Below are 86,145 nucleotides of genomic sequence, written 5' to 3' on the forward strand. Positions count from 1 at the left end.
GGCGCGGTACACATTACCTTTCGCTAGTTCCTTTTACTGCTTTCCTCCTGCACTATGTCCAAAAAGAAACCTAAAACCCTAGGCACAGCACTACCCAGCATCATCAAAATCCTGCGGCATTTTTGGCCTCATCTGCGGCAGCAGCAGCGGCTGATCTGGACAGCGTTCTTCGCCTTGTTTGCAGAGACCGCCATGCGACTGCTGGAACCCTGGCCCCTGAAGTTAATGTTTGACCGTGTTATCCTGCCGGGATTCCAGGTCGAGACCATAGGTATTCGCGGCTTAGAGGGACTGTCACCCGTCCTTGTCTTGACCCTCCTTGCGATCGCCTTAATTCTCATTGCTGCACTCCGAGGCATGTTTGCCTACCTCAGCGCAGTCAACATGGCAGTCGCCGCCACCCATGTCATGACGGACATCCGCAGCACCCTCTACAGCCATATTCAGCGGCTTTCCCTCTCCTTTCACAATCAGGCCAAAAGCGGTGATCTGATCACCCGTGTCACCTATGACATTGAACGCCTGCGAGAGGTCACCGTCGTGGCAGCCCTGCCCCTGATCGCGAACACTGTGACGCTGTTGGGCATGGTTGGCGTCATGATCTTTCTGAATTGGGAATTAGCAATAATCGCGATCGCCATCCTGCCCCTCTTCCTGATCACCACGCGCCACATGGGCAACAAAATTCAAGTCGTGGCGCGACGACAGCGTAAACGAGAAGGAGCCATGGCGGCCTCTGCCGCTGAAGCGATCGGAGCCATGCAGGTCGTGCAGGCTCTTTCCCTCGAATCCATGCTGGAACAAACCTTCAGCAAGCAGAACCAGAAGAGTCTTAAGGAAAGTGCCGAAGCCCAACGGTTGCGAGCAGGGCAAGAGCGTTTAGTCGAAATCCTGGTCGCGATCGCCACTTCTCTGGTGCTTTGGCGGGGTGTCCAACTGACTCTCCAAGGCGCAGTCACCCCCGGCGATTTGCTAGTCTTCATCACTTACCTCAAAGTTGCCTTTAAACCGATGCGCCAGCTGGCCAAATATACCGGACAAATCGCCAAAGCGACCGCTTCCGGTGAACGCATCATCAGCCTGATGGAGATTCAGCCCGACGTGCGAGATCTGCGGGGTGCCCTTCCTGCGCCCGCTTTTAAGGGGGCCGTGCGCTGTGAAAATGTGACCTTCGCCTATCGATCCAATCAGGGCATCCTACGAAACCTTAGCTTTGAGGTGCAGCCAGGACAGCGAGTGGCGATTGTCGGTCCCTCTGGCAGCGGCAAATCCACCCTCGTCAGCTTACTACTGCGGCTCTATGATCCCATTGAAGGCAGCGTCTGCATTGATGATCATGACCTGCGAGAATACACCCTCGCTAGCCTGCGACCTCAAATCAGCATCGTCCTGCAAGACAGCATTCTCTTTGCGGCCACCGTGCAAGACAATATCGCCTACGGCAACCCCAGCGCCACCGATGAGGATATTATCGCCGCCGCTAAACTGGCCAACGCCCATGATTTCATTACTCAACTACCGGATGGCTACGACACAATGCTGGGCGAGCGAGGAGCAACCCTCTCCGGTGGTCAGCGCCAGCGAATTGCGATCGCCCGTGCCGCTGTCCGCAAAGCCGCCATTGTCATCCTCGACGAACCCACCACCGGTCTCGACAATGCCAGCGAATGGGAAGTAACTGAAGCCCTGCATCGGCTGACCCAAAACTGCACCACGTTCTGGATTTCCCACAATCTTCATACAGTTCAAGATGCTGACCAAATCTTCTATCTAGAGCAAGGCCAGCTATGGGAGCAAGGAACTCATAGTGACCTCATGGAACTTAATGGTCGCTATGCACGACTGTATCGTATGCAGGAAAATCAACGTCCCCTTGCTTTGGTTTCGTAGCTTCTCAGCACGAGATCTAACGGCAAGTTACAGCAGGTCTTACAGGATGTCGTCCAGTTATTGCACAATTTCCCCCCAACATCATCTACCCACAAATCATCTCAGAGTTAGATGAAACCTTAGGGGAGCTACATCACCCTATAACGAACGTCATCGCTTAGAGTAATCCGACAATTTGTCCCCGCATATACGGGGATATTCGATTATACGTCTAATTTTAAAAGCCTCCATCTCGTTAAACCACGATCGCAAGTAGCGTCTCATCTTTAAAAACTGGAATAGCGCATCAAAAGAGGACACTTCCTGCCAAGTCCTTGCATCGGTATTGGTTCATCCGATTTACCGTCTATCCCTTAGTTCTTCTAAATCTATGATTGCTCAACTCAAACAGCTACAAACCCAAACCTCCCTTCCTGGCTATGTTTTACCACCTGTCCCTCAGACAGGAACCCGTGTCATCCTTCTCCGCCACGGTCGCAGCACCCTCAACGACCAAGGACGCTACCAAGGCAGTTCTGACACCGGAGAACTCACCCCAGAGGGTATGGCGGCCTCTCACGCAATTGGTCGCTATCTCAAGCAGTGCCCCGTTGATGCCATCTACGTCAGTCCCCTCAAACGCGCTCAGGATACAGCTGCTGCCCTCCTACCTCACCTCACAACCCCTCCCCTCAAAAATCTCAGCACCTCAGACCTGCTGAAAGAAATTCACCTTCCAAGTTGGGAAGGACAGCGTTACGAAGACGTGCGATCGCATCAGCCAGACCTCTATCGCTGTTGGCAAGAAACGCCTGATCAGTTTCAGCTCTCCTCAGGAGCCTCCACCGTCTATCCCGTTCAAGACCTCTACCAGCAGGCACAGCGGTTTTGGCAAACCATTCTGCCTCGCCACTCCGGCCAAACTCTATTAGTTGTGAGTCACGGCGGCACCAATCAAGCCCTGATTAATACCGCCCTGAAATCATCCGCTAGCCAACACCATCTCCTACAGCAAACCCATAGTGGTCTCACCGTGCTCGATTTTCAGACACCGACTGACGAGTTCGCCCAGCTTCATCTCTTGAATCTCACCCTCAACAGCGACGCTGCGGCTCCTCGTCTGCCCAAACTCAAAGCAGGCAAACAAGGACTGCGCTTGCTGCTGCTGCCTTGTCAGCCTGGCATTGCTCCTGATCCATCCTTAGCCACCCTACTCAGCTCAGAACCCATCCAAGCTGCAGTAGTTCAAGATTGGCAAGACCCAACCCCCCGGCCCCATCAGCATGTTTGTCGCCAAGTCGCGAAAACCGTGCTGTGCCAAAACCCTGAAACCGTGGTCCTATCCGTGAAGCGATCGCACTTCTGGCCGCAATGGCAAGCCGCCATTGAAAATTCCCTCCATGCCCAACAGCCCGGTACGCTGACAACCCTGTTAGCGATCGCGCAACCTGCCTCAGTTCAACGGTTCCTCAACACCCTGCTCGCTCTCCCCGAGGACGCCAGCAGCCTCACCCTCCAGCCCAACACCCTGAGCGTCGTCCACTATCCCAACGCTCAAACCCGGCCCATCCTTCAAGGCATGAACCTCATTGCCCTGTAGATTCTATTGCAGTAAGAGCGGACTTAAGGACCTGTAGCTTTAGCCATCTAGGCTTGTGTTCTGATTGGACGAACAAAGCCCGCTCTTACCGCAGTGCCAACACCAATCGCCAGCCCAACAATCGCCCCGTATGCCCCGCCGCGCGATCGCTCACCCTTAGTCGCCAACGTCCTCTCGCAGCTGCATCAATCACCCTCATCAAGACAGGCGTGTTGCTCAAGTCATACCGCTGATCGAGCGTTTGCTGCTGGCCCAACGAGCGTCCCTGCAACAGCACTTCTCGTCCTCCAGGCGGCTGTAAAAGCACCATCACGTCCCCTAAAAACGTGTGCTCCAGCTTCACCTCAACAGAGATATCCTGCACCACGCCCTGCTCGTTACAGAGTAGCGATCGCACCGCCCCCTCAACCTGATTATCTGGAATCAGCACCGCAGCCGTATCCTTCAAATCCACCGTATTGCGGTAGCTACGGCCCTGCCAGAGTCTTCGCTTAGCCTCTTGCACTGCCTTGAACGCATTCACCCGACCATAGCCGAACCATTGGGAATGCCCATTGTTGTCATAGGTGCCATGTCGCAAACCGAGCTGTGGATCTGGATCCGAGTCCACCACTTTGTCAGCCGTCTGCTGCAGAATTTGTTTGACGTCCCGAGCGGTCAGATTGGGATTCGCCGACAGAACCAATCCCGCCACTCCGGCCACCACCGGACATGAGCTTGACGTACCGCCAAACGTGTTGGTGTAGGCGTCTCGGTTATAGCCCGCAGCGCCCGTGCGATCGCTCGTCACCATACCTCGTCCCACAATTCTGGAGGCAATAATCGGTCCCGTTTTCACCGAACCCAACTCTGGCAGGGCCGCTGCTGGATGCGCATTATTGCTAGGAGCCGCCACCGAAATGTGTTTTCCCCAACTGCTATAAGCCGACTTGGTATTCAAGCTGGTACAGGCCGAAACGGCGATCACATCTGGATGGATGGCAAAACCGCTCAGCCATTCCGTTGGCCCTCTTAATGCATTACTCGGCCATCCTCGCTCATTGACTGTGCCACTAACCGGTCGATTGGCATTGCCTGCCGAAAAGACAACCACACAGCCCTTGCCACCTCGTCCTGTCGTCGCCGCTTGCGTTAGCGCATTGCTCTGGCGGATTGACAGTGGAAAATTCACCGATGCTGGAGACCAGCTACAGGAAATGACCGCAGCCCCCTTTTGAACCGCCCATTGAAAAATGCGTTCAACCGATTCATCGTCTAGAAATCCCGTGGTTCGAATGGGCATGAACCCGCAACCCGGCGCTACCCCAACAACTCCCGTTTGGTTTTCCTCCGCGATCGCTAAACCGGCACAAGAGGTTCCGTGATTTTCATCCGCCGCTGTAGGCAGTGGCACTGCATCCCGCGCCTTCAAATCCATCGGCGCAACGATTTTGCCCGTCCCTTGCAAATCAGGATGGTCTAAATCAAATCCATCATCGCTGACGGCAATCACGATAGATCGGCTCCCCCGAGTCAAATCCCAGGCCTGCTCAACCGAAATATGAGCGTCTGGCCTGATATTCGATCCCATCGTCGATGTTAGATGCCACTGCTGACCAAACAGCTCATCTTGAGGACGATACAACTGCTCCGCTTCCACTACCACATTGGGTTCTGCTGCCAGCACCTCCGGTAGCCCAATCAACCGATTCGCAATTTTGATAGGATTCTCTGTCGCCTGTCGAGTTACCAAATAAACAAACGCATTGGGAATGCCGGTCAGGGCGTGTGATTCTGATAGCCCATACTGCTGTGTCAGCGATCTCCCAGTTGCCACAGTCACCGTCGGGGCAAACTGCACCGTCATTTGGTCTGTCAGATACAGCCACGTTTTTGGACTTGAGACGGGCTGATAGACCCGGCTAGCAAACTGCACCCACTCATGCGATCGCGCCGCCGTCAAGCAGTCCTCCAACCGCGTAGTCGCAACCCGCCATTCCACCAGCTCTCCCCGGGCCACCGGACGCACCGACAGAGGCTCAATCACAGGCCGCAGTAGCTCCACTGCATCAGGCATTGTCAACCGGGTCGTAAAGCGATCGCGCACCCGCATCAACAGCATCTCCGCCCCGCCCCGCTGCAGCGTCAGGTAGTTCTCCGAATTATTCTGATCCGAATTATCTTGGTCGGTCATCAACGCCACCTGTCCTCAAATCCAATAGCTTTTTCCGGATGTCAGAGTCCTGCTGCCCGGTGGAACATCCTCCACAACTCCACCGTCTAACAGGTCACAAATCCCCTAAGAATCAACATTTCGCCGTGAAGTATCCTCCAACTTTAGCCAATGCAATCCACGACAGCTTCGTCCCATTCGCAATTAGTCACAAGCAAAGTGGTAAGATACCTCAGTATTTTTTGAATATCCAGTTTTTGAACTTAGGTTCCCTCATGGCTGTACGTTCCTTTCTCCGTCCTCACAAGACATTTCGCTGGTTGGGTAGTGGGTTCCTAGCCATGACCTTGGTGGGTGCTCTGGCATCGGCAACCCCTGCTCAAGAGCCTGCTGAGCCTGCCCCCGCTGACGAAACCGAAGAAGTCGAAACCCCTTCAGAAGTGCGTCGCCTGGATCAGATTTCTGATAGTGACTTCAGTATCGTCTATGCCGACCAGCTGACAACGGAAGCCACTGATGCGATCGCCGACCAGCAGTTCCTGACCGCGATCGACAAACTGACGGAAGCTCGCGAGCTGTACAATCAGCTCTCTCTCTATTACCAAGAGCTAGCTGAAATGTTCTTCGGCATCGACACCCGCCAAAACCGCAGCAACCGAGAAAAAGCGATCGAAACTGCGCAAAAGCGCGATCAGGCAACTTACCAACTGGCCCTAATCCACCGCACCCAAGACGATCCTGAAAAAGCAGTTCCCTTGCTGATGGAAGTTTTGAGAAGTCAGCAGCCTACCCGAGAATTAGGACAGCAGGCTTACCAACAGCTCTACGAACTCGGTTTTGTAGAAGCGCCCTACGAATTCCGATAAAAAGTCTTGTGCTAACAATGTGGCATTGAGGAAAGTCCTAGAGTACGAACGCATGGCTCAGACGTACGACGCACTTAAGATTCTCCATAAGCTGTTCCTACGTCTAGCCCTTGCTAAACTCGTCCTAACGGAGTGCAGATCTCAGCAATCCTGAATGAATTGATACAGTAGAACAAAACTGCCAGGGAAAAAGTATGGTCACTGCAGAGCAAGTTGTCTCTATGATTCAAGCAGGCATTCCCGATGCCGAGGTTAAGGTCAACGATTTGACAGGCGGCGGCGACCATTTTGAAGTCACAGTGGTTTCAAATGAGTTTGCGAATCGATCGCTGGTTCAGCAGCATCAGCTAGTCTATAAAGCTGTGCAATCCGCGATGTCAAGCGAGGCAATTCACGCCCTTGCCCTGAAAACCTACACGCCTGAAACGTGGGACAGCGTTAGCCAGCGTGCCTGATCATTGACTGTTAGCGATCGCTCAATATCAAACACTCAATTCCGCGAGGTACATTAGCATGACCCCCGAAGTTAAAGAACGCATAGAAACCCTGATCAACCAAAGCAAGATTATGGTTTTCATGAAGGGCAATAAACTGATGCCCCAATGTGGTTTCTCTAACAACGTCGTTCAGATTTTGAACGTGTTAGGCGTCCCCTTCGAAACCTTCGACGTTTTATCCGATCCTGAAATCCGTCAGGGCATCAAAGAATATTCCAACTGGCCCACCATCCCCCAGGTTTATCTCAATGGTGAGTTTCTGGGTGGCTCCGACATTTTGATCGAGCTATATCAAAACGGCCAGCTTCAGGAAACCGTCGAAGTCGCGCTTGCGTCATAGCTCAACCCAGCCTTAATCCAATACCTTACAAAAGCAGTGAGATGTTTTGATCCCGCTGCTTTTTGTTATGGCCGTCGCCAGTGACGTTAGGGCAAGACAGCGAGTTATACAGCAACGCGCTAGGCACCAAGATGCTCTGGGTGCACTAACCTAGACGACTCTGAGGTAGCAAACGTGCAATTTGAGTCAATTTAAGCCCTTGTTGATTGACGGAATAGTTGCCCAAGCCAGCAGCCACTCAACAAAAGAATGTGAATTCCAGCTGCAAAAGGGGCAGCGTAAGTGTAGCTACGAGCCACTGCTACAGCCTGAAAGACTTGCTATACAAGGATTTTGTGTCAGTTCTTTTGAACTACACTCTTAAGAGAAACTAAGATTTTCTCTAATCGCTGAACGAATGTACTTTGTTTCAGGCTTTGCCTCTAACCGTATGGCACTTCGTTGCAGTTACGCTGTCACTACTCCAGTTAGGGACAGTAAGGGTGCTGAAGTAAGGATGACTTTTCAGTAATTCTTTAACAGCCTCCCAGGCAATGATCGTGTCAATATTGTTAGTCCCGTGCATTTCAGTCAGGCGACTGGCATGCTCTAAAGCAGCTTTGAGTCGGGAGCCAAAGGCTGATCGAGAGGATGACTGCTTTTGTCGCTGTCGCGATGTAGAGAGTGCAGACGCTGTTGTGCAGATACGGGTTGTATAGGCCATGGTGAAAATCATCTTTGCCATAACTGTTAGCAGCCTATCAATAATTTCCGCAAATGAGAACACTGACAATATATAGAATTCGACTATGACTGATCAGCTTTCTTAACCTATTGGCGCTAAGTGGAATAGTTGCAACGCGAACAAACTTTCAGTAGATACTCAAAAACTAAACGACCCCAAATTGCAGCTTGCTGACCTTAAGGCTTAGATCGCTAAAGCTATCAAGATCAGCCGATTTTAGCCTTCGTTGTCCTTTTCCTCTGCCGCCATCGCTTGAGCGCCAGATATCTTTCTAATACCCACTGCTCCCAAAGGGGACGGTGTTTTTGATAGTAGTATCGTTGGCTGTGGCGGTATGTCTCAGCCATTTTTGTCGCCGCTTGGGCGACTGAATATCCCCCCAAATGGACCAGCGACACCTCCGGCGTGTAGAGCAGCTGATAGCCCAGTTCTCTGACTCGCTGACAGAGATCAGACTCCTCAAAATACATAAAAAAAGCTTCGTCAAATCCGCCCACTGTTTCAAACAGCGATCGCCGCATCAGCATCGCCGCCCCAACAATAATATCCACATAGCGATCGCTGCCATATTGCTGAGCCAGAGCCGGTCGATTGCGAGGATTTCGATATTGTCGAACCTGCTGCAACGTTTTGAATTCGCCCCAAAGACCAATTTCGTGAGCGATCGAGAGTTGAAAGCTACCATCCTGATTGATCAATCGCGGTCCCACCATGCCAATATCAGGAGCGCTCTCCAACTTCGCGATCAGCGCTGGCAAGATATTATCCGTGAGCACCGTATCCGAATTGAGCAAAAATAGAGAGTCGCCCGCAGCGTGACGAACCCCAATATTGTTAGCTGTGCCAAAGCCCCAATTCTGAGTTTGACGCAGCAGCTTCACCTGAGGAAATTTGTCAGCAATGAGTTCAGGACTGCCGTCCTGGGATGCATTGTCCACCACAATCACTTCAATATTAGGTGACTCAATGTAAGCAAAAATTGAGTGCAGACAATCCACAATGACGTGACAGCCGTTGTAGTTGACGATGATGATAGAGACTTCAGTTCGACTCATCCAATCCTTTTTCCAGTCAGCTTTTTAGTCAATAGAGTCTTGATTTTTATCACGTCAAAAATCACCTTATTAACCAGCAGGCGTAAAGTAATTCCCTGAGCACCATATCCCTTTAGAAAACTCTGAAGGCCCAGCTTGAGAATGGAAAATCCAAAGTCTATCCTATTAGCATGAAAAGGATTCGTTCGATCAGATTCCAAGCTTGAAGAAAAACGCTGATAAAACGCCTCACTTAACTGCCGATGAATCGGATAACTCTTCAACGTTAAGCGGCCTTTTTTCGCCAACCAAAGTTCTAACTCTTTGCGGATAGTTCCAGCTTGTTTTTCAGCACCCACCACATTGCTGGCGTGCTGCCGATACTGCACTAGCGGTTCTCGAATATGAACAATGCGTCCCTTTTGTGCGGCGACGAGAGCCAGCCAGTGGTCATGGTACCATCCTCCCATTGAAGGCAATTTTGGAAACGGTAACACATCTGGAACCAAGCTTTTCCGAATCATGACGGTGCAGCCCGTCACCGTATTTCTTAGCAGCAATAGCTGAGGACTGAGCCTTTCCGGCTGACGTTTCTCGTAATCCCAAACTGAACCATGAAGCAGCTGACCCGTGGCATCAATTAGTTCTAAATCAGAATGGGCTAGCAAAGCATCCTGCGCCTCAAGTTCTGCCAGGAGCCGACTCAGCTTTTGTGGATACCAAACATCATCCTGATCCGAAAAGGCAAGATGGGTGACGGTCGGATCTTGGCTGAAGTAAACTAGGCCAGATTCAAAGTTGTGGTAAGCGCCTAAATTTTTAGACTGAGCACGATAGATAAAGCGATCGTCATTGCCAATGATTTCAACAATGTGCCGTCGAATTGTTTCGCTAGAGCCGTCATCCAAAACGAGACAACTCCAATTGGCAAAGTCCTGATTTTGGATTGACACTATTTGCTGTTCAAAGTGAACGCGATCGCAATTGTAAGTAGCCAGGACAATGCCTACTCGAAACGGTTGAGTGTTCAGCAACTCGGACATAACCGACCAGAATAACCAGGCGAGGTAACCCTAACCCTATGCAAGAGATTGTACGAGGCTTTTCGAATAATGCGTCAGTAGTGTGTGCCCGTTTTCCGATGATGCACGGCTGTTTTAGCATTCGTTTCCAAAAGTTCTCCCGCATTCACCTTGGCATAGACCACCCAGTGATCCCCGCACTCCATGCGATTAGCGACTTCGCATTCCAAATAAGCGATCGCCTGCTTCAGGATGGGACAACCGTTTTGTCCCTCCATAGTCTCGACGCCCTCAAAGCGATCTTCGCCTGGCCCAAACGGTTTCAAGAAATGCTTCATCGGACCCAGGTGCTGCCCTTCCGCCAAGATATTGAGCGTGAAAGAGCTGCCCGTATGCAAAAGCGATTCGATTGCTCGATCCTTGGCAACCGCTACCGTAAAACCCGGCGGATTAAACGTTGCTTGCGAAACCCACGACGCCAGCATTGCACTAGTTGCATCACCCTTTCGAGTCGTTGCCACACAGAGAGAACCCACCAAGCGACCCACCGCTTGCTCTACCGAACTGGCCGGCGTGCGGGGTGCTTTAGCGCGTTTCACCTTCTTCAAAGCTTGGGCAAAATCAGTTCCGACCTCTTCACAATATTGCAGCGTCGATTCAGTCGGCTTGAACTTAACTCGAATGGGATCAAACGCCAGACTGTAGCCGCCATCCTTCAGCTTGTTTTCCAGCAGATCGATCGCTTCACCACTCCATCCAAAAGAGCCGAAGACTCCGGCCACCTGAGTCTTCGCAGCCGTTGAAAGAATAATCCCCAAAGCCGTTTGAATCTGAGTTGGGGCATGACCACCCAGCGTTGGTGACCCAATGAGAAATCCTGCTGATTTTTCCAGCGCCGCTTTAATGTCGTCAGGATCGGCCTGTTCTGCGTTAATAGATTCCACCGCAACGCCTGCCTTGGTGATTCCCCTAGCCAGCGTTTGAGCGATCGTGGCCGTATTGCCATAAGCCGAAGCGTAGATCAACGTCACCAAAAGATCTTTGCCCTTTTGCTGCTGGCTCCACTCCTGATAAGTGTGAAGCAATTCGTTCATGGTGTATCGCACAGCGGATCCATGAACGGGCGCAAACATGCGAACGCTAAGGGACTCCAATTTTTCCAGTGCGGTACTGACCTGACGAGCATTGGGAGCCATGAGGCAGTCGAAGTAATAACGACGATCCTCCAGCATTTCTTTCCAGTTCAAGTCATAGACCGAGTTGTCGCAGCGATGCATGCCAAAAAACTTGTTGCTGAACAGAATTTGGGTGTATTCGTCATAGGTCCACAGTCCTTCCGGCCAGCGTGGTGTTGGCACAGGGACGAAACGCAAGCAGTGCCCTTGCCCCAAATCAATCTCAGCTTCGCCCCCTTTGACCACTTGAATCTTCGGAGCCTGACCTTCCAGCAGGTCTTCCAGCGCTTTAGCGGCTGGATTAGAACAAACAACAGTCGCGTTCGGTGCCTTCTCCAACAGCACTTTGAGCGTTACCACCCGGTTAGGGTTGATATGACCCAACACGATGTAATTCAGTTTGCTGGGATTGATCTGCCGCGTCAATGTTGATATGAAACTTTCTGTAAAAGACTCCCCCGGAAAATCAATCAGCGCCTTGCGATCGCCCCGAATCAGGTAGCTATTTGACGTTGTTCCGCGTTCCAGAGCATATTCAATTTCAAATCGCAGTCGATTCCAGCTGCGAGACCTCAACACCTCGGTATCAGCGGCGATCGACAATACTTGTACATCACGCGGTGGAGTCGTCATGGCTTCATCCCCAGGGGCTGATCGATAACATACTCTTCCATCATAGAGTTTGCTGGGGATCAGTACGCTTGCTGGTTGGGATGAGATTGCCAAGCTTCAAACGCCGCGATCGCCGCCTCCCCCATCATGGGATACATGGGCATCTGCCGCTGGCCTCTAGGTTTCGCCAACTCATCGTAAAAAAAACTGGCTGTTGAAGCCAAACTGAGCAGCAACCTCCTTACTGTTGCCGTAGTAGACTCGCTCCAGCCGCGCCCAATAGATTGCCACACATAGGGCAGGGTTCGCAACTGGTGTAGAGTTCACAGCTAGCCAAACTCCATCGCCCAAGGTGACTACATGCCTAACGGATTGCCGTCATTTCAGCATGAGCGGTTGGGTCGTTTACAGACGTGACTTCATTCATGCCCCGACCAATAATCTCGCCAGCTTGCACCACCACAGCACCGTAAGGACCACCCCGGTTGGAGTCCATCGCTTCAAAAGAAAGCGCGATCGCGGCTTCCACAAACGTTCGCTTTTCCGCTTCCATAACGTGCTTTTTACTAGCGTGGAGAAAATCGTTTCAAAACAAACCTTGAAGCCCCATAGAAAAGCTTCGAGATTCACAATAGTAGGTCAATAACTTGGAACGGAGAGGGAGGGATTCGAACCCTCGTTAGAGTTACCCCTAAACAGCATTTCCAGTGCTGCGCCTTAAACCACTCGGCCACCTCTCCAAATTGTGTTGCGAATGTCCATACCGAACGAATCGCAGAGTCTAATCCTACCAAACAATGGACAACTTGGCAGAGGCATCAAATAAATGAATCGAGGCGAAATCTAGACGTCTTGAAGCTTAGGTTCTGCCGCTTTCGGCCCCTCTAGACCGAACACGATGGATATCACTTGGGTCTAAATTGCGATCGCCCAAAAATTTCAGAGTAGTCGCGGGTCCTGACTCTCTACCCAACCCAACTGTCCCGCTGCGAAAGCTACCCCTAGCGCTAGCCATATCTGCTAGAAAAGGAGGGTCGAAGGGAAGGGATTATGACAGACAGAACACTAGGATCCGTAACGCCGATATTGACGGCACTTCAGCGATTGATCAGCGTGGTGGCTCAACTCCGAGATCCTGAAACGGGCTGTCCTTGGGATTTGAAGCAGACGGCAAAGACACTGATTCCCTATGTGATTGAAGAAGCCTATGAAGTCGTTGATGCAATCCAAGTGGGGGACAAGGCAGCGATCGCAGAAGAACTTGGCGATCTGCTCCTACAAGTCGTTTTGCAGGCTCAAGTCGCCCAAGATGAAGGTGACTTTGACCTGAGCACGGTTGCCAATGGCATTGCTGACAAGCTGATTCGTCGCCATCCCCATGTGTTTAGCGATGTGCAGGCAGATACCCTCGAAGAAATTCATCAGAATTGGGAGCAGATCAAAGCTGCTGAGAAAGGCGAGATTCACGATCCGACTCGTCTTTCGCCCAAACTGCACAAATACAGCCGCACCCTGCCCCCTCTGATGGCCGCCAACAAGATTTCCCAGAAAGCCGCCAAAGCGGGATTTGAATGGGACTCAGTCGATGGGGTATGGGAGAAGTTTCATGAAGAGTTGGATGAGTTTCGGACGGCGATCGCCCAGGAACCCAAAGACAATCAGCTGGCGGAACTCGGCGATATTCTCTTCACGCTGGTCAACATCGCTCGGTGGCACGATCTCGACCCATCCGAAGCCCTCCAAAGCACCAACCGTCGCTTTATTCATCGGTTTGAACAGGTCGAAACTCTGGCCGGGCGCCCCCTCACGGACTACACGCTAGATGAGCTAGAGACGATGTGGCAACGAGCAAAAGCACAACTGGCCAAAGCACCTCTTTCGTCCAGTGAAGATAATTCTTGAAATGGGGGTAATTCCCAAGATGAGGTTCGGCTTAATGGCAGTGTTCAAGGTTGGCTATTTCTAACACAATGTCGTCAATGAGTGATCGAGCAGTGCTGCCCCGCTCGTTGATGTTATTGAGGAAAATGCTGAAGGCCAGCGGAGAATAATTCTCCGGGTCGAGATATCCAGCTAAGGCAAAGTTGCGGCTGATGGCCCCTGATTTGCCAACCAGTCGCCCCTCAACAGGCGTATCCCGAAAGCGATTGCGAAGGGTGCCGCTACGCCCCGCGATCGCCAGCGAGTTCCGATACGTTTCAGCCTGCGGCGATCGCGTCATGCCTTGAAGCACATCGACCATTGCCGCAGGTGTAATGAGATTTTTCCGCGCTAGTCCTGAGCCGTCAAACATGACAACCTCAGCTGGGTCGAGACCCAAATCCCGAAGAATCGCCAGGGTAGCGGCAATGCCTGCCTCAGTAGCGTCAGTAGCATTTACCTGCTGGCGTCCCAGCTGCTTGAGCAGGGCTTCGGCATACAGGTTATTGCTGTTCTGGTTAGTGGGAATCAGTAGCTCCGCCAACGTGGGTGAAGTAGCAGCAGCAAGCTCAGTCCAAACAATCCCCGTTGGTGGTGGTGCGAGTCGAGTCTGCCGTACAAGAATGTCGCGTTCGACCAAAGTCCTTCGAAAAGCATCGAGAAACACCTCTCCCGGATTGGGAATTGCGATCGCGACAGACTCGGGGTCAGTGCCTACGACAAGCTGTCCCCAAACCCTCAAGATCGGCAGCCCCAGTGACCGTCCAGCCCGGACGAACTCCGGTTCACCCGCAGCTACTGTTCTCGAATGGTTCTCCACAATCCAGCGGCCTTCCTGAGCCGGGTCATCCCAAACGACCTGTAGAGGTTCGTCCACGGCTTGGGGCAATAGACTAAGTCCCAACTCGTTTTCATTCAAAATAAGGGCATTGGCGGGAGCGCCATATCCGGCCTGGACGTCTTCCCATTCCCAGTTTGGGTTTGTGCTTGTGCCCACAAAAGCGCTGTCGTCGCCGTACAGCGCGTCAATTTCCTGCACATTGCGCTGCACGATCTGATCCGCCAAATCATCTAGAGTGGACTGATCGAAACTGGGATCACCCTGTCCGATGACCTGCAAAATAGCCGTGCCGTCTGCCCCAATTTGTCCATACACTGGAGTTCGGAGGGTGTAGTCAGGCCCCCATTCAGTCAGAACAGCAGCGGTCGTCAGCAGCTTGAGAGTAGACGCTGGAACAAAGAAAAGGTCGCTGTCTCGCTCGTAGACGCGCTCTCCGGCCACAGTCTCTACTTGAATCCCCACGCGGGCACGGCTCAATTCGGGGCGGGCCGTGATTGCCTCGATCGCCTCCGGCAAATCAGCAACACACATCGCCGTTGCAGGAGCTGGAGCGATCGCAGTCAATGTAAGTCCCCAGCCAAACAGCGCCCACTTTTGCCAACGGTTGCTCATCACTCGTTCTTCAGCTCACTCCATGACGGTCCGGGTCCATCACCGCCAGCACATATTCTCCTTCGCTGACAGCTTGGTTCCAGCCCACATCATAGACAAGCCCTGCCTGTTGAGCACAAATGGTTTCTTCAACGGGCATTGCTCCAGTTTTACGAAGCCGTAGCAAGCTGTATAGCCAATCTCCCGGTTGAATCCGAGTCCCTGGCTGAACCCGATTTTGAATAAAGCCGCCACGGGTTGCAAAATATTTAGTCAAACGGCTAGATCGCGACAGAGGGACCGGTTTGCAGAACTCCGGTACCCGATCAACCAGCACCTTGCGATATCGCAGATAGTTTAGAATGCCCCTCAATCCTCTTTCCACTGCGACCGAATTGATCGCCATGCTGCTGCCCAGTTCCAGAGTCCAAGCCTCAACGTCAAACTGGAGCGATCGCCCCATGTCGGCAAAGGCCGTTTCAAGCGCCAACCAAGGATTGATAAAGGTTTCGTCGAAAGCATTGCCGTCAAATTTATCGAGCTGGATAGCAAAGTCGAGATCGAAATAGGGAATCGAGGACTCGCGGTCTCGAAAATAGTAGGTATACACCATGCCCTGATTGGCCGAAGTGTGCAGGTCGATCACCATGTCAGCATCCAGCGCCTGTTGCTGCAATCGCGTCCGATATCGCTGATGTAGCGGCACCCCCACCGGAGATTGTAAAGCGTCTAGTTCTACCTGAAAACTTTGGAGAATCGCTTGGCGATAGGCCCGTTGAATGGTCTCGACAGAGCTGCCAAGGTGTCTCTCTGCCAGCGATCGCGCGCCTTTGTGCACCTGCTCATAGTCCCAAAAGATGCGGTTCCAGTCTTGTCCATCGTAGGGATTGAACCGTCCGCTGGCGAAATGATGAGCACGGGTATTGACTCCAATAGGATTACACACAGGGACCAGTCGAATTTCACCACGGAGGTGTGTTTGATCCAGCGCGGTCAAGTAGCTCAACAAACGATGAATAACGACATTGCCCGCTAGCTCCGCGCCATGCAGATTGGACTGAACATAAACAATCTTCCCCGGTTGTGACCCTACAAACCGATAGACCTGAAGCGATAGCGAATCTCCCGATGCAAGTTCTAGAAGAGGGACTACAGTGACGTCAGGGTTCATTCCAGTCAACTTAGCGGTAAGGTCAATCTATTGTGTCATTTTGATAGCGCCAGGGTTAGTTAACTTCAGTCCCAGTACCGCTGCGCGGAATTCAAGTTTAAAATTGAGAATACTCTGCGAGAAGAGCAAAGCTCTACAAAATTAAGGCAGATAAGCACAGACATCAGTCAATCCGCTCTTGAGCTGTCAGCAAACCGATCAATGGCCTCAAACATGCCATCAATATCTGCTGGAGTTGTGTAGGGATTGAGAAGCACAGCCTTCAAACAGCTTCGTCCTTGGTATGTCGGCAACGACAAAAAAGCGATCGCTTGCTTCCGCAAATAAGCTTGTAGATCGTGATTCCAGACAGTCCATTGGTTTTCAGACAGCCAATCAGGACAGCCGGAAAAGCAGATCAGATTCATCTCCGGCTGGCTAATGAGTCGCAAATAAGCGCGCGCGCCAACCGCTTTGACAAAATGGTCTGTTAAGGCATAGTTGGCCGCAATGAGCTCCTGATATCCCTGCTTACCCAAATGCTGTAGCGAAAGCCAAAGCTTCAGCACGTCGGCATGGCGAGTACCCTGGACTGAAATTTCCCCCAAATTAACCCAGTCCTGCTCGGTATTCATATAGGGAGCCACAACCTGAAAATGATGCCGCAGATGCGCCATGTTACGAAAGAGAACCGAAGCGCAGGTCTTAGTAACATACAGCCATTTTTGTGGATTGAAGGTAACGGAGTCCGCCTGCTGAATCCCCTGCAGGCGATCGCAATACTGATCTGAAAACATGAGTGCCCCCCCATAGGCCGCATCAACATGGAACCAAAGGTTATGAGCCTGGGCGATCGCACCCACTTCCCGCAGTGGATCAATGTTGCCAGTGACAGTCGTGCCCGCTGTAGCAACGACAGCGAACGGATTTTGTCCCGCTTGCTCAGCCTGGGCGATCGCAGCCTTCAAAGCTTGACTATCCATTTGAGAATGGTCATTTGTTGGAATGGGAATCGCCCCATCAATCCCCAGTCCCAGCAGCATTGCCGCCTTCTTGATGGAAGTATGAGCGACTTCAGACATAAAGAAAACAGGTGGCTTCTCTTGACGCGCAATGCCCGCTTTAAGGCAGTCCAGCTTGACATTGCGGGCTACTGCTAGTGCCTGGAGATTAGCCAAGCTGCCACCGCTCACCAGAACGCCACCAGCGCGATCGCCCAAGCCAAATAGCTGTGCAATCTCTCTCAACAGCAGAGGTTCCAACCGAGAAAAGAACGGCGACATTTCCACGCTCAGCATGTTGTTATTGAGCGCCGCCACGACCCAATCTCCCAGAATGGACATCGTTGTCGGCATCGGGTCCATATGCCCCACATAGCCCGGATGGGCTGGATTCATCGCCGTTTTAAGAACCTTAGCCAGATCCGTTAGCAGGTCATCCACTGCCACGGACGTCTCTGACAGCGTGACTTGGGGCAGCTCGTCAAAGTCTGGCAATGGCATGCCATCTGCCGCTTGAGTCAAATAGTCCAAAATCTGGGTCACGACCTGGGAGAACAGGGCTTCAACCGATCTGCGGTTCTCGCCTGCTGGATGAACAAAAGCGGTTTCAGGGAGTGTGAAGGAGGACAAGATAAAAGCTCAATACAGCGTTAGGACAGTCCCTATTGTGAATGATTCCAGAATTTTGGGTTCCAGAGTATTTCCAGTATCCCCCTTTAGAATAGTTAACTTTTATGGATTGACCCCCTAGAGCATCCCATCGAGTCCTGTAAAATCTCCCGTTAGTGGAGCTTAATTTCTCCACTTACTGGATATTTTAATTTCGTTGAAAGGTGAACTGAATGAAAAAGTTTTGGGTTGGAGTCTGTGCTGCCGTCCTATGTTGGGTAGCATTCACACTACCTGTTTTGGCCGCTGATAGTGCCCACGGAGGGCAGATCTTTGCCAGCAATTGTGCCGCCTGTCATATCGGTGGGGGCAACGTTGTCAATGGAGCTAAGACGCTGAAATTGGATGCTCTGGAGAAATATGAAATGAATTCTCTAGAAGCCATCAAAACCCAGGTGACTAACGGCAAAAACGCTATGCCTGCCTTCGCCGGACGGTTAACTCCCGAAGACATTGAGGATGTAGCAACCTATGTACTTGGACAAGCTGAAGCAGGTTGGTAGGACTACGGGTCGTTTGACTCAGTCGTTTCTCGCTATCCTCTTAATCATTTTTGGTGCAATAACCTGCCCTGGAGCGGCGATCGCCGCTCCAGATTTCTTACAAACTGGGATAAACGCCCTTCAACAACAGTCATACCCAACCGCCATTGAATATCTCACCAAAGCGACTCAGCAATCTGAGAACCTGGATAAGGTCTACGGTAGCCGCTGTCTGGCCTATTTACTGTTGAACACTCCGCAGCTAGCCGAGCAAGATTGTTCCACTGCCCTAAATCTCAATTCTGATTATCCCAAAGCTTACTTCTACCGTGGCTTAGCTAGATATTGGTTAGCTCAATACGAATCAGCAATATCGGACTTTGCTCAACATTTAGAAAAACATCCTCAAGACGCACGAGCCTATTACAACAGCGGACTGGCTCAATTTGCTCAGAGCAATATTGGTGAAGCTATCCACAACTACAACATTGCTCTATCCTATTCGGCTGATCTCAATAGAATCGAGCTATCTAACCTGTACAACGATTTAGGTGTGGCTTACCTCGCAACGGCTCAGACTGATGTTGCGCTCGTCATCTTAGACAAAGCGATCGCTTTGGATTCAGAAGACCCACGAGCTTACTTCAATCGAGGCTGTATTTGTCATCACCGAGGAGACTATGGGGCTGCGCTCGAAGATTTTGACCAGGCCCTGATGCTTGATCCTGCACAGGCAGAGACATATCTCAATCGAAGTCTGAGTAAGCAGCGGCTAGGGGATAGTGCAGGGGCGATCGCCGATCTCGAAGCCGCCATTGAAACATTTCAAGTCCAGGACGATTGGTCTAATTATTATCGGGCAAAGCAGCGCCTACAGTATTTGAAGCAGCCACAGAGCGCAATTGGCTAACGCCCGCCCCCTCACCCCTTCAGCAGAAACGTCATCCTAACAGCGCTGGTACTGTTGGGTTCCTGGTACGCTGCTAACGAGACCCATCAATTCAAGGTGCGTGAGGGCACTCAAAATATCCCCAGTAGACTGATCGCTGACCTGCTGGACGATCGCATCCAGCGATCGCGCCTCCATCCCCAGTGCCTGAAACACCTCCAGCAGATGAGGCTCCAGCTCTGGCAGCTCAGGAGTTGACGATACCTGGATCACCGGAATCTTACCTAACGCGGTAATTAGAGTATTCTCATCAAGGACAATCTGAGCGCCCTGACTGAGAAGCTCCAAACAGCCGTAGCAGCACTGATTATCAAGCGTTCCTGGTAAGGCAAACACATCGCGTCCATAGTCATTCGCAAGTCGAGCCGTGATGAGCGCCCCGGATTTTAGAGGGGCCTCCATCACCAAGGTTGCTCGGCTCAAGCCTGCAATGATGCGATTGCGGCGGGGAAAGTGAATACGCTCAGGCTGAGTACCCGGAGGATGTTCGCTGAGTAACAGGCCGGAACGCGCGATCGCTTGTTGCAGGTCGCGATTGCGGTAGGGATACGCAATGTTAACTCCGGTCCCCAGTACCGCGATTGTCTGCCCATTCTCCTCCAGACAGCTCCGGTGGGCTTCTCGGTCAATTCCCGCAGCCAACCCCGAAATAATTAAAAACCCAGCCCGACTGATTGTCCTCGTAATGCGTCGCGTCCAGCGTTTCCCATAGTCCGATGGAACCCGGGTCCCCACAACTCCCACCCCAGGCAAGTGCTGACAGGCGGAGAGCAAGCTGACATCGCCGTGATAGTACAACACGGGAGGCGGATCTGGAATGTCGTACAGCAGCTCCGGATAAGCATCATCCGCAGGTGTCAAAAAAGGACTCTCTTGCTCAAGTATTTCAGTGAGGTTGACTGTCCGGCGATGCTGGGCGATCGCCTGCGCTAATCTAACCCCAATGCCCTCCACTTGCTCCAGCTGCTCCGGTGCAGCTTCCCATGCAGCAGCTAAAGATCCGAAGTGAGTCGCTAGCCGCTTTTGCAAGATTGGCCCCAATCCGCGAACTTGGCTCCAGGCAAACCAAAAGACCCTTTCTTCCAATCGTGACACCCCCCAAAGGCCAACCCTGACGCTCTAGGATGCCCGACGGGACTTGAGCATGTATCAGAGGATCAGGACGCTGTGGAAGCCTGTTGGCGCTGCTGTTCTAAATAGTCAAATACACTCTTGTCACCAATATCAGGAGGAATCGGCTGGATCACTTTACGCAGGGCGAAAACAGCAAAGTTAATGGCCCAGACAGCCAGCAAGATGACTTTCCAAGGGTCTGGCAGAAAACCAAACAGATGTCCCAACAGTAGAAACGGCACGATGGGCGTCAGGACTTTCGTCTCTAAACGGTTGAAACAGAAAGCCTCCTTGAAATAGATGCCTGTCAAGGCAGCAAAGGTGAACCCAACGCCCCATAAAGACTGCGGCTGTTCATAGAGGGTGACCGCAAACGGCTGAGGTGAGAAATGAGCGATCGCCAGAGATGCCACTCCCCCAATGAGCCAGAGGACTTGGAGAAGTCGATGCAGAGGACGGAGGTAAATATGAATTTTGAGTAGACTCAATCCGAGTGCTAACCAAAACACAGTGTAGAGCACGCTGATACTCTGAACGACCCAAGGTAGGTCGCCTCGCCAGAGAATACCGACGGTGCCTAGCGTAAAGCTCAAGGCGGCGATCGCCAACCCAACTCGATAGACAACAACCTCTTGGCGATCGTGCGGTTCTATGGTGAACGGCCCGAACTGCCCTTGATAGACCATCGGATCTTGCTCAAAGTCAACGCTTGCAGTCATGGCTTGCAGTCAGATTAAACGCTTTTGCTTCTAGGCTACCGCACCCAGCTAGAGATGAATTGTGGTGGGGAGATGTTAACAATAGGATCGCATTTCAAGGACGAGAGACGAAAAGTATTGACTTGATAGGGCGTTCGATCTCGTTTCCCTCGGCGTCCAAACGACCCAGATAGGTCGTGCCGTCGAAATAAAGACCTGTGGAGCTGCCGCCATCTAGATTGAGGGCCTTCTCAACCCCCAAACTAGCGAGAAAGTCTGCCATGCCTTGAAGATTAAGGCCGCTGGGAGCGTCTGCGGTGGGGAATTGGGCGGCGATCGCTAGCACCACGCTACCGTCTGGCTTAATGCCAATAGCTGAGCGAGCGTTGGGAGTCCGACTCCCCAAAACATCTCTAACCACCTCACCGGAGTCATTCCTATCTAGAAACCCCTCCTCATATCCTGTCATTGAGGGAAGCAGTTGAGGACCTGCGCCAATCGCGTCTGCCAAAACGCAGTCACTGGGCACGGAAGCATCATGAAACGCGATGTCATAACGGGTAGCGTCTCCACAGGTGTAAATGCGGAACTCAGAGCGGTTCAAAATGCTGGACAGGTAAGGTTGCAAATCTGGGTTGTCGATGAGGCGACGATTGTCATGGGGGTCTGCCACGATAGTGCCGGCAAGGGTGATGTAGGAGGTTGTGAGGCCATTTTGAGGATCAAAGAATCCAGCGTTGATGGCTGCGATCGCACCGTCTCGCTCAGCCATATCCCGCAGCGTCATGAGCGCATCTGTCATCGCAACCCCCACTTGGAAACCTCCGTCAGGTGGCACGGTTACCACATGGACCAGGCTATGAGTAAGCGTATGGGTGCTATAGGTGAGTTCGGTAGCTTGAACCTCAGAAGTAGGCTGCACCAACGCTTCCGCAGACACATCAGACTCAGCTGTTCCTATTTGTGGCTCTACAGGTAACTCCAACGAGGTCTTCAGCGTGCAGCCACTCAATAGCCCTATTCCAACAGCAGCAGCCAGTCGAGTCCAATTCACGCTTTGGCAATCTCCTATTTAGGCAGTCCAGTTCCTTGCTACTCAGTTTAGAAGACCCAATTTTAATAAAGCTTACAGCGATTACACCCCCCACCCCACTTCCTACTCCCTCCCACTCCCCACTCCTTAGGAACGGGAACGTATTTAAGTATCAACTTTGAACTTTGGATTCGCCGATGACTCAATCATTCAAAACTCAAAACTGAGAACTTAAAATTCATTCCTTACTCTTCCCTCCCTTCAGACTGTACCTAAGCAACACGACTAACCTGTCTCCAGCAGTTCGGTCATTCCACTGCTTTGCTCAAAATGTGCTCGCGGCATATCCTTTAAGATCTGTGTAGACAAGACGGCCAGGTTTGGTCTATGTCTAGACTGCAAAACCGTGGAGGTCTTGAGTCTGTCTTGTCATTCAATAGCGACATTGAGAAGAGAACATGGAAACTGTTAATTGCGCTGAGGTCTGTAAGGAAGGCTGCGTTCTGGGTGATAAGTGCCCCAACTTGGAGTACAAGGAGCAGGCATCTAAGTTTATTGAGGAGACTTCTTTGGATCAGATGCTATCGATGGCTGACGAAGCTGTCCGCCGAAAGATTATGGAACGGGCGTCTCAACCGCCGAAGTGGGTGTTGCCGGAGGATTAAGGCAAAGGCTGAATGGTCTTCCTAAGTTCTGGACCTTGAGAGAGGTCGTCCTTTGGAGGTATGGGGTCGTAAGGCGAAGCGGTTGGAGATGGGATTTAAGGGTTGCTTGGGGGCATTTCGATTGCCCCCAAACCCCATCGACCAGGACAAATCCGCTGTCCTGGACCTCGCGGAAGAGGTTTCTTGTTGGGGAAATCAAGGGCGCACTTTTGCAAAGTTCCGTTCTTCTTTCAATAGTCTGAAAGAGCAATGCCTAAATCGCGATTTCTTCGATTTCGTCTAGGCTGGGAAGTTTAATGCTGTCGGACGATCGCGCTTCTCCTCGCTGACATCGGATAGCAAAGGGACAGGCATCACAGCGGGGGCTGTCCAAAGGGACTTGGGGAAAGGGTTTGTTGGATTCGAGTAGCTGCGTGAGCTGATGGGTCAGTCGTTCGATGTCCTGAGACGTCTGCTGATGGATAGCGTTTGAGTAGGGAATGTAGACTTTCTGTGGATCTTGGGTTTGTGCGTTGGGGGTCTCAGCTCGGACGAACCAGTAGGTCATGGAGACTTGGCTGGGGACGTAGTTTGTGGATTCAACTAAGACGTAAAGGTAGAGGCGAGTTTGCCAGTCTTGCTGTAAGAATGGCAGGCTGCGAGGTCGGAGATAGGTCTTCCAATCAATAATCTCGGCGTGGTCGTCCCACTGCCGCAGCAGGTCATAGACAACAGTGAACCAATAGTTATTGAATGTGAGCGATCGCTCGTGCTCGCTTTGGCGAAAGGTTTCTCCCCTGGTGTCAAAGAGTTCGGGAGCTTTGGCAATAAGTTTTTGCAGGCAGGTTTGCAGCTCCTCATCATGGGAAAGGACCGGATCAATCGGCAGCCCCATTTCCCGCTGCTGCATGAGCAGGTGGAAGCGATCGCCCCATTTTTGCCCTTCCATGAGAGCGGGAGAAGCTGGGACCGACAGCGACTCTAGAATGGTGTGCTGGAATCGGCGGGGACAATACTCCAGCAGCGTCAGCTGTCCCTGAGAGAGTCGCAGCAACGGCTTCTAAGCCTCCCCGCCTACAACGACGTTGCGAATACGAAGGCTGGGACCACCACAGCCCACAGGCAGACCACTTTGTCCACCCTTGCCACAGCCGCCCGATTCATCCCAATCAAAATCATCACCAATACCTTCAATGTCTGCCAGCGTGCGAAAAACATTGCCAGAAAGAGTAACGTCGCGCACGGGCTCAGCTAACTCTCCGTTGCGAATCATCCAGGCTTCCCCTGCCGTAAACGTGAACATTTCGCCATTGGTCATGCCGCCCAGCCAGTTCTTGGCATAGACCCCTTCTTTGATACCCGAAAATAAGTCAGCAGCAGGAGTATCGCCTCTACCAATCCAAGTATTGGTCATGCGAACTAAAGGGGGATAGTGGTAGCTGAGACAGCGAGCATTTCCAGTGGGCTTCTCGTCCAGCTTTCCTGCGGTTTCGCGAGAGTGGAGTCTGCCCACTAAAACTCCGTCTTGAATCAACTGCGTTGTGGTTGCGGGCACACCTTCGTCGTCATATTCATAGCTGCCACGATGCCCCGTTAGGGAGGCACCATCAAAAATCTGCAAGCTGCTGGGACCAAATCGCCTCCCTAGGGTCATCACCTCTAGCAGGTCGGGATTCTCATAGGCCATGTCTGCCTCAGATAGGTGACCAAAAGCTTCATGAACGAACAATCCCGTCAGGATGGGATCAATAACCACTTGATAGGTTTTGCCTTTCACTGGCGGCAGTGCTAACGCAGCAATGGCTCTCTGAGCCGCATTGCGAACCTGATCGTCGAGATTCTCCAGATCTTCAAAGGCGTTGCGTGAGCCGTTGGTTTCCCGCCCAGTTTGCACCGTTTCCCCGTTTCGAGCAGTTGCCGCTAGACGAATTTCCATGTCTGACCAGCTCTGCTCAATTTGAGTGCCCTCCGACGTGACAAGCAGAATGTGCTGAGTGACGTCGTTGTAGTGGACTGAGGTGGTAGCAATGCGATCGTCTACGCTTTGCAGAATGTCATCGTAGTGAGTACAGAGATCTTTTTTCTGGGTCAGAGAAATGTCCCGTGGGCTGCTACCGGTCATCGCGAAGTGGTAGCAGGTCTGAATTGGGTCGATCGCCGCTAGCAGCGTTTCGTCATCGCCCACCAACTGAGCCGCCAGGATAGCGCCTTCAATATGTTTTGCCAGTCCTTCTAGCTCATTGAAGCTGGCGAATCCCCAACCTCCCCGATGACAGACCCTCACTTGCCCCCCCAACGAAATGCCTTCGCTAAGCGTTTCGACTTTGCTGCCGCGTAGAAGAATGTCGGTGCCCTCAGATTCCTCAAGCCGAACCGCCAGAAAATCGACGCGATCGCGATATTGGTTGACCAAATCGAGAATTTGGTCGGTGTAACGGTCAAAAGGACGTGACATCTCGGTTTCTCCTTCACGCTAATTACCGCATCGGGCGGTGGCCTTTGCCATAACTCATCCCATCATTCAACCTTGTTGGCTTGTTTTACCGCAAGTGACCCAGCCCTATCACGAGCTTTTGAGTTAAAGATTGACCAAAACTATAACTATTGTGCCGCTTAGCAGCAAAACCGGAGGATAAGTAAGCGAGTAGTCTAGAATCACATCAGTCCTTTACCCTCATCCTTCTGCCTTTCACGAGTTGATACGCTATATCCCATGTCTGGAGAACTTCAGTACTCTTTACCGCCCGCTATTCGCCGCATTTCGGGGGCTTTTCGCCGATTTGGGTGGATTAGTTTTTGGACACAGCTGGTTTTGGGCGTGATTGCGAGTCTGGCCCTTATTTTTGCGATCGCCAGTCTCGCGGCTAGAGCGAATAGCACCCAAACCAATCCAGGGGCTGGAACAGGACTTTTCTTCACAGCGATCGGGCAAGTCGGCGTTTTTGTTAGCGCATTTTGGGCCTATCGCTACACTCGCATGGGACGACAGCTCCGCAGCAAAAATGAGGCCAATCGTCCCAAACCCAAAGCGGCGATTCGCATTTTGCGACTGGGTCTCTTCGTCAGCTTAGGGGGAATGTTTATCACCCTACTCGGTTCTGGGGCGATCGTCGGCGCACTGCTCGCCAAGGCACTTTCTCAACCGACAGGAGCGGTGCTTGGCGTTCCGGGCAGCGTGAGTCAGTTCGTGCAACCACTTGATATCTTCGTGATTCAGGCCAGTATCAATATTCTGCTAGCTCATTTCTTCGGCTTGGTGTTTACCCTATGGATTTTAAATACCTTAGATAATGTCTGAAGACAGAGTGTTGAAAAACCAAGAAAATTGCTGCGACTATCCAATTGACCACTCTAAAAGTGTAGCTTAGATTGTCAATCTAACGTTTCTCAAGGGGATTTGCTGAATTCAACCCTGACCGGATTGAGACGGAAAATTCCGGAAACTGATTGTTGAAATAGGTTGTGAATGAGGGGAATAGCTCAATTTTCCAGAAGAATTGCTGAACCTATCCCAGCGAAACTGACGCGAATGCTGTACGTGAGATGTCTTGTTCTCTATTGCTTTCAATTATGCAAACTCCTTGGCTAAAATCCTTCAATACTTCTGCAAAGGCAACGAGTCGTTTATTTTGCTTTCCTTACGCAGGAGGAAGTTCCCAGATTTTTCGCACTTGGCCTAAGTACCTGCCCGATGAGATTGAGGTTGTGGCTGTGGAATTGCCTGGGCGAGGCAGCCGTTTCAGAGAGGCTCCTTTCACAGACCTAGTTGCTTTGGTTCAAGCTCTATTGGATGTTTTGCCGCCATACCTCGACAAACCGTTCGCTTTTTTCGGCCATAGTATGGGCGGTCTGATTGCGTTTGAGTTAGCACAGCAGATGCAGCGATCGCCCAACCGCCCTTTCCACCTTATCGTGTCAGGTCACGCTGCCCCTCAGAATCCGCCTGTCAGACCGCCCATTCACGATTTACCTAAAGTCGAATTTATTGAACAGATTCGTCAGCTCAATGGGACCCCTAGCGAGCTACTCGACAGCCAAGAATTTCAGCAGCTTTTTCTCCCCGTTTTAAGAAGCGATTTCACGCTGTTAGAAACCTATCAATACCTCCCCAACCGTTCACCGCTAGAAATACCGCTGACTGTTTTAGGAGGATTACAGGATCCCGATGTCAGCTGCGACGATCTACAAGATTGGCAAACGCAAACCCAAAAAGAGTTTTCAGCAATCTTGTTCACCGGCGACCATTTCTTCATTAACGCCGTTCAGCAGGACGTTTTGGAGACACTTGCAGAAATTCTACGCCCTGCATTAGCCATGGGGCGATCGCAATAAGCCTGCACCTTATCCGTCATCCCATTACACAATGGGTGCGGATTCGCCACTAAACAACGTATCAAGTGCGGCTTCATTACCAATACCGCCAGCAGCGTTATATCGAAAGAATGCGACTTGACCACCTGGATTGCTGGCAGTGGTGTTGACGAGATAGGAACCTGAGAGACCTCCGAAGAAACCGTCTTGGAAATCGAACCTGTTCACAAAAGCGCTGGGGCCACTACCCGGCAGGCTGATAGTATCGCCTTCCAAGACATTGAAGTCAAAAATTAGGCTCAGACCTTGGTAGACGCTGCCGTTATTTTGGAGAACAAAGTTATCAGCGCCACCACCACCCAGCAGATAATCAACCTCGTTGGGATTGCTCAGGCCGCTGGCATCCAAGACATCATTGCCATCTCCCCCAATGAGGACGTCGTTGCCGCCACCCCCAATAAGGCGATCATTGCCACCCCCCGTGTGAATATAGTTACGGGTAGCGGTGCCGATAATATAGTCATCCCCAGCCCCCGTGTAAACATTCTCAAAATTCAGGGCAGTCTCACCGACAAAGTTAGTCACCCCCGTTCGCATATCAAGCTCATAAGAGTCATTCCAGAAGCGAGTATCTAAAGTATCAATACCCTCGCCACCATTCATGACGTCCAGACCGTAACCACCATCTATCCAATCATTACCGGCGCTACCGTAGAGATGATCATTACTTTCATAGCCATAAAGGCGATCATTCCCAGCGTTACCCCATAAAAAATTGCCCGCAGCGTTACCGTGCAGCTGGTCATCGCCAGTGCCGCCATAAGCATTTTCGATAAAAGATCGGGAATCACCCTTGTACTGCAAGGCATTGAATAGATGCCCCCGGGCATAGTTGCCGTCGCCAAGATGGGCTCGTTGAGCATTACCATCCACATTGAGGTCAGACCATTGACCCGGTGCCAGGTTGATATTGAGGTCAGTAGTGTAATTCAAAAAGTCATAGGTATCGATGCCACTGCCGTCCCAAACAGTGCGAAAGATCCGATTGTCTCCGGGAGTGCCCTGACCCACATCGTTGACAAACATTTCGCCCGTTGTTGGAGAAAAGCGATAGAACGTGTCCGTGGCGTTGTAGTCAAAATTTGCGCCATACATCGCTTGGATGGCCGCAATGTCATACATCATCAGGGACTGAGGATAACCCCACGTTTCGTTGTAGACAAAATCCGTTGGCGCACCTTCATAGGAGCGGTACGTCATGATGGAAAATTCCATAGAGTCGCGGTCGGCATCCATAGCGACACCGCGAATGCCGTTAGCTTCGTGCCCATGCTCCAGCCCTAGAGCATGACCAATTTCGTGACCGATGGTGTAGTAGGCAAAATTGCCAACCACTGGCTCGTTGTAATCGACACGGTTGAACCAGACATCACCCGCCTGAACGGAAGTGCCTGGACCATAAGCATAGGCAGTACGAGGACTATTCGATTCAGCAATGCGGATAACAGCATTGCGATCGCGGCCTCCGGTTAATTCAGTCAAAGTCAACCCAGAAACATTGGCATACATCGCCATCCAGTTACGGGCGATTGTTTGCTGAGCAGAGTTCAGCCGAGAGAAACTAATACTGTGAGTCTGGCTGTCAGCATAACCCGACTCATCTTCATAATCATTCCAAAAATTATTGGTAAAGCTGAAGGTGATATCAGTTGAGTGCCAGCGATTGTTCGCAATTAATGAGTCAATATTGTTGTCACCAGTGGCTATATTCGCAAGTGAGGCCGCTCCAGCTCCATACACCATGGCTTCGACTCCAATCGACAAACTAAATTAAGCAAAAACAGCAAACACTTCCTGGCTGCGTGAACAAGGAAGACGCTTGAATGGTCAGAGAAAGCATCTTGAAACGCTACTCACGAGAGGATGGGTAGCATCAGACAATTTCCTGAAGATCAAAGGCAAGATGAAAACGGTTCGCTCTTGCCGCGCAAGGGCCCAAACTATAGCCCCAACCCTTTAGGCTTGTGCACCCAAGAGCATTCGGGGACTTAGCCCATAGAAAAATGGCTCGCCGTCTTGTCCTCACAGAACTGACAACCGCTATAGCTGGATTGTTGGTAGTATGCACGTCTGAAACCAACACTTTCGAAAAGCTGGTTTGTTCCTGCCCACCCTGCGCTTTTAATCAACTTTCCTAGATATTACAAACCGTTTGGCTGCCGTATGAGAAAACTGACATATCTAAAGTATCAGTTACGTTCGCTACCGAACCAGTTCTAATAGCTACTCAGTAGAACAGCTTAATCTGTATGAATTTTGTGTGTGGATTTAGTCCAAAAGGTTGATGCGGACCCCAGCCACAAACAGCACCTTTCAAAAGGGATCAGTGAGTAGATACCGAATAGGTCTGCTACAGCTATGTCATTATTGCACGGGAAACTAATCGTAACTGCACTCAATCTGGCAGTTAATGATCGCTTTGCTTACAATGCCTCAAAAGTCCTATTGCGATCGCACCTGCCCCTCATAACACTGCTGCCATGGTTGACCAAAACGCCACTCCTACTCCCGCAGACCGCTATTCAGAGCTGATTGAGAGCATCATTGCCCTAACCCTAAAAGGAAAAATTCGTTCCAAAGAGCAGGTTTTCCAAATGTTGCAGTCAGATATTGAACCCCAGGAAGGAGGCGATTTTGCGGATTGTTTAGACAGACAAATCAGCGCCGTAGAAACGGTGCTGACTAATGAAACGGACGCACTGCAACAGGCCAAGGCAACCCGTCGCCAGCGGGCACTCAAAACCATTCACGGCGAGTTCGATCGTTGGCAAAAAGAAAACCAAAGTACAGCGGTGTTGTCAGGGGCGATCGCGAACCTCATTCGCACCCAGAGCCAAGACCGCTTATCGGCACTGCTTCAGGTTCTCGACCCCAACCAGCCTGACCATCTAAACCGCGATCAGATCAAGACTCTGGCACAGCAGTTACGCCAGCTAGAAACCGAGGCAACCGCTGCGCCGAGTTTACAGGAGTTGTCTGCCGGACTGACTCAAGGGTTGGCGACTTGGCAGCAACTAGAAGGACACGTGATTAGCTGGGTTTATGATCAGGCCCAGCGCTCTATTGGTTTTGGGAGTGCGGATTCTCAGGGACCTTGGCCCTATTGGGCAAAACAAGTCGGAACAACCAGTATTCAACGTATCTTCACAGATTTGGCAGAACATCAGAGCGTTACCGCTGCGGGTGTCCCGATTCCGTTAGAGGTGAGAACGTGGGTTGAAATGGCGATCGCCCTCCAACGATTACAGTTAGGCTTAGTCGCCTGGTTTGATAAGCAGCCCTACGACACAAAAGCAGGTAAGCGGCTGTCAATCTCAACCTTTTTAACCTTTGCAGTAGTGTGGAGTCAGCTTTCTGAGCGCTTCAACGAATTAAAACAACCGCTTCTAGTGGAAGGTTGTTTTCAAATGGTGCTACAGGGATTGCGGCAGTTTGCCCAACAGAGCTACTTTCCACTCTATGGCGGCCTATTTACAGCGCTATCCGGTGAACCTCTTCGTAGTTTGCTGGAATATCTTGATCGTCCTCTAAGGGAAGTGCCTAATACGGATACCAAAGCTCGCATCCTCACTTTGCTGGGATATTCTCAAAGGGCCTTAGGACAGTACGATTTAGCCCGTCAGTTCCACGAGCGAGCATTGGACAGCGCTCGCGAAGTCAATGATCAGCGCTGCGAGATTGCTAACCTCAACCATCTGAGTCGAACGGCTGTCATGGAAGCAGATTTTGAGGCTGCGATCGCCCACAGTCAGCGAGCACTGATTCTCTCTCGGCAGGCGGGCGATCGCATTGGGGAAGCGAATGCTTTAGCAAACTTTGGCTACAGCGAAATCTCCCGCGCCCAAGAGCAAGCCGTTGATCCCGATCAAATCGAATCTGTGCTGACCTACCTAGAGCAAGGACTAACGCTCACCGAACAGGTGCAGGACCGCCCCAGCGAAGCCCTCTGTGCCAACAGTCTTGGTGTGGCTCAAGTGATGTTGCGCCACTACGACCAGGCGATTCCAGCCTTAGAAAAAGGGTTACAGATTGCTCAGGCAATCGGCGATGTATTTTTGCAAGGGGTGAACTATGGGTATTTAGCGATCGCCTATCAACATCTGGAGAATACTGAAATGGCCGTCTTCTGCGGAGCGATGGGAATGTATCTGCTCTGGCAAATCAACTCCAGTCAATGGCATCAGCCTGCCGGGACCCTCAGCATCCTGCGGGGACAAATAGGACCCGACGCATTTGATGCAGCATTGGCGGCCTACCGGGCTGCCTTTCTCAAGCAAATCGGCGTTGACGGCTACGACTACCTGCCCCAACTCCTGGCTGAGTATCGTCATGCTTTGGATTGATATGGACTGATGTAGACGGTGAGGTGACCGGCTTGAAGCGAGGATTCCGTCTACTATTGCCTTAGTCCAGAAACGGTGGCTACACGGTCATGAGCATTCGAGTTGAAACAGACAGCATGGGGTCGATTGAAGTGCCCAGCGATCGCTATTGGGGCGCACAGACGCAGCGATCGCTACACTACTTTGATATCGGTCCTGATCGAATGCCGCGTGAAATCATTCGAGCTTTTGGCATCCTCAAGCGGGCTGCGGCTGTCACAAATCGCGATCTAGGCCAGCTGGATGTGAACAAAGCAGCGCTAATTCTGAAAGCTGCCGATGAGGTCATTTCAGGCCAACTCGACGATCACTTTCCGCTGCGAGTGTGGCAAACCGGGAGCGGCACCCAGACCAATATGAACGCCAACGAGGTCATCGCCAACCGAGCGATTGAGCTAGCTGGAGGAACCCTCGGCAGCAAAGCACCGATTCATCCCAACGACCATGTAAATCAGGGACAATCCTCCAACGATACCTTCCCAACTGCAATGCACATTGCAGCTGTCGAGCAAATCACCCATCATCTTCTGCCCGCTGTTCAGCAGTTACAGGCAGCCTTGTCTGAAAAATCTGACGCCTTCAGCACGATCATCAAAATGGGGCGCACCCATCTGATGGATGCCGTACCGCTGACCTTAGGGCAGGAGTTTTCCGGCTATGCAACTCAGCTTAAGCAAGGACTGCACCGCATGGATGCAAGTCTGCCTGAACTCTATGAGTTAGCGTTAGGCGGTACCGCTGTTGGAACGGGACTCAACACTCATCCTGACTTTGCCGAGAAAGTCGCTGCTGAGATTGCTCGTTACACCCAGCTGCCTTTCGTGACGGCTCCCAACAAGTTTGCCGCCCTTGCCGCCCACGATGCAATTGTCGCTGCCAGTGGTGCTCTGAAAACATTGGCGATCGCCCTCATGAAAATTGCCAACGACCTGCGCTGGCTCGGCTCAGGACCTCGCTGTGGGCTAGGCGAACTCCGCCTCCCCGCTAATGAACCCGGTTCCTCCATCATGCCAGGCAAAGTTAATCCGACTCAATGCGAGGCCCTGACAATGGTTTGTGTGCAAGTGGTCGGAAACGATGCCGCGATCGCCTTTGCTGGCAGCCAAGGCAATTTCGAACTCAACGTCTTTAAGCCCGTCATGATTCACAATCTGCTGCATTCCATCCGCCTACTATCAGACGCCAGCCGCAGCTTCACAGAGCACCTCGTTGTGGGACTGTCCCCCAATCGCGATCAGATTCAGCAGTTTCTGGACCAGTCCTTGATGCTAGTAACAGCCCTGAACCCAGCGATCGGCTATGACAAAGCGGCTCAAGTCGCCAAGAAAGCCTACGCTGAAAACACAACCCTGCGGGAAGCCTGTATCGCATTAGGGTTTCTATCTGGCAAAGCCTTTGACCAACACGTCAACCCAGAAACGATGGTTCACCCCACCGCGTAAAGAGTAAATTCAACTGGGCAAGCTCACCAGGGATTCCAACCACTGCTTTACCCTGTCATAGCGATGAATGAAGATAGTCCCAAGCGGTCCACCAGTCTAAGCCATCCAATGGATGGCAGTTCCTAAAGCCATTCACGGTTGAGATAGGACTGGAGGGCTTCAGGGACTTTCACTGAACCGTCTGACTGTTGGTAATTCTCCAGAATAGCGGCCATCGTGCGCCCGATCGCTAACCCAGAGCCGTTCAAGGTATGTACAAACCGTGTCCCCTTTTGCCCTGCCGTCTTAAAGCGAATGTTGGCGCGTCGAGCTTGAAAATCGCCGCAGTTGGAACAGCTCGAAATTTCTCGGTAGGTTCCCGAAGACGGCATCCACACTTCAAGATCGTAGGTTTTGTTGGCCGAGAATCCCAGATCGCCTGTGCAGAGTTCAATCACTCGGTACGGCAACTGTAATCCCTGTAGGATAGCCTCCGCGTCTTGGACAAGAGCCTGATGCTCGTCCTCTGACGTTTCAGGTCGAACGAACTTATACATTTCCACTTTATTGAACTGATGCAGACGAATCAGTCCGCGCGTGTCACGACCATAGCTGCCTGCCTCACGGCGAAAGCAAGGTGTGTAAGCGCAATAGTGAAATGGCAGGTCGTCAGCATTCAAAATTTCGTCACGATGGAGATTGGTCACCGGCACCTCCGCCGTAGGTGACAGCCAAAGGTCATCATTTTTACACTGAAAGCTTTCCTCAGCAAACTTCGGGAGCTGTCCTGATGCCGTCAAAGAAGCGGTATTCACCAGAAAAGGTGGCATCACCTCGGTATAGCCATGCCGGGTATGGCGATCAAGCATGTAAGTGATGAGTGCTCTTTCCAAAGCGGCCCCCAGTCCAATGAGGGAGACAAAACGGCTTTGTGCAATCTTCGCCGATCGCTCAAAGTTCAAGATACCTAGCGCCTCGCCAACTTCCCAATGGGGTTTAAGGGCGTCGCTATTTTCAGGTAGATACTCATCGCCCCAACGCCGGACCTCAACGTTCTCAGATTCATCCTTACCCACCGGAGTCGTTTCGCTAGGAAGATTTGGCGTCGCCAGCAAAATTGATTCAATTGCCGCCTTGAGTTCCCTCTCTCTAGGCTCTAGCTCACCTAATTGAGCCTTAACCTGGTTACCCTCTTCCCGCAAGGCGACAATCTCGTCATCCTTGGGAATCGCACCTTCACGGATTTTTTGCCCAACCGTCTTACCAATTTCATTACTGCGGGCCTGGAGCTGCGATCGCTGACCTTCAATCTCTCGCTGTTGATCGCTGAGATCAATGACCTGCTGCAAATCGTAGTCCCCACCCCGTCGATTGAGGATTGCAGCCACTTGGTCATAGTTTTGTCGAATGTTCTTAAGATCCAGCACGCGATCGCTTCCCCTTCCAGCACTCTCGCCATTCTTTTCGCTCTCTCTATAAGAATGTCAGGGTGTTCGCGCTTTGCCAACTGTTTCAATAGACTGTTTCATCGGCAGGACTGGCTATCGTGTTACGATTGATGGCAATTATGAGATCTGTGTTGAAGAGGTTATTGAAATCATGGAAGCTGCACTGCTCTTAGCCAAGCTGCCTGAAGCCTATTCCTTGTTTGATCCGCTGGTTGATGTATTGCCGGTTATCCCAGTCTTTTTCTTGCTGCTAGCATTTGTGTGGCAAGCAGCGGTGGGTTTCAGATAGACCTTTTAATCATCTCCGGCTTTACAAAAGCGGCACTGTTACTCAACAGTGCCGCTTTTACATGGGCATTAATAATATTTGAAACCATATTTATGATGACTTCGACTAAGTTGCAAAATCAATCAGCTGCGAGGAAACTAGTTGCAGACATCGCAGCCGCCCTATCGAGGACTTAAGCTTCTGACGATAAGCCAATTCAAAAAAAGCACCTAAAGCCCTAGTGAAATGGATTTCAGCAATTCAGGGCACCCTCCGTTCGCTTGTTTTTTCATCCCCGTCGCTGCATCTTGAATCTTATTTTATGAGTGAAGCGTGACATTGAAACAACACAGCTTTTGGTAAAAACGACTATAATCAATTTTCAGTCAACTGATTAAATCTACTAAAAGCGACTATCGTGTTCACCAGCGTTTTACCAAAACCGTCCTCCCCAAACACGCCCTTAGATCTGTTCGCAGCCATCAACGAGCTGAAACGAGAGCTAAATGCAGTCATCCTGGCCCACTATTATCAGGAACCTGACATTCAAGATGTAGCAGACTATATCGGAGACTCCCTGGGGCTTTCGCGACAGGCAGCTAGTACAAATGCTGAGGTGATTGTGTTTGCTGGAGTCCACTTTATGGCAGAAACTGCCAAGATTTTGAATCCAGACAAGCTAGTTCTGCTACCCGACTTGAACGCAGGCTGCTCTCTAGCCGATACCTGTCCGCCTGCTCAGTTTGCAGCATTCAAAGCCCAGCATCCCGATCACATTGTCGTGTCCTATATCAACTGCTCAGCTGAAATCAAAGCCATGAGCGACATCATCTGCACCAGTTCCAACGCAGTTAAGCTAATTGAGCAGATTCCTCAGGACCAACCTATTATCTTTGCGCCTGATAAGAATCTCGGACGCTACGTAATGCAGCAAACAGGACGCGACCTCGTGCTATGGCAGGGAAGCTGTATGGTACACGAAACCTTTTCCGAGAAAAAATTAGTCCAGCTTAAAATGGCGCATCCCGGCGCAGATATTATTGCTCATCCCGAGTGCGAAGAACCTGTGCTGCATCATGCTAACTTTATCGGCTCAACGACCGCGTTGTTGAGCTATGTAAAAGATAGCGATCTCACTCAATTCATCGTGGTTACAGAACCCGGTATTATTCACCAAATGGAAAAACAGGTACCCGGCAAGGCGTTTATCCCAGCTCCCTCAACTGGAAATTGTGCCTGCAACGAATGTCCTCACATGCGGTTGAATACGCTAGAGAAGCTATATTGGGCAATGCAGACTCGACAGCCTGAAATCACAATGCCAGAGGAAATCCGTGTAGCAGCACTGAAGCCCATTGAAGCGATGCTACTGATGAGTGCCTGAAGCAGAAAGGATTGCATACGACCATGACGGAGAAATTCGATACCTTTCTTTTAGATGCAGCACTGATGGAAAAGCGTCAGCAGCTTGAACAGGAGCGATTAAACACGCTGCAACAGGTGGTGTCATGGTTAGACCAATGGGGAGCAGACTACGGCATTTCTCGTGCTTACTTGTTTGGGTCGCTTGTCCGCAGCAACCGTTTTCATTCGAGATCCGATATCGATTTAGCCGTAGATACGTTGGAACCAGATCGTTTCTTTGGGGCGATCGCTGCCCTCTCAGAGTTCACTGGTCGTGATGTAGACTTGGTGGAACTGAGCAAATCTCCCTTTGCAGACAGGATTCGCCAAACTGGACAGCTATGGACGAGAAGAACATCGCCCTCCTAGCAGCGGATATCAATGCTCAGAGAATGACCATCGAGCGAGTTTTTGCCGCTTTAGACAATAGGGCTAACTCCCTCCATGCGAAAAGTCCTCCTGAGAAACTCGAAAGCTTTGCCTATCAGCTACACAATCTATACGGAGCCATTGAAGACTTATTCAAGGTCATTGCCGTTTACTTCGAGAACAATATTTCTGACTCCTCTCAATGGCACAGCCGCTTACTTCAGCGAATGACACAAACCATTGAAGGCACTCGGCCAGCCGTTATTTCTCAAGAGAATTATCTGAGACTCAACGGACTGAGGGCCTTCTGGCATTTCTTTCGTCACGCTTACGGCGTTCCCATCGACTTTGCTCAATTGATGAATAACCTGGAACGGGCCGAAGCACTACAGCCTCAGCTCGATCAAGATCTCGATGCCTTTTTGAAACAAGTGAAAGGAACATAAAAAACTTCAAACACTATTTCGATACCATAATCATAGAAAGCATCGAGTGAGTGCCATGTCACAGTCCTCTCAGGATCCGGTTGTCACTGATGAGCAGTTAGCCTATTGGCAGCGGGCGATCTCAACTCAGAAGCGTAATCAGCAAGCTGCCAAATCAACGGCCTGGGGTCAGGTTCAACAAATAGCTCAATGTTTACACCACGAATTCGGCGCAACGCGAGTCATTGTTTTTGGGTCACTAGCACGCGATCGCTTTACCGAAAATTCTGACATCGACTTAGCCGTAGAAGGCATTACCGCGAATCGCTATTTTGAAGCAGTTGCCAAGGCAAATGAGTATAGCGATCGCTGGGTTGACCTCAAACCCTTTGAAGCTTTGGACGATCACTTTCGACAACGAGTTCTAGAGACAGGCGTAGACGTTGATGTTACCGATTAGTCCCGCTGCTATGCGTGAGCTAGCCGCTGATATCGAGACAGAACTGTCTCGTTTAATTCAATTAGAGACAGCGATCGCTCAACTACAGGAAGAAATCATCGACGATCCCCGTCATGCTTCGTTGTTTTATGAAAATTTGGCGCTCAAGCTACACAATTTTTATACCGGCAGTGAAAAGATTTTGCGGCTAGTTGCTATCGAGCTAAACGGGGGATTGCCCTCCGGAGCAGACTGGCATAAGCGTCTGCTGAAGCGTATGAGTCAACAACGAGAAGGCCGTTCAGCCGTGTTATCTGACGCAACAGCACTTCGTCTGAGAGAGTTTTTGGGATTTCGCCATATTGTCAGAAACCTCTACGGTTTTGAGTTAGATCCGGAGCGAATCGCTAGTTTGGCCGCACGTTATCCCCAAATGTCAACAGATGTCAGACAAGATGTAGAAAGATTTGTAAGTTGGCTACGAGATTTGGCGGATCAGTTGGAGAGATGATGCGATCGCACCGCACAAACTGAGGGTATCTTGACATCATCAATACTTCCACGATGAAGATACTTGTCCATGCCCCGTTCTAGTCGTCTACCTATCGTTGTCTACACGCCCGAAAGCAAACTCAAACATCCAGGCCGACTCATAAGAGACATGTGGCGGGATCTGCTGGCATCGCGAGAATTGGCTTGGCGGTTGATGATAAGAGACATTAGTGCTCAATACCGTCAGTCTTTTTTGGGCATTTTTTGGGCATTCGTACCGCCACTGATTATGGCCGTGGGCTTCACCTACGCTAGCAACGCTCAGATTATTAATATCGGTCAAACTGACCTACCTTACCCCGCCTACGTCATGCTGAGCACAGTGCTATGGCAGACCTTTGTCGAAGCACTAAACGGGCCAATTCAGGCAGTGAATATGGCTAAGCCAATGCTAGCGAAAATCAATTTTCCCCGAGAAGCATTGATTTTGGGCAAAGTTGGTGAAGTCTTCTTTAACTTTGGCATCAAGTTGATACTGGTAGCCATTCTGTTCATTCTCTTTCGGATGCCAATGACAGCAGCAGTAATCCTAGCTCCGGTTGCCTTAATTCATCTAGTCCTTTTGGGGACTGCCATAGGGCTGTTTTTATCACCATTGGGTGTGCTGTATCAGGATGTGAGCCGAGGATTAGTCGTGGCAATGGGAGTCTGGTTTTTCCTAACACCAGTGGTATATCCGGTCCCGACAGAGGGTTCACTGTCTTGGCTGGTGCGGTTCAATCCAGTTACGCCACTGTTGGTAACTGCCCGTGAGTTAGCAACGACGGGCGTGGTGACAAACCCGATTGGATTCTGGCTGGCGAGTGGATTGGCGTTGATAGGATTGTGCGCGGCATGGATAGTCTACCGCCTGACAATGCCGATCATCATCGAGCGCATGAGTGCTTGACCGAGTAAAATCCATGAAAACGGACAAGCTTTACTATTATCTCTTTCTTTCACAACCCTCACTCCTAGCAGACCTACTGCCGGGTTTGCCTCAGAATTGTGAGTATGAATACTCCGCTCCAGTGATCAAAGAAGGGGAACTACGACTCGATGGGCTACTGACACCCATATCGGATGACATGAAGATTCCTATCATTTTCGTAGAAGCCCAGATGCAAACTGACTTCCGCTTCTACGGTCGCTATTTTGCTGAAATTCACCTGTACCTTCATCAGTATCAGGTAGAGCGGCCTTGGCAAGGGTTAATCATTCTACAGTCACGCCAACAGAAACTAGGCAGCGCAGTCCCTTACAAAAACCTCTTGGATAGGAGTGTTCAGAGAATCTATCTACAAGACTTGCTAGAGCAGACGCGGTTATCCCCTGCCTTGGCACTGCTTCAATTGATCGTTTTGCCGAATAACAAGGTACCTCAAGCAGCTCGGGCCTTGCTAGCAGATGCGAAAAAGCAAGGAGACGCGGAGTTTTGGCGATCGCTCAATTTGGTGGAAGCTATACTCATCAATAAGTTCCCGCAGCTTTCGACGGAGGAGGTTCTAGCGATGTTAGATATTAAAACGACTGATATTAAACGAACTCGCTTTTATCAAGAGGTATTCCGAGAAGGAGAGCAACAGGGAGAGCAGCGAGGAGAACAAAGAGGTCAACAAAGAGGAGAAGCAACTGCTTTGATCCGCTTCCTAGGTCAACTTCTAGGCACGCTGGAAGAAGCACAAAAGGAACAAATTCATCAGCTATCACTGTCGCAGTTAGAGGCTTTAGGGATAGCAATGCCAGAAATAAAGACACACTCAGATTTACAAGCATGGTTGGACGGCATGGAAAACATCAGCAGCGAGGAGAGTTAAAATAGCTGGTGTTTCTTCGGTTTGCTTACGTGGGTACTATTCTGCAAAGTTCATCGCAGGAGCATTGCCAAGAAGCAACTAAGTGGCTTTACTTTCAGTTCCAAAAATTGGGCACATTTGAGAAATGTTAGAAGCGACAAATCTGGAAATCATTTTTGGCATAACTGCTAACAGATTTAGAAGCTTTCTTTTGCAGCTGTTACATTCATGAAGTTAACTATCCTCTGAAACTAGTAGACGCTCGCAATCCAACGACCAAAATTTAGCCAGTTCGTGCTCTATGGGTGATGCATTCGAGAAAAGTGTTCTAAGCGAAAACGAACCTGATCGTGACAATGAGGTTCTGGTTCAAGTTGAGAATGTTTCAAAGAAGTTTTGCCGTAGCTTGAAGCGATCGCTCTGGTATGGCCTACAAGATGCTGCAACTGAACTGACCGGACGCGAATCCGATCATGCCCTGAGAAAAGATGAATTTTGGGCAGTCAAAGACGTCTCGTTTAAACTACGCCGTGGCGAATGTCTAGGATTAATTGGTCCTAACGGTGCAGGGAAGAGCACCCTCCTAAAGATGCTAAATGGTCTAATCAAACCTGATGAGGGACATATTAAAATATTTGGCCAGGTTGGTGCATTAATTGAGCTAGGAGCAGGTTTTAATCCTATTCTTACAGGGAGAGAAAATGTTTACATCAATGCTGCGATATTAGGAGTAAGTCAAAAATTAATAGATCAAAAGTTAGAGCAAATTATTGATTTTTCAGGCATAGAAAAATTTATCGATACTCCAGTTCAAAGTTACAGTTCTGGAATGCGAATACGGCTTGGTTTTGCAATCTCGATAGCTCTTAAGCCAGATATTTTGATTGTTGATGAGGTTTTGTCTGTAGGTGATATAAAGTTCAGGTCAAAATGTTACAGACACATAAAAGAATTAATGACTGATGGCACCTCAATAGTTCTTGTCACCCATAGCATGCATGATCTGTTTAGAGTTGCTAATAGAAGCATTGTGATGAGCTGTGAAGGCAAGATGTTTGATGGTGATGTAATCAATGGAGTTGTAGAGTATCAAAAATTATGTTTGGAAAACTTAAAGAAAGAAAAGTCAGCTTCATTTAGAGCAAGAATAAAATCAGCCTCAGCTAAGGAATTTACGGAAGCCAACCCGACTGTATGTCTTGACGCCTTCGAAAACAAAAGTCTTTCGATAACCATCGTTATTGAGGCTAGTCAGGATATCAGTAACCCTATTCTTGTGATATACTTTGAGCCATTCGGTTTGGAACCAATCGCATCTGTTACAAACCGGTTACACGATTCAAGAATCGATTTAATTGAAGGTTTAAACCATATATCAGTTAAGCTGCCTAATCATCCCTTCTTACCTAATCTATATAGCATTCATGCAGCTCTTTATAATGAAGACGGAAGTATTCTGTTTCACAGAAGTAGATACATCACATCATTTAAAGCCAGTGGCAAGGAAGTCTCTATTTTGAAAGAATACTTTTTTCTGCGTCTCCCACGTTGTTCGTGGAGCCGTGTCAGTTAGAATGCTCAAAGTTCTTCTGGTGAACGATACTAGCTCGGATGTAAATCCAGGCTGTAAAGCTACTGTCTCAAGCTTGAAAAGCTTGATTCATTCTGCAACTGAGTATGACACTCATATTCATAGCTGGCCTTGTGGTTTCGGATACGAACACTTTGAAAGCTTACACCAAGAAAGTCTTGAAAAAGAATTGAGTCTTTATCCTTATCTAAAGAAAAAGTTGAAAGGAAATCTTGAAAGAACAAATCAAAAGCTAGAAAAATTAATTCAAAAACTTTCGAAGAAAAAATCCTGGGATTACAGTGGAAGGAAAATTGATTTAGTAGCATGGTCCTCTTCTGTTCGCAAATTTGAGGAATATCTATTCAATGAGGTCTGCAGCGCGAACGAATTTGATATTGTCGTCATCAATGCCGAAGGTACAGTACATCATAATCAGATTGGTGCGATAACCATAGCCTCTATCATCAAAATATTCTCAGAAAATAAACCCGTTTGGTGTGTAAATGGTTCTTGGCAAGCAATCGACGAGCAAGTAGTTTGTAAAGCTATAAGCTCAGCAGATTACATAACAGCTAGAGAACCTATGTCTTTCAGATGGCTCTCGAATTACTGCGAAGGCATCATTCAGTCTGCTGACTGCGCCTTTCTTTCAAATATTTTTAATCCGTCTTCATTTTTGCTTCCATCAGAGATAGATTCAGAGAAGGCATGCTTGTATACTCCCGGAGTCTTAGCACAACCTTCTTCTTCCTCCGTTAACCCATTAAAAGTTCAGGAAATACTTGAGCATCTTCATATAATTCGTCGTCTTGGTTGGCAACCTGTCTGCTTACTAATTGATGAGCTACATCTAATTCCATTCTTGAAAGATGCAGAGGTTTCAATTGTTTTCGCTAAAGATATAGGATGGAAAACATTTGGCGAATTTATAAGGCGATTCAAGTTAGTCATTTCAGGAAGATATCATATTTTAATATTCTCTGCTTTAGCAAAAGTTCCCTTTGTCCCAATTGCCTCAAACACATGGAAGATTGAAGGACTTATGGAGCTTCTTGGGTTAGATAATAGCCAGATTGTTTACAATCCAAAAGACATAGTAGGTTGGTTATCAAAAGAGAAGCACAATACTTCCATTAGAATTGCAACTAAAGAACTTCAGAACTGTAAAAGACTGGCTTGCTTTAATATTCCTAAAATAGTAAAAAAGTGAAACATCCATCAAGCTAATTTATACCTTTGCTAGAGCTATATGAGTAATTGTTCTATTGTTGGAATCCTTGATAAGGACGGTTATTCTCAAACAAAGTTGTATCGGTCACTAGGCGATATTTCGAGTATCGAAGTTGTGCGTTTGAATTATTATGGTTCGGAGTATTCTTTACCTAAGAATGTAGATATTATTCTTACTGCTCAGCATTACGAAGAACCTGAAGTTGGCTTGATTATTAAAGCCGTTAGGCAAGATATTCCAGTCCTTATTCTTGCTGATGGAATTCTAGAATTTCGAAACACCTGGCACAATCCTCTTATGTCTGCTGGTCGACTTTTTCAGCCTGTTTTAGGACATAAAATTGCTACGATTGGCCGATCGCAAACTCGAATACTGGAGTCTTGGGGAAATCTAGGGAAATGTGAAACTGTTGGTTTGCCAAGGCTTGATTCTTATCTGAACAGGAGGCCAAGAATTCGTCGCCCCTCCGAGCCCTTTAAGGTTCTCGTAACAACTGCGAAAAAGCCTGGATTTACAAATGAGCAGGTAGATCAAGTTAAGCAGTCTCTGCTTGATCTTCAGAAATGGTTTAATCATAATCCTGTCGTTGAAGGAATGGAAGTAAACCCTGTTTGGCGTCTGACCGAAGGATTAGATATTGAATTGGGCGTTAGAAGTCAGATTGCTGATCTGTCTGGACAAGAATTATCAGCTGTCTTAGAAAAGGTTGATGCCCTAATCACAACTCCATCAACTTCTATGTTGGAAGGGATGCTTCAGGGTATTCCGGTTGCGTTACTCGACTATACTAATTCGCCTCATTTTGTCCCTGCAGCTTGGTCAATCACTTGCTCAAGTCATATTCCCAGTATTTTGAAAGAAATTGTCCAGCAGCCTGCTACTAGAATGTTGTATCAAGATACGATTCTTCATGATGCTCTGGAATGCCGCAGTCCTTCTATTGATAGATTGCAGACGCTCATTTCAAGGATGGTCGATATTAGTCGAAGGCAGAAGTTAGAGGGCAAAGAACTAGTATTCCCAGACAAGATCTTATGGAAAAGAGACAGTGAATTCCATTTTCCAGAAGAGCGCTTCAATATGAAAACCCTGTTCCCAGAGCATCCTACATTTAGCCAAATGGATACCTTAAAGCTTCAGGTTGAAATAGAGCATCTAAAAAGATGGCAGTTACAGTCTGAAGATAAGATGAAAGATTTGAAGATAGCTCTTGAAGGAATGCAAAGTTCTCGGTTCTGGCAGCTACGAGAGAAGTGGCTTGCTCTCAAACGTTTACTTAGATTTGTGAAATACCAATGATGCCTGCAAGCAATTCGATTTCTTTAAGTCCTTCCATCAGCAATCATTTCAAAGATTGTCTTCTGGCTGAATCGGAAGCAATTCGTTCGATCTCTACTCAAATAAGCTTTGAGCAAGTTGAAATGGCAACTCAACTCTTGATGAAGAGTCAAGGACGGGTCATAGTCAGTGGTGTGGGAAAATCTGGTCTTATTGCCCGTAAAATTGCAGCGACTTTAACCAGTACTGGGACAGCTAGTCTTTTTCTTCATCCTTCAGATGCTCTACACGGAGATATCGGTATTGTTAGTACAGATGACATTTCTATCCTGATTAGTCACAGTGGTGAAACAGAAGAATTGCTTGCCATGTTGCCCTATCTACGGCAGCGCCAAATTCCATTAATTGTTATTGTCGGTAACCCACATTCTAGTTTGGCAAAGCAGGCCTCTGTGACGCTTCATGCTGCTGTGAACAAGGAGGCTTGTCCCCTTAACTTGGCACCCACAGTCAGCACAACTGTGGCTTTAGCAATAGGAGATGCCCTTGCTGTTACGCTAATGCACCTAAAAGGGATTACTTCAGAATCTTTCGCTTACAATCATCCAGCCGGTAGGCTAGGGAAACGCCTAACCCTGCGAGTTGCTGATCTAATGCATGCGGATGCGGAAAACCCCATAGTTGGTTTACAAGATTCGTGGTTTCTAATCCTAGACACAATTACTCAAAAAGGTTTAGGAGCCGTCAATATCACTGATAGCTCCGGCAGGCTTTTTGGGCTTATTACTGATGGAGATGTGCGACGAGCTTTACAGAAATTCTCTCCTGATAATTGGAGTAATCTTACTAGCCAACAGATTATGACTTCGAATCCTGTAACGGCAAGTCCTGATCAACTTGCCTATGATGCTATGCAAACTATGGAGCAACGCCCCTCACAAATTTCAGTTATGCCAGTGATTGATGACAATCAAGTTTGTGTTGGGCTTCTACGGCTACACGATATTGTTCGGAGTGGCATAGCATGAAAATTATCGCTATTATTCCAGCCCGCTACGACTCTCAGCGTTTACCAGGTAAGCCATTAGCAAAACTAGGAGATCGTCCCCTAATTCAATGGGTTTACCAAGCTGCCTACCAGTGTGCCATCTTTGACAATGTCATCGTGGCGACTGATAGCAACCTTGTGGCTGACTGCGTGCGACAGTTTGGCGGGCACGTTGAACTCACTCACGCTGATCATTTATCAGGTACTGACCGGATTGCCGAAGTTGCAGCACGATATCCTGAGTATCAAGTTGTCGTTAACATTCAAGGGGACCAGCCTTTCATCACAGAAACAGTCTTAAACCAGCTTATTCATCCTTACTTAGAGGGTGAATCACCAGAAATGACAACGCTTGCTTGTCCTCTAGACAAGACTGTCGATTATACAAATCCCAACACGGTTAAGGTAATTTGCGATCTCACTCAGCACGCTCTCTATTTCTCCCGTGCGCCAATTCCCTATTTTCGGCATAACTTAGAGGCTCCGGTCTACCATCATCTTGGTCTGTATGCCTTTCGCTATGATTTTTTAGTGACTTATGCCCAGTTGCCTTCGACACCAATAGAACAGTGTGAGTCTTTAGAACAGTTGCGCGTGTTGGAACACGGCTATCGCATTCGTGTTTGTCAAACCACGAAGGCTATTTTAGAGATCAATACACCAGAAGATCTGATGGCTGCTAACGTTTCGCTTACTAATTGTGCTTCATCATGAACACAGTTTCTATTACAGACCAAATATCTGTCGGTTTAGGTCAGCCTCTGGCACTAATCGGTGGGCCTTGTGTGATCGAATCTGAAAACTTCACTTTGCATATGGCAGAGCAGATTCAGCAAATATGCGATCGCCTCAGAATTCCTTTCATTTTCAAATCGTCTTTTGACAAGGCCAATCGCACTTCTCTAGATTCCTTTCGGGGGCACGGATTAGATGTCGGCTTGAGAATATTAGACCGAGTACGTGCTGAGTTAGGCGTTCCCGTGTTGACGGATGTTCATGAGAGCCATCAAGTTCCCCAAGTCGCTGAATTTGTTGATGTGCTCCAGATTCCAGCGTTTCTATGTCGACAAACCGATTTACTCGTCGCTGCGGCTCAAACGGGACTTCCGGTCAACGTAAAAAAAGGCCAGTTTCTTGCCCCCTGGGATATGCAGGCTGTTGTAGAGAAGCTTGAGAAAGCGGGTACCTCCAAAATCCTGCTGACTGAGCGAGGAACAAGTTTCGGCTACAACACACTAATCGTAGACTTTCGCTCCTTACCACAGATAAGACAATTAGGCTATCCAGTCGTATTTGATGCAACTCACAGCGTTCAAATGCCAGGAGGGCAGGGAAGAACATCTGGTGGACAACGGGATTTCGTTCCTCATCTAGCAAGAGCAGCAGCAGCAATTGGTATTGATGCTTTGTTTATGGAAATTCATGAAGAGCCGGACAAAGCTCTAAGTGACGGACCCAATATGGTGTCTCTTGCAGACCTTGAACTTCTTTTGAAGTCAATTTTGCAAATTCGAAAGGTAGCAGGTGAAATACCACTCAATGATATCTAGAGAACTCCGAGAGAAGTTGTTCAACGTCAAGCTGTTAGTGTGCGACGTTGATGGCGTCCTGACAGATGGTGGTCTTTATTACACTGAAAATGGGCAAGAACTTAAGCGTTTTGATGTCAAGGATGGACAAGGAATTAAACTTACACTTACGGCAGGAATAGTCGTTGCGTTTGTATCTGCTAGCAACTCCAATGCTATTCGTATTCGTGCTAAAAATCTGGGTGTTGAACTTGTGTTCACAGGCGTGACTGACAAGTTTGCTTGTCTATCAGAAATAACGCAGCGCCTCAGAATCTCCTTAAATGAGACGGCTTATGTAGGAGATGATATTAACGATATTCTTGCACTTAGAAAGGTCGGTATTCCTTTATCAGTAGCCGATGCTGTAGAGTCTGTCAAGGAAATCAGTTGCTACACTACCGAAAGACGGGGCGGACGAGGAGCTATTCGTGAAATTTGTGATCTACTTGTAGATGCACATCAGAAGTCACTTTAGAGTTGAGAATAATCATGCAACTATGATTTTCAATACGCAGCCTTACATACTTCATTTCAATATAGATTCTTCGCACCTTCTCGACACATATTGGTTGTAGCAAGCCTCTCTAAAATCATACCTAAGATAAATTCATACAATATCAATTACGTAAATTCAATCTATTAATGCTGATTCTATGTAAACAACTACTAGAACTAAATTCAAAAATAGTCAGGAAAATGAATTTTTATATGAATAGGAGTGTAGAAACAGCAGTGGTTAGCATGTGTCCCATGACTGTTATTGGCGGTGGGGAGAACTACACTCAGAACTGTACTCTATCTGTCTCAAACACTGACGGCTGTTGTGATTTGTATTATCCTCTTCAGACTCTGCCCAGCAGAAGGGTTGGCAACACATTCTGTTGCTCAATGTTTAATCAGAAAAACTTAGAACATAGTTTTGAGCTTGCGTTTTCCGAAGTGCTTAAGAGTATTTCAAAGTATAAAAGAGTTTGGATTCATCAATATCTTGCTTTTCCTGAAGTCTACAACATCCTGGCATCTATAAGTTCAAATCAAAGTGTATTGTTCACGAATCATGGCCTAGAGCTAAATGAGAGTGATTTTTGGAACCGTTATGAACCTTCTCCTAATCATCTGTTCGTTGAGGTATCAAATTTCTCTTCACAAAGGACTAAGCGACACGTTAATAACGTAATGTTTGAATATGCAGGTATCTGGAGAAGTGATTTAGATACTCTTTGTAATCAAGCTTACTCAGATAAGTCTACATTTTTCGTTTCTGTAGGTAGAATTCTTACACACAAAGCATTCGATGTTACGATTCGTGCTTTGCGGACTGACCAAGTTCTGAAAATTATTGGATCCAAAAATCAGCATTCTCTGTATCAGATTTTTCTAATTTCTCTTAGCCTCTTTAAAGATGTAATCTTTCTAGGTGAGCTTCCTGAACAAGAAAAATTTCAAGTTCTTTCTCAAGCAATTGCATTAATTGCAAGTTCTTCATCCCAGTCGCTAAGTGGGAGACCACGTGAAAATAGTGAACTTTTAGGAATTGTGGTGCTGGAAGCGATAATGGCAGGAACTCTTCCTATTACCTCTAACCAGTCAGCCTTCAAGGAGTTGATGGAGTTTTTTGATCTCACGGATTTTATATACCGGGAAAGAGATGTCTCTGATTTGAGGAGGAAGATGGAGTTTACCTTAGGACTTGATGATGATTGTTACGGAGAGAAAATTCAAAGAGCACAGTATCTTCTCAGAGAGAGGTTTGCCTGGGATGATTACTGGTCGAGAATTCGAAAAAGACTTAACGACGTAAGAACTACAGATACCTTCAAAGAGGATTAAAGATATGAAAATTCTTTTTGTATCTAATGTGTTTCCACCTCATGTTCGAGGTGGATATGAGATTGGATGTCTTGAACTAGCCCGACAGTATCAGTTGAATGGCCATAGTGTTGTTGTTGCCTCTTCTGAGGTTCCTCCTAGTTTACGCACCTATCCTTCACCCACTGATATCGATGTTAGATATGTCTTTTTACCTGTTAAATACTACGATGCAGCATATAACAAACAGTTTGAACAGAATTCTGTATATATCTACGAAAGAACCATGGCTTTCGGAGGTTATTTGGAATCAAATTGTATTGCTCTACAGCGCCTACTTGAGCTTGAGGATCCGGATTTAATCTGGATTTTTAATCCTTTAGGTCTAGGACCAGTAGGAGTATTGGACACTTGTGTTTCCAGCGGCAAGAAAATTCTCATCCATCTTATGGATGATATTGATGGTGTGGTTTCAGATTACACAAAAGTTTTTAATTTTCAGAACAAATGGTCTCTCTTAAAGCAAGAAATAGTTGCAATTTCTTGTTCCAAAAAAATCTTCCTAGCAAACAATAAAATTGGTAAGTTTAATAGAAATGAAACTATCTACAATTGGGTTGATTTCACGAAGAGTCGTCACGAAAAAGATACGACTGATTTCAAAGTAGAGTCCAAAAAATCTATATTCAAAAGGTTTAGAGTTGTTTATTTTGGTCAGATCAACGCAAAGAAGGGCGTAATGTTTATATATGAGTTGTCAAAAAGAATTGCGGCATCTTCTTTGAAATCTCAAATACTTATTGAAATTTATGGATCAGGAGATTTAGCGGAGTGGCTTAGGAATGAACTAGATAAGGACAAGGAGGTAAATGAGGTATTAAAGTTCAAAGGTTTTCTAGAGAAGGCAAGACTATTCAAGAGATTGGAAGAGGCAGATTTGGCTTTATTTCCTCTGAGCAAAGATGAACCTTTTGGCTATGCTCCTGTGGAAGCGGTTATGAAAGGAATTCCTATAATGCTTACTAAGGAAGTTGGATGTTCCGAACTTTTTACAGACGAAGAAGTGATTTTCATTCAAGATAGATCGGATATTGACGAGCTTTATGAAAAACTTGTTTGGTGTCTTGAGAACCAGAAGAGATTAGCCTCAATGATATTTAATGCACAAGAAACAGTTCGAGAAAATTGTGATTTATCGACCGTCACTATACCTAAATTAAATGAAATCATATCTTCTCTTAAGCCAACAGATGGATATGGATTTGAACACATATTGTCTACTTGTGAATTATGTCGATATCCGCTACCAAATCTCGAAAAAAGATATCGTCTTTGGAATCCTCGGTATAGACTAGCCGATCTGATCTTCGATTCAATTTACAATATCCCCTTTTTTGGTTTTTTTCTTGAAAAACAAGAGGAAAAATTAGTCAGATACTATAAGGCAATGCATAGAAAAAGCTAGTTGACATCAATAGGCTCTGTTCTGAATGAATCTTCTCTACTGTCTTACCGCCTATCCCCCGTTCATTGGTGGGTCTCAGATACATCAGCATCAGTTGGCAAAGGTTTTGGCAGAAGAGCATTTAACACAAGTTATTTGTCACTGGAATCAGCATCGAACTGACTGGTTGTTAGGAACTACCCTCTTTCATCCCAAAGGAGGCAATTATAGTTACGAAGGTATTTCAGTACACCAGCTAGAACTTGGTTGGAAAGAGAAGCTTTGCGTAGTACCGGTTCTTCCCTTGTACTATCCCTTTATGGAGTACTCTGTGAAGTTGATCGCGAATATCCTTGCTCCAAAGCTGAAAAATTTTGCTCAAAGAGCTGACGTTATTCATGCCGTTCGTATCGGACGCGAGGGTCTCATCTATACGGCACGACAGTTGGCTGCTCAGCTCGATATCCCCTTCGTACTTACTCCCGTGCATCATCCTCGATGGCAAGGTTGGCGATACAGGGTTTACAACGAACTGTATCGTCGGGCAGACGCTCTAATTGCCTTAACCGATCACGAGCGCCAAATGTTGATCGAGACTGGAGTCAAGCCAGAGCGGATACACGTAACAGGGGTGGGGCCGATATTAGCGCATGAGGGAGATGGGGAACGCTTTTGCAAAACTTACAATATCAACTCGCCATTTGTTCTGTTTCTAGGCCAGCACTACCTCTACAAAGGATTCCGTCAACTACTGGAAGCCACTTCGCTAGTCTGGAAATCCTGCCCAGATATGGAATTTGTGTTTGCAGGACCGGCTGTGAAACAGTCTGAACAGTTCTTCAAGACCTATCGCGATCGCCGAATTCATCGCTTGGGTACCCTTGATTTACAGACAAAAACCGACGTATTGGCCGCTTGTAGCATTCTCTGCGTGCCATCTTCGCAAGAAAGCTTTGGAGGGGTTTTTACTGAGGCTTGGAGCTTCAAAAAGCCCGTTATCGGAGGTCGAATTCCGGCAGTTGCCGATGTCATCTCCCACGGAGAAGATGGCTTACTCGTCGAACAAAGACCTGAAGAGATTGCTGAAGCGATTTGTACTTTATGGCAACAGCCCGACTACGCTAGACGTATGGGAGAGGCAGGATATCACAAAGTCAAAGCTCAATTCACCTGGCCTCAACTAGCCAACAAAACACTCCAAATCTACCAACAACTCCTGTAATCGTCATGCCTGCATCCTACCTTCGGATAAAACGACTGAAGTACCTTTTGAGACACCATGATTTCGACAACCGCTATGGCACAGGTTCCTGGATTGCTGCCGAGGTTGTCCAATGACCTGTCCCCTATCGGTTATTACAGTTACCCACAATCACGCAGCTTACATCGGTCGCTGCTTAGCAACAGTAGTTCCAGAGGTCTTAGCCGTTGGTGGTGAAATGATTGTCATTGACAATTTGTCAACCGACCATAGCGCTGACATTGCTCGCCATTTCGAGAAAGTAAAGTTGGTCGTGAATTCAGAACGTCGTGGGTTCAGTGCCAACAACAATTACGGCATGGCGATCGCTCAAGGGCGTTACATTCTCCTGCTCAATCCTGATACTGAGATGCAGCCTGGGGCTTTGAAAGAGCTAATTAGGTTTATGGACACACATCCCGAAGTGGGGTTGTGTGGTGCTCAACTGCTGTTTCCAGACGGTACCGTTCAGCCTTCACCGAGACGTTTTCCGACAATTGGAGCCGCTATTGCTCGACGCACACCGCTACGGCACTTGCTAAAAAACTCTGCCAGCAATCGACACCATCTCATGCTTGATGTGAGCCATACTCAGCCTTTTGCTGTGGATTGGTTGTTAGGCGCCTGCATGTTTATTCGACGAGAAGTGCTAAACACCGTTGGCCCTTTAGACGAAGGCTTCTATCTGTATGTTGAAGACATTGACTGGGCTAAGCGTATTCACAACGCCGGATGGGAGGTGTTTTATGTTCCAGCCGCTAAGATCATCCATCACCACCTGGCCATCAGCGACAAAAAGTTGTTGAGCTACCACATGTGGCTCCATCTCAAAAGCATGTTTCGATATGCCAGGCGATATTGCTTGCCAACTGTTCCAGGTTTGTCAGCCCGCCGAATCCGCACAACCGTTTGGGATGCCACTCAACCGTTTCAGCCGACTCGGTTCTGGAATCGCCGAGTGGTGATTCAGAAGAACGTGAAACAGGAACAGTGATCTCCAATAAGGCTACTGTTTAGCCACATTAGGCCAAAAACGTTCATCGGCGATGATAAAGTTTTCAGAAATTTTGGCACACTAACCGTGACGCCCGAAAGATTAGGCAATTTTACCCTTTACCGCCTATGGACTGTCATCGGCCTCCTCGTGCAGCTACCCGATCGCGCCCTCACCTAGACATTCGTGCGCCCCGACGATTGCGGTTCAGGGATGTATTGACCTGGGAAGTTCAGCGATCGCTCATCCTCATGCTGGCCGATGTTACAGCGCTCGTCTGCGCGTGGCAGATTGCTCGATCCTTTAACCAGTTTTTCTCCCCCATTCCCCCTCAACTCGACTGGTGGACATGGTTATCGGTTCCTAGTCCGTTATGGATCTTGGGGGCCTGTACTTTGCTAATCTTCGCTTTGAGTGGCTTATATGGCGGCAGGCATCAGGTCAAAAACTACGTCAAAGCAGGTCAGCTGTTGAGCTTGATCTATTTAGGCTCACTCGTGCTGATGTATTTTTACGATCCCAAATTAGATTTGCCGCGATCGCTCTTCTTCTCTGCCTGGTTAAGCAGCGTTGTCCTCGTGGTGTTGGCCCGGCTCGTGACAGTGGTACTGCTTCGACCTTTAGAGCGTTCTCGCAATCAATCCGCCGTATTTCTAATTGCCCCTGCGGCACGACTGAAACGACTGTCGGAACTATTAGCTCAGCGTGCTCACATTTCTGTAATTGGGGCAGCTCTACCCATAACAGCCAACTCACAAGCAACCTTCCAAGCCATTCTCACCTCCAAAGCAACGTTAGTGTTGGCCGAAAATATTCCCTCCGCCGATCTAGCCTCAGAGCTGTATTGGAAACTTCGGCAAGCAGGCATCACGATGCAGCTGATTCCCACCAGTCGCGATATGCTGCATCGACGAGGCAACCCAGAAACCCTAGCAGGCATTCCCACATTACGGTTAGACGCGCCCCTGGTGGGCAATATTGACTATCACCTTAAGCGCAGCATGGACTATATCGGAGCCACCTTAGGCGCGATCGCCCTGGCCCCGTTTTTTCTAGGAATTGCTTTAGCAATCCGGCTTGATTCACCCGGTTCTCCCTTCTTTAGACAAGAGCGCGTTGGCCTACACGGAGAGCGGTTTTGGGTTTGGAAATTCCGCACCATGGGGATCGGTGCGGACCAACAGCAAGCTGCCCTTGAGCATCACAACGAATCAGCCGACGGCGTCCTTTTCAAAGTCAAACGAGATCCTCGTATCACCCGAATCGGAGCCTTTTTACGCCGCACTAGCCTCGACGAACTACCCCAGTTATTTAACGTACTGTCAGGCGAAATGAGTTTAGTCGGTCCTCGCCCGCTGCCGGTCCGAGATGTCGAGCGCTTCGACTCTTGGCATCACATTCGCCATCAGGTTCTACCAGGCATCACAGGGCTATGGCAGATTTCAGGGCGATCAGATATTGACAGCTTTGATGATGTTGCTCGCCTTGATCTGCATTACATCGATAACTGGTCCCTCAATCTCGACCTCGATATTTTGATGGAGACATTGAGAATTGTAGTGGTTGGGAAAGGAGCGTATTAGCAAGAATAGGTATCATTCCTACCTATCTCCCATCGACCCTAACCCATGTCTTCTCTCCTTATTCTTGCAGCCCTCCTCTATGCTCTCTTCACGCTGCTGCCAAATAGCACAACGCAGATGGTGACTTGGCCTTGGGTAGCACTATGGCAGGCGATGCTGCTATTGCCAATTGCGTGGCTACTCTGGCAGGCATGGCACAAACCTTTGCGAGAGTTCCGCTTAGGCAATGGGTTTGACGCGCTGGCAGGACTAGCCGTCTTGGGCATGGGGATATCAATGCTAGTAGCGGCCTTTTCACAACAGGCAATGTGGTACGGATGGGCGGCACTAGGCGGATTGGCAGCACTACATGGATTAATGGGATGGCTGACACCAGCGCGGAGTCGCAGCCTGCTGACATTTCAAGGGTATTTGGCGATCGCCTTCATCCTGGTCAGTCTGGGGATGTGGATGACGAACGCCTATCTACCCGAACTGGCTCGCTTGGACGCTTTGCGGGCGATCGGTGTCGAACAGTCCTTCAACTTTGCCATTGTCAGTCTGCGAAACGGGTTTCCCCTAGGCCATCAAAATTATGTTGCCGGATATCTGGTGCTCGTGCTGCCCTTGTTCGTAGGGTTGGGATTGACCGATAAGACGCTGCGGCGGTGGCTGTGGTGGTCAGGACTGGGATTGGGATTGCTGACGCTATACACCACGGGTTCACGAGCAGGCGTTTTAGCCCTCGTTGCCCTAGTGCTTCCCACCTTGTTGATACTGCTTCTGGGGCACTATGTTCCTCGACGGGTCGCTGTTCCGGCTGGCCTGCTGGGGTTAGCCTTATTAGGCACCCTCGCTATTCTGAACCCCCGCCTCCAGGCAACGCTAGCGGGGTTGCAAACCGGACAGATCACCAACAGTCAGGTCACATATCGCCTGATCACAACTGTCACAGGTTGGCGGATGGGCTGGCAGCGCCCTTGGGCTGGCCTCGGACCCGGTAGTGTCCCTCTGGTTTATCAACAGTATCGTCCCGCATGGGCAGGTCGCGAGGCCGAACTGCATCATCAACTTCACAGTACTCCCGTTCAGCTGTGGGCAGAGTTAGGGATTTGGGGCATCCTGTTGCCCCTACTAGCGGGTGTTTTGTTGATTTATGCCCTGTGGCGACACAGAACTCGACTATCAACTGGAATCCCCGCCAGCTTGATGTGGAGCTTGGTGGGTGGCTTGTGGGCTTATAGCGTGCTCAGCCTAGTGGATTATCAACTGGATGTCGTCGCGATCGCCGGTGTGCTCGTTCTCTATTTCGCCATCATTTTGGCCCAGTTGCGATCGCCAGTAGCCAGCAGCGCACCAGGACAAAACCCGCGTTACCGTCGCAGTCTAGTTGGGGCTGGAGTAGGCATTACGTTAGCCATGGGACTTTGGCTTCTCTCCATTCACCGAGCGTGGGCAGCCTCCTCTCAAGCCTTTCTGGAACTGGAGAGAGAGAACTTATCTGAATTTGTCACGCTTCTGGAGCAGTCGCAGAGATTAGCCCCATGGGAAAGTTACTATCCATTTCAATTAGGTTGGGCAGTCGGCGACTTGAGCAACAGCGTTGAAGATTCCGAAGTTGCAAACTCAATGCAGGAGGACGCGATCGCTTGGTTTCAGCAGGGTAATGCCGTTTCCCCCTTTCAAGAGTTTGGCTACTCTAATTTGGGCTGGCTACAGGCCCAAAGGCAACCTGAAGCCGCGATCGTCTCCTTCTCTCAAGCAGCCCAACTGCTGCCGGCCAAAATGGGCGTCTTTTTTGGCCTCGGCTACAGCCTGCTGTTGAACGATCAGCCCAACCTGGCAGCAGACGCTATGGCGCTGGAAATGATTCGACATCCCAGAATCATCACCAGTCCAGTCTGGACGACCGAGCCGTTCTCGACGTTATATCCCTCTGCCCTCACTCGCTTGGAGGAACTGTATGGGGAACTGCTTGCAAACGCTGATGATCCCCTGCTTATCCCGCATCTCCATCAAATACGAGGGGCAACTCGCTGGTGGTTAGGGGACTATAGCGGTGCAGCTGATGACTGGGATGAATATGGCACAGCCATTGGACAAGCGGTTCTATCAGCAACGAGAGGAAACGTACCTGATATCGAAACCCTGCCCAATCTACCGGGAAAGTATGTCCTACAAGCTTGGTATGACCCAGTAGTCCGAGCAGAATCGTTGGCGATCGCGTGGGTAGTACAACCAGAAGATTCTCCCGTTCCCAACCCGCCTCCTTCAGCCGACCAAATACAAGGCTTAGCAAACTCGATGGCGGCCTCAGAAACCTTGGAACAGTGGCTCAAGCAAAATGCGCCTGTCGTTGAGGCCAGAAGCGAGCGATTAGGCTTTGGCGTTTTCAAACGGCACGATGATGGCCCCAATCCATTTGATTACTATGTCCGGTTTGAGAATGTGGCGATCGCTAAATTCTTTGACGAACTATTCCTGTCTCCCCGTCTCATGCCTGCCCTTGATGAAGCGCTACAGCCTTACCGAATTGGACTCATAGAGGCCACTCAGCAATCGGCAGCAGATTGATCAGCCCTCACTCGCTTTACGAAACGCTGCTTTGCAGAGGTGAGGGGACAACTTCACCATTTTGCGCGATCGCTTTCTGACCAATTCTGTTGGCTCGCTCTAGCAAGAGATTGAGGATAGTGCGAATCAGAATCGTGGCGCCCAACTGAGCAATATCATTCCACTGGCTAGAAATCATCGTTTTAAGAATACTTGCACCCACCAAAAAGCTCAAACCCAATGAAAAGGCATAGCCCATCATCAGGCGACTATTCTGAAATGCGTCAAACGTTTGCCGCTTTAGTAAGGTCTCGCTCAAGAAAACAAACAGCGCTCGAAAGACCCCGATCGCAATCACCACCAGCGCTAGCAATTGGCAAACACTGATTAAAATGCCATTACAGATTTGAACAAAGAATTGGATATTCGCGTTGACAACGTCTAAGCTCATAGATTTTCAAAGCGTAGCAGCCGACCCGACAAAGTGCAGTTCCTTTAAGCATGAAATAGCTGGGGTAACAGCGCAACAACTCTTCAAATCCATTGGTCCTCTATGTCCCCTGCGTCTCACCCTGAGATTGCGGTTCAGGATATAAGCCTAGCTGAACCGACAGTTCACGGGCAATGAAGATCAAGAATTTAGCCGCGTCGGCATTGTCCTGGTGGGCAAAGTAGCTAGCAGCCTGCATAAGCGCTTGGACAAAGCCAGCGTCTAGGAGATCAGGCTCCGTATTCAACACTTGCGGTTCTTCACCATTGGGGCATGATAGAAGCTTGTCGATTAGAGCGAAGTAGCGTTCTTGACGAGGCGCAGGAGCACTCGGGGCAGAGTCAGAGTTCATAGATCAAAAGGATGAAGGGATCAGAGGATTAAGGGGAAGAAGCAAGGCAAAATCATCCGACAAATCGATCAAATCAATAGAATGATCAACTTGAAGGGCCAAGCTGGAAAACTGCCCTTCAAAAGTTTTCAGATTCACAATCAAAAATTGGGTATCACGGGCGGTGGCCCTGAGGGATAGTCGAGGACTTTGCCTCATTGAGACTCCCAGAGACTCCCACAATGCTTCATTGAACAGGATTGGACTGGTATTCAGCGGGTAAGCTATCGGGAACAAGCGGAGGATGGGCAGGTTCCAAATCCTTGAAGAGTACAGTACTCAGGTAGCGTTCGCCGAAACTGGGTTGAATCATGACGATGATCTTGTCTGCGTTTTCAGGTCGTTTTCCAACGGCGATCGCCGCCGCGAGAGCAGCCCCTGCAGAGATACCTGAGAGCAAGCCTTCTTCTCGGGCTAGGCGGCGACTGTAGGCGATCGCCTCATCATCAGATACCTGAACCACCTCATCGATCAGGTTAACTTGCAGAATAGCCGGGACGAATCCAGCACCGATGCCCTGGATTTTGTGAGGACCAGCATTTCCGCCAGAAAGAACCGGACTGCTAGTGGGTTCCACCGCGATCGCTTGAAAGCTATCTTTCCGAGATTTCAAAACCTCTGCAATGCCCGTAATCGTTCCTCCAGTACCCACACCGGCAACCACCATATCGACAGAGCCGTCAGTATCCGCCCAAATTTCTTCAGCAGTCGTTTCTTTATGGATCTGGGGATTAGCCGGATTCTCGAACTGCTGCGGCATAAAGGCGTTTGGCAACTGAGCCGCAATTTCTGTAGCTTTTGCGATCGCCCCATTCATGCCTTGATTGCCGGGCGTCAGCACCAGTTCTGCACCGTAGGCTTTCAACATGGCACGCCGCTCCAAACTCATGGTTTCAGGCATCGTGAGGATGAGGCGGTATCCCTTAGCTGCAGCAACCATCGCCAAGGCAATTCCTGTATTACCCGATGTTGGTTCTACCAGAATAGTGTCATCGGGAGAAATAGTGCCTGCCTCCTCGGCAGCGTGAACCATGTTGGCCCCTATCCGATCCTTCACAGACGCCGCTGGATTCATGCCCTCTAGCTTCACCAGAATTTGCGCTAGGCAGCCCTCAGACTGCGGAATACGGTTGAGCTGAACCAACGGGGTTCGTCCGATGAGCTGTGTGATGTCTTTAGCGACGTGCATGGATGTTCTCCTGAAAAGTAAAGGACTTTTGGGGTGCTGCTTTCATTCGTCAGCGTTTACAGGCCACCATATTAAAGAGGTGCCAATGCTTTTCTTCTCCTAAGGCTGTTTTGCCGGGGTGGTCTTCCTCATCTAAACGTTCAATATCAAAAGGATGGAACAACGCTTCCACCTGTGAACGAGTGTGACAAGTGATGTCGCTATAGGTCGCCCACGAGTCGTGATCGCCAAACAAATGCCCGCAAAACCGTCCCCCCGGTCGCAGTGCAACGACAATTTCCTCCCACAGTTCTGAAAAATAGCTGGGTGAACAGAACGGAAGACAGAAGCTGGCGTTTATGAGATCAACATCAGGAGGGAGGGCAATGTCTTCGAATTTTTGGACCCGCGTTTCTAAGTAGGTGCGGTTGATGTCGGGTCGTTTGCTGAGGCGAGCGATCGCCTCCGGTTCGCCATCAATGGCTAGAACGCGCCAGTTACGCCGCAGTAGTTCAACGGTGTCGCGCCCATCGCCACAACCCAAATCAACAGCGTTCCCAATGATCGCCCGCTTGTTACGGGGACGTTCGGCATCAAATAGCTTAAGAGCCGTAAGCAAGGTCTCACGGGGAGGACGTCCCTCCACAGCCTCATAGTAGTTGGACCACCTGTGTTGGAAGTGGGAGGTATCGTTGTCGGATAAAGAAGGCATAGGCCAGCGCTGTAGGAAATCAGACATTTTAGCGCAGACGAGTGACTCGTGGTGAGACGATGACGAGAGTCAGTCTGGGAAGGTGCTGGACTGCCTCATCTTAATTTGATTGGAATTCCAGTGGATTGCGCTAGGCAGCGTCAAGCTCAAAATTGTGAGTTAATCCAGATCTTGCAGTTGAGTTGATGCTGACTGCTGTGGCCCCCCGGCCCCCATCCTGGGGGAGCCAATCTCTGAAAGTTCCCCAGGATGGGAGATTTAAGGGGGCGAATGCACGCGATTTGCTGAACCGAGAGATCAGAGCAACGTATGGTCTGTCTCAACACTTGCAGGGATAACTCACTCACAATTTCAAAATTGATAGACCACTAGGCAGCGAGGGCTGGGAAATCTGGTTTGAGCAACGCTAGCCAATCAGCAATCCGCTGGTCTGTTTGTTCGCTTTCGTTAACTTCGTCAAGGGGAAGCCCCACAAAGCGCCCATCTCGAATTGCAGTGGATTTTTCGAAGGTATAACCATCTGCTGAAACAGCACCGACCACATTGGCCCCAAGCGCTTTGAATTGGTCATACAAAATACCCAGTGCACCAACGAAGTGTTTGCCGTGACCAGTACAATCGCCGGGACCGAAGAGGGCGATCGTTTTACCCGAGAAATCAGGTTTTTCAACCTCTAAATCGAACAGGGGTTCGCGCCAGTCATTTTGAACCTCGCCAGCCCCCCAAGTTGAGCATCCGAGCAGCAAATAATCGTACTCTAGAAGATCGTCATAGCTGTCGAAATCTTCCTCCATGCTGTATAAATCACAGTTCTCTTCACCAATTTCAGCCTGGATTTTTTCAGCAATTTCTTCTGTGACACCGGAGGTACTGCCATAGAAAATTCCAATTTTTGCCATTGTCCGACTCCAAATATTGCAAGAATGAACTCATTGAGGAGCAAGGAGTTTTGAGTTTGAATAAGGCCTAGACAGGGAGCTGCTTAATCTTCAGAGTTGTCTGACGAGCGTCCACTAGAGGGGTAGGGTGGACACTGCCCAACAAAAACAGCATGAGAAGCGTAATCAGAATGGTATTAAATCAACATCCTGGGTAGTGCCCACCCTACCTTTTTCAGATTGCGTCACCTATTCAAGTTCAAATTGTTTACTCTTCAACAAAGATTACGGCTAGACCAGATAGGCTTCCATGTGGGTTTTGATCGTGCAGTCTGAGCGAGGATAAGACGAGCACAATACAATGAAACCTTTTGCAATTTGATCATCCTCTAAGAAAGATTGATCCTCTTGATCAATCTCGCCTTCTACGAGCTTGCCGACGCAGCTAGAACAAGCTCCTGATCGACAGGAAAAGGGTAGCTCAATGTCATTTTCTTCCGCTGCATCAATGATGTACATGTCATCTTCAACGGGAATAGTGACGTCGATCTTACGCTTTTTGTTAATTAGGCGGACTTGATGTGTTGTCATGATTCTTTCCTCTTGCAACGAAGATCAATAAGGGTTGAGATTTGAATTTTGAATTTTGAGTTTGAACACCACAAGGTCAATGTTTAACTCGTTACTCACAATTCAAAAGGCTGACTACGAACAGGGCACGGCTGAAGGAGTACAGTCACCTGCCTGGAAGGACTTGCCGCAGCCGCAGGTGCCTGTGGCATTGGGATTGGTAAATTTGAAGCCGCTTTCTAATAGACCATCGATGTAGTCCACGACAACGCCGTCCAATAGAGGAGCACTGGTCGGATCGATGAAAACTTTGAGAGGTCCAGCCTCTACTATTTCGTCTTCCGGTGCGGGAGCGTCTGCCACCTTAATGTCGTATTCGTAGCCATTGCAGCCGCCGTCTTTAACCGCGAGGCGAATACCTCGCCCTGGAGTGTAGTTGGGTGTACCGCGAACGAAGGTGCGTAGGCGGAGTTCCGCGAGTTCAGTAAGGGTAACTGGCATAATAATCAGGGGATGAGAGAACAAGAGATCGACAGGAGCGAAGCAGTCAAAGGTGCAGAGTTAACTGGTTCTGGATTGTTGGAGAACACCGGGTTCCACTAAAAGCCACAGAAGCATCAGACTTTTTATCAAAACGGGGGCATCTGCCAGAATGAACGTGAGCAGCACAGCAGCGATCAGAATGCCGAGCAGTTGCCCTGAGTGGGAGGTGCAGGTCCGCATAAACCCGCGAGCGACGATCGCAATTCCGAAAGAGAGCAGAATAGTCCAGAGCATTGTTCGATCCTGAATTCGGCGGAGAGACAAGGACGAAGAGCTTTTGACAGGTCTAGAGGGGATTTAGGGGCAAAGGCAAGATCTTGGCCTAATACAAACTGTCAATAGATCGGCGGGGTGATTTGCATTGACTTTGCCACGGGCAAAAGCGAGGACAGGTCGGTTTGATGATGCGATCGCCAGGTGCACAGGTGGGGTAGGTGACTAATCCAGCCAGAAAAACAACCTTAAGCAGTCCGGGGGCCGCAACGATTCCTCCCATTAAGCAAACCAAGGCCAGCGAGAGGCTGAGAAATTGAACAACCTCGTCGGTCTGATGACTGCCATAGCGCCAAGCAGCGATCGCGAGACCCAAGAGCATCAAAGCCATCCAAAACATGTCACACTCACCAACTCATCAGAGGGAAACCGGAGCAGTATCCGGTAAACGAGCCGACACAGAGGACTGAGCAGATTGCCCGCAAACGGCACAATCCGGATCATGGTAGGTGCGGCGCTTGGCAAATTCGGCGCGGGCCAAATCCATCGTGAGTAGCTGCCCCAATAGGGGATCCCCCAAGCCTGTTATGAGTTTGATTGCTTCCAGTGCAGCCAAGCAGGCTAGCGTACCGGAGACAGCTCCAAGTACTCCAAATCCCCACCGATTCCACTCCGGCTTCTCAGGAAATAGGCAAGTAAGACAAGGGGTCTGCCCAGGTACGATGGTTGTCAGGTAGGCATCCATGCTATTCATGGCAGCTTCCACCATCGGCTTGCCCCAGCGCACGCAGGCCGCATTCAGCAAATCCCGCTCTTTGAAATCAAAGGCGCAGTCCAGCGCAATATCAGCTTGCTGTACGAGGTCATCAATGTTGTCAGCAGTGACGTATTCGCACACGGCTGCGATCGCGATATCTGGATTGAGCTGGGCTAAAGTTTCCCGAGCTTTGAATACGCGCGGTTTTCCGACCCAATCGTCCGTCATCAGCACCTGCCGATTCAAATCATCCCGCTGTAGGTCTCCCCCCCGCACGAGGATGAGTTTGCCAACCCCAGCTACCGCTAGATACAGAGCCGCAGTGCCCCCCAATCCGCCGACGCCTGTGACCAGGGCGGTTGTCCCTTTGAGCTGTCGCTGCCCCGTTTCACCTAAACCAGGCAGCATCATTTGACGGCGGTAGCGATCAATTTCGGTTGGGGTTAAAGTTGGCAGCATCGCTGAAAACAGAACTAGGTGAATGGGCTAAAGCTATACGAACAGGCTGTTGGTTGCTGTTAGGGTTGTGGCTATTCCACGCCGATATCAGACAGCATGACCACATTTTTAGGACGGTCTTGAAAAACCTTGAACAACTTCTGCTCGACGGAAGTGGAAGTGATAAACAGGGTGTAAGCCGTTTGCAGTGCTTGCCGATAAGCCTCCAGTAAGGTCACTTCGTCTTGAGCACTATCAACGGCTTGCACCAATTGGGAAAACTTCCGCAGGATATGCAAGCGGTTCACGTTCACCACCTGGGGGTCATAGGCTAAGCCAAAGAAATCAAAGTATTCCTCAGCATCTTTGAGCTGATTGAACTGAGATAGGGATAGGGTCGCAGTGGTCATTGGGCGGCCTCCAAAGTTTTGAGTTGTTGTTTCAGGTCGCGGAGCTGACAGTAGACGGCGTAAGTCCGTTCGGCGGCTTCGGGTAGCTGTTCTAGGTCATTGGGCAATCCCTCAGCAATGTCGTGGAGGTCCATCTTCATCTGTCCAGCCTTGCTGTTGAGTCTCTTGATCTGTTTTTTCAGAGCCTCGATGTTGGTGGTGGTTGCTGTAGTCATAGGCGGTAAGGGGTTTGGAGGGAAGATTTAGGGTTGGAGATTTCAGACTCAACCGGCTAACTAAAACTCAAAATGGGTCACTTAGACCTTTTAGATGTCGCAGACTTCGGGATATTTTTGAGCTAGCTCAACACCTCTTTGGACCAGTTTTTCACCTTCTGCGTTGAGTTTTTCTAGGGTGTCGAAGCCAAAGCGTTGGGCATCGCGGAGAGTTTTAGAAACCAGAATCAGGCGACCAGAGAAGATCAGTGCCCAGCCAAAACCTTCATGACTAAGGTCAACAACGACTTGGGACAGTTGACCGGTTTCCTCTTCAATACGGGCTGCGATCGCCCGATAAAAGCCTAGAATTCGTCCGATGGTGAGTGGATCTACCTCTCCTTCAACAGGAATTTCGCGGCGCTGCTTTTTAGGCATGACATAGGGCTTCAGCAAAAGCTCATCAGCCCAATTGCGATAGGTGCCGTAAGGATCGTTCGCGCGAATTTGTTGTACTAACGCTTTGAGAAAGGGAGAATTATCGACAACCAATGCTGCATCGAGAGCAGCAGCGACTTGAGCGGGACTCATACTAAAATTTCCTCCTCGGTAGTTTCAAAATCATCGTCAAAGTTACGAGGCTGACTTTTTTGCAGTGCCTTGCGTAACCAGGGTGGCGGGCTGCCGTTGAGGGTTTCCACCAGTCGGATCAGCACATCTTGAATATCGTCTGCCTCTGTCTGGGCCTTAACCGGGGTGATATTGTTGCGAATCAGTCTGGCTGCTGCACTGCCACCAATCGCTGAAACGTAGACGAGAGTGCAATCATGCAGCGCTTTAACTTTGGGTTCCAACTTGTCTTCATTGCCGTCTTCCTTTAGATCGCCAGTGAACTCCAGGGTTTCAACAAAGGTGTAGCCGTCGGTGTCAACGTCATAGACATCAATCCGACTAGCCCAGCCGAAATGAGCATTGATAGAGTCTGAATCTCGGGTTGTAAAGGCAACTTTCATCAAGATCTCCTTGTTGGCAGTAGGGAACAGAAGGCGGATGAGCAGGGGATGGGGGCAGATCAGAGGGGATTATCCATCACTCCAACCTGTCCTCCATCACCCCGTCATCCCCATCACCCCCATCCCGCCAACGATGAACTAACGCATGAGCGCTCTTTTCGTCGGCTTCCATAAACAGATTGCCGATGTCGAACAGGAGTTGAGTCGTGCCGCCGTAGCCGATGGTGCTGCGGCGACCATTGCCCAGGCGATCAAAGACAGGAAAGCCCAGGCGATAGAGGGGGATGTCGAGCGTTTGCGAAAGGGTTTTGGCGTTGGAGTTAGCAATCAGCAGGTCTGCACCTTGGGCCAGGTCCGCAAAGTCTTCCAGGTCGCCAATAGTCACGGTGTCGACAGGCAAATCCTTGAGCAGTTTGGATTTGGTAGTGGTGACAGCAGCGTGAACGTCTGCTCCCGTCGTTTTCAGCCATCCAGCGATCGCGTGCAGCAGGTCAGGTTCCAGCGCCAAAGCAACTCGCTTCCGTCCAAAGAAGAAATGGGTGTCAAGGATGGCGTCTTGAAGCTGTGCCCGCTGATGGGCATACCGAGCAGGAACAGGCCGATCGCTGAGTTGAGATAGCGTTGCCAAAAAGTGATCCACTTCGCCTAGTCCCGTAAGGCTGTTGAACACCGTGAACTGGGTGCCAAAGCGCTGCTGTAAAACTTCCGCTGCGGTGGTCATACTGTAGCCAAGGGCTAACGTGTAGGTGGAGCGGTGGAGCGATCGCAGCTCTTCCACGGTCGTGCCCCCGGTCGTCACCGCACTGAATTCATCCGACAGGTGACCGTCGATGGACGCGGATAAGTCAGGCAGCACCACCGGTCTGAGACCAAAGTCTGCCACCATATCCTTCACCACCTGAACATCACCTGGGGTAAAGGACGATCCCACTAGCACGGTGATCTGAGGGAGAGACGGCAAGTCACACACATAGTCAGACGTCGCTGCGGGCGCAGCTAAAGTCTCCGTATTCACTGGATCAATAGGGATGTCGCGCACCAACGCCTCGACCGCAGCAGCATAGCCGTCTTGTAGTGCGCCCTTGAAGTCGGGAGTCGACGCAAAGGCAACAGGAAGGTCAGTCAATTGGGGCGATCGCTTCCGGATGCTGCGCAAAATACCGTGCATATCATCGCCACGGGTCTCCGTCAAACCTGTCGTGCAGAGACCAATGATTTCCGGCTTGGACTTCTCTACCAAGGTCAACATCGCGGCTTCGATATTGTCCTCACCGCCCAGAATCGTCGTCACTTCCGTCATCGCCGTCGTAGACAGCGGAATCGCTTCTCGGAAATGACGCACCAGCATCACTTTGGCAAACGCCGTACAACCCTGAGAGCCGTGAAACAGCGGCATGATGCCCTTCACGCCTAGATACGCCAGGGCTGCGCCTAGAGGCTGACTCTGCTTCAGCGGATTCACCGCAACAGACTTGCGACGGGAAACAACCTTTGTTGAGGAGACCGGTGCTTGGGTGGGGACGGTAGGTGAAGCAGAATTTTGAATTTTGAATTTTGAATTTTGAATTTCTGTTACCTTTTCCCACGGCGCTTCTCGCCGGACCTGTTCCCAAATCGGGCTATGCAGCGCTTCATCCAGCTCTTTAGCCATCTCGATCATGCCGACGTACCCAGCATAGGGATGGTGACGTTCCTGGTTGATATCAAGGAATGGAATGCGAGCTTTGAGCGCGGTGTACTGGTTGCGACCGCCAGCGATCAGCATGTCAGCTTTGGTTTTGGCGATGACTTTCAGCAGTTCCTGAGCATTGCCCTTTTGCAGCATGATGCCGTCTTTGCCGAGCAAGTCTTTGATGCGAGCTTTGTCTTCTTCAGTACTCTTTTTAGTGCTGGTGGCCGCAACTTCGATGCCGAGATCGTTCGCCGCAGAAATGATGGACCAGCTCTTGACGCCACCCGTATAGAGCACAACCCGCTTGCCTTGCAGCCGCTGACGATAGGGCGCGAGAGCCTCAGTCAGCTGGGCCGTTTCAGCCTGAATCGTCGCCTCCACCCGCGCTTTGAGGTCATCGTCGTTGAAATGAGACGCGATCGCCCTCAGCAGGTTGTTCATGTCCTCCACACCGTAGATGGACGCTTCGATGTAGGGAATGTCGTAGCGTTCCTGCATCTTGTGGGCCATATTGATCAGCGCTTTAGAGCAGATCATCACGTTGAGTTTGGCCCGATGGGCATAGGTGACTTCATGGTAGCGAGCATCCCCAGTAATCTTGGCAAGAACCCGAATTCCCAACTTTTTCAACAGCGGCACCACGCCCCACATCTCGCCAGCAATGTTGTATTCGCCAATGAGGTTGATGTCGTAGGGCGTGGTGTACTCCGGCTCAGCGGTGCCAACAACGTACTCCAAAAGAGCTTCACCCCCAATCCGGTTCCCCAAGTTTTTGCTCCCCACAAAGCCGGGAGAGCTGACCGGCACGACAGGAATGTCAAATTTCTCGCTAGCAGCCTGACAGACGGCTTCAAGGTCATCCCCAATGAGCGCTGTCACGCAGGTGAGATAAACGAAAACAGCAGCAGGATTGTGTCGTTCCTTAACTTCGCGAATGGCTTTGTAAAGCTTCTTCTCGCCGCCAAAGATGATGTCGTTTTCACTCAGATCTGTCGTAAAGCCCATCTTGTAGGTCATGGGTCCAGACGAAAGACTGCCGCGACTGCCCCAAGAGTTGCCCGCACAGGCAATGGGACCGTGAACCAGATGCGCCACATCCGTAATTGGAACAAGGGCAATGCTAGCGCCATCAAAAGCACAACCGCCTTGAGCAGCCCCTGGCTGAGCTTGCTGCTGACAAGCTTTATTCTTGCCCTTGCCGTCTTTCTTGTGATTGTGTTCACAGCCCGGCTGGGTCAGCAATTCATTGATTTTTCCAGACGTCATTTTCATGGCGAGATGGGGAATGAAGGGGGCAGAGGCTAAGCGGGCAAATGGGATGAATTTGGCCTGGGGACTGGTTAAATGTAAAGAGCGATGTCTTCACCACAGATATCCGCTAGGTAAGAGAGTGCTCGAAACCGAAGACTCACGAGTTCGTTGTAGAGCGGGTTGAGCTTGCAGAGGGGCGGAATGTGAACGGTACGACCCAGAAAAGAGATATCTCGCTCAAAAGGACAAGTACTAGGGATGAGTCTGCAAATCAGGCGGGCCGTAGCGCGATCGCTCACCTCATAACCATCGATCCAGTGACGCAAGGGCTTCAGCAAATCGAGGCCAGGGTGATGGGACAGAGGGGATGGATGGGAGGAATCGACGAAAATAGCCATCAGAGTTCTCAGGAGGTTAAAACTAACAATTCGACATTCAAGCTGGATGAAAGGATACGGCTTTACTAGTTTTCTTGTTCGATTAGAGGTGGACGATCTTCAGCTAAATCAAGTTCACGGCTGAGGCAGCCCACCACAAAGTTGGTCTCTAGGAAGTGAACGGAGTAAATGTAGGCGCGCTGTAGGTAGGTCCCAATGCCAACGATGTAGCCTACATCCCCTTTCTTAGCCAAGTGGAAACCAATGTCTTTGCCCGGAAAGGTGCCGTCGTTGCGAATGACTTTTTTGACCCGAACACGGCTACCCATTTCAAAGATTGGAGGACCATCAAGTTCGATTTCGTCGCTAAGTTTCATGGCAGGTGATGGGTAGAGGAGCAAAGGAATCCAGGAGTAAGGGAGGGTGTCAAAGAGCACTCCCCCCCTTATTTCCTCCTTGTCTAGCGGATGAGATCGAAGGAGATATCTGTCTTTGCAGGGATGATGGTTTGACGATCTAGTTCATCTAGGACAGTGTTAATAATCCAGTTGAACTGATTGATCGCGCCTTGGTAGCCCAGCGTGGCATAGCGATGCATGTGATGGCGATCGAAGATCGGATAGCCGATACGCACTAGCGGAGTCTTGGTATCGCGCCAGAGATACTTGCCATAGGAGTTGCCGATCAGCAAATCAACGGGTTCAGTGAACATGAGCGATCGCAGATGCCATAGATCCTTTTTGCCCCAAACCGTGGCCTCTTGTCCGTAAGGACTGTTTGTCAGCACCTCACGCAGTTCCGCTTCAAAGTCAGGGTTGCTGTTGGTCACCACGATGTGAACTGGTTCAGCGCCCATCTCTAGCAAGAACTGAGTGATGCCAAAGACGTGATCGGGATCGCCGTACAGAGCAACGCGCTTACCGTGAATCCAGGCTTGAGAGTCCGTCAAGGCATCAACGGCACGCCCCCGCTCTTGCTGGAGTTCTTGAGGAATGGCCTTACCGGTAATGGCAGAGAGCGCCATGAGGAACTCGTCAGTGCCCTTGATCCCGAAGGGGCGGAAATTATAGGTCTTCTGTTCCCATTCCTTCGTAATGTAGTCTTGCGTCTTGGGTGTCGTGTACTTCTGGAAAAAGAACGTGCCTTCAGCATTAATGGAATCAGCCGCGTCTTCCAGCTTGGTCAACCCGTTGTACATCTTGAATTCGCCTGTGTTAGGAGAATCGAACGTATCCGAGTTGTCTGACAAAATGGTGTAGTCAATACCAAATAGACCCAAGATTCGCTTTAGTTCACGCAGGTTGCCAATATAGGGGTCGAAACCTAGATTGAAGTTGAACTTGCCGTTGGTTGTCTCTGCTTTTTTCCCAGCTGTCAGCGTCTTGAGAATACTCACTAGCATGTTGTCATAGCCCGTGATGTGGGAACCGACAAAGCTAGGCGTATGGGCTGCGGGTACTGGCAAGTCTTGGGGAATCAGCTCTTCGTTCTTAGCGGTCTGAATGAAGGAACCGATGTCATCCCCGATGACCTCAGCCATACAGGTGGTGCAAAGAGCAATCATCTTGGGGTTGTACAGGTCATAGGCGTTGTTCAAACCATTCTTGAGGTTGTTGAGACCGCCGAAGACTGCTGCATCTTCCGTCATGGAAGAGGAAACCGCTTGGAAAGGCTCTTTGTAGTTACGGGTTAGGTGGGTGCGGAAATAAGCAACACAGCCCTGAGAGCCGTGGCTATAGGGCAAGGTGCCTTCAAAACCAGACGCCACAAACAGAGAGCCCAGGGGCTGACAAGCTTTAGCCGGGTTGATGGTGAGGGCTTTACGCTCAAAGTTCTTTTCGCGATAGTCCCAGGTCTTGGTCCATTCAGCGGTTTCGGCAACTAAATCGCGATCGTGCGCTCCTTCAAATTGACGCTTGTACTCAAATAGCTCTTGATAAGTCTCCGTTTGGAAAAGGTCAAAGTGGTCCTGAATCTTACCGGATTCAGGGGCATTGTCCGGCACTTGGGGGTTGGTGTTCTCAGTCATGATGATCTCCGTGAGGGGATTAGCAAGTCGGAAGGGGTGGAGTTGGAGGAAGGAAAGATGGGGGTTCGTTCGTTATTGGGTATTAGTCACTGGTTGTTGGATTCTGAGAACAGGCAACGAACAACCAATAACGAACAACGATCTACACAGGGTTCGATGTCCCCATTCGGTTCTACGCGGTCTCCCAAGGTGGGTTAACTAAGCCCCAAGTGGGATTGTTGATCGCCATGTCCATGTCACGGGCAAAGACTTCAAAACCTTCGTAGCCGTGGTATGGACCGGAGTAATCCCAGGAGTGCATTTGACGGAAGGGCAGGGCCATTTTCTGGAAGACGTATTTCTCTTTGATACCAGCAGCGATCAGGTCGGGCTGGAGCTGCTTAGCAAATTCCTCAAATTCAAAGCCACTAACGTCGTCGTAGATGACGGTCCCTTCTTTGACGTAGTCGGCAGTTCGCTTGTAGTCGTCACCGTGGCCGAATTCATAGCCAGTACCGATGACGTCCATTCCCAAGTCTTCAAAGGCAGGAATAACGTGACGGGGACGCAGTCCACCTACCATCATCATGACTTTCTTGCCGTCTAGACGGGAGCGATACTTCCCGACAATCTCATCCATGCGAGCCTGGTGCTCTGCAATGACCTGCTCAGCTTTCTTTTGAATCGTTTCATCAAACTGGGCAGCAATCTTACGGAGGGACTTCGCGATTTGCGTGGGACCAAAGAAGTTGTACTCCAGCCACGGAATCTGATACTTCTCTTCCATGAAGCGGCAAATGTAGTTCATGGAGCGGTAGCAGTGGATCAGGTTCATCTTCGCTAGCGGCGTCATCACCACTTCATTGAAGGTCCCATCACCGGAGAACTGACAGATGACCCGCAGGCCGATCGCTTCTAACAATAGACGGCTCGGCCAAGCATCACCCCCAATGTTGTAATCACCAATGATATTGACATCGTAAGGACCGGGTTCATAGCCTTCGGGGAGCTGGCGATATTCATCAGCTTTGGGCAATACCCAGTCACGCACCGTGTCATTCGCAATGTGGTGCCCCAAAGACTGGGAGACACCCCGGAATCCTTCACAACGAACAGGCACAACCGGCTTCCCGGTTTCTTTCGCCTTAGTCCGGGCGACTGCTTCAATGTCATCCCCAATCAGACCCACCGGACATTCCGATTCAATCGTGGTGCCTTTACTCAGGGGGAAGAGGACTTCCAGTTCGTCGATCAGCTTAGCCAGTTTCTTGTCACCGCCAAATACGATATCGCGTTCCTGAAAGTCGGAGGTGAACTGCATCGTGCCGAAGGTATCCACTCCAGTCGTGCCGATGTAGTAGTTACGACGACCGGACCAGGAATAGTAACCGCAGCCAACGGGACCGTGGCTAATGTGAATCATGTCCTTAACTGGACCCCAAACTACGCCTTTGGCCCCTGCATAGGCACAGCCACGGGTGGTCATTACGCCAGGAACGGATTTCTTGTTGGACTTGACGCCGCAGTCAGAAGCGCCTTCTTCTGTAACGTTGAGGTGCTTGGAGCGGCTCTTTTTAGCTTTGGCAGGATACGCTTCCAGGACCTCCTGGACAAGCGCTTTTCTGTCTTCTACGGTAGTCATAGTGTCCTCTCTGTAGCGGCTAGGGAATAGATTCAATCCGACTAATGGGGGATTGATGATGGGGGATTGATCGGAGCTTCAAGGGCGACAGGTGCTGTTGGGGCATGACTGTCATGCCCCGACCATTAGCGATTAGACACTTGCTGGAACCTTGCCACCAGCTTTGTCAGCTTCAAGCACTTTCTGATACTCATCCTCACCACCCAAGAGGCCGAACTCAACTAGAAGTTCCTCTAGTTCATCCATCGAGATCGGAGTCGGAATGACGAGATTCTTGTTGTTTTCAATCTTGCGAGCTAAAGTGCGATACTCCTCAGCCTGCTTGCTTTCGGGAGCGTACTCAATCACTGTCATACGACGCAATTCTGCGTGCTGCACAATGTTGTCGCGAGGGACAAAGTGAATCATTTGGGTGTTGAGTTTCTCAGCGAGGGCTTCGATGAGTTCAACTTCTCGGTCAACGTTACGGCTATTGCAGATGAGGCCGCCTAGACGGACACCACCGGAGTGAGCATACTTGAGGATGCCTCGGGCAATGTTGTTAGCCGCATACATCGCCATCATTTCGCCCGAACAGACGATGTAGATTTCCTGGGCTTTGCCTTCCCGAATCGGCATTGCAAAGCCGCCGCAAACCACGTCCCCTAATACGTCATAGGAAACAAAGTCCAGATCCTCATAAGCGCCTTCTTCTTCCAAGAAATTAATAGCGGTGATGATACCGCGACCCGCACAGCCTACTCCAGGCTCAGGACCGCCGGATTCAACGCACTTAACATCTTTGTAACCCGTGAGTAGCACTTCTTCGAGTTCGAGATCTTCGACTGCACCGCGCTCGGCTGCTAAGTGCAGAATTGTGGTTTGCGCCTTGCTGTGTAGCATCAAACGAGTGGAGTCTGCTTTCGGGTCACAGCCTACGATCATGATGCGTTGAGTATCTGCCAAACCCGCAATGGTGTTCTGGGAGGTGGTGGATTTACCGATACCGCCTTTACCGTAAAAAGCAATCTGTCTCATGGTTGGATTTCTCCGAAGTGAATGTGAGAGTGAATAGGGATCAGATGTCAGGTCTCAGAAATCAGATGTCCAAGCAAATACACAAAGACTGAATTCTGAGAGCTTCGGGGTCAGGCGGGTGGCGATCGCCCGAAGTGTATGAGAGCTTTTGGAAGGTTCATGGGAAATAGTGAAGTAAGGGAAAGTTCTAGATTTTGAGTGTTGAATTCGACCTAACGAAGAACTCAATTCGCAACTTCTTCAACCGTCAGAGTGGGGAGTACAAGATCACGCAGCTTGGCTTCGATAGAGTTCTTGACCGTGGTGGTACTGCTGGCACAACCGCCACAGGCTCCTGTCAGGGTGACTTGGACGCGATCGCCCTCAATGTCGAACAGCTCAACGTCGCCGCCATCAGCGATGAGAATGGGACGAATTTCGGTATCCAGCACTTGCTGAATCAGCTTGATCTTTTGCACTGTGGTGAGATTGCGAGGAGCCGCTGTCTCTTGTGCCAGGGCGATTTCAGCAGCGACTCGACTAGGAACCGCATCACGCTCCTGCTGCACTTCCATCAAAATGTCTTCAATGTCTGCCAGACAAGAACCACAGCCGCCTCCCGCTTTCACGTAGTTCGTCACCTGCTCAATCGTGGTCAGGTCGTTCTCAATGATGACGCGACGCACTTTGGGTTCCGTAATGCCGTAGCAGGAACAGATGAGAGAGCCTTCGTCATCCTCATGGTGCTCGACCTCAATGCCGCGATACTTATAAATGGCAGCTTCTAGTGCTTCCTGCCCCATCACTGAGCAGTGCATTTTAGCCTCTGGCAAACCGCCGAGATAGTCAGCGATGTCCTGATTGGAAATATTGAGCGCTTCATCTAACGTTTTGCCCTTGATGATTTCCGTCAGCGCCGAGGAAGAGGCGATCGCACTAGTGCAGCCAAAGGTTTGAAAGCGAGCATCCAGAATTGCATCAGACGAAACCTGAATCTTTAGGTGCAGTCTTAAGGCATCTCCGCAGGCAATGCTACCCACTTCGCCAAAGACTACGGCGACATCAGGCTGCTCTTGATCTGCGATCGCCCCTTGATTCATCGGGTTATAAAACAGGTCGAGTACTTTTTCGGAGTAGTCCCACATGGCGGTTTCGGGGGGTGAGGGTGAACGGGGAAGTTTTGCAGGCTTAGTTTTGAATCTTGAGTTGAATTCAAAACTCACAACTTAAAACTCAAAACTCAAAACTTAAGAAGCGACAGCCACATCTCGTTCTTGTAGCCAGTCGGCTTCGTCATTATTGAAAGGCGACAGCGCCCGTAGACGTTCAACAATGCCGGGCATGACGGAAAGGACATGCTGGATTTCGGCTTCAGTGGTGAAGCGAGATAGGCTAAACCGAATGGAACCGTGCAGGATGGTGTAGGGTAATCCCATTGCAGTGAGGACATGAGAGGGATCGAGGGAGCCAGAAGTACATGCAGATCCGGAGGATGCGCAGATGCCTTCGCGATTCAGCATGTAGAGGATGGCTTCACCTTCGATGTACTTAAAGCCAATATTGGTGGTGTTGGGCAGTCTCGTAGAGCCACCGCCATTGACGACGCAATTAGGAATATTGGCAAGGAGTTCACGCTCTAGGCAGTCCCGCAGCCAAGCCTCCTTAGGCATGTTGAACAGATCGGTTTGGGCCAGTTCCGCTGCTTTGCCCAGAGCGACAATACCGGGAACGTTTTGAGTGCCGGCTCGCCGACCGCGCTCTTGGTGACCGCCGAGCAAGAAGGGACGGAAGCGAAAACCTCGTCGAACGTAGAGGGCACCAATACCCTTAGGCGCATGGAGCTTGTGACCAGAGAGCGTGAGCAGGTCAATCGTGCTTTGGTTTAGGTCAATGGGGACTTTGCCGACGGCTTGCACCGCATCAACGTGGAAAGTCGCTCCATATTCTTTGGCGATCGCCCCCACCGCTTCAATCGGGAAGATGACGCCCGTTTCGTTATTGGCATACATCGTGGTGACGAGGGCTGTACCGCCTGTCATCGCTGCTTCCAACTCCATCAGATCAAGCTGACCTCGACCATCCACAGAGAGATAGGTGACGCTATAGCCTTTCTTCTCCAGGTGCTTGCACACATTCAAGATGGCGGGGTGCTCAACTGCCGTTGTAATGATGTGACGCTTTTCAGGCTGAGCAGCCAAGGCAGCATGAATAGCGGTATTGTTGCCTTCACTGCCGCAGCTGTTGAAGATGATTTCGGTATCTGCGGCCCCTAGTAGAGCAGCCAGTTGTTCTCTAGCCGTTTGCACTGCGGCCCCGACCTGCCCTCCAAAACTGTGCATTGAGGAAGGATTGCCATAAAGTTCGGTCAAGTACGGCACCATGGCCTTGAAGACTTCTGGATCAATTCGGGTCGTGGCGTTGTTGTCTAGGTAGGTAACCATCACATCATCTCCGCAGTGGATAAAAGCAGCCGGGTAAAAAGAAAAGGAAAGGACGTTATGAGTTTCAAAGAGCTGTGTTCTGTCGCTTGAGTTTTGAGTGAACGGCTGACGTAAAACCCAAACCTCCTTTCCCTCATCGCGATCGCTGTCTAACGTGCGCGTTAGCTGTCTAAAACGTGCTCGTCATAAAACCGTCGTGCAACAGACTCAATCACGTCGTAGGCTTCAATCACAGTCAGACCCGCTTTCTTCAGTTCCTTCTGAGGACAGGGGCCAACTTTGGCCGCCAGAATCGCTTTGCAGTCCGCGATCGTATTAATAATTCCGCCGAGAGCTGCTTCCTCGCCATAGCCGCCTTGGCAGTAATCTGCGACTTTGCGGTGACCGATGAAGTTTGCCTCAGCTGCGTCCACCTCATAAATCATGAATTCCTTGGCATGACCAAAATGCTGGTTCACCAACCCACCGCCTTTAGTGGCGACGGCAACAAGCACCTTAGGACTGCTGACTTTAGCGGCCTTGGTCGCTTTAGCCGCTGCCTTCTTCTCAGCCACAGCAATTCTTGTTTGCTCGATGCCAACGTGGACGGCCTGACGAGTCTCCAAGCTGTAGTCAGATGACATCTCCATAAACTTCTCTTTCGTGAACTCCTGGCTGCGGTCTTCACCCAGCAGTCCCACAGCATCAGCACGGCACTGGCGGCAGTGGCGCATCAGCTTCATGTTGCCGGAGCAGTTATCTTGAACCGTCTTGAGTTCCTTAGGCGTAGGACCCCGCTGACCGTTCAAGCCAAAGTACGTGCCGTGCTCAGGGGCTGAAATAAGCGGCATAATATTGTGCAGGAAAGCACCCCGCTCTCGAATAGCAGCATTCACTTCCGGCAAGTGCTCATCATTAACGCCAGGAATCAAAACGGAATTGACCTTACAGAGAATGTCCGCTTCCTGGAGTGCCTGCAAACCTTCCATCTGCCGTTCATGGAGAATTTTGACGCCCTCAATACCGCGATAGCGACGACGGCGATAGTGCACCCAGGGATAGATCTTCTCTCCTACGGCAGGATCAACCATATTGATGGTGATAGTGACGTGATCCACGTTGAGCTTCTTAATGCGATCAACATGATCCGGCAGCATCAGGCCGTTTGTAGACAAGCAGAGTTTGATATCAGGCGCTTGCTCTGCAATCAGCTCGAACGTGCGGAAGGTTTTCTCAGGATTAGCCAGCGGATCGCCAGGACCCGCAATTCCCAACACCGTCATTTGCGGAATCTTGCCTGCTACGACCAGAACTTTATGGGCGGCTTCTTCCGGTGTTAGAAGTTCGCTCACAACGCCAGGACGACTTTCGTTAGCGCAGTCATACTTACGATTACAGTAGTTACATTGAATGTTGCAGGCAGGGGCCACAGCAACGTGCATACGGGCGTAGTGATGATGAGCTTCTTCGCTGTAGCAGGGATGTTTCTCAATACGAGCTTTCATCGACTCGCTAATTCCAGTCGCAGAGTCGTTTTTACTGCTACAGCCACAACCGCCGCCAGACTTCTTGACTTTGGTTTTGGTTTTCGTCAAGGTGATGTCCAGCTCGGGCGTCGCAGTAGGCGCGGAAGCAAGGGCAATAGATGGCGGTGGCGTCATGGGTTTGGCGGTGTAGTGAGGTGGAACTTGAGAGCGCTAGCCAAAGTTGAAATAGAACGGTGACTAGAAGTGCACGGGGGAACACGCCGTGGATAAACTCATCGCTAATCCTGAGTCAGAAAATGGGACGTTGTGGTGTAGTCATCAAAATCTGTAAGCACAGAAGGGCTGTTCACGAGCTGCACATCAACGTGCAGGAGAACTGAATGAGATGACGGCTACAACACAACGTCTGTGAATTGGTCTCAGGAGAGTGTGATGAAGCATCCGGTAAACTAATCCTCTGGGTTACAGCAATTTCCACGGTGTATGGGCGGAGGTGCGCTCTTTTGCTCTATTGAGAGTTATGAGGGCAACTTCATAAGGGTGAATACGCCTGAAATTGCTTTGGCCTATTACTGGCTTAGGGCTAGAAATCAGAAGACGAAACGTCGGGGGTTGTGATTAGCTCGAACTGAGCTGAAGTTGACGCTGTCTGACTAACTCTGCCGGATAACCAGGTTTCAAAAGATTGGTTGCTCGGCGTTGAAGGAGTTATAGCAACCCGGATTGAAGCGCTTGAGAAAACCTGCCGCGATAGAGTTTATTGAATAATTAGCTAGGTACTCAACGGCTGTAACTCTTGAAAATAGGGGAACAAAAAAACATTTAAGATCGAGGGACTGGTATTTCCAAGAGGGCGAACGAGTATTTCTCAGCCCTAGCTCGGTGATTGTGTACTCAGCCGGAAAGCTTATTCAGTAAGGCGATCGCGCCCTTCATTCCGCTTCTCTGAGTGCATCTTTTTGAGTACTCAAACGGCCCCATTTTGTGAATTCTGCTACTAAATCCCAGTTCAAGCGAAACCCACAACAATCCTGTCTGTATCCGTTTTTTCATTCACCCTTTCAAATGAGTATCAGCAGCTACAATTCCTGATTAAAAAACGTAAATTAAACTGTCCAAGAGACTTTAAGCAGAGTTCAAGAAAGCGATCGCACGATTCAAAACAGTCTTGAAAGAAGGCTGTTCCTGATGCCGACTTAATGCGACACGTTGTTAAGAGTCGCTGATATATATAGATGTGATTTTGTGAGCGTCGCTACAGTTTCTCGGATGAAAGTATGGGGCCAGCAGTGTGATAACCCTCTTTTGAGTACAGTTAGGCTCAAGTGCTGAAGCATCACAAGTCTCTATCTATCTATTTATAGATAAGGCTTTTCCTTGAGTACAGAATACGTGTACCCGGTCTGAAAAACGCCTGTCCCTCCTCCTCAAAATACTCGTTCCCCCACCCTAGAAGAAAAATGATGTCCTTGAACCGTCAGCCTTGTAGAGCTTGAGTACATCCTTAATAAACCTAGTAAATCTGGATGCAGGTCAAGCAGTATGCGTCCAGATTCTCCCTTGCTATAAGCAGGAAAACACAGCCCCCCTTAGCGCTATGTTCCTTCCCCTGCAATCCTTTTCCATGCCACAACTGCCACCCTCGCTCAAAGATCTGCTAGCAGGTCTCCGTCAGCGGTTGCCCCTGACCGACGACTTCGCCATCATCTTTGAATATGATCCAGCAGCTCGGAACTGGCTCGAAGTGCTGTGCTGTTATCCTGGCCTGCACGCGATCGCAGCTTACCGCCTAGCCCACTGGCTACATCAGCAACAGATCGCTTTCTTTCCCCGCTTCATTTCTCATCTAGCTCGCTTTTTGACTGGCATTGAAATACACCCAGGTGCTCGTTTGGGCAAGGGCGTTTTCATTGACCACGGCATGGGCGTCGTGATTGGAGAAACGGCGATCGTCGGCGACCACACCTTGATTTACCAGGGCGTAACCCTGGGCGGCACAGGCAAAGAAACGGGTAAACGCCATCCCACTGTTGGCAGCCGAGTTGTTATTGGCACCGGAGCCAAAGTCCTAGGCAACATTCAGATTGGCGACTTCGCCCGTATTGGTGCAGCCTCAGTTGTGCTGACAGATGTGCCAGCCAACTGCACGGCTGTCGGTGTGCCCAGCCGCAACGTGTGTCGCTGCAACACCACCACAATGCCTCTCAACCACGATCAACTGCCCGATGCCGAAGCCATTACCTTACGCCGTCTCCTAGATCGCATCGAAGCATTGGAGACGGAAGTTCAACAGTTTTCTCGTTTATCTCATTAACGTTTTAACGTCCTCATCCCTTCTCTCTTCGGAGCTGGTATCTCATGAAAAAACCTAAACCTGCTGTTTCCAATTGGGGACAAGTCGTCACCGTCCAACGGAGCGATCGCTGGTCCATTCACCACCGTTTGCAAGAACTGAATATCCCCTGTGCCTGTCCAACCGACGGCACCTTAAGAGTCGATGTGGATCATCCCGTTGCGCTGCTTCTAGTGCGCAGCACAGTCCGACAATTTTTGACCACCCGAAAAGAAAGCATCGACTGGCTAGAGCGCTGTTGGGAAACTCGCGTAGACTGCTTTGTCAATCACTAGTACGCCACGGCAGAAACAGGCTCACCATTCAAAACGCTAGGAAAGCTTATCTGCCTTAGTTTTGAATTCTGAATTCTGAATTTTGTAGGGCTTTGCCCTTCCCGGAGGGTATTTTGAATTCCGCGTAGCGGTACTAGGCATTCCCACCTGCCCATCCACGATTTTCGCTTTTGGCACAAGGACTGCAAATATGACAGACTTTTAGCCTCAAATCCGAGGCAAGCCAAAAGCGAAACGATCCAAACAATCGCGATCAGCAAGACCACTTGCTCATCTTTATTCCTAATATCTGGAGCGACTAAATGACTACTACTCAAACTCTGGTTCGTGCCTTTGGTGAAGTTGGCGACAACCCAGTTGCCCTCGAAAAGGACATCACAGTCCCTATCTGCGAAGAATTGAATTTGGTCTACGCGAGTTTCCAAGCGCTCTATCTGCAATACCAAAAACATCACTTCGTTGTAGAAGGTTCAGAGTTTTACTCAATCCATGAGTTTTTTCAAGAAAGCTACGACACAGCTCAAGAGCATGCTCACGATATCGCTGAACGGCTGAACGGTTTAGGCGGCGTTCCTGCTGGCACCTTTGCAACCTTGTCTGAACTATGCTGCTTCGTTCCCGAATCCGACGGCGCATACACTTGCCGCCAAATGATTGAAAACGACTTAGCAGCCGAACAGTCTATTATCACTTTGCTTCGTCGTCTCTCAGCCCAGGCCGAAAGCGTCGGCGATCGCGCCACCCGCTATCTGTACGAACAAATTCTGCTCAAAACTGAAGATCGAGCTTTCCACCTCGACCACTTCCTCACCACAGATAGCCTCACCCTAGCGTTTGGGCGATAGTCGCGATCGCCCAAACTTGCAAAATCGCTCGGCACGGCACCTCCTCCAACCTCCGAGCGATCTCCGCCAAATCACCCCCCTTCCCTACTCCCCACTCCCCTTCACTCCCTACTCCCCCCACCATGCTCACCGCCCTCACTATCGTCTTTACTTTCTTCATCTTCGCTTGGGTACAACAACGCTTTCTCGATTACTTGATTAAGACAGATGTTGAAGCGCTCAAGAGAATTCGATACGAACAGCTCAAAAATTACTCCGATTCCCATGCGAAATAGCCGTCGCCGTAGTCATTTAGCTCAAGCCAGTCAAAGACGCTGAATTATAACGGATTCAACCCTTTGCCTTTTGCCTTCTGCTGTAGCGGCATGCATTTGAGTCAAGCCCACCCCATTCCCGGTTCCCTGCTCCCTTAAACCTCACCCAGCTGCACAGGGTTATATAGACCGCTCCTACTCCCTTACTTTGTGGACTGCCATGACATCCCTGCCTTCAATCTCCATCAACGACACAACGCTCAGAGACGGTGAACAGGCGGCTGGCATCGCCTTTGACCTAGACGAAAAAGTTGCGATCGCGAAATTCCTCGATGCCATTGGTATCCAGGAACTAGAAGTTGGCATTCCGGCCATGGGGCAAGACGAGGCCAAAGCCATTCGGGCGATCGCAGATCTAAATCTGAACGCTCATCTGCTGGGCTGGAACCGAGCTGTGATTTCAGACATCCAGGCGTCTATCCACTGCGGTCTCAAGAGAGTTCACATTTCTGTTCCCGTCTCCGATGTGCAAATTCAAGTTAAATTCCAAGGACGCTGGGTTCGCATGTTGGAAAGCCTCCGGGACGCCATTTCATTTGCTCGCGATCATGGCCTCGAAGTCAGCGTTGGCGGCGAAGACAGCTCCCGCGCTGATGAGACATTTCTGATTGACGCCGCCCAATATGCTCAAGAATGGGGAGCATTCCGCTTCCGCTTTTGTGACACCGTCGGCATTCTCGATCCCTTCACCACCTTTGAAAAAGTGCAAAAGCTCGTCTCCTCCCTGGAGATTCCCGTAGAAATGCATACCCATAACGACCTGGGGCTAGCCACCGCCAATGCTCTAGCAGGCATCCGAGCCGGGGCAACGTCTGTCAATACAACCGTTAATGGTTTAGGTGAACGAGCAGGCAACGCGGCGCTCGAAGAAGTCGTGATGACGCTCAAGCAGATATACGGCCTCAAAACGGGAATTCAAACCCAGCACTTCCTGGAACTGTCTCGCTTTGTAGCAAAAGCTGTGAACTGTCCTGTGTCTCCTTGGAAAGCAATTGTTGGCGAAAACACCTTCGCCCACGAATCCGGCATTCATGCCCACGGCATTATCCGGAATCCCAGCACATACGAACCCTTCGACCCTAAAAAAGTCGGCTGGGAACGGCGCTTCGTCGTCGGTAAACACTCCGGTCGGAGCCTTCTTAACCAAGTGCTACAGGACTACGGCGTCAAACTCAACGCAGACGAAGGTCAGTGTGTTCTAAACGCCGTCCGCGACCTATCCACCCAACTGAAACGAGGGCTAACCGTCAATGAACTCTTAACCCTGATTAACCAAAAGTCCCCCTCCGTCATCTCTTGATACCGACTCTTGATTGCCAATTATGGAGTCAAAAATATTAAGCAGCCATGCTTTTAGTCTCCCATCTGCGGCTTTGGAAAAGAGAAACGGTATTACCCTCATTCACGCCTCCACCTATCCACCCCTTTCCCAGGTTCTCTGATGAAAGTCATGCTTCACGACGGCGAAGACGGCAAACTCATGGTTTACGTCGCCAAGAAAGATCTCGAAGAAGAAGTTGTCACCAAAAACGTTGATGGCGACACTACCGTCATGACCCTAGCCAATGGCTGGGAACTCTCTTTTGACGGTCTGTCCGAGCCACTTAATCTACCCCAAACCGTACGAGCAAAGCGATTAAATTAGCGCAAACTTACACTTCGATGGAGTCTCCTATGCTGGACATTACCTCAATGCCACAGCGCATGTTCAAACTCGAAGGCACTTTTCAAGGGTTTCTGGGGGATAACTTCAAAAAACCCAAGTTCATTATTTTGGAAGTTGAGCAAGAGCAAGTTGTCATCAAGTTGCCTAAGGAGTTGCGGCCCTATGCCAGATCAACGCTGAATGTGGGCGATCGCCTCTATTGTGTCGGCAGAAGTCAGGTTGATTTGCAGGCAGGAGTGGTCAAACTCAGGGCACATCAGGTCTTCTTCCTAACGCCCTCCGAGATGTCCGAAACACCTGTATCCGCGACAGTCGAAGCTGCAGCCCGTATAGCTCAGGAACAACACGCCTGTCATGCCCCAAAACGCCAGCGGTCCAAAATCTTGGTGTGCAACAAATCGGGATGCCAAAAGCGAGGGGGGCGAGAAATGATCGCTGAGTTAGAGCAGGTGCTACAGGCTTATCAGCTAGAAGACCAAGTCGAAATTCGCCATACCCGTTGCCAAAAACGGTGCTCCAAAGCTCCTAATCTCACGGTGATGCCAGGGAAACACTGCTACGAAAAAATCAATCCAAAAGATCTTTCAGCTCTAGTAGAGGAACACTTCTGTCAATCAACGTCTTGAGGGAAAAGCAGGGCAGCAGGTTGATGCAGCTACCATCGCCCTGTATGGACGAGTTCAGCCCAAAACCCTTTAGCCTTCTACACCATAGCCTCTGGGGGTAATCACTGTGTTACCGTAAATGCGAGTGCTGCGGTTGCCAATGATGACGGTGGTCAACATGTCGATGGGATAGCTCAGCATATCGGTCACTGTTGTGAGGACGATCGCTTCCTCAGGTCGATAGACAGAGCGGACAATCGCAACGGGGGTATTGGGCTGCCGATGCTGAGCAAAAATGCGCTGAGCGATCGCAATTTGCTCAATCCGTTTTTGCGATCTTGGATTGTAGAGGGCCACTACGAAGTCAGCAGTGGCGGCAGCATGGAGGCGCTTTTCAATAACAGTCCAGGGAGTCAGCAGGTCACTGAGGCTGATGGCACAAAAATCATGCATGAGAGGGGCCCCAATACGGGCAGCGGCAGCCTGTAGGGCTGAAATGCCAGGAAGAGTCTCGACAGTGGGCTGTCTGCCATTCCAGTTTCTAGCCTGGAGAGTTTCTAGCACCAAGCCTGCCATGCCATAGATACCGCAGTCACCAGAGGAAATAACGGCAACATTGAGTCCCCAGTCGGCTAGCGCGATCGCTCTTTCTGCTCGCTGTTGTTCCTGAGTAATGGGCATGGACTCGACAATCTGACCTGGACGGAAGAGGGGGCGAATCAGATCAATGTAAAGGCCATAGCCGATAACAGCATCCGCTTGAGAAATGGCAGCTTTGGCAGCTGGGGTAATTTGAGACAAACTACCAGGGCCAATTCCCACAAGTGATAAGTGTCCAATGCGGTCTGTAAATTCTCGCTCGGCCTGGGCGATCGCTAGGGTTACGGCACCCCGTTGATTAGGCTGACGAAAGATTTGCTTGGCTGTACAGAGAAGCGGTTCAGAACTAGATAAGTCGTTCTTGTCAGAAAGATTCAAGAGAGCCGAAGATTGCAGGGCTGCCAGAGTCGCCGCTGCTTCGGCCACACTGGGTGTTCCAACCGCTTGCTGTACGGCTCCAGATGGACGCGGCACGGGAACAACCCGTAGGTCTTCAGCCGAGAAATATCGTATGGGCCAGTTGTGATCCCGGCAAAGCTGCTGCAATCCTATCTCGTCACCTTTAATGTCTAAAGTGGCAATGCCCGCGATCGCCTCAGTTGCCAAGTGTCGCGATTGGAAAGTAGACGCGATCGCGTCTTCCATCAGCGCCTGAGAGGTTCCCCGTTCACATCCAATCCCGACCCACAGCACACGCGGATGCCACTGGACCTTAGGCATGTTGCTGTGGGGGGCAAACCGCCGTCGAATAGGGCTAATCCAGATACGAGCTTGAGGGGAAGGCTGCTCTGGTGGGGATGACGATATCTCAGGCCAGCCCAATTGCAGAGAATGATCGCTCGGTAACTGGTGTTGCCAAAGGTCGGAACCTGCTTCTTGAATGACTTGTACAGGTTCACTGCGGGCGATCGCAGCCGCCACGCCTGTCCAGTCTCCAGATCCTTTATGCCATCCGAAAGGCTGCCCTAGCACATCAACACCAGGTAGAGCAGACCTGTTAACGGCCCCTGTCAGAATGGGTGCGGCATTAAGACAATGACTGATGGTCTGCGTGAGGCGATCGCCGCCGCCTTGATGTCCCCCACATAGACTAATAACGAATTTTCCCGCCTCGTCAACCACAACCACAGCGGGATCAGTCGCTTTATCTTGCAACAGAGGCGCAATCAAACGGACCACGGCTCCCGTTGCGAGACCAAAAATCAGGCCATCATGAGACAACCAAAGGTTAGGCAGAATGACGTTGAGTGCGCCTTCATAGCTCCGGACTGAAACGTCATCAGGGAAATCAACGTCAGCAATTTTTTCAGGAATCCACACTGTTGCAGATAATGCTGAGCAGATAGGGAGCAGCGTTTTTAAGCCTGTAGGAGTTGTGGTAATTGCTGCAAACGAAGACAAAGCCGTTTCCTCACCCAAACGATGATTGCCCTAGCAGGCGCTAGATCCCACTATCGCACCTTGGCGTCAAAAAAACGCTGAATAACCTTACGGAGTCAGGACATAGACCAAGAAGAAGATAGTAAATACACCCCTGCACAATGACTAACTCAATACTGATCCCCACCAAAGTAGAAATACTTAAGATAACTTTTGTGACAAAATAAAAAGGTAGCTGCGTGGAATTCACAGCGGCAAAGACCAAAACGCTTAATAAAGTGTTACTCAAGTTGAGTTTAGGTTGACCTATTGCATAACTGCTCAGGAGCTAGTTTGCAGAAAAAGACTGTTGGAGCCTTCAAGTGCTTGCCTCATGTAGGCCGGTTGGATGCTTTGAGAAACTGGCCAACTTGTTAAAGGCTTTTGAACACCTCATTTCCTCGCTACGTGCAAATCACCCCTAAGTTAGTTGAGTTTGGATGTATTACATGACGATTAATCAGTTCAATTCCGGTGTTGATCGGCCAAATACCTCCAGAATGAGCATTCTAGGTATTATCTTCTTCATCATGGGAGCACCCAATTTGTATGCCTTCATGCAGCGACGCAGTGAACTCTCTGCAGTGACATACAACGGCAGTGGCGTTCCTCGGTATGCGTTGGTCGTGTTGCTAGCGATGGCGATCGCGGGCATTGTCGAATTGTCGGTGGTCTAAGCCACCTATAGCTTTAGCCATCTAGGCTTGTGCATCTAAAACATCTAGGGCCTTAGCCCATAGCTAGATGGCTTACCGTCTTGTCCTAACGGAACTGGCGACGGCCATAACCTTAGACCGATCCGACTTCAAACCCCGATGCAGTCACTGTCAGTGTTGGGGTTTACTCCGTTCAGCACAAGCCTACATAGACTAGGTTTACTGTTTACTTGCATTATTTACCGATGCAGAATCGGCTGAAAATCTCGTCAAGCATCGACTCCGTGATCTCGTCTCCCGTAACTTCTCCGAGAGCATGAATCGCCATGCGCAGGTCAATGGTCCAGAAATCGAGGGGCAGCTGCTGGGCAATTGTGCTGCGAACCTGTTTCAGAGCCGTATTTGCTCGCGTCAGAGCGCTGGCTTGCCGTTGGTTAATGGCTACCTCAAGGTTGTTGGCATTCAGTCGATCCGCGTGAGCTATTTTCAAAATAGTTTGCTCAAGGGTGGCAATCCCTCGATTAAAAGCCGCCGCAGTGAGGACATAGGGAACGCCTAGATCAGGAACCGTAGACAGTTCATTATCGGGAGCTAAGTCAGTTTTATTAATCACTAAAATGAGTGGGCGATGCTGCATGGCTTCATAAAGCTCTTCGTCCTCCTCTGTCCATCCCTCTTGAGCGTCAATAGTCAGTAAGACTAAATCAGCCGATTTAGCCGCAGAGCGCGATCGCTCAATCCCGATTTGCTCCACCTGATCATCGGCTTCCCGAATCCCAGCAGTATCCAAGACCTGAATCGGAACGCCGCCCACGACAAGCTGCGATTCCACCACGTCGCGGGTGGTGCCTGGTAAATCTGTGACGATCGCGCGATCACTACGACTCCAGGCATTCAACAGACTCGACTTGCCCACATTAGGGCGACCCACGATGGCAACCTTTAAACCCGAACGTAACAGTTCGCCTTGGTAAGCCGTATCGAGTATCTCAGCTGTAGACCTGATCACTCGATCAACCTGGCGAGCAACCTCCGCTTCATCCAGTGGTGGTAGATCGTCCTCAAAGTCAATGCGGGCTTCGACCTCGGCCAGAATATCCAAGCACTCTGACCGCAGTTTTCGAATGGGCGTTGTCAACTTACCTTGCATGCCTGCCAGTGCTGTCTGCGCTGCCTGAGGCGACTGTGCGCCCACGAGGTCAGAAATACTTTCGGCCTGCGTTAGATCTAGACGGCCATTAAGAAAGGCCCGCAGCGTGAATTCTCCCGGTTCTGCCAGACGTGCCCCTTGTACCAAACACAGCTGCAACACTTGCTGCACTGCCATGATGCCACCGTGACAGTGAAACTCCACTATATCTTCGCGGGTGTAGGACCGAGGTGACAACATCAACAGCATTAGGGCTTCGTCAACAGTTTGCTGAGTCTCAGGGTCGCGCACATAACCATACAAAATTCGATGGCTTTCCCAAAGTTGCTTTCCAGGAGAATTAAAGAGAGCATGAGCGATCGCCTGTGCTTTAGCTCCCGACATACGCACAATCCCAACGCTCCCCTGTTGAGGAACGATAGCTGTAGCGATTGCCGCGATCGTCTCACCCTGAATAATCGTGGAACTCATACTCTTTGAGAAATGCTGGCAA

83 protein-coding genes, 1 tRNA gene and 1 pseudogene are annotated in these 86,145 nt (G+C 49.9%); 41 read left to right on the forward strand and 44 right to left on the reverse strand.

Annotation, left to right across the window (positions count from 1 at the left end; genetic code table 11):
- Positions 1-54 precede the first annotated feature (54 nt).
- Together PN498_RS05155 and PN498_RS05160 are read left to right on the forward strand one after the other, a co-directional pair.
- Positions 55-1,890: an ABC transporter ATP-binding protein gene (locus tag PN498_RS05155; RefSeq protein ID WP_272061645.1), complete on the forward strand. Its 1,836-nt coding sequence runs from the start codon at positions 55-57 to the stop codon at positions 1,888-1,890.
- Between the two features lie 370 nt (positions 1,891-2,260).
- Positions 2,261-3,469 (forward strand): histidine phosphatase family protein, encoded by a 1,209-nt coding sequence (locus tag PN498_RS05160; RefSeq protein WP_272061647.1) that lies wholly within the window; start codon positions 2,261-2,263, stop codon positions 3,467-3,469.
- 85 nt (positions 3,470-3,554) lie between these two features.
- Here PN498_RS05160 and PN498_RS05165 read toward each other — a convergent pair whose 3' ends face one another.
- On the reverse strand, positions 3,555-5,642 hold the full coding sequence (locus PN498_RS05165; protein ID WP_272061649.1) for a S8 family serine peptidase: 2,088 nt from the start codon (positions 5,640-5,642) through the stop codon (positions 3,555-3,557).
- Positions 5,643-5,896: 254 nt separating this feature from the next.
- On the opposite strand from PN498_RS05165, the gene PN498_RS05170 reads away from it, so the two are divergent.
- The 3 genes from PN498_RS05170 to grxD all read left to right on the forward strand — a co-directional run bounded on the left by PN498_RS05170 (position 5,897) and on the right by grxD (position 7,324).
- Positions 5,897-6,487, forward strand: coding sequence for a hypothetical protein (locus PN498_RS05170; RefSeq protein WP_272061650.1), 591 nt, complete (start codon positions 5,897-5,899; stop codon positions 6,485-6,487).
- Between the two features lie 194 nt (positions 6,488-6,681).
- Complete coding sequence (locus tag PN498_RS05175; RefSeq protein ID WP_272061651.1) at positions 6,682-6,942, forward strand: BolA family protein; 261 nt, start codon at positions 6,682-6,684, stop codon at positions 6,940-6,942.
- A 58-nt stretch (positions 6,943-7,000) separates the two neighbouring features.
- Entirely contained in the window at positions 7,001-7,324 is a 324-nt protein-coding gene (gene grxD / locus PN498_RS05180; RefSeq protein WP_272061652.1) for a Grx4 family monothiol glutaredoxin, read from the forward strand.
- A gap of 409 nt (positions 7,325-7,733) precedes the next feature.
- Here the strand turns inward: grxD and PN498_RS05185 are convergent, their stop codons facing one another.
- From PN498_RS05185 to PN498_RS05215, 7 genes and pseudogenes are all read right to left on the reverse strand, one after another.
- Positions 7,734-8,048 (reverse strand): hypothetical protein, encoded by a 315-nt coding sequence (locus PN498_RS05185; RefSeq protein ID WP_272061653.1) that lies wholly within the window; start codon positions 8,046-8,048, stop codon positions 7,734-7,736.
- Between the two features lie 206 nt (positions 8,049-8,254).
- Positions 8,255-9,103, reverse strand: a complete 849-nt coding sequence (locus PN498_RS05190) for a glycosyltransferase family 2 protein (RefSeq protein WP_272061654.1) — start codon at positions 9,101-9,103, stop codon at positions 8,255-8,257.
- Complete coding sequence (locus tag PN498_RS05195; protein WP_272061655.1) at positions 9,100-10,125, reverse strand: glycosyltransferase family 2 protein; 1,026 nt, start codon at positions 10,123-10,125, stop codon at positions 9,100-9,102. Before PN498_RS05195 ends, PN498_RS05190 begins: the two co-directional genes overlap by 4 nt.
- Before the next feature lie 74 nt (positions 10,126-10,199).
- The gene (locus tag PN498_RS05200) at positions 10,200-11,912 is read right to left on the reverse strand and encodes a diflavin flavoprotein (protein WP_272061656.1); all 1,713 of its coding nucleotides are present in this window, start codon (positions 11,910-11,912) and stop codon (positions 10,200-10,202) included.
- A gap of 59 nt (positions 11,913-11,971) precedes the next feature.
- Positions 11,972-12,202, reverse strand: coding sequence for a hypothetical protein (locus tag PN498_RS05205; protein ID WP_272061730.1), 231 nt, complete (start codon positions 12,200-12,202; stop codon positions 11,972-11,974).
- Positions 12,133-12,444: pseudogene (locus tag PN498_RS05210) on the reverse strand (nucleoside deaminase). Before PN498_RS05210 ends, PN498_RS05205 begins: the two are co-directional and overlap by 70 nt.
- A gap of 100 nt (positions 12,445-12,544) precedes the next feature.
- Positions 12,545-12,631 (reverse strand) — tRNA-Ser (locus PN498_RS05215).
- A 310-nt stretch (positions 12,632-12,941) separates the two neighbouring features.
- On the opposite strand from PN498_RS05215, the gene mazG reads away from it, so the two are divergent.
- Positions 12,942-13,793, forward strand: coding sequence for a nucleoside triphosphate pyrophosphohydrolase (gene mazG, locus PN498_RS05220; RefSeq protein ID WP_272061657.1), 852 nt, complete (start codon positions 12,942-12,944; stop codon positions 13,791-13,793).
- 31 nt (positions 13,794-13,824) lie between these two features.
- On the opposite strand, the gene dacB is transcribed toward mazG, so the two are convergent.
- The 3 genes from dacB to PN498_RS05235 all read right to left on the reverse strand — a co-directional run bounded on the left by dacB (position 13,825) and on the right by PN498_RS05235 (position 18,024).
- Positions 13,825-15,264: a D-alanyl-D-alanine carboxypeptidase/D-alanyl-D-alanine endopeptidase gene (gene dacB, locus PN498_RS05225; RefSeq protein ID WP_272061658.1), complete on the reverse strand. Its 1,440-nt coding sequence runs from the start codon at positions 15,262-15,264 to the stop codon at positions 13,825-13,827.
- A 10-nt stretch (positions 15,265-15,274) separates the two neighbouring features.
- Complete coding sequence (locus tag PN498_RS05230) at positions 15,275-16,414, reverse strand: succinylglutamate desuccinylase/aspartoacylase domain-containing protein (RefSeq protein WP_272061659.1); 1,140 nt, start codon at positions 16,412-16,414, stop codon at positions 15,275-15,277.
- 167 nt (positions 16,415-16,581) lie between these two features.
- The gene (locus tag PN498_RS05235) at positions 16,582-18,024 is read right to left on the reverse strand and encodes a pyridoxal phosphate-dependent decarboxylase family protein (RefSeq protein WP_272061660.1); all 1,443 of its coding nucleotides are present in this window, start codon (positions 18,022-18,024) and stop codon (positions 16,582-16,584) included.
- 212 nt (positions 18,025-18,236) lie between these two features.
- Between PN498_RS05235 and petJ the strand changes: the two genes are divergently transcribed.
- Positions 18,237-18,566, forward strand: a complete 330-nt coding sequence (gene petJ / locus PN498_RS05240; RefSeq protein WP_272061661.1) for a cytochrome c6 PetJ — start codon at positions 18,237-18,239, stop codon at positions 18,564-18,566.
- Positions 18,535-19,455 (forward strand): tetratricopeptide repeat protein, encoded by a 921-nt coding sequence (locus PN498_RS05245; RefSeq protein WP_272061663.1) that lies wholly within the window; start codon positions 18,535-18,537, stop codon positions 19,453-19,455. Before petJ ends, PN498_RS05245 begins: the two co-directional genes overlap by 32 nt.
- Before the next feature lie 36 nt (positions 19,456-19,491).
- Here the strand turns inward: PN498_RS05245 and dprA are convergent, their stop codons facing one another.
- The 3 genes from dprA to PN498_RS05260 all read right to left on the reverse strand — a co-directional run bounded on the left by dprA (position 19,492) and on the right by PN498_RS05260 (position 22,359).
- Positions 19,492-20,589 (reverse strand): DNA-processing protein DprA, encoded by a 1,098-nt coding sequence (gene dprA / locus PN498_RS05250; RefSeq protein ID WP_272061664.1) that lies wholly within the window; start codon positions 20,587-20,589, stop codon positions 19,492-19,494.
- 62 nt (positions 20,590-20,651) lie between these two features.
- On the reverse strand, positions 20,652-21,326 hold the full coding sequence (locus PN498_RS05255) for a DUF2301 domain-containing membrane protein (RefSeq protein WP_272061665.1): 675 nt from the start codon (positions 21,324-21,326) through the stop codon (positions 20,652-20,654).
- 94 nt (positions 21,327-21,420) lie between these two features.
- Positions 21,421-22,359, reverse strand: a complete 939-nt coding sequence (locus tag PN498_RS05260; RefSeq protein WP_272061666.1) for a phosphodiester glycosidase family protein — start codon at positions 22,357-22,359, stop codon at positions 21,421-21,423.
- 437 nt (positions 22,360-22,796) lie between these two features.
- On the opposite strand from PN498_RS05260, the gene PN498_RS05265 reads away from it, so the two are divergent.
- A complete protein-coding gene (locus PN498_RS05265; protein ID WP_272061667.1) occupies positions 22,797-23,003 on the forward strand; it encodes a hypothetical protein in 207 nt (68 codons plus the stop codon).
- A 253-nt stretch (positions 23,004-23,256) separates the two neighbouring features.
- Here PN498_RS05265 and PN498_RS05270 read toward each other — a convergent pair whose 3' ends face one another.
- Positions 23,257-24,036, reverse strand: a complete 780-nt coding sequence (locus tag PN498_RS05270; RefSeq protein WP_272061668.1) for a PD-(D/E)XK nuclease family protein — start codon at positions 24,034-24,036, stop codon at positions 23,257-23,259.
- A 6-nt stretch (positions 24,037-24,042) separates the two neighbouring features.
- On the reverse strand, positions 24,043-25,437 hold the full coding sequence (locus PN498_RS05275; RefSeq protein ID WP_272061670.1) for a TldD/PmbA family protein: 1,395 nt from the start codon (positions 25,435-25,437) through the stop codon (positions 24,043-24,045).
- A gap of 258 nt (positions 25,438-25,695) precedes the next feature.
- On the opposite strand from PN498_RS05275, the gene PN498_RS05280 reads away from it, so the two are divergent.
- Together PN498_RS05280 and PN498_RS05285 are read left to right on the forward strand one after the other, a co-directional pair.
- Positions 25,696-26,280 carry a DUF3611 family protein gene (locus tag PN498_RS05280; protein ID WP_272061671.1) on the forward strand — a complete coding sequence of 195 codons (585 nt, stop codon included), beginning with the start codon at positions 25,696-25,698 and terminating at the stop codon, positions 26,278-26,280.
- 272 nt (positions 26,281-26,552) lie between these two features.
- A complete protein-coding gene (locus PN498_RS05285; RefSeq protein WP_272061672.1) occupies positions 26,553-27,314 on the forward strand; it encodes a thioesterase II family protein in 762 nt (253 codons plus the stop codon).
- 24 nt (positions 27,315-27,338) lie between these two features.
- Here the strand turns inward: PN498_RS05285 and PN498_RS05290 are convergent, their stop codons facing one another.
- Complete coding sequence (locus PN498_RS05290) at positions 27,339-29,096, reverse strand: M10 family metallopeptidase (protein ID WP_272061673.1); 1,758 nt, start codon at positions 29,094-29,096, stop codon at positions 27,339-27,341.
- A gap of 737 nt (positions 29,097-29,833) precedes the next feature.
- Between PN498_RS05290 and PN498_RS05295 the strand changes: the two genes are divergently transcribed.
- Together PN498_RS05295 and fumC are read left to right on the forward strand one after the other, a co-directional pair.
- Complete coding sequence (locus PN498_RS05295) at positions 29,834-31,696, forward strand: tetratricopeptide repeat protein (RefSeq protein WP_272061674.1); 1,863 nt, start codon at positions 29,834-29,836, stop codon at positions 31,694-31,696.
- An 89-nt stretch (positions 31,697-31,785) separates the two neighbouring features.
- Positions 31,786-33,177: a class II fumarate hydratase gene (gene fumC, locus PN498_RS05300; RefSeq protein ID WP_272061675.1), complete on the forward strand. Its 1,392-nt coding sequence runs from the start codon at positions 31,786-31,788 to the stop codon at positions 33,175-33,177.
- A gap of 122 nt (positions 33,178-33,299) precedes the next feature.
- Here fumC and serS read toward each other — a convergent pair whose 3' ends face one another.
- Entirely contained in the window at positions 33,300-34,583 is a 1,284-nt protein-coding gene (gene serS / locus PN498_RS05305; RefSeq protein WP_272061676.1) for a serine--tRNA ligase, read from the reverse strand.
- A 172-nt stretch (positions 34,584-34,755) separates the two neighbouring features.
- On the opposite strand from serS, the gene PN498_RS05310 reads away from it, so the two are divergent.
- The 21 genes from PN498_RS05310 (at position 34,756) to PN498_RS05410 (ending at position 56,160) form a co-directional block, all read left to right on the forward strand.
- Positions 34,756-34,893 (forward strand): photosystem II reaction center protein K, encoded by a 138-nt coding sequence (locus PN498_RS05310; protein ID WP_039728401.1) that lies wholly within the window; start codon positions 34,756-34,758, stop codon positions 34,891-34,893.
- Positions 34,894-35,290: 397 nt separating this feature from the next.
- A complete protein-coding gene (nadA, locus tag PN498_RS05315) occupies positions 35,291-36,256 on the forward strand; it encodes a quinolinate synthase NadA (RefSeq protein ID WP_272061677.1) in 966 nt (321 codons plus the stop codon).
- A gap of 23 nt (positions 36,257-36,279) precedes the next feature.
- The gene (locus PN498_RS05320; RefSeq protein WP_272061678.1) at positions 36,280-36,645 is read left to right on the forward strand and encodes a nucleotidyltransferase family protein; all 366 of its coding nucleotides are present in this window, start codon (positions 36,280-36,282) and stop codon (positions 36,643-36,645) included.
- Entirely contained in the window at positions 36,618-37,091 is a 474-nt protein-coding gene (locus tag PN498_RS05325; protein ID WP_272061679.1) for a hypothetical protein, read from the forward strand. The genes PN498_RS05320 and PN498_RS05325 overlap by 28 nt, the downstream gene beginning before the upstream one ends.
- Before the next feature lie 55 nt (positions 37,092-37,146).
- Positions 37,147-37,530, forward strand: a complete 384-nt coding sequence (locus PN498_RS05330; protein WP_272061680.1) for a nucleotidyltransferase family protein — start codon at positions 37,147-37,149, stop codon at positions 37,528-37,530.
- The gene (locus tag PN498_RS05335; protein WP_272061727.1) at positions 37,517-38,020 is read left to right on the forward strand and encodes a hypothetical protein; all 504 of its coding nucleotides are present in this window, start codon (positions 37,517-37,519) and stop codon (positions 38,018-38,020) included. The genes PN498_RS05330 and PN498_RS05335 overlap by 14 nt, the downstream gene beginning before the upstream one ends.
- 69 nt (positions 38,021-38,089) lie before the next feature.
- Positions 38,090-38,950, forward strand: a complete 861-nt coding sequence (locus tag PN498_RS05340; protein ID WP_272061681.1) for an ABC transporter permease — start codon at positions 38,090-38,092, stop codon at positions 38,948-38,950.
- 13 nt (positions 38,951-38,963) lie between these two features.
- The gene (locus tag PN498_RS05345; RefSeq protein WP_272061682.1) at positions 38,964-39,857 is read left to right on the forward strand and encodes a DUF2887 domain-containing protein; all 894 of its coding nucleotides are present in this window, start codon (positions 38,964-38,966) and stop codon (positions 39,855-39,857) included.
- 280 nt (positions 39,858-40,137) lie between these two features.
- Positions 40,138-41,409, forward strand: coding sequence for an ABC transporter ATP-binding protein (locus PN498_RS05350; protein WP_272061683.1), 1,272 nt, complete (start codon positions 40,138-40,140; stop codon positions 41,407-41,409).
- 1 nt (position 41,410) lies between these two features.
- Complete coding sequence (locus PN498_RS05355) at positions 41,411-42,619, forward strand: polysaccharide pyruvyl transferase family protein (RefSeq protein WP_272061684.1); 1,209 nt, start codon at positions 41,411-41,413, stop codon at positions 42,617-42,619.
- A gap of 39 nt (positions 42,620-42,658) precedes the next feature.
- Positions 42,659-43,939 carry a hypothetical protein gene (locus PN498_RS05360; protein ID WP_272061685.1) on the forward strand — a complete coding sequence of 427 codons (1,281 nt, stop codon included), beginning with the start codon at positions 42,659-42,661 and terminating at the stop codon, positions 43,937-43,939.
- A gap of 122 nt (positions 43,940-44,061) precedes the next feature.
- Positions 44,062-44,946: a KpsF/GutQ family sugar-phosphate isomerase gene (locus PN498_RS05365; RefSeq protein ID WP_272061686.1), complete on the forward strand. Its 885-nt coding sequence runs from the start codon at positions 44,062-44,064 to the stop codon at positions 44,944-44,946.
- Positions 44,943-45,680: a 3-deoxy-manno-octulosonate cytidylyltransferase gene (gene kdsB / locus PN498_RS05370; RefSeq protein WP_272061687.1), complete on the forward strand. Its 738-nt coding sequence runs from the start codon at positions 44,943-44,945 to the stop codon at positions 45,678-45,680. The genes PN498_RS05365 and kdsB overlap by 4 nt, the downstream gene beginning before the upstream one ends.
- The gene (gene kdsA, locus PN498_RS05375) at positions 45,677-46,516 is read left to right on the forward strand and encodes a 3-deoxy-8-phosphooctulonate synthase (protein ID WP_272061688.1); all 840 of its coding nucleotides are present in this window, start codon (positions 45,677-45,679) and stop codon (positions 46,514-46,516) included. The genes kdsB and kdsA overlap by 4 nt, the downstream gene beginning before the upstream one ends.
- A gap of 16 nt (positions 46,517-46,532) precedes the next feature.
- Positions 46,533-47,012 carry a KdsC family phosphatase gene (locus tag PN498_RS05380; protein ID WP_272061689.1) on the forward strand — a complete coding sequence of 160 codons (480 nt, stop codon included), beginning with the start codon at positions 46,533-46,535 and terminating at the stop codon, positions 47,010-47,012.
- 275 nt (positions 47,013-47,287) lie between these two features.
- The gene (locus PN498_RS05385) at positions 47,288-48,367 is read left to right on the forward strand and encodes a glycosyltransferase (protein WP_272061690.1); all 1,080 of its coding nucleotides are present in this window, start codon (positions 47,288-47,290) and stop codon (positions 48,365-48,367) included.
- Positions 48,368-48,371: 4 nt separating this feature from the next.
- Positions 48,372-49,811, forward strand: coding sequence for a glycosyltransferase family 4 protein (locus tag PN498_RS05390; RefSeq protein ID WP_272061691.1), 1,440 nt, complete (start codon positions 48,372-48,374; stop codon positions 49,809-49,811).
- Between the two features lie 25 nt (positions 49,812-49,836).
- The gene (locus PN498_RS05395) at positions 49,837-51,012 is read left to right on the forward strand and encodes a glycosyltransferase family 4 protein (protein ID WP_272061692.1); all 1,176 of its coding nucleotides are present in this window, start codon (positions 49,837-49,839) and stop codon (positions 51,010-51,012) included.
- A 112-nt stretch (positions 51,013-51,124) separates the two neighbouring features.
- Positions 51,125-52,024 carry a glycosyltransferase family 2 protein gene (locus PN498_RS05400; protein ID WP_272061693.1) on the forward strand — a complete coding sequence of 300 codons (900 nt, stop codon included), beginning with the start codon at positions 51,125-51,127 and terminating at the stop codon, positions 52,022-52,024.
- A gap of 128 nt (positions 52,025-52,152) precedes the next feature.
- On the forward strand, positions 52,153-53,607 hold the full coding sequence (locus PN498_RS05405; RefSeq protein WP_272061694.1) for a sugar transferase: 1,455 nt from the start codon (positions 52,153-52,155) through the stop codon (positions 53,605-53,607).
- A 45-nt stretch (positions 53,608-53,652) separates the two neighbouring features.
- On the forward strand, positions 53,653-56,160 hold the full coding sequence (locus PN498_RS05410) for an O-antigen ligase family protein (protein WP_272061695.1): 2,508 nt from the start codon (positions 53,653-53,655) through the stop codon (positions 56,158-56,160).
- A 16-nt stretch (positions 56,161-56,176) separates the two neighbouring features.
- Here the strand turns inward: PN498_RS05410 and PN498_RS05415 are convergent, their stop codons facing one another.
- From PN498_RS05415 to nifB, 23 genes are all read right to left on the reverse strand, one after another.
- Complete coding sequence (locus PN498_RS05415; protein WP_272061696.1) at positions 56,177-56,590, reverse strand: DUF1622 domain-containing protein; 414 nt, start codon at positions 56,588-56,590, stop codon at positions 56,177-56,179.
- A 100-nt stretch (positions 56,591-56,690) separates the two neighbouring features.
- Positions 56,691-56,981, reverse strand: coding sequence for a hypothetical protein (locus PN498_RS05420; RefSeq protein WP_272061697.1), 291 nt, complete (start codon positions 56,979-56,981; stop codon positions 56,691-56,693).
- A 226-nt stretch (positions 56,982-57,207) separates the two neighbouring features.
- A complete protein-coding gene (gene cysK, locus PN498_RS05425; protein ID WP_272061698.1) occupies positions 57,208-58,209 on the reverse strand; it encodes a cysteine synthase A in 1,002 nt (333 codons plus the stop codon).
- A 49-nt stretch (positions 58,210-58,258) separates the two neighbouring features.
- Entirely contained in the window at positions 58,259-58,900 is a 642-nt protein-coding gene (locus PN498_RS05430) for a class I SAM-dependent methyltransferase (RefSeq protein WP_272061699.1), read from the reverse strand.
- Between the two features lie 368 nt (positions 58,901-59,268).
- A complete protein-coding gene (locus tag PN498_RS05435; protein ID WP_272061700.1) occupies positions 59,269-59,799 on the reverse strand; it encodes a flavodoxin in 531 nt (176 codons plus the stop codon).
- A 270-nt stretch (positions 59,800-60,069) separates the two neighbouring features.
- Complete coding sequence (locus PN498_RS05440; protein ID WP_272061701.1) at positions 60,070-60,369, reverse strand: 2Fe-2S iron-sulfur cluster-binding protein; 300 nt, start codon at positions 60,367-60,369, stop codon at positions 60,070-60,072.
- A gap of 114 nt (positions 60,370-60,483) precedes the next feature.
- Positions 60,484-60,849, reverse strand: a complete 366-nt coding sequence (locus PN498_RS05445; protein ID WP_272061702.1) for a HesB/IscA family protein — start codon at positions 60,847-60,849, stop codon at positions 60,484-60,486.
- A gap of 60 nt (positions 60,850-60,909) precedes the next feature.
- Positions 60,910-61,125: a hypothetical protein gene (locus tag PN498_RS05450; RefSeq protein WP_272061703.1), complete on the reverse strand. Its 216-nt coding sequence runs from the start codon at positions 61,123-61,125 to the stop codon at positions 60,910-60,912.
- Between the two features lie 88 nt (positions 61,126-61,213).
- A complete protein-coding gene (locus PN498_RS05455) occupies positions 61,214-61,504 on the reverse strand; it encodes a hypothetical protein (RefSeq protein WP_272061704.1) in 291 nt (96 codons plus the stop codon).
- 18 nt (positions 61,505-61,522) lie between these two features.
- Positions 61,523-62,320: a HesA/MoeB/ThiF family protein gene (locus tag PN498_RS05460; RefSeq protein WP_272061705.1), complete on the reverse strand. Its 798-nt coding sequence runs from the start codon at positions 62,318-62,320 to the stop codon at positions 61,523-61,525.
- Positions 62,321-62,391: 71 nt separating this feature from the next.
- The gene (nifW, locus tag PN498_RS05465) at positions 62,392-62,709 is read right to left on the reverse strand and encodes a nitrogenase-stabilizing/protective protein NifW (protein ID WP_272061706.1); all 318 of its coding nucleotides are present in this window, start codon (positions 62,707-62,709) and stop codon (positions 62,392-62,394) included.
- Positions 62,706-62,924: a CCE_0567 family metalloprotein gene (locus PN498_RS05470; RefSeq protein ID WP_272061707.1), complete on the reverse strand. Its 219-nt coding sequence runs from the start codon at positions 62,922-62,924 to the stop codon at positions 62,706-62,708. Before PN498_RS05470 ends, nifW begins: the two co-directional genes overlap by 4 nt.
- 90 nt (positions 62,925-63,014) lie before the next feature.
- Complete coding sequence (locus PN498_RS05475) at positions 63,015-63,494, reverse strand: NifX-associated nitrogen fixation protein (protein ID WP_272061708.1); 480 nt, start codon at positions 63,492-63,494, stop codon at positions 63,015-63,017.
- A complete protein-coding gene (gene nifX, locus PN498_RS05480) occupies positions 63,491-63,916 on the reverse strand; it encodes a nitrogen fixation protein NifX (protein ID WP_272061709.1) in 426 nt (141 codons plus the stop codon). Before nifX ends, PN498_RS05475 begins: the two co-directional genes overlap by 4 nt.
- A gap of 76 nt (positions 63,917-63,992) precedes the next feature.
- A complete protein-coding gene (locus PN498_RS05485; RefSeq protein WP_272061710.1) occupies positions 63,993-66,860 on the reverse strand; it encodes a bifunctional nitrogenase iron-molybdenum cofactor biosynthesis protein NifEN in 2,868 nt (955 codons plus the stop codon).
- A gap of 68 nt (positions 66,861-66,928) precedes the next feature.
- Positions 66,929-67,237, reverse strand: a complete 309-nt coding sequence (locus PN498_RS05490; RefSeq protein WP_272061711.1) for a Mo-dependent nitrogenase C-terminal domain-containing protein — start codon at positions 67,235-67,237, stop codon at positions 66,929-66,931.
- Between the two features lie 65 nt (positions 67,238-67,302).
- Entirely contained in the window at positions 67,303-67,593 is a 291-nt protein-coding gene (locus PN498_RS05495) for a nitrogen fixation protein NifZ (RefSeq protein ID WP_272061712.1), read from the reverse strand.
- Positions 67,594-67,676: 83 nt separating this feature from the next.
- Entirely contained in the window at positions 67,677-69,245 is a 1,569-nt protein-coding gene (nifK, locus tag PN498_RS05500; RefSeq protein ID WP_272061713.1) for a nitrogenase molybdenum-iron protein subunit beta, read from the reverse strand.
- 172 nt (positions 69,246-69,417) lie between these two features.
- Positions 69,418-70,866, reverse strand: coding sequence for a nitrogenase molybdenum-iron protein alpha chain (nifD, locus tag PN498_RS05505; RefSeq protein ID WP_272061714.1), 1,449 nt, complete (start codon positions 70,864-70,866; stop codon positions 69,418-69,420).
- A gap of 132 nt (positions 70,867-70,998) precedes the next feature.
- On the reverse strand, positions 70,999-71,883 hold the full coding sequence (gene nifH, locus PN498_RS05510) for a nitrogenase iron protein (RefSeq protein ID WP_272061715.1): 885 nt from the start codon (positions 71,881-71,883) through the stop codon (positions 70,999-71,001).
- Positions 71,884-72,107: 224 nt separating this feature from the next.
- The gene (nifU, locus tag PN498_RS05515) at positions 72,108-73,007 is read right to left on the reverse strand and encodes a Fe-S cluster assembly protein NifU (protein ID WP_272061716.1); all 900 of its coding nucleotides are present in this window, start codon (positions 73,005-73,007) and stop codon (positions 72,108-72,110) included.
- Positions 73,008-73,109: 102 nt separating this feature from the next.
- Positions 73,110-74,303: a cysteine desulfurase NifS gene (gene nifS / locus PN498_RS05520; RefSeq protein WP_272061717.1), complete on the reverse strand. Its 1,194-nt coding sequence runs from the start codon at positions 74,301-74,303 to the stop codon at positions 73,110-73,112.
- A gap of 161 nt (positions 74,304-74,464) precedes the next feature.
- Positions 74,465-75,943 (reverse strand): nitrogenase cofactor biosynthesis protein NifB, encoded by a 1,479-nt coding sequence (nifB, locus tag PN498_RS05525; protein WP_334312223.1) that lies wholly within the window; start codon positions 75,941-75,943, stop codon positions 74,465-74,467.
- Positions 75,944-77,393: 1,450 nt separating this feature from the next.
- On the opposite strand from nifB, the gene cysE reads away from it, so the two are divergent.
- The 3 genes from cysE (at position 77,394) to PN498_RS05540 (ending at position 79,242) form a co-directional block, all read left to right on the forward strand.
- Positions 77,394-78,083, forward strand: a complete 690-nt coding sequence (gene cysE / locus PN498_RS05530; protein ID WP_442951401.1) for a serine O-acetyltransferase — start codon at positions 77,394-77,396, stop codon at positions 78,081-78,083.
- A 44-nt stretch (positions 78,084-78,127) separates the two neighbouring features.
- Positions 78,128-78,397 carry an Asr1405/Asl0597 family protein gene (locus PN498_RS05535; protein ID WP_272061719.1) on the forward strand — a complete coding sequence of 90 codons (270 nt, stop codon included), beginning with the start codon at positions 78,128-78,130 and terminating at the stop codon, positions 78,395-78,397.
- A 302-nt stretch (positions 78,398-78,699) separates the two neighbouring features.
- Entirely contained in the window at positions 78,700-79,242 is a 543-nt protein-coding gene (locus PN498_RS05540; protein ID WP_272061720.1) for a Dps family protein, read from the forward strand.
- Here PN498_RS05540 and PN498_RS05545 read toward each other — a convergent pair.
- Entirely contained in the window at positions 79,220-79,402 is a 183-nt protein-coding gene (locus PN498_RS05545; RefSeq protein WP_272061721.1) for a hypothetical protein, read from the reverse strand. The genes PN498_RS05540 and PN498_RS05545 overlap by 23 nt on opposite strands.
- A gap of 314 nt (positions 79,403-79,716) precedes the next feature.
- On the opposite strand from PN498_RS05545, the gene nifV reads away from it, so the two are divergent.
- From nifV to PN498_RS05560, 3 genes are all read left to right on the forward strand, one after another.
- A complete protein-coding gene (gene nifV, locus PN498_RS05550) occupies positions 79,717-80,856 on the forward strand; it encodes a homocitrate synthase (protein ID WP_272061722.1) in 1,140 nt (379 codons plus the stop codon).
- Positions 80,857-80,997: 141 nt separating this feature from the next.
- Complete coding sequence (gene nifT / locus PN498_RS05555) at positions 80,998-81,201, forward strand: putative nitrogen fixation protein NifT (RefSeq protein WP_272061723.1); 204 nt, start codon at positions 80,998-81,000, stop codon at positions 81,199-81,201.
- A 29-nt stretch (positions 81,202-81,230) separates the two neighbouring features.
- Entirely contained in the window at positions 81,231-81,848 is a 618-nt protein-coding gene (locus tag PN498_RS05560) for a (2Fe-2S) ferredoxin domain-containing protein (protein WP_272061724.1), read from the forward strand.
- 69 nt (positions 81,849-81,917) lie between these two features.
- Here PN498_RS05560 and cobJ read toward each other — a convergent pair whose 3' ends face one another.
- Positions 81,918-83,828 carry a precorrin-3B C(17)-methyltransferase gene (gene cobJ, locus PN498_RS05565; protein ID WP_272061725.1) on the reverse strand — a complete coding sequence of 637 codons (1,911 nt, stop codon included), beginning with the start codon at positions 83,826-83,828 and terminating at the stop codon, positions 81,918-81,920.
- Positions 83,829-84,295: 467 nt separating this feature from the next.
- On the opposite strand from cobJ, the gene PN498_RS05570 reads away from it, so the two are divergent.
- Positions 84,296-84,523 carry a hypothetical protein gene (locus PN498_RS05570; RefSeq protein ID WP_272061726.1) on the forward strand — a complete coding sequence of 76 codons (228 nt, stop codon included), beginning with the start codon at positions 84,296-84,298 and terminating at the stop codon, positions 84,521-84,523.
- A 214-nt stretch (positions 84,524-84,737) separates the two neighbouring features.
- Here the strand turns inward: PN498_RS05570 and mnmE are convergent, their stop codons facing one another.
- Positions 84,738-86,123, reverse strand: coding sequence for a tRNA uridine-5-carboxymethylaminomethyl(34) synthesis GTPase MnmE (mnmE, locus tag PN498_RS05575; RefSeq protein ID WP_272061729.1), 1,386 nt, complete (start codon positions 86,121-86,123; stop codon positions 84,738-84,740).
- Between the last annotated feature and the right edge of the window lie 22 nt (positions 86,124-86,145).

The organism is Oscillatoria sp. CS-180, assembly GCF_028330965.1.
In the GTDB taxonomy this organism is placed as follows: Bacteria; Cyanobacteriota; Cyanobacteriia; order Phormidesmidales; family Phormidesmidaceae; genus Halomicronema.

Coding starts and splice junctions, on each gene's coding strand:
- PN498_RS05155 (WP_272061645.1), top strand. CDS start 55: ATGTCCAAAAAGAAACCTAAAACCCTAGGCACAGCACTACCCAGCATC.
- PN498_RS05160 (WP_272061647.1), top strand. CDS start 2,261: ATGATTGCTCAACTCAAACAGCTACAAACCCAAACCTCCCTTCCTGGC.
- PN498_RS05165 (WP_272061649.1), bottom strand. CDS start 5,642: ATGACCGACCAAGATAATTCGGATCAGAATAATTCGGAGAACTACCTG.
- PN498_RS05170 (WP_272061650.1), top strand. CDS start 5,897: ATGGCTGTACGTTCCTTTCTCCGTCCTCACAAGACATTTCGCTGGTTG.
- PN498_RS05175 (WP_272061651.1), top strand. CDS start 6,682: ATGGTCACTGCAGAGCAAGTTGTCTCTATGATTCAAGCAGGCATTCCC.
- grxD (WP_272061652.1), top strand. CDS start 7,001: ATGACCCCCGAAGTTAAAGAACGCATAGAAACCCTGATCAACCAAAGC.
- PN498_RS05185 (WP_272061653.1), bottom strand. CDS start 8,048: ATGGCAAAGATGATTTTCACCATGGCCTATACAACCCGTATCTGCACA.
- PN498_RS05190 (WP_272061654.1), bottom strand. CDS start 9,103: ATGAGTCGAACTGAAGTCTCTATCATCATCGTCAACTACAACGGCTGT.
- PN498_RS05195 (WP_272061655.1), bottom strand. CDS start 10,125: ATGTCCGAGTTGCTGAACACTCAACCGTTTCGAGTAGGCATTGTCCTG.
- PN498_RS05200 (WP_272061656.1), bottom strand. CDS start 11,912: ATGACGACTCCACCGCGTGATGTACAAGTATTGTCGATCGCCGCTGAT.
- mazG (WP_272061657.1), top strand. CDS start 12,942: ATGACAGACAGAACACTAGGATCCGTAACGCCGATATTGACGGCACTT.
- dacB (WP_272061658.1), bottom strand. CDS start 15,264: ATGAGCAACCGTTGGCAAAAGTGGGCGCTGTTTGGCTGGGGACTTACA.
- PN498_RS05230 (WP_272061659.1), bottom strand. CDS start 16,414: ATGAACCCTGACGTCACTGTAGTCCCTCTTCTAGAACTTGCATCGGGA.
- petJ (WP_272061661.1), top strand. CDS start 18,237: ATGAAAAAGTTTTGGGTTGGAGTCTGTGCTGCCGTCCTATGTTGGGTA.
- PN498_RS05245 (WP_272061663.1), top strand. CDS start 18,535: ATGTACTTGGACAAGCTGAAGCAGGTTGGTAGGACTACGGGTCGTTTG.
- PN498_RS05255 (WP_272061665.1), bottom strand. CDS start 21,326: ATGACTGCAAGCGTTGACTTTGAGCAAGATCCGATGGTCTATCAAGGG.
- PN498_RS05265 (WP_272061667.1), top strand. CDS start 22,797: ATGGAAACTGTTAATTGCGCTGAGGTCTGTAAGGAAGGCTGCGTTCTG.
- PN498_RS05275 (WP_272061670.1), bottom strand. CDS start 25,437: ATGTCACGTCCTTTTGACCGTTACACCGACCAAATTCTCGATTTGGTC.
- PN498_RS05280 (WP_272061671.1), top strand. CDS start 25,696: ATGTCTGGAGAACTTCAGTACTCTTTACCGCCCGCTATTCGCCGCATT.
- PN498_RS05285 (WP_272061672.1), top strand. CDS start 26,553: ATGCAAACTCCTTGGCTAAAATCCTTCAATACTTCTGCAAAGGCAACG.
- PN498_RS05290 (WP_272061673.1), bottom strand. CDS start 29,096: ATGGTGTATGGAGCTGGAGCGGCCTCACTTGCGAATATAGCCACTGGT.
- PN498_RS05295 (WP_272061674.1), top strand. CDS start 29,834: ATGGTTGACCAAAACGCCACTCCTACTCCCGCAGACCGCTATTCAGAG.
- fumC (WP_272061675.1), top strand. CDS start 31,786: ATGAGCATTCGAGTTGAAACAGACAGCATGGGGTCGATTGAAGTGCCC.
- PN498_RS05310 (WP_039728401.1), top strand. CDS start 34,756: ATGGAAGCTGCACTGCTCTTAGCCAAGCTGCCTGAAGCCTATTCCTTG.
- PN498_RS05320 (WP_272061678.1), top strand. CDS start 36,280: ATGACGGAGAAATTCGATACCTTTCTTTTAGATGCAGCACTGATGGAA.
- PN498_RS05325 (WP_272061679.1), top strand. CDS start 36,618: ATGGACGAGAAGAACATCGCCCTCCTAGCAGCGGATATCAATGCTCAG.
- PN498_RS05330 (WP_272061680.1), top strand. CDS start 37,147: ATGTCACAGTCCTCTCAGGATCCGGTTGTCACTGATGAGCAGTTAGCC.
- PN498_RS05335 (WP_272061727.1), top strand. CDS start 37,517: ATGTTACCGATTAGTCCCGCTGCTATGCGTGAGCTAGCCGCTGATATC.
- PN498_RS05340 (WP_272061681.1), top strand. CDS start 38,090: ATGCCCCGTTCTAGTCGTCTACCTATCGTTGTCTACACGCCCGAAAGC.
- PN498_RS05345 (WP_272061682.1), top strand. CDS start 38,964: ATGAAAACGGACAAGCTTTACTATTATCTCTTTCTTTCACAACCCTCA.
- PN498_RS05350 (WP_272061683.1), top strand. CDS start 40,138: ATGGGTGATGCATTCGAGAAAAGTGTTCTAAGCGAAAACGAACCTGAT.
- PN498_RS05355 (WP_272061684.1), top strand. CDS start 41,411: ATGCTCAAAGTTCTTCTGGTGAACGATACTAGCTCGGATGTAAATCCA.
- PN498_RS05360 (WP_272061685.1), top strand. CDS start 42,659: ATGAGTAATTGTTCTATTGTTGGAATCCTTGATAAGGACGGTTATTCT.
- PN498_RS05365 (WP_272061686.1), top strand. CDS start 44,062: ATGGCAACTCAACTCTTGATGAAGAGTCAAGGACGGGTCATAGTCAGT.
- kdsB (WP_272061687.1), top strand. CDS start 44,943: ATGAAAATTATCGCTATTATTCCAGCCCGCTACGACTCTCAGCGTTTA.
- kdsA (WP_272061688.1), top strand. CDS start 45,677: ATGAACACAGTTTCTATTACAGACCAAATATCTGTCGGTTTAGGTCAG.
- PN498_RS05385 (WP_272061690.1), top strand. CDS start 47,288: ATGACTGTTATTGGCGGTGGGGAGAACTACACTCAGAACTGTACTCTA.
- PN498_RS05390 (WP_272061691.1), top strand. CDS start 48,372: ATGAAAATTCTTTTTGTATCTAATGTGTTTCCACCTCATGTTCGAGGT.
- PN498_RS05395 (WP_272061692.1), top strand. CDS start 49,837: ATGAATCTTCTCTACTGTCTTACCGCCTATCCCCCGTTCATTGGTGGG.
- PN498_RS05400 (WP_272061693.1), top strand. CDS start 51,125: ATGACCTGTCCCCTATCGGTTATTACAGTTACCCACAATCACGCAGCT.
- PN498_RS05405 (WP_272061694.1), top strand. CDS start 52,153: ATGGACTGTCATCGGCCTCCTCGTGCAGCTACCCGATCGCGCCCTCAC.
- PN498_RS05410 (WP_272061695.1), top strand. CDS start 53,653: ATGTCTTCTCTCCTTATTCTTGCAGCCCTCCTCTATGCTCTCTTCACG.
- PN498_RS05415 (WP_272061696.1), bottom strand. CDS start 56,590: ATGAGCTTAGACGTTGTCAACGCGAATATCCAATTCTTTGTTCAAATC.
- PN498_RS05420 (WP_272061697.1), bottom strand. CDS start 56,981: ATGAACTCTGACTCTGCCCCGAGTGCTCCTGCGCCTCGTCAAGAACGC.
- cysK (WP_272061698.1), bottom strand. CDS start 58,209: ATGCACGTCGCTAAAGACATCACACAGCTCATCGGACGAACCCCGTTG.
- PN498_RS05430 (WP_272061699.1), bottom strand. CDS start 58,900: ATGCCTTCTTTATCCGACAACGATACCTCCCACTTCCAACACAGGTGG.
- PN498_RS05435 (WP_272061700.1), bottom strand. CDS start 59,799: ATGGCAAAAATTGGAATTTTCTATGGCAGTACCTCCGGTGTCACAGAA.
- PN498_RS05440 (WP_272061701.1), bottom strand. CDS start 60,369: ATGACAACACATCAAGTCCGCCTAATTAACAAAAAGCGTAAGATCGAC.
- PN498_RS05445 (WP_272061702.1), bottom strand. CDS start 60,849: ATGCCAGTTACCCTTACTGAACTCGCGGAACTCCGCCTACGCACCTTC.
- PN498_RS05450 (WP_272061703.1), bottom strand. CDS start 61,125: ATGCTCTGGACTATTCTGCTCTCTTTCGGAATTGCGATCGTCGCTCGC.
- PN498_RS05455 (WP_272061704.1), bottom strand. CDS start 61,504: ATGTTTTGGATGGCTTTGATGCTCTTGGGTCTCGCGATCGCTGCTTGG.
- PN498_RS05460 (WP_272061705.1), bottom strand. CDS start 62,320: ATGCTGCCAACTTTAACCCCAACCGAAATTGATCGCTACCGCCGTCAA.
- nifW (WP_272061706.1), bottom strand. CDS start 62,709: ATGACCACTGCGACCCTATCCCTATCTCAGTTCAATCAGCTCAAAGAT.
- PN498_RS05470 (WP_272061707.1), bottom strand. CDS start 62,924: ATGACTACAGCAACCACCACCAACATCGAGGCTCTGAAAAAACAGATC.
- PN498_RS05475 (WP_272061708.1), bottom strand. CDS start 63,494: ATGAGTCCCGCTCAAGTCGCTGCTGCTCTCGATGCAGCATTGGTTGTC.
- nifX (WP_272061709.1), bottom strand. CDS start 63,916: ATGAAAGTTGCCTTTACAACCCGAGATTCAGACTCTATCAATGCTCAT.
- PN498_RS05485 (WP_272061710.1), bottom strand. CDS start 66,860: ATGAAAATGACGTCTGGAAAAATCAATGAATTGCTGACCCAGCCGGGC.
- PN498_RS05490 (WP_272061711.1), bottom strand. CDS start 67,237: ATGGCTATTTTCGTCGATTCCTCCCATCCATCCCCTCTGTCCCATCAC.
- PN498_RS05495 (WP_272061712.1), bottom strand. CDS start 67,593: ATGAAACTTAGCGACGAAATCGAACTTGATGGTCCTCCAATCTTTGAA.
- nifK (WP_272061713.1), bottom strand. CDS start 69,245: ATGACTGAGAACACCAACCCCCAAGTGCCGGACAATGCCCCTGAATCC.
- nifD (WP_272061714.1), bottom strand. CDS start 70,866: ATGACTACCGTAGAAGACAGAAAAGCGCTTGTCCAGGAGGTCCTGGAA.
- nifH (WP_272061715.1), bottom strand. CDS start 71,883: ATGAGACAGATTGCTTTTTACGGTAAAGGCGGTATCGGTAAATCCACC.
- nifU (WP_272061716.1), bottom strand. CDS start 73,007: ATGTGGGACTACTCCGAAAAAGTACTCGACCTGTTTTATAACCCGATG.
- nifS (WP_272061717.1), bottom strand. CDS start 74,303: ATGGTTACCTACCTAGACAACAACGCCACGACCCGAATTGATCCAGAA.
- nifB (WP_334312223.1), bottom strand. CDS start 75,943: ATGACGCCACCGCCATCTATTGCCCTTGCTTCCGCGCCTACTGCGACG.
- cysE (WP_442951401.1), top strand. CDS start 77,394: ATGCCACAACTGCCACCCTCGCTCAAAGATCTGCTAGCAGGTCTCCGT.
- PN498_RS05535 (WP_272061719.1), top strand. CDS start 78,128: ATGAAAAAACCTAAACCTGCTGTTTCCAATTGGGGACAAGTCGTCACC.
- PN498_RS05540 (WP_272061720.1), top strand. CDS start 78,700: ATGACTACTACTCAAACTCTGGTTCGTGCCTTTGGTGAAGTTGGCGAC.
- PN498_RS05545 (WP_272061721.1), bottom strand. CDS start 79,402: ATGAAGAAAGTAAAGACGATAGTGAGGGCGGTGAGCATGGTGGGGGGA.
- nifV (WP_272061722.1), top strand. CDS start 79,717: ATGACATCCCTGCCTTCAATCTCCATCAACGACACAACGCTCAGAGAC.
- nifT (WP_272061723.1), top strand. CDS start 80,998: ATGAAAGTCATGCTTCACGACGGCGAAGACGGCAAACTCATGGTTTAC.
- PN498_RS05560 (WP_272061724.1), top strand. CDS start 81,231: ATGCTGGACATTACCTCAATGCCACAGCGCATGTTCAAACTCGAAGGC.
- PN498_RS05570 (WP_272061726.1), top strand. CDS start 84,296: ATGACGATTAATCAGTTCAATTCCGGTGTTGATCGGCCAAATACCTCC.
- mnmE (WP_272061729.1), bottom strand. CDS start 86,123: ATGAGTTCCACGATTATTCAGGGTGAGACGATCGCGGCAATCGCTACA.